This window comes from Corallococcus sp. RDP092CA (assembly GCF_041903675.1).
Taxonomy (GTDB): Bacteria; Myxococcota; Myxococcia; order Myxococcales; family Myxococcaceae; genus Corallococcus.
The window spans coordinates 1-105,107 of sequence record NZ_JAYESI010000031.1; the positions used below are offsets into that span (position 1 = coordinate 1).

At 71.7% G+C, this 105,107-nt stretch carries 83 protein-coding genes and 1 tRNA gene; 43 read left to right on the forward strand and 41 right to left on the reverse strand.

The genetic code is table 11. The features are described from left to right. Positions 1 to 310: 310 nt before the first annotated feature. A complete protein-coding gene (locus tag U8525_RS27065) occupies positions 311 to 520 on the forward strand; it encodes a hypothetical protein (RefSeq protein ID WP_223641913.1) in 210 nt (69 codons plus the stop codon). Between the two features lie 135 nt (positions 521 to 655). Here U8525_RS27065 and U8525_RS27070 read toward each other — a convergent pair whose 3' ends face one another. Next, positions 656 to 1,561 (reverse strand): AEC family transporter, encoded by a 906-nt coding sequence (locus U8525_RS27070; protein ID WP_374269456.1) that lies wholly within the window; start codon positions 1,559 to 1,561, stop codon positions 656 to 658. A gap of 227 nt (positions 1,562 to 1,788) precedes the next feature. On the opposite strand from U8525_RS27070, the gene U8525_RS27075 reads away from it, so the two are divergent. Continuing rightward, positions 1,789 to 3,042 carry an MDR family MFS transporter gene (locus tag U8525_RS27075; RefSeq protein ID WP_374269457.1) on the forward strand — a complete coding sequence of 418 codons (1,254 nt, stop codon included), beginning with the start codon at positions 1,789 to 1,791 and terminating at the stop codon, positions 3,040 to 3,042. A 7-nt stretch (positions 3,043 to 3,049) separates the two neighbouring features. Here U8525_RS27075 and traC read toward each other — a convergent pair whose 3' ends face one another. After that, entirely contained in the window at positions 3,050 to 4,864 is a 1,815-nt protein-coding gene (gene traC / locus U8525_RS27080) for an outer membrane exchange accessory lipoprotein TraC (RefSeq protein WP_374269459.1), read from the reverse strand. A 275-nt stretch (positions 4,865 to 5,139) separates the two neighbouring features. On the opposite strand from traC, the gene U8525_RS27085 reads away from it, so the two are divergent. Continuing rightward, positions 5,140 to 5,376, forward strand: a complete 237-nt coding sequence (locus tag U8525_RS27085; RefSeq protein ID WP_374269460.1) for a hypothetical protein — start codon at positions 5,140 to 5,142, stop codon at positions 5,374 to 5,376. Positions 5,377 to 5,558: 182 nt separating this feature from the next. Then, positions 5,559 to 6,350, forward strand: coding sequence for an FRG domain-containing protein (locus U8525_RS27090; RefSeq protein ID WP_374269462.1), 792 nt, complete (start codon positions 5,559 to 5,561; stop codon positions 6,348 to 6,350). Positions 6,351 to 6,877: 527 nt separating this feature from the next. Here the strand turns inward: U8525_RS27090 and U8525_RS27095 are convergent. Both U8525_RS27095 and U8525_RS27100 read right to left on the reverse strand, forming a co-directional pair. Further along, positions 6,878 to 7,627: a hypothetical protein gene (locus tag U8525_RS27095; protein WP_374269464.1), complete on the reverse strand. Its 750-nt coding sequence runs from the start codon at positions 7,625 to 7,627 to the stop codon at positions 6,878 to 6,880. Between the two features lie 44 nt (positions 7,628 to 7,671). After that, a complete protein-coding gene (locus tag U8525_RS27100; RefSeq protein ID WP_374269465.1) occupies positions 7,672 to 7,869 on the reverse strand; it encodes a hypothetical protein in 198 nt (65 codons plus the stop codon). A gap of 362 nt (positions 7,870 to 8,231) precedes the next feature. Between U8525_RS27100 and U8525_RS27105 the strand changes: the two genes are divergently transcribed. The 3 genes from U8525_RS27105 (at position 8,232) to U8525_RS27115 (ending at position 11,745) form a co-directional block, all read left to right on the forward strand. Continuing rightward, on the forward strand, positions 8,232 to 10,043 hold the full coding sequence (locus U8525_RS27105) for an acyl-CoA dehydrogenase (protein ID WP_374269467.1): 1,812 nt from the start codon (positions 8,232 to 8,234) through the stop codon (positions 10,041 to 10,043). A 1-nt stretch (position 10,044) separates the two neighbouring features. After that, positions 10,045 to 10,854, forward strand: a complete 810-nt coding sequence (locus tag U8525_RS27110; protein ID WP_374269468.1) for a hypothetical protein — start codon at positions 10,045 to 10,047, stop codon at positions 10,852 to 10,854. Between the two features lie 93 nt (positions 10,855 to 10,947). Continuing rightward, complete coding sequence (locus tag U8525_RS27115; RefSeq protein ID WP_374269469.1) at positions 10,948 to 11,745, forward strand: hypothetical protein; 798 nt, start codon at positions 10,948 to 10,950, stop codon at positions 11,743 to 11,745. 120 nt (positions 11,746 to 11,865) lie between these two features. Here U8525_RS27115 and U8525_RS27120 read toward each other — a convergent pair whose 3' ends face one another. After that, positions 11,866 to 14,085 (reverse strand): M4 family metallopeptidase, encoded by a 2,220-nt coding sequence (locus tag U8525_RS27120; RefSeq protein ID WP_374269471.1) that lies wholly within the window; start codon positions 14,083 to 14,085, stop codon positions 11,866 to 11,868. Between the two features lie 258 nt (positions 14,086 to 14,343). Here U8525_RS27120 and U8525_RS27125 point away from each other — a divergent pair, with 258 nt between their 5' ends. Beyond that, a complete protein-coding gene (locus U8525_RS27125; RefSeq protein ID WP_374269472.1) occupies positions 14,344 to 15,540 on the forward strand; it encodes a DUF1615 family protein in 1,197 nt (398 codons plus the stop codon). Between the two features lie 18 nt (positions 15,541 to 15,558). Here the strand turns inward: U8525_RS27125 and U8525_RS27130 are convergent, their stop codons facing one another. From U8525_RS27130 to U8525_RS27155, 6 genes are all read right to left on the reverse strand, one after another. Continuing rightward, positions 15,559 to 17,181 (reverse strand): hypothetical protein, encoded by a 1,623-nt coding sequence (locus U8525_RS27130; protein WP_374269474.1) that lies wholly within the window; start codon positions 17,179 to 17,181, stop codon positions 15,559 to 15,561. Positions 17,182 to 17,341: 160 nt separating this feature from the next. Continuing rightward, the gene (locus U8525_RS27135) at positions 17,342 to 18,865 is read right to left on the reverse strand and encodes a M16 family metallopeptidase (RefSeq protein WP_374269475.1); all 1,524 of its coding nucleotides are present in this window, start codon (positions 18,863 to 18,865) and stop codon (positions 17,342 to 17,344) included. Between the two features lie 38 nt (positions 18,866 to 18,903). Beyond that, entirely contained in the window at positions 18,904 to 20,307 is a 1,404-nt protein-coding gene (locus U8525_RS27140) for a M16 family metallopeptidase (protein WP_374269477.1), read from the reverse strand. Between the two features lie 90 nt (positions 20,308 to 20,397). Next, entirely contained in the window at positions 20,398 to 24,252 is a 3,855-nt protein-coding gene (locus U8525_RS27145; RefSeq protein WP_374269479.1) for an SNF2-related protein, read from the reverse strand. A 200-nt stretch (positions 24,253 to 24,452) separates the two neighbouring features. Beyond that, positions 24,453 to 24,995 (reverse strand): hypothetical protein, encoded by a 543-nt coding sequence (locus tag U8525_RS27150; protein ID WP_120551272.1) that lies wholly within the window; start codon positions 24,993 to 24,995, stop codon positions 24,453 to 24,455. A gap of 27 nt (positions 24,996 to 25,022) precedes the next feature. Then, entirely contained in the window at positions 25,023 to 25,616 is a 594-nt protein-coding gene (locus tag U8525_RS27155; protein ID WP_374269481.1) for a hypothetical protein, read from the reverse strand. 102 nt (positions 25,617 to 25,718) lie between these two features. Between U8525_RS27155 and U8525_RS27160 the strand changes: the two genes are divergently transcribed. After that, complete coding sequence (locus tag U8525_RS27160) at positions 25,719 to 26,228, forward strand: hypothetical protein (protein WP_374269483.1); 510 nt, start codon at positions 25,719 to 25,721, stop codon at positions 26,226 to 26,228. Between the two features lie 64 nt (positions 26,229 to 26,292). On the opposite strand, the gene U8525_RS27165 is transcribed toward U8525_RS27160, so the two are convergent. Both U8525_RS27165 and U8525_RS27170 read right to left on the reverse strand, forming a co-directional pair. Next, a tRNA-Phe gene (locus U8525_RS27165) sits at positions 26,293 to 26,365 on the reverse strand. A 90-nt stretch (positions 26,366 to 26,455) separates the two neighbouring features. Continuing rightward, entirely contained in the window at positions 26,456 to 27,256 is an 801-nt protein-coding gene (locus U8525_RS27170) for a sigma-70 family RNA polymerase sigma factor (protein WP_374269484.1), read from the reverse strand. 124 nt (positions 27,257 to 27,380) lie between these two features. Here U8525_RS27170 and nhaR point away from each other — a divergent pair, with 124 nt between their 5' ends. Continuing rightward, the gene (gene nhaR, locus U8525_RS27175) at positions 27,381 to 28,280 is read left to right on the forward strand and encodes a transcriptional activator NhaR (protein ID WP_120551277.1); all 900 of its coding nucleotides are present in this window, start codon (positions 27,381 to 27,383) and stop codon (positions 28,278 to 28,280) included. A 3-nt stretch (positions 28,281 to 28,283) separates the two neighbouring features. Here the strand turns inward: nhaR and U8525_RS27180 are convergent, their stop codons facing one another. Together U8525_RS27180 and U8525_RS27185 are read right to left on the reverse strand one after the other, a co-directional pair. After that, the gene (locus tag U8525_RS27180; protein ID WP_374269485.1) at positions 28,284 to 28,472 is read right to left on the reverse strand and encodes a hypothetical protein; all 189 of its coding nucleotides are present in this window, start codon (positions 28,470 to 28,472) and stop codon (positions 28,284 to 28,286) included. A gap of 9 nt (positions 28,473 to 28,481) precedes the next feature. After that, positions 28,482 to 28,700 (reverse strand): hypothetical protein, encoded by a 219-nt coding sequence (locus U8525_RS27185; protein ID WP_374269486.1) that lies wholly within the window; start codon positions 28,698 to 28,700, stop codon positions 28,482 to 28,484. A 245-nt stretch (positions 28,701 to 28,945) separates the two neighbouring features. Between U8525_RS27185 and U8525_RS27190 the strand changes: the two genes are divergently transcribed. Together U8525_RS27190 and U8525_RS27195 are read left to right on the forward strand one after the other, a co-directional pair. Next, complete coding sequence (locus U8525_RS27190) at positions 28,946 to 30,280, forward strand: nodulation protein NfeD (protein ID WP_374269488.1); 1,335 nt, start codon at positions 28,946 to 28,948, stop codon at positions 30,278 to 30,280. Then, entirely contained in the window at positions 30,277 to 31,098 is an 822-nt protein-coding gene (locus U8525_RS27195) for a slipin family protein (RefSeq protein WP_374269490.1), read from the forward strand. The genes U8525_RS27190 and U8525_RS27195 overlap by 4 nt, the downstream gene beginning before the upstream one ends. A gap of 66 nt (positions 31,099 to 31,164) precedes the next feature. Here the strand turns inward: U8525_RS27195 and U8525_RS27200 are convergent, their stop codons facing one another. After that, positions 31,165 to 31,680, reverse strand: coding sequence for a peptidylprolyl isomerase (locus U8525_RS27200; protein WP_374269492.1), 516 nt, complete (start codon positions 31,678 to 31,680; stop codon positions 31,165 to 31,167). Positions 31,681 to 31,819: 139 nt separating this feature from the next. Next, complete coding sequence (locus U8525_RS27205; protein WP_374269494.1) at positions 31,820 to 32,311, reverse strand: DUF2721 domain-containing protein; 492 nt, start codon at positions 32,309 to 32,311, stop codon at positions 31,820 to 31,822. A 117-nt stretch (positions 32,312 to 32,428) separates the two neighbouring features. On the opposite strand from U8525_RS27205, the gene U8525_RS27210 reads away from it, so the two are divergent. The 3 genes from U8525_RS27210 (at position 32,429) to U8525_RS27220 (ending at position 36,828) form a co-directional block, all read left to right on the forward strand. After that, the gene (locus tag U8525_RS27210) at positions 32,429 to 32,920 is read left to right on the forward strand and encodes a MerR family transcriptional regulator (RefSeq protein ID WP_374269496.1); all 492 of its coding nucleotides are present in this window, start codon (positions 32,429 to 32,431) and stop codon (positions 32,918 to 32,920) included. Continuing rightward, positions 32,917 to 35,577, forward strand: a complete 2,661-nt coding sequence (locus U8525_RS27215) for a VIT domain-containing protein (protein WP_374269497.1) — start codon at positions 32,917 to 32,919, stop codon at positions 35,575 to 35,577. The genes U8525_RS27210 and U8525_RS27215 overlap by 4 nt, the downstream gene beginning before the upstream one ends. A gap of 102 nt (positions 35,578 to 35,679) precedes the next feature. After that, positions 35,680 to 36,828 carry a hypothetical protein gene (locus U8525_RS27220; protein WP_374269499.1) on the forward strand — a complete coding sequence of 383 codons (1,149 nt, stop codon included), beginning with the start codon at positions 35,680 to 35,682 and terminating at the stop codon, positions 36,826 to 36,828. Positions 36,829 to 36,951: 123 nt separating this feature from the next. Here U8525_RS27220 and U8525_RS27225 read toward each other — a convergent pair whose 3' ends face one another. Next, the gene (locus tag U8525_RS27225) at positions 36,952 to 37,245 is read right to left on the reverse strand and encodes a YkvA family protein (RefSeq protein ID WP_374269501.1); all 294 of its coding nucleotides are present in this window, start codon (positions 37,243 to 37,245) and stop codon (positions 36,952 to 36,954) included. Between the two features lie 93 nt (positions 37,246 to 37,338). Next, the gene (locus U8525_RS27230) at positions 37,339 to 38,394 is read right to left on the reverse strand and encodes an ABC transporter ATP-binding protein (RefSeq protein WP_374269503.1); all 1,056 of its coding nucleotides are present in this window, start codon (positions 38,392 to 38,394) and stop codon (positions 37,339 to 37,341) included. A 195-nt stretch (positions 38,395 to 38,589) separates the two neighbouring features. On the opposite strand from U8525_RS27230, the gene U8525_RS27235 reads away from it, so the two are divergent. Then, the gene (locus tag U8525_RS27235) at positions 38,590 to 38,964 is read left to right on the forward strand and encodes a hypothetical protein (protein WP_374269504.1); all 375 of its coding nucleotides are present in this window, start codon (positions 38,590 to 38,592) and stop codon (positions 38,962 to 38,964) included. Between the two features lie 326 nt (positions 38,965 to 39,290). On the opposite strand, the gene gyrA is transcribed toward U8525_RS27235, so the two are convergent. The 3 genes from gyrA to U8525_RS27250 form a co-directional block, all read right to left on the reverse strand. After that, entirely contained in the window at positions 39,291 to 42,104 is a 2,814-nt protein-coding gene (gene gyrA / locus U8525_RS27240) for a DNA gyrase subunit A (RefSeq protein ID WP_374269506.1), read from the reverse strand. Between the two features lie 227 nt (positions 42,105 to 42,331). Continuing rightward, positions 42,332 to 43,096, reverse strand: a complete 765-nt coding sequence (locus U8525_RS27245; protein ID WP_374269507.1) for a tetratricopeptide repeat protein — start codon at positions 43,094 to 43,096, stop codon at positions 42,332 to 42,334. 60 nt (positions 43,097 to 43,156) lie between these two features. Next, a complete protein-coding gene (locus tag U8525_RS27250) occupies positions 43,157 to 44,002 on the reverse strand; it encodes a class I SAM-dependent methyltransferase (protein ID WP_374269509.1) in 846 nt (281 codons plus the stop codon). A 275-nt stretch (positions 44,003 to 44,277) separates the two neighbouring features. On the opposite strand from U8525_RS27250, the gene U8525_RS27255 reads away from it, so the two are divergent. Beyond that, positions 44,278 to 45,615 (forward strand): M24 family metallopeptidase, encoded by a 1,338-nt coding sequence (locus tag U8525_RS27255; RefSeq protein WP_374269510.1) that lies wholly within the window; start codon positions 44,278 to 44,280, stop codon positions 45,613 to 45,615. A gap of 147 nt (positions 45,616 to 45,762) precedes the next feature. Further along, entirely contained in the window at positions 45,763 to 46,122 is a 360-nt protein-coding gene (locus U8525_RS27260) for a response regulator (RefSeq protein WP_374269512.1), read from the forward strand. 130 nt (positions 46,123 to 46,252) lie between these two features. Here U8525_RS27260 and U8525_RS27265 read toward each other — a convergent pair whose 3' ends face one another. From U8525_RS27265 to U8525_RS27285, 5 genes are all read right to left on the reverse strand, one after another. Further along, positions 46,253 to 47,056 carry an acyl-CoA thioesterase gene (locus U8525_RS27265; protein ID WP_374269514.1) on the reverse strand — a complete coding sequence of 268 codons (804 nt, stop codon included), beginning with the start codon at positions 47,054 to 47,056 and terminating at the stop codon, positions 46,253 to 46,255. A 128-nt stretch (positions 47,057 to 47,184) separates the two neighbouring features. After that, complete coding sequence (locus U8525_RS27270; protein ID WP_374269515.1) at positions 47,185 to 48,825, reverse strand: TIM44-like domain-containing protein; 1,641 nt, start codon at positions 48,823 to 48,825, stop codon at positions 47,185 to 47,187. Continuing rightward, entirely contained in the window at positions 48,822 to 49,451 is a 630-nt protein-coding gene (locus U8525_RS27275; RefSeq protein ID WP_374269517.1) for a TPM domain-containing protein, read from the reverse strand. The genes U8525_RS27270 and U8525_RS27275 overlap by 4 nt, the downstream gene beginning before the upstream one ends. Positions 49,452 to 49,489: 38 nt before the next feature. Continuing rightward, complete coding sequence (locus U8525_RS27280) at positions 49,490 to 50,170, reverse strand: uracil-DNA glycosylase (protein WP_374269519.1); 681 nt, start codon at positions 50,168 to 50,170, stop codon at positions 49,490 to 49,492. 670 nt (positions 50,171 to 50,840) lie between these two features. Then, the gene (locus tag U8525_RS27285) at positions 50,841 to 51,515 is read right to left on the reverse strand and encodes a hypothetical protein (protein WP_374269520.1); all 675 of its coding nucleotides are present in this window, start codon (positions 51,513 to 51,515) and stop codon (positions 50,841 to 50,843) included. A gap of 221 nt (positions 51,516 to 51,736) precedes the next feature. Between U8525_RS27285 and U8525_RS27290 the strand changes: the two genes are divergently transcribed. The 3 genes from U8525_RS27290 (at position 51,737) to U8525_RS27300 (ending at position 58,132) form a co-directional block, all read left to right on the forward strand. Further along, a complete protein-coding gene (locus tag U8525_RS27290) occupies positions 51,737 to 53,449 on the forward strand; it encodes a CpaF family protein (protein ID WP_374269521.1) in 1,713 nt (570 codons plus the stop codon). A gap of 129 nt (positions 53,450 to 53,578) precedes the next feature. Then, on the forward strand, positions 53,579 to 54,547 hold the full coding sequence (locus U8525_RS27295; protein ID WP_374269523.1) for a hypothetical protein: 969 nt from the start codon (positions 53,579 to 53,581) through the stop codon (positions 54,545 to 54,547). A gap of 1,833 nt (positions 54,548 to 56,380) precedes the next feature. Then, complete coding sequence (locus tag U8525_RS27300; RefSeq protein ID WP_374269525.1) at positions 56,381 to 58,132, forward strand: serine/threonine-protein kinase; 1,752 nt, start codon at positions 56,381 to 56,383, stop codon at positions 58,130 to 58,132. Positions 58,133 to 58,609: 477 nt separating this feature from the next. Here U8525_RS27300 and U8525_RS27305 read toward each other — a convergent pair whose 3' ends face one another. Beyond that, complete coding sequence (locus U8525_RS27305) at positions 58,610 to 59,395, reverse strand: transglycosylase domain-containing protein (RefSeq protein ID WP_374269527.1); 786 nt, start codon at positions 59,393 to 59,395, stop codon at positions 58,610 to 58,612. A gap of 56 nt (positions 59,396 to 59,451) precedes the next feature. Between U8525_RS27305 and U8525_RS27310 the strand changes: the two genes are divergently transcribed. Continuing rightward, positions 59,452 to 60,144: an NAD-binding oxidoreductase gene (locus U8525_RS27310; RefSeq protein ID WP_374269529.1), complete on the forward strand. Its 693-nt coding sequence runs from the start codon at positions 59,452 to 59,454 to the stop codon at positions 60,142 to 60,144. Here the strand turns inward: U8525_RS27310 and U8525_RS27315 are convergent. From U8525_RS27315 to U8525_RS27330, 4 genes are all read right to left on the reverse strand, one after another. Beyond that, positions 60,138 to 61,787 (reverse strand): WD40 repeat domain-containing protein, encoded by a 1,650-nt coding sequence (locus U8525_RS27315; RefSeq protein WP_374269531.1) that lies wholly within the window; start codon positions 61,785 to 61,787, stop codon positions 60,138 to 60,140. The genes U8525_RS27310 and U8525_RS27315 overlap by 7 nt on opposite strands. Continuing rightward, positions 61,784 to 63,928: a penicillin-binding protein activator gene (locus U8525_RS27320; RefSeq protein WP_374269533.1), complete on the reverse strand. Its 2,145-nt coding sequence runs from the start codon at positions 63,926 to 63,928 to the stop codon at positions 61,784 to 61,786. The genes U8525_RS27315 and U8525_RS27320 overlap by 4 nt, the downstream gene beginning before the upstream one ends. Before the next feature lie 188 nt (positions 63,929 to 64,116). Next, positions 64,117 to 65,235, reverse strand: coding sequence for a molecular chaperone DnaJ (gene dnaJ / locus U8525_RS27325; protein ID WP_374269535.1), 1,119 nt, complete (start codon positions 65,233 to 65,235; stop codon positions 64,117 to 64,119). Positions 65,236 to 65,360: 125 nt separating this feature from the next. Beyond that, a complete protein-coding gene (locus U8525_RS27330; protein ID WP_374269536.1) occupies positions 65,361 to 65,798 on the reverse strand; it encodes a hypothetical protein in 438 nt (145 codons plus the stop codon). A 159-nt stretch (positions 65,799 to 65,957) separates the two neighbouring features. Here U8525_RS27330 and U8525_RS27335 point away from each other — a divergent pair, with 159 nt between their 5' ends. The 3 genes from U8525_RS27335 (at position 65,958) to U8525_RS27345 (ending at position 69,256) form a co-directional block, all read left to right on the forward strand. After that, positions 65,958 to 67,721: an ABC transporter ATP-binding protein gene (locus U8525_RS27335; RefSeq protein ID WP_374269537.1), complete on the forward strand. Its 1,764-nt coding sequence runs from the start codon at positions 65,958 to 65,960 to the stop codon at positions 67,719 to 67,721. Between the two features lie 127 nt (positions 67,722 to 67,848). Next, on the forward strand, positions 67,849 to 68,241 hold the full coding sequence (locus U8525_RS27340) for a hypothetical protein (RefSeq protein ID WP_374269539.1): 393 nt from the start codon (positions 67,849 to 67,851) through the stop codon (positions 68,239 to 68,241). 82 nt (positions 68,242 to 68,323) lie between these two features. Further along, entirely contained in the window at positions 68,324 to 69,256 is a 933-nt protein-coding gene (locus tag U8525_RS27345; protein ID WP_374269541.1) for a hypothetical protein, read from the forward strand. Here the strand turns inward: U8525_RS27345 and U8525_RS27350 are convergent. Beyond that, positions 69,225 to 69,953: a hypothetical protein gene (locus U8525_RS27350; RefSeq protein WP_374269542.1), complete on the reverse strand. Its 729-nt coding sequence runs from the start codon at positions 69,951 to 69,953 to the stop codon at positions 69,225 to 69,227. The two genes, U8525_RS27345 and U8525_RS27350, sit on opposite strands and share 32 nt — an antisense overlap. A 104-nt stretch (positions 69,954 to 70,057) precedes the next feature. On the opposite strand from U8525_RS27350, the gene U8525_RS27355 reads away from it, so the two are divergent. Next, a complete protein-coding gene (locus U8525_RS27355) occupies positions 70,058 to 70,819 on the forward strand; it encodes a hypothetical protein (RefSeq protein ID WP_374269586.1) in 762 nt (253 codons plus the stop codon). A 2-nt stretch (positions 70,820 to 70,821) separates the two neighbouring features. Next, the gene (locus U8525_RS27360; RefSeq protein ID WP_374269544.1) at positions 70,822 to 71,376 is read left to right on the forward strand and encodes a hypothetical protein; all 555 of its coding nucleotides are present in this window, start codon (positions 70,822 to 70,824) and stop codon (positions 71,374 to 71,376) included. Positions 71,377 to 71,386: 10 nt separating this feature from the next. Here U8525_RS27360 and U8525_RS27365 read toward each other — a convergent pair whose 3' ends face one another. From U8525_RS27365 to U8525_RS27385, 5 genes are all read right to left on the reverse strand, one after another. After that, on the reverse strand, positions 71,387 to 72,100 hold the full coding sequence (locus tag U8525_RS27365; RefSeq protein WP_374269546.1) for a hypothetical protein: 714 nt from the start codon (positions 72,098 to 72,100) through the stop codon (positions 71,387 to 71,389). Continuing rightward, positions 72,097 to 73,077: a hypothetical protein gene (locus U8525_RS27370; protein ID WP_374269548.1), complete on the reverse strand. Its 981-nt coding sequence runs from the start codon at positions 73,075 to 73,077 to the stop codon at positions 72,097 to 72,099. Before U8525_RS27370 ends, U8525_RS27365 begins: the two co-directional genes overlap by 4 nt. Further along, a complete protein-coding gene (locus U8525_RS27375; RefSeq protein ID WP_374269549.1) occupies positions 73,077 to 74,615 on the reverse strand; it encodes a pilus assembly protein in 1,539 nt (512 codons plus the stop codon). The genes U8525_RS27370 and U8525_RS27375 overlap by 1 nt, the downstream gene beginning before the upstream one ends. Beyond that, a complete protein-coding gene (locus tag U8525_RS27380) occupies positions 74,594 to 75,388 on the reverse strand; it encodes a TadE/TadG family type IV pilus assembly protein (protein ID WP_374269551.1) in 795 nt (264 codons plus the stop codon). The genes U8525_RS27375 and U8525_RS27380 overlap by 22 nt, the downstream gene beginning before the upstream one ends. A 101-nt stretch (positions 75,389 to 75,489) precedes the next feature. Continuing rightward, positions 75,490 to 78,534, reverse strand: coding sequence for a helicase-related protein (locus U8525_RS27385; protein ID WP_374269553.1), 3,045 nt, complete (start codon positions 78,532 to 78,534; stop codon positions 75,490 to 75,492). A gap of 340 nt (positions 78,535 to 78,874) precedes the next feature. On the opposite strand from U8525_RS27385, the gene U8525_RS27390 reads away from it, so the two are divergent. From U8525_RS27390 to U8525_RS27430, 9 genes are all read left to right on the forward strand, one after another. Beyond that, positions 78,875 to 80,731, forward strand: coding sequence for an ATP-binding protein (locus tag U8525_RS27390; protein ID WP_374269555.1), 1,857 nt, complete (start codon positions 78,875 to 78,877; stop codon positions 80,729 to 80,731). Between the two features lie 268 nt (positions 80,732 to 80,999). Then, positions 81,000 to 82,868: a cytochrome C gene (locus tag U8525_RS27395; RefSeq protein WP_374269557.1), complete on the forward strand. Its 1,869-nt coding sequence runs from the start codon at positions 81,000 to 81,002 to the stop codon at positions 82,866 to 82,868. 28 nt (positions 82,869 to 82,896) lie between these two features. Continuing rightward, on the forward strand, positions 82,897 to 84,060 hold the full coding sequence (locus U8525_RS27400) for an FIST signal transduction protein (RefSeq protein ID WP_374269558.1): 1,164 nt from the start codon (positions 82,897 to 82,899) through the stop codon (positions 84,058 to 84,060). A gap of 7 nt (positions 84,061 to 84,067) precedes the next feature. Beyond that, positions 84,068 to 87,034 (forward strand): response regulator, encoded by a 2,967-nt coding sequence (locus U8525_RS27405; RefSeq protein WP_374269560.1) that lies wholly within the window; start codon positions 84,068 to 84,070, stop codon positions 87,032 to 87,034. Next, the gene (locus U8525_RS27410) at positions 87,027 to 87,446 is read left to right on the forward strand and encodes a response regulator (RefSeq protein WP_374269562.1); all 420 of its coding nucleotides are present in this window, start codon (positions 87,027 to 87,029) and stop codon (positions 87,444 to 87,446) included. The genes U8525_RS27405 and U8525_RS27410 overlap by 8 nt, the downstream gene beginning before the upstream one ends. Positions 87,447 to 87,658: 212 nt before the next feature. Continuing rightward, entirely contained in the window at positions 87,659 to 89,122 is a 1,464-nt protein-coding gene (locus tag U8525_RS27415; protein WP_374269564.1) for a tryptophan 2,3-dioxygenase family protein, read from the forward strand. After that, on the forward strand, positions 89,119 to 90,264 hold the full coding sequence (locus U8525_RS27420) for an aminotransferase class V-fold PLP-dependent enzyme (RefSeq protein ID WP_374269565.1): 1,146 nt from the start codon (positions 89,119 to 89,121) through the stop codon (positions 90,262 to 90,264). The genes U8525_RS27415 and U8525_RS27420 overlap by 4 nt, the downstream gene beginning before the upstream one ends. After that, positions 90,261 to 91,307, forward strand: a complete 1,047-nt coding sequence (locus U8525_RS27425) for a methyltransferase (protein ID WP_374269567.1) — start codon at positions 90,261 to 90,263, stop codon at positions 91,305 to 91,307. The genes U8525_RS27420 and U8525_RS27425 overlap by 4 nt, the downstream gene beginning before the upstream one ends. 291 nt (positions 91,308 to 91,598) lie before the next feature. Then, positions 91,599 to 92,264 (forward strand): dienelactone hydrolase family protein, encoded by a 666-nt coding sequence (locus U8525_RS27430; protein WP_374269569.1) that lies wholly within the window; start codon positions 91,599 to 91,601, stop codon positions 92,262 to 92,264. A 10-nt stretch (positions 92,265 to 92,274) separates the two neighbouring features. On the opposite strand, the gene U8525_RS27435 is transcribed toward U8525_RS27430, so the two are convergent. Then, positions 92,275 to 92,964 (reverse strand): response regulator transcription factor, encoded by a 690-nt coding sequence (locus U8525_RS27435; protein WP_374269571.1) that lies wholly within the window; start codon positions 92,962 to 92,964, stop codon positions 92,275 to 92,277. Between the two features lie 236 nt (positions 92,965 to 93,200). Here U8525_RS27435 and U8525_RS27440 point away from each other — a divergent pair, with 236 nt between their 5' ends. The 3 genes from U8525_RS27440 to U8525_RS27450 all read left to right on the forward strand — a co-directional run bounded on the left by U8525_RS27440 (position 93,201) and on the right by U8525_RS27450 (position 97,017). After that, on the forward strand, positions 93,201 to 95,135 hold the full coding sequence (locus U8525_RS27440) for a CheR family methyltransferase (RefSeq protein WP_374269572.1): 1,935 nt from the start codon (positions 93,201 to 93,203) through the stop codon (positions 95,133 to 95,135). Next, on the forward strand, positions 95,132 to 96,388 hold the full coding sequence (locus tag U8525_RS27445) for a sensor histidine kinase (RefSeq protein ID WP_374269574.1): 1,257 nt from the start codon (positions 95,132 to 95,134) through the stop codon (positions 96,386 to 96,388). Before U8525_RS27440 ends, U8525_RS27445 begins: the two co-directional genes overlap by 4 nt. Positions 96,389 to 96,621: 233 nt before the next feature. Then, the gene (locus U8525_RS27450) at positions 96,622 to 97,017 is read left to right on the forward strand and encodes a response regulator (RefSeq protein ID WP_374269575.1); all 396 of its coding nucleotides are present in this window, start codon (positions 96,622 to 96,624) and stop codon (positions 97,015 to 97,017) included. Positions 97,018 to 97,036: 19 nt separating this feature from the next. Here U8525_RS27450 and U8525_RS27455 read toward each other — a convergent pair whose 3' ends face one another. Together U8525_RS27455 and U8525_RS27460 are read right to left on the reverse strand one after the other, a co-directional pair. After that, the gene (locus tag U8525_RS27455) at positions 97,037 to 98,347 is read right to left on the reverse strand and encodes an ABC1 kinase family protein (RefSeq protein ID WP_374269576.1); all 1,311 of its coding nucleotides are present in this window, start codon (positions 98,345 to 98,347) and stop codon (positions 97,037 to 97,039) included. A gap of 75 nt (positions 98,348 to 98,422) precedes the next feature. Continuing rightward, on the reverse strand, positions 98,423 to 100,288 hold the full coding sequence (locus U8525_RS27460) for a protein kinase (RefSeq protein ID WP_374269577.1): 1,866 nt from the start codon (positions 100,286 to 100,288) through the stop codon (positions 98,423 to 98,425). A 921-nt stretch (positions 100,289 to 101,209) separates the two neighbouring features. Between U8525_RS27460 and U8525_RS27465 the strand changes: the two genes are divergently transcribed. From U8525_RS27465 to U8525_RS27480, 4 genes are all read left to right on the forward strand, one after another. Further along, complete coding sequence (locus U8525_RS27465; RefSeq protein WP_374269578.1) at positions 101,210 to 102,043, forward strand: aldo/keto reductase; 834 nt, start codon at positions 101,210 to 101,212, stop codon at positions 102,041 to 102,043. An 11-nt stretch (positions 102,044 to 102,054) separates the two neighbouring features. Then, on the forward strand, positions 102,055 to 103,224 hold the full coding sequence (locus tag U8525_RS27470; protein WP_374269580.1) for an L-dopachrome tautomerase-related protein: 1,170 nt from the start codon (positions 102,055 to 102,057) through the stop codon (positions 103,222 to 103,224). A 31-nt stretch (positions 103,225 to 103,255) separates the two neighbouring features. Further along, the gene (locus tag U8525_RS27475) at positions 103,256 to 103,831 is read left to right on the forward strand and encodes a PPC domain-containing DNA-binding protein (RefSeq protein ID WP_374269582.1); all 576 of its coding nucleotides are present in this window, start codon (positions 103,256 to 103,258) and stop codon (positions 103,829 to 103,831) included. A 158-nt stretch (positions 103,832 to 103,989) separates the two neighbouring features. Further along, positions 103,990 to 104,373, forward strand: coding sequence for a hypothetical protein (locus U8525_RS27480; protein ID WP_374269584.1), 384 nt, complete (start codon positions 103,990 to 103,992; stop codon positions 104,371 to 104,373). Positions 104,374 to 105,107 lie beyond the last annotated feature (734 nt).

Genomic DNA, 105,107 nt, shown 5'->3' on the forward strand with positions numbered 1-105,107 from the left:
GTCCACGTGCCCGTGGCCGCGCCCCGGTCCAACGGGAAGTCCCCCGCCACCACGCCCCAGGGGCCCGCGGGCGCGCGCTCCTCCAGCACCACCTCCCCGGAGGGGTCCATCACCGTCCACGTCCCCGCCCGCCCGCCCAAGGGGTTGTGATGTCGGGGGGTGAGCAGAGCGAGGGGGGCCGGTAACGATTGCAGGCTGCCCTGGAGGGCCGCCTTCTGTCCCTGAAAGGTGGGGCAAGGTGCCGCACCGGGTCCTCGCGAGGGGGGACCGGTCTGCTTGTGTCGAGCCGATCCTGCGTTAACTCAAGGGTATGACCCAATTCGAGACCCAGAGCGGAGAGCGGTTCGCGGACTTCGATCTACCCGAGGGCTGCATGATGTGCGGCGGCGCGGTCTCCATCCGGGCCACGCCGGCCGGCGCACACGGCTACTGCCCCCAGTGCCACGTGCTGTCGCGTCCGCAGATGCGCGTGAAGCCCAACGGCGTCGAGCTCTCCTTCCAGACCACGGCGCTCGCCTGACCCGGGGCGCCCGCCGCTTCAAGATGACAGCCCGCCCGGGGGCACGCTCCCCGGCGCGGCGATGATGAGAGCGCCCGTGCGACCGCACGGGAGGCACCGCGCGAAGCCCGCGCGCCGCCTCCCGCCGCACGGGCGTCAGTGCACCAGGGACACGAGCAGCGGCGCGGTGAAGAAGGACAGCGGGATGCCCACGCCCACCATCAGCACCGCCAGCTCCGGATCCAGGTCGTGCTCGGCCGCGAGGATGGCCGCCGTCACCATGGGCGCCATGGCGACCTGCAGCACCGCGGTCTGCTTCACCACCAGCGCCAGCCCCGGCACGAGCGTCAACACGCCCAGCACCGCCAGCGGCGCGAGCACCAGCTTGTAGGACAGCCCCAGCGCGAGCGCCGGCGCGCGCGGCCCGATCCCCCTCAGCCGCAGCTGGAAGCCCACGATGAACAGCGCCAGCGGCGTGAGCAGGTCGCCCAGCCGCTGGAGCACGGACTCCAGCCAGTCCGGGAAGGCGAAGGGGCGCAGGAGCAGCGCCACCACCAGCGCCTGGAACGGGGTGAACAGCACCACCTTGCGCACGAGCGCGCGGACGGACAGCGCCGCCCGGGCGCGCGCCCTCGCCGCCGTCAGCGTGGCCAGCGTCGCCAGCACCAGGAACGAGCCCAGCTGATCCGCCACCACCGCCACCGGCACGGCCGGGGGCCCCAGCAGCGCGGCGGCCATGGGCAGGCCCACGAAGGCCGTGTTCCCCAGCCCCGCGGTGAGGATGAGCGCCGCCACCGACTCGCGCGCCAGCCCCAGCCGGGGCCCGAGCAGGCGCAGGAAGAGCGCCGCCCCCACGAAGAGCAGCCACGGCGCCGCGGCGGCCACCAGCAGCCCGGGCGCGAACTCCAGCCGGTGCATGGCGCGCAGCACCAGCGCGGGCAGGGACACGTTGAGGAGGAAGGCGTTGAACGCGGGCGCCGTCCCCTCCGGGAACCGGCCGCTCCGGCGCGCCACCACGCCCAACAGGAGGCACACCCCCAGGAGTCCGATGACCTGCCCCATGCCCGCCTTTCCCGGTGTGGGTTGGCGCGGCAACCTGGAGGAGCCCGGAAGCGATGTCCAGCCCCATGAAGGGCGCACCGGGAAGTCGCGTTTCGCGCGCGACTGGAATGCATGAGGCTCCAACCGCCCGCGCGCGGCAGAGGGCGCGTGGAAACGCGCGGGGCGCGGGCGCATGCTGGCGGGCGCCCGCGGTCAGGCGTCCCTCCCGTGGCCGTCGGGCATCCTCCATGAATCCCGTTGCCACGGTGTTGAGAGCGCTGGGCGGGGGTGGCCTGCCACGGACGTACTGGGTCCTGTGGGTGGGCACCTTCGTGAACCGACTGGGGTCCTTCGTCGCGCCGTTCCTGGCGCTCTACCTCACGCGCGAGCGCGGCTTCAGCGTGGAGCAGGCGGGCTTCATCGTGGCGCTCAACGGCGCGGGCGCGGTGCTGGCGGCGCCCCTGGGCGGGATGCTCGCGGACCGGGTGGGCCGGCGGCTGACGCTCGCGGGGGGCCTGTGGCTGGGGTCCGGGGCCATGCTGTTCATCGGCCACTCGGAGACGCCGGGGCGCATCGCGGCGGCGGCCTTCCTCCTGGGCATCCTGGGGGACCTGTACCGGCCGGCGGTGGCCGCGGCGGTGGCGGACCTGGTGGCGCCCCGGGACCGGGCGCGCGCGTACGGGCTGCTCTACTGGGTCATCAACCTGGGCTTCGCCATCGCGCTGCCGCTGGCGGGCCTGCTGGCGGGGCTGGGCTACCGGCTGCTCTTCATCGCGGACGCGGTGACCACCTTCCTCTACGGCTGCTGCGTCTGGGCCTTCGTCCCGGAGACGCGCCCCGCGGAGGCGCGGGCGGCGCACGCGTCCCACTCCCCGCTGGGGGCGCTGCTGACGCCCTTCCGCGACGGCGTGTACCTGGCCTTCTGCCTGCCGGTGTTCGCGCTGGCGCTGCTGCTCCACCAGAGCTTCATGAGCCTGCCGCTGACGCTCACCCAGCAGGGCCTGACGCCCGCCGAGTACGGGCTGGTGATGTCCGTCAACGGCGTGCTCATCGTCGCGCTCCAGCCGTTCATCGTGCGCGGGGTGGGCCGGGTGCGGCGCTCCACCGCGCTGGCGGTGGCGGGCGTGCTCATCGGCGTGGGCTTCGGGCTGCACGCGCTGCCGGCCACGGTGCCGCTCGCGATGGCCGCGGTGACGGTGTGGACGCTGGGGGAGATCGTCCACTCGCCGGTGGCGCCGTCGGTGGTGGCGGACCTGGCGCCGGCGGAGCTGCGCGGCAGCTACCAGGGCGCGTACCACATGATGTGGGGCCTGGCGTCCAGCGCCGCCCCCGCGCTGGGCGGGGCGATGCTGGGCCACGTGGGCGCCCGCGCGCTGTGGGTGGGCTGCTGCTGCGTGGGCCTGACGGCGGCCGCGTGGCACCTGACCATCGCGGGGGCGCGCCGGCGCCGGGTGGAGACGCTGCGGCTGGAGCGCCCGGAGATGAGCGCCAGCCTGGACTGAGCGGGGGCTACTTCCCCACGCCGAGCAGGGCCTCGGGCCTGGTGAGGCCGCGCGCGCGGGCGACGGGCTGGAGGATGTCCTGCGGGGGGGCGTCCGCGGTGAGCAGCAGCGCGCGCACGGCGGTCTCCACCACGTCCTCCGCGCCGGGGCGCACCATGCCGCGCCGGGCGTCCTCCACGCGCTTGCCGCGGTACAGGTCGAAGCGCTCCTTCACGTGCTTCGCCACGTCCTGGACGGCCTTGTCGCCCGCGTCCACGCGCAGCTCCAGCTCGCTGCGCAGCTGCACGGGGTCCGCGAGCACGCCGTAGCGGTCATAGCCCTTGTGCGACAGGTCCTCGTGCAGCACCGCGTAGTCCTGCGTGTTGGGCGCGGGCACCTGCTGGGGCGACAGCAGGTCGCGCATCACCGACGTCACGGTAGCCGTCACGGTGAGCCGGTGCAGCTGCACGTCGTAGACGAAGTCCGAGTACATGGGCTCCTCCACGGTGATGGGCTCGCGGAAGACGGCGTCGCGGTTGCGCTGCACCTCGGTGCGCTGGGTCTCCGCCTTGTCCAGCGCCACCTGCACGGCCACCTCCAGCACACGCGCCGCCTTGGCCTTCATCGACATCAGGCCCTCGTCCTGGGTGCACTGGCCGGAGCAGCGCTCCGGGTCGCACTCGCTGGGCACCTTGCCCGGGCTCTTCGCGTTGCGGGCCTCCTCGCCGCACTCCTGGATGGCCGCGCGGCACTCGCGCTTCTCCCGCTCGCGGCAGCGCTCGGCGACGTCGCGCAGCGTGCCCAGCTCCAGCTGGGCCTTGAGGTACTCGCGCAGCACGGCGGCCTGCTTGCGCTCCACGCCCTCCAGGGTGCGCTCCGCCTCCAGGAGCTTCTTCTCGTACTCCCCGCGCTTGGGGTTGGGCACGGAGCGGTTGCCCGCGAGGTAGCGCTGGCTGCGCTGGGACTCCTCCACCGCCTTGAGCGGCAGCACGCGCTCCAGGGCCAGGTCCAGCTTCACGCCCACGCGGCCCGGGGGCGCCTCCGTCACGACCTTCAGGGGCAGCTGCGTGGGGAGCGCCGCGGCCAGCCGCCCCGCGCTCAGCCGCTGGGCGACGTCCGGGGCCTGGGCGTTGTCCTCCACGGGCGTGGCCACCACCAGGAAGGCCACCTCGTCGCGCAGCCGCTGCCGCACGGCCTCCGCGCGCTCGCGGGCGGCGGTGGCGCCCACGCGCTCCTGGTCCGCGCGCACGTAGGCCACGAGCGCGTTGCCCAGCTTGCCGGCCTTCTCCAGCGTCTCCGCGCTGGAGAAGAAGCGCTTCGCCCACGCCACCTGCACGGCGTCCACGCCCTTGCGCGCGTTCACGTGGTCCGGCGCCACGGCGAGCACCGCGTCCAGCTCCGCGCGCGCGTCCTGGAGCTTCTCCTCCTTGAGCAGCCCCAGGGCCACCTGCACGCGGGCCTCCAGCGTCTGGGCGAGCAGCGCGCGGGCCTCTTCGTGGTCGGGGTCCAGCTCCAGCACGCGCACCAGCAGCTTGGTGGCGGACGCCAGGTCCCCGGAGGCATGGGCGGCGCCGGCCTCCTGGTACACCTCCGCGCCCCACTCCTTGCGCACGGCGCGCAGCTTCACGGTGACCTCGGAGGCCTGCGGGTCCGCGGCCAGGGCGCGCAGGTAGGCGGCCTCCGCCTCCGCCCAGTGGCGCTCCTTCGCGGCGCCGTCGCCCTCGCGCACGGCGCGGGAGAAGGCGGAACAGCCGCTGAGCAGCACCAGGGACAGCAGCGCCAGGGCGCTCAGCCAGCGGGAGGAAGCGCGGGGGGGTCGGGCGAAGGGGCTCACCCGCCGCATTCTCGCGGGAAAGCGCTCCCGGGGTGAAGATTCCGGCGGCCTGCCCGGCAGGTTGCTCCGCGTGAAGGCAGACATCCTGGCGAGGCGGGCCCGGGACGCCCGACGTCATTAGGCTGTTGTGCCGTTTGAATGTGTCGCACCCACACGGCCTTTTGCTGGCGGCGATGAGCCAGGGTGCAAGCGTTCAGTGTCCGGCCCGCGGAATGCCGGGAATGACGCGACGCACCAGTCAGTAGAGGGAATCAGCACCCACGAGGGGGGCTAGAGAGAATCCAATGCCTTGTCCACAGCCGCGTCCCACCCGGTTCCACCCTCCGCTGCGGGCCGAAACGTTCTCCATCGAGGAGCACCGCAACGTCCACTGCCGCTTCTACGGCGGCTGCATCGACGTGGCGGTCCGTCAGGACTGGGAGAGCTTCACCTGCGCCAAGTGCCCCCTGTTCCAGGAGGACAAGGCGCCAGGCGCCAGCACGTTTGCCTTCACGCAGCCCGCGGACTTCGGGCAGCCTTGAGGCGTCTGTTGTTTCAAGGTCTGTGATTGAGACAGCCGGGCGCCCTGCCCGCCTCCGCGCCCCTCCGCTGGGAGGGGGAGCGGGCGGGAGGGGCGCCCGTCGTCCGGCGCCGTTTCCGTCGGGTCTCCGGCTGCGGCCCTGAAGGACCGGGCCCACCTTGTCAGGCGGCGAGGGGCCAGCGGATGCAGGAGCGGCGAGTCACATCCTGGTTGGAGCTGCAGGACCTGATGTTCGCGGGCTCGTGGAACGAGCCCCTGCACCGGTTCCGCACGAGCTTCGTGTTCCGGGGCGTGCCGGACGCGACGTTGGATTTGACGGCGACGCTCAACCGCCAGGGAGCGTTCGTGCGGCTGGAGCGGGATCTGCTGCGGGCCTTCCGCAAGTACGCGCGGGGCGTGCCGGGCACGGAGCGCCTGACGTCCGTCTGGGACTGGCTGGCGCTGGCGCAGCACCACGGGATGCCGACGCGGCTGCTCGACTGGACGTTCAGCCCCTACGTGGCGCTGCACTTCATGACGGAGCGCTTGGACCTGATGGAGGAGGACGGGGCGGTCTGGTGCGTGGACTACCACAAGACGAACCAGCAGTTGCCCAAGCCGCTGCGCGAGCAGCTGCGGTTGGAGGGGGCGGACGTGTTCACGGGGGAGATGCTGGCGTCGGTGGCGCAGGACCTGACGGCGTTCGACGGGCTGGCGGAGCACGCGTTCGTGTTGTTCTTCGAGCCGCCGTCGCTGGACGCGCGCATCGTGAACCAGTTCGCGCTGTTCTCCGTGATGAACGGGCCCGGGCTGAGCCTGAACGACTTCCTGGGGCACCAGCATCACGGCGTGCGCAGGCTGGTGGTGCCGGCGACGCTCAAGTGGGAGATCAGGGACAAGCTCGACCAGGCGAACATCACCGAGCGGGTCCTCTTCCCCGGCCTGGATGGGCTCAGTCGCTGGCTGCGCCGCTACTACGCCCCGCGTCCCCGGTAGGTCCGGCGTCATTCGCGGGTGCTTCAGGCGCAGGGGGTGGGACCTCCTGCACGGGAGACGCCGAGGGTGGCTGTTGCGCGTCTGGGGCAGGTGGTGGAATCGCAAAGGAGGCATCTCCCACCGGGGGAGGAGCCTTGGCGACCACGGCTCCCTGGGGAGTGACCGCATACGCATCCCATCCATCAAGCATCCGGATGCGAGGTCCACCACACGGTCTGAAGTCCTGATGAACCACGACGAAGTAGAGGCCCTGGGTCGGCCCGGTGAAGACGGCGACCGCCAGTCCCTGCTCTGGGCTGGAACAGCCCTGGAACAACGTGGAGTCAGGATACGTGCGGATGAACTCCCGAACCGCGCCGGCGGCAGCGACCACGGCCCCGGCTTCCATGGGTTGTCCCACGAGCGTGGCGGATGTCTCGTCGGGCCATTCAATGGGTGCTGTCCATGCCTTCGGCCGCGCGGCACATCCCGCGAGCACTGCGATGCATCCTGCTGCCACAGCCCTACCCCTCATCGACGCTCCCAGGTCATTCACGCAGCAGCCGCAGCGGCCCATTCGTGCACTGAGGGGCTGCCCCCAGTTGGCTCTGTATTGGCGCGCAGGTCCCCAGGAGGATCCACCGTCGTCGCCGCTCACTCCATTGCTCGACTTCGCCCGTGGGAAAATAGCGCAAGTAGACCCGGCTGCCGTCCATGCGTTCCGCAACCAGTGCGGAGGCCATCTCGATCGCCAGGTTCTTGAAGAGGGCAGGCGCGGGATTGCCAGGAACGAGGCGCACCACCGCCATGGCCGTCAGCGGATCAACCACATCGGTCGGCCAGGCCAGGAGATCCACCGAGGAAGGGGGGCTACCGCAAGGATGATTGTGGATGAATCCGACCACCCAGACCTGCGAGGCGAGATGATCCGCATCCTGAACATGGGATGGCACGGAGCAGCGAGCGTGACTGCCACGAACAGGCTCAGACACACGCCAGGACAGGGCGTCCCGCCCACCTGCGACGTAGACGGCCGCGCAGTACTCCGTAGACAGCCCCGGGATGGGCCGCAGCGTCGCGGGGTCGCACACCCGAGCCCCTGGACGCTTGAGGAACGCGTCCGCCACATCCCGCATCAAGTCGATGGGAATGGAGTTGTCTCCCGCAGGCATCTCGACCGATGGAACCTCCGCCCAAGGCCCGCGCGCCATCTTCGCGGACGCGTAGGGGGTGGGAGCTGGCACCGAGGCCGCGCACCCCATCAAGAACCCCAGCAATGACAGCAGCACGAATCGCACGGTGCGGCATCCTCGCATCAACGCGAGGAAGGCACCTCACGCATTCACGCGTGCACGGGCTCCCTACCCACGGGTCCGGACATGTCCCGGTCGCGCCGCGCCGCGCGCTCCGCGTCCTCCCTTGCCCAGCGCGCGTCGTCCTCGCGCGCGTTCTTGTGCGCGAGCGCGCCCCCCGCGATGACCCCACCCATCACCACCATCATCACCAGGACTCCGACCACGATCGAGCCGACGATGAGCATCTGAAGCACCTCCACCTCCCAACGGTGCGTCGCGCTCGCCCCTCCCGCAGACCCGGGCCGACATGCCCTGCGGGACCTCGCCTCCCCGCCCGTCCCCACCTGCGACCCCGGGGCCCCCCGACTGGCAATGGACAGACATGCGCCACACCTTCAGCCCAAAGCAGCCGGGACACGCCACAGGGAGGCGCACCCATGTCAGACACCGGCATCAAACAGCACAGCCCCCCAACCCCGACCTGGCAGCCCAGGCCCTCGCTGCCCCCGCTCGCTCCCCGCCCGGAAACCCCGCCCCCGTCCGACGGTGAATGCCCGTCGCACGACGACTTCGACGACCCCATCGCGTCCTGGTAGGGAACCCGGGCATGAGCGTGCCCCGCCCCAACCCGCTGCTGTCGGACCGCGACGTGGACTTCCAGCTCTATGAGGCGCTGGACACCGCCGCCCTCTGCACGCTGCCTGCCTTCCAGGAGCACTCGCGTGACACCTTCACGCTCCTCCTGGACAGCACCCGCCGCTTCGCCCGCGAGGTGCTCGCCCCCACCTACCGGCCCATGGACGCCACCCCGCCCGTCTTCGAACACGGCCGGGTGCGCGTCCACCCCGCCATGCGCGCGCTCTACGCCGGCATGGCCGACCTGGGCCTGCTCACCGCCACCCGCCCTCCCGAGGTCGGCGGCCAGCAGCTCCCCCTCACCGTGCACGCCGTGGCCAGCGCCTACCTCATGGCCGCCAACCTGAGCGCCTATGGCTACCTGGGCCTCACCATCGGCGCCGCGCACCTGCTGGAGGTCTTCGGCACGCCCTTCCTGCGCGACACCTTCATGGCCCGGATGTACCGGGGCGAGTGGACCGGCACCATGGCCCTCACCGAGCCCCAGGCCGGCAGCAGCCTCGCGGACGTGAAGACGCGCGCCACACCCGCGCCGGACGGCACGTACCGCCTCCAGGGCTCCAAGATCTTCATCAGCGGCGGCGACCAGGACTTCACCGACAACGTCGTGCACCTCACCCTCGCCCGCATCGAAGGCGCGGAGGGCGGCACGCGCGGCGTGTCCCTCTTCGCCGTGCCCGCGCGCAGGCCCCAGGGCGACACCCTCGTCCCCAACGACGTCCAGGTGGCCGGCGTCATCCACAAGATCGGCTGGCGCGGCCTGCCCAGCCTCGTCCTCAACTTCGGCGAGTCCCAGGACTGCCACGGCTGGCTCGTGGGCCAGCCCGGACGCGGGCTCGCGTGCATGTTCCAGATGATGAACGAGGCGCGCATCATGGTGGGCCTCAACGGCGTGTCCACCGCCGCCGTCGCCTACCAGGAGTCGCTCACCTACGCGCGCGAGCGCCCCCAGGGCCGCCCCGCCGGCATCCGCGACACCGCGCGCGCCCAGTCCCCCATCATCGAGCACGCCGACGTGCGCCGCATGCTGCTGCGCCAGAAGGCCATCGTGGAGGGCGGCCTCGCGCTCCTGCTCGCCACCTCCACCCAGTCGGACCTCGCCCACCACGCCCCGGACGAGGCCGCGCGCAAGCGCGCGCAGCTGCTCCTGGACCTGCTCACGCCCATCGCCAAGACGTTCCCCGCGGAGAAGGGCTTCGAGTCCAACGCGCTCGCGCTCCAGATCCACGGCGGCTACGGCTACTCCAGCGAGTACCTCCCGGAGGCGTGGCTGCGCGACCAGAAGCTCAACAGCATCCACGAGGGCACCACCGGCATCCAGGGCCTGGACCTGCTCGGGCGCAAGGCGGTGGCGGAGGGCGGCGCCGCGCTCCAGGCGCTCGACGCGGAGGTGCGCGCCACCACCGCCCGCGCCCGCGCCGCCGGAGTGGAGCCCGGGTGGAGCGACGCGCTGGAGGACGCGTTTCAGCAGGCCGCGGCCCTCACCCGGGAGCTGGGCGCGCGCGGCATGGCGGGGGAAGTGGACGTGATGCTCCGTCACAGCACGGACTTCCTGGAGCTCTTCAGCGTGGTGGCCGTGGCGTGGCGCTGGCTCGCGCAAGGCGCCGCCGCGAAGGAGGGGCTCTCCCGCGCGCCCTCCCCCGAGGACGTCGCCTTCTACGAGGGCAAGCTCGCCGCCGCGCAGTACTGGTTCGCCGTGGAGGTGCCGCGCGTGCCGCTGCTCGCCCACCTGTGCCGCACGGGCGAGGACTCCTACGCGCGCATGCGCCCGGACTGGTTCTGACATGTCCGTCTCCTTCCACCTGTGCCAGCCCGGGAAGGGCGCGTCGTGCGGCGCCTGCTGCGGCCTCTACAACTTCCGGGACCACTCGCGCGCGGCGCTGACCCGGCGGCTCACGGCGCAGACCGAGCGGCTCTCCCGCACACCCCACACGCCCGAGGCCTACGCCGAGGCCGCGCGCGAGCTCACCGCGAACCGGGACGCCCCCGCGCTCTTCCCCATCGTGCGGGTGTGTCCCCTGCTGGGCTTCCTGGACGCGGAGCACCAGCGCGTGGGCTGCCTGGGCCACCCGCTGGTGACGGGCGGCACGGACCTGCGCGACTGCGGCGTGTACCGCGCCACCATCTGCGAGACCTTCACCTGTCCGTCCTTCGGCTGGCTCACCGACGCGCAGGCGCGGCTGGTCCAGGCCGCGTGCGCGGACTGGTACCTCTATGGGCTGGTCATCACCGACGTGGAGTTCGTGCGCGGCTGCCTGAAGCTCCTCGAGTGGGAGCTGGGAGGCCCCGCGTCCCCGGACGTCCTGCGCGAGCGCCCGGAGTCGCTCGCCGCCATGCGCCGCCTCTTCGCCCTCAAGGAGACGGCTCCCGGCCGCGACAGCCAGGCCGCCGTGTTCGGCCGCTTCGCCCACGACGCGGAAGGGGAGCCCACCCCTCGCTCGCTCGACTACGCGGCGCTGGGCACGCGCGCCGCCCCCGAGGACGACGTGGTGCTGTGCCTGGGCTACACGCCGTCGAGCGCACCGGAGCTCCTCGCCGCGCGGGACCTGGTGCGCGACCACGTGCGCGCCGTGGCCGCCACGCTCCCCGCGTAGCCTTCGCCATCGGGAAGCCAACACTCCACGGCACGCCGGACGCTTGCAACGGCAGGGGGTCGTCCGCAGGTTCGCCTGCGGGAGGGCTGGCGGATGGGTGGACGGTGGATGTGGTGGGGGATGGTGGGGGTGTGCTCGCTCGCTTCCGGCTGTCGGGAGCAGGACACCGCGGACACGGTGCCGGCGGTGCCGGCGACGATGCAGTCCCGCGACTCCGCGAGCGGCGGACTGATGGTGCCGGCCACGCCCGCGCTGGCGCGAAGCACGGTGGACGGCATCCGCGCTCCGAGCGGCGACGCGCCTCCCACGGCGAACGCACAGGTGCCTCCGGACACGGCACCGCCCCCCGGCGCCCGGCCACTGCCAGGGCCCCGCGTGAACGCGCCCGCGCAGGGCCCCACGGCCCAGGCGAACCCGAACGCCGCCCCGCCCCAGCAGGCCGCGCCGGCGAACCCGAGTGCCCAGTCGAACGCCCGACAACAGCCCCAGGCCACCCCGGACGGCACGCCCGCGACGCAGGCGCCCGCCGAGGGCCGGGTGATGATTGGCGCCCAGGCCGTGCAGGCCAGCGAGGACGAGGCCTGGTACGAGGGCGCGGCCAAGGCGGCGCAGGCGGCGGTGACGGACACCGCCGCCCACAGGCCGCTGGAGCAGGTCGTCATCGCGTCCAGCACGGTGAGCGGCCGCGTGACGCGCGTGGGCCAGGGCACCCTGCACGTGCGCGACGGCGAAGGCACCGTCTACGAGCTCCAGCTCGACCAGCGCAGCCGGGGCCTGCGCCAGGGCCAGCGCGTGCCCCTCCAGGAGCTACAGGAAGGCACGCCGGTGCGCGCGCAGTTCGTCCTCATGGGCGGCCGCACCGTCGCGCGCGACGTGCAGGTGCGGCGCTAGAACCGCGCCCCTCCCAACGCCTGAAACGACGACACCCGGGAAGCCATGAGGGCTCCCCGGGTGCCTGTCTTCGTCCCGGCCCCCTTCACGCGAAGGGAGACGGGCTGGAAGCGGGTGCGACTACCAGACGGCCTTGAGCGTCACGCCCGAGTAGGCGCTGTAGCCGCGGATCTTCACGTAGTACTTGCCCGCGGTCGTCTTATTGACGCTGCACGACTCGTTGTTGCCGGACAGGTACGGACGGCAGTCGTACGAGGACGTCGTCGGCGAGGAGCCGAACTTCACGTACAGGTCCGCGTCACCCGAGCCACCGGACGTGGAGAAGGTGACCGACTTGTTCGCCGGCACGTCCACGGTGATCCACTCCGTGGTGAAGGAGCCGGAGGCGCCGGAGATGCCCGTCACCGGCACGTTGTTCTGCAGCACGTTGCCGCCACCCGTGCCGCCCGTGGTGTAGCTGCCCGTCAGCGTCACGCCGGAGTACGCCGAGTAGGCGTTCAGCATCACGTAGTAGGTGCCCGCCTGGATGTTGGTGATGGTGCACGTCTCCGCGTTGCCGCCGACGTACGGGCGGCAGTCGTAGGTGGACGCGTCCGGCGCCTCGCCGAAGCGCACGTACAGGTCCGCGTCACCCGTGCCACCGGAGATGGTGAACTTCAGGTTCGTGGAGCCCGCGGGAACGGCCAGCGAGTAGTACTTCTTGCTGCCCGCGCTGCCGGAGAGGCCCGTCACCGGCGTGCCGTTGGTCAGCGGGGTGGAGGTCGGGGGCGGCACCGTCACGCCCACGCCCACCGCTTCCCAGGCCGCCTTCACCGCGTCCTGCGTGGCCTGGTCGTAGCCCAGGGCCGCCGCCGCCTGGATGGTCCAGGCCTTGGCCTGCACGTACGTCGTGCTCGCCGTGTAGAGGTTGGTGTTGGCGTAGTACCAGATCTGACCGGCCTTCTGGACGCCGATGGCCGGCACGTTGATGGTGCTCTTGCCACGCGGGTGCGTGCCGCCCTTGGAGAGCAGCGCGAACGCCAGGTTCGGGATGCCGGAGGTGTAGTGCACGTCCTGGCCCGAGTAGTCAGGCGCCCAGTCGAGCGACGCGCCGTCCTTCGCCGGGTCGTCCATGTAGCGGAGCGCGTCGTTCGGCGTGCCCGGCGTCCAGACGTCCTCGCCCACCATCCAGACGTCCGCCGAGGTGCTCCAGTTGTTCGCCGCGCTCTCGCAGAAGGCGCCGAAGGTGTCGGACATCGCCTCGTTGAGGCCGCCAGACTGGCCGGAGTACGTGAGGTTGGACTCGTTCTCCGTCACCGCGTGGGTCAGCTCGTGGACCGTGACGTCCGCGTCCTTGCCCAGCTCGATGGAGTTCACGCCGTCGCCGTCGCCGTACACCATCTGGGTGCCGTCCCAGTAGGCGTTCACGTAGTTGCGGCTGTAGTGCACCGTGCTGATGAGCGTCTCACCCGCGTTGTCCAGCGAGTCGCGGTTGAAGTGCGTCTTGTAGCAGTTGTAGGTGTAGCCCAGCATGTCGTAGTTCATGTCGACATGCGAGTCACCGATGGCCGCCTGGCCCTCGCTGCGCTTGAGCGTGCCCGGGGTGCTGGTCCCGTTGTTCGCGCTGTAGACCTTGCGGTTGAGCGCGGTGTGGATCTCCGGCACGCGCAGCACGATGGAGCCGTCCGCCGCGTTCACGTACACGCGGTCGCGCAGCGGCATCTCGGCGGCCTCGCCGGTGACCTTCACCTCGTACGCCAGGCGCAGCGCGCCGTCCTCGGTGCGCACGTACACCAGGCGGGGGGAGCCCAGGACGTCCAGGCCCGTACCCACCGTCGCGCTCAGCGCCGCGTCGCGCGCGGACGTCGCCGCGATGCGCGGCAGCGCGGAGACGTTCAGGCCGTCGCGCGCGGAGCCGTTGGCGCCGAACACCGAGCCGTCCGGACGCACGTGGACCACCAGCTCACCGCCGATGACCTCCAGGCCGTTCTTCGTCTGCGTGAAGCGCAGGTGCTGGTTGCCCTGCTCGTCGGTGTTCGCCTTGCGCAGCACCATGTCGTCCGCGTTCAGCCGGAACGCCGGGGCCACGCCGGCCACCGCCTGGCGGCTCGACTGCAGCGTGGTCAGCGTCCGCTCCACGCGGCCCAGCTCGCCACGGATGCTGTCGGGGATGCCATCCGCGTGCACGCCGAGCACCTGCGCGCCGCCACCGAGCGCGTTCAGCGCGCTCTGGATGTCCTCACCCGACTTCTCCTGCTGGGGCGCCTGCGTCTCGTCCCCCGTCGAACCCTGCGTACCGCACGCCGTCAGAGCCACGCCCAGCCAAGCCGCGCCAATCGTCTTCAACAGTCGATGAGCCAACGCGATACCTCCATGAAGAAACAGCGGGATGATACGTGACACACTCGAAATCATCAGAGCAACTACTTTTTGCGGAAAGTACGTTTAGCTACTTTCCCAAGCCCTGCCGATCAAGCCAAGAGAACCTGAATTGCAGTTTAGGAAAATTTCAACAACATTGCTGCTCTTCACCGGCTCTCAGGGGAAAACGAACCTGCCTCCTGGATGTCTCAAAAAATGTTTCATGAGACGTCCGCCCCCCTCCGCCGGGAGGGGGACATGAGGCGGAGCGCGGTCCGCCGGCAGGTGGGGGCGCTGTATGTGGGGGTGCTGCTGGCGCTCACGGCCTGTGCATCGCGGGCACCGGTGGTGACGGAGGTGCCTGCGCCGCCCACGTTGTCGGTGGCGCAGGTGGCGCGGCTGCTGCCCGCGAAGGTGAAGGGGGCGGAGCGCGAGGGGTGGGCGCGCGACGTGCTGGCGGCGCTGGACGCGGAGGCGATCCCCGCCGCGGCGCCGGAGGTGTGTCAGGTGCTGGCCGTCATCGAACAGGAGTCCGGCTTCCAGGCGGACCCCGCGGTGCCGGGGCTGCCCAGGCTGGTGCGTCAGAAGCTGGACAGCACGGCGGGGCGGCTGGGCCCCCTGGGGCGGCGGCTCCTGGACGAGGTGCTCGCGGCGAAGCCGAAGGGGGCGAAGCGCACCTTCGGGGCGCGGCTGAATGCCCTGCGCACGGAGCGGGACCTGGATCGTCTCTTCCGCGACATGCTCGCGTACTACGAAGCGGAGTACCCGGCGGCATACGCGGCCGCGGACCTGGCCAGCTCGCTGTTCGGTCCGTCCTCGTTCGCGGGGCAGAACCCCGTCACCACCGCGGGATCCATGCAGGTCAGCGTCCGCTACGCGGTGGAGAAGGCGGGCGCGGACGCGGATCCGGTGGCGGTGCGCGAGTCGCTCTACACGCGCGCGGGCGGCGTGCGCTACGGCACCGCCCGGCTCCTGGGCTTCGAGGCCGCGTACGACGCGCCGCTCTACCGCTTCGCGGACTACAACGGCGGCGTCTACAGCTCGCGCAACGCCGCGCTCCAGGCCCAGGTCAGCCAGCTCACCGGCGTCGCCCTGGCGACCGACGGCGACCTCCAGCTGTACGACAAGGACGGCGCGCCGCGCGGCGAGGACAGCCAGAGCCTCAAGGCGCTGCTCCTCTTCCGTCAGCGCTACGCGCCGGACCTGAGCGAGCGCCGGGTGCGCCGGGACGTGGAGGAGGAGAAGACGGCGGACTTCGAGAAGACGGACACGTACCTGGCGGTGAAGCGCGTGTACGCGACTCGGACGGGGCAGGCCCCCGCCTACGCCCAGCTTCCCCAGGTGACGCTCAAGAGCGTGAAGCTGAGCGGGGAGCGCACCACCGCGTGGTTCGCGAGGTCGGTGGACGCCCGCTACCAGCGGTGCATGGCCCGCCACCGCCCGCCTGCGCGGTAGCGGGCCGCCACGTCGGGGCTACGGCGTGGTGAACGCGGCGCTGAACGTGTCCGCGGTGATGATGGGCAGCAGGTCCCCGGTGACGGACGGCGCGCGCTCGGGCGCGTAGTTCGGCGAGCCATCCGCCACCACGCGCACGTAGTAGGTGGAGCCGGGCAGCAGCAGGTCCGGCGGCAGGCGGACCTGCGTCCGGTCACCGGGCACATGGAAGCGCAGCGTCGGGTTGGCGCCGAACGTGTCCATCAACTGGATGACGAGCACCACGTAGTTCCGGGGCGTGCCCCGGACGGGAGGCCGCCACGAGATGACCGGCCGGTTGCTGCCCACGACGCGCGACACATAGGCGTCCACGCCGTCGATGCGCAGCTCCCGGGGCGGCGAGATGGGCGGCGAGATGGGGCCGGCGATGAGGTGGTCCAGCCGGTCGGTGATGTAGATGTTGCCGCTGGGGTAGTGCGTCCGGCTCCCCACGACGACGGGCGTCGCGGACCGGAACGAATAGGCGGCGGTGCCCACCACGCCCCAGCTGGCTGGATAGGGATTGCCGTAGGCCAGCCGGCTCGCGATGACGCCGTCCTCGCCGCGAGGCAGCCACATGTCGAGCAGCTCCCCCTGGTAGCCCACCCAGCCGTGCTGGTAGCCGAACGGCGCGGGCACCACCGAGAACGAGGGGTAGTTGAGCGCGCCGGTGGGGTTCACGTCCGAGCGCCAGCGGGTGAACTCGTTCAGGCGCCACTCGAGGGAGAAGGGCTGCTGCCTCACGGGCTGCATCGTGGCCGCCAGCGGCAGCGAGGTGGTGCCGTCCGGCGTGAACGAGAACGACGGCAGGTGCGCGCTGCTCAGCACCGACAGGTACGCCAGGGGCTCACCGCTCGGCAGTGTCCCAGCCTGCACGGAGTTGAGCTGGTTCACGTAGAGGCGGTCGCCCTTGGACGCGTCCAGGACGGGACCTCCATAGCTCGTGCCGAAGTACGCGTAGGCGGACGGGTCGACGAAGGACGTGTCACCGACCTCGGGCTCCGTGGACCTGACCAGCGAGCCGCTCACGTTCACGTCCGCGCTGATGAGCTGGAAGGACGTGCCCGGCTCGGAGAGGGACGTATACGGCTGCCAGGGCGCCAGGTTGAAGAGCTCCACCGACGCGGGGGACTCGGTGTCGTTCACATAGACGGCATCCGGACGGCCGATGCGGTTGATGCCCAGGTCGAAGTGGCGCTCTCGCGTCAGGTAATAGCTCTGGTTCGAGCGCAGGAGATACTCGCCGTCCGGCACGTTGTCGAAGCGGAGCCCCCCCGCCACCGGCGTGCCGGCGTACCGGTCCAGGTCCATGCCGTGGGGGACGAGGATCTCCACGTCGGAGCCGGCCAGGTCCTGGGGCACCACCGTCACCCCGGCGCCGGAGTGGAAGCGCGTGTCCGCCGTCACCAGCACGGACGTGCCCGCATCCACCGGCCCGGAGCCCGCGTCGGGCTCGCCGCACCCCGGCAGCACGTCCTCGTTGGTGATGACCGCGGTCCCCTCGCGGGGGTCCATGGCGAGTTCAGGAGGGTTCACCTCCTCGGCGGGAGGCGCGGCCCCTCCGCAGCCCAGCCAGGCCGCGCAGGTGGGGATGAGCAACAACGACAGACGTCGCAAGGACATGATGGGCCTTCGTGACAAACATTCAGCAATGCTTGTCCGGTTCCGGCCCCAACCAGACGCCACCCTCTATACGCGACAGGGATGACTTTCTGGATATTTACTTTTTGATGGGTAGTTTGGGTGGGCGCAATTCAAGGCTTGCGCCCACCTCCGTCTGCCATTAGCGGCCAGGCGTCGGCGGCGGGGCGAAGCGCTTGTCGGAGATCTTCATCTCCGTGACGGGCCCGTACTTGCGGGCCACGTCGCGCAGGGCGTCCGCCTTGCCGATGAGGACGAACGTCAGGTCCTCCTGGGCGGGCAGGACGCGCTGGAGCACGGCGCGCACGCCGTCGCGGGTGGCGGCGGACACGGCGTCCGCGAAGCCGTTCACGTCCTGCGCGTCCAGGCCGTAGAAGGCCAGCTCCGACAGCTTCATGGCCAGCTGGTCGCCCGTCTCCAGCGTCGGAGGGAACTGGCCCAGCACGTAGGCCTTGGCGGAGGCGAGCATGGCGTCGTCCATGCCGTCCTGGCGGTAGCGCGCGAGCACGTCCAGTGCCAGGTCGATGGCGCGGCCCGTGGAGGCGGTCTGCGTATAGGACGTGAGGACGACGGGGCCGGGCTGGAGGGCGGGCTCCAGGGCCGAGCGGGCGCCGTAGGTGAGGCCCGTCTTCACGCGCAGCTCGGTGTTGAGCAGCGAGGTGAAGCGGCCGCCCAGCACGGTGTTGCCCAACTGCGCCGCGACGCGGTCCGGGTCGGTGCGGCGGATGCCGGTGTTGCCGATGGAGAAGTAGGTCTGGGTGGCGTCCGGCTTGTCCACCAGCAGCACGCGGCGGCCCTTCGTGGGCGCGGTGGGAGGCACGGCCGCCAGCGGCTGGGCCGCCGGGGCCCACTCGCCCAGGGCGGCCTCCAGCTTCGCGGCGAGCTGCTTCGCGTCGAAGTCCCCCACCACGGAGAGGATGAGCCGGTCTCCGCCCAGGTTCGCCTTCGCCCAGCCGAGCACGTCGCTCCGGCGGATGGTGGGCAGCGACGCCTCACTGCCCACCTCGGACCGGCCGTAGGGGTGCGCGGGGAAGTGGAAGGCGTTGAAGTAGATGCCGATGAGCGCGCGCGGATCGCCGTCCTTGGCGGCGGCGATCTCGGACACGCGCAGCGCGCGGGCCTTCTCCAGCTCCTGCGCGTCGAAGCGGGGGCGCACGAGCATGTCCGACAGCAGCTCCACCATCAGCGCGGTGTCGCGGGACTGGAAGCTGCCATTGAGGACGAGCGCCTCCCGCTCCGGCAGGACCTCCAGCTCGCCGCCCACGCCGTCCACGGCGTCCGCGAACTGCTGCGCGCTCCGCGAGCCCGCGCCCTTCTGGAGCAGCTCGGCGGTGAGCGCGGCCAGCCCCTCCTTGCCCGCGGGGTCGGTGACGGCGCCGCCCTTGAGCCAGGCGCTGAAGGACACCAGCGGCAGCTCGTGCTTCTCCACCAGGAGCAGCCGCGCGCCGTTCTTCAGCGTGACGGAGGTCGTCTCCGGCAGCGTCACGCCCTTCGTGGACAGCGGGGCGGCGGGCGCCGGGGTGGCCGGGGCCGCCGGCGCGGACGGAGGCGGCGGGGCCTCGGGGGCGGCGACCGGGGCCGGCGCGGTCGCGCACGCGGAGGTCAGCAGCAGCGTGGCGAGCGCGGCGCGCATCATGCGCGGGTCGGGACGACGGGGAGCGTTCATCGCGTGGGGTCCGGCGGAGCGAAGGCGGAAGGGAGCACTCATCGCGCGGCCTCCTTGGGGGCCGGGGCAGCGGGAGCCGGGGTGGGGACGAGCCAGCCCACGGTGCGGTGGTCGGGGTTGAAGATGCGGGCGGCCAGCGCCTTCACGCCGTCGCGGGTGACCTTCTCGTAGCGCGCGGGCGCGTCGAGCAGGGTCCTCCAGTCGCCCCGGAAGGTGGCGGCGTTCCCCAGCTCGCGGGCGCGGCCGCTGTTGGTCTCCAGCTTCCGCCAGAAGGTGGCCAGCGCGACGTTGCGCGCCTTGCGCAGCTCCGCGTCGGTGACGCCGTCCTTCACCACGCGGGCCAGCTCCGCGGTGAGCAGCGCCTCGGCCTTCGCCAGGTCGCCGCCCGGCGGCAGGTCCACGGCGAACCACACGAGCGAGGGGTCGAACCCTCCGGCGGTGGCGCTCCGGACGCGGATGGCCACGCGCGCCTCGTCCACCAGCTTGCGGTGCAGGCGCGACGAGTCCCCGTGCGAGAGGATGAGGCCCAGGAGCTCCAGCGTCTCCATGTCCGGGTCGTTGGCGGCGAGGCCGTGGTAGGCGACCTGGAGCAGCGGGGACTGGGCCAGCTTCTTCACGACGATGCGCCGCTCGCCCTGCTGCTCGGGCTCCAGGGTGCGCACGGGCTCCGGCGCGGGCTGCGCGGGGATGGTGCCCAGCGTGGCCTCCACCTGCTCGAAGACGCGGGCCGGCTCCAGGTCGCCCGCGAGCACGAGCGTGGCGTTGTTGGGGGCGTAGTACGTCTTGAAGTACTGCTGGAGGTCCTCCATGCGCCAGGACTCGATGTCGGACGGCCAGCCGATGACGGGGATCTGGTACGGGTGCGCGACGAAGGCGGTGGCCTGCACCTGCTCCTGCAGCGCGCCGCTGTTGTCGTTGTCCACGGAGGAGCGGCGCTCGGAGTAGACGACGCCGCGCTCGGACTCGATGACCTTGGGGTCGAAGGAGAGCGACTGGAGCCGGTCCTGCTCCAGGTCGAGGATGAGGGGCAGCGCGGACGCCGGGAACCAGTCCAGGTAGACGGTGACGTCCTCGGAGGTGAAGGCGTTGTTGGAGCCGCCGTTGGCCTCCATGACGCGGTCGAACTCACCGGGGCCGTACTTCTTCGCGCCGTTGAACATCATGTGCTCGAAGAAGTGGGACAGGCCGGTGATGCCGGGGCGCTCGTTGCGGCTGCCCACGCGGAACCAGTTGGCGAGCGCCACGTTGGGGATGTCGTGGTCCGGCCAGACGATGACGGTGAGCCCGTTCTTCAGCGTGCGGGCCTGGATGTCCGAGCCCAGCTTCGCGACGGGGGTGGAGGCGGCGGGCTTCGCGGACGGCTCGGAGACGGCCTGGGCCCCGGCCTGGGGTGCACCCAGGAGGGCCAGACAGGCGAACCACGACAACGGCGGACGGAACATCCTTGCTCCTGGGGAGGGACCTCGGCGGCGCCCGGGAACGGGCGGCACCGCACCCTATTCCAGAAACGCCGCGCCCGGCGCCCGGCGGCCTCAATCCGCGTGCGCGTCAGCGCCGAAGCGCAGCAGGCCCAGCAGCTGCTCCGGCGACAGGGCGGCGGCGCCATCCGCTTCCGAAAGCAGGCTGTCCGCCAGGTCCCGCTTCTCCGCGTGGAGGGCCAGGATGGCCTCCTCGATGGTGCATTCCGACACGAACCGCGACACGGTGACGGGGCGCGTCTGCCCGATGCGGTGCGCCCGGTCCGAGGCCTGGTCCTCCACGGCGGGGTTCCACCACGGGTCCAGGTGAAGCACGTGGTCGGCGCCGGTGAGGTTGAGGCCGGTGCCGCCCGCCTTGAGCGAGATGAGGAAGAGCGCGCCCTCCCCTCGCTGGAAGGCCTCGACGCGGGCCTGCCGCTCCGCGGCGGGGGTCCGCCCGTCCAGGTACTGGAACGCGATGCCCCGGGCCGCGAGCGCGTCGCGCACCAGGCTCAGGTGGCGCACGAACTGGCTGAAGACGAGCGCGCGGCCCCCTTCCGCCAGCAGCTCCTCCACCCGCTCCAGCACCCGCTCCAGCTTCGAGGAGGCCAGCCCCGAGTCCGCGTCGACGAGCCGGGGGTGGCACGCGGCCAGCCGCAGCCGGGTGAGCGCGGCCAGCATCTCGAAGCGCCGGTCCCCGCCGGCGGTCCCCTCCCCCAGCCGGGCCAGCGCCGCCAGCCGCACGTCGTCGTACAGGCGCCGCTCGGCTTCCGACAGGGTGACCGGCACCACCGTGTCCACGCGCGGGGGCAGCTCGCGCGCCACCTGGGCCTTGGTGCGGCGCAGGAGGAAGGGCCGTACCAGCCGGGCCAGGGAGGCGCGGGCGTCGGCGTCGCGGTCCCGCTCGATGGGGATGGCGAAGCGCGCGTGGAAGGACTCGCGCCCGCCCAGCAGGCCGGGGAACAGCAGGTGGTAGAGGCTCCACAGCTCGGACAGGCGGTTCTCCACCGGCGTGCCGGTGAGGGCCACGCGGGCCTCGGCCTTCACGGTGCGCAGTGCGCGGGCCCTGGCCGTGTCCGGGTTCTTCACCGCCTGCGCCTCATCCACCACCAGGGTGGTGAACGTCACGTCCGCGAGCCTGGTGGCATCCCGCGCCAGCAGGCCATAGCTGATGATCAGCACGTCCCGGGGCTTCAGCTGGGACGGCAGGGCCTCCCGGTCCGCGTCCTGCCAGAGGTGCACGCGCAGGGACGGCGCGAAGCGCGCGGCCTCGCGCGCCCAGTTGCCGCGCAGGGACGTGGGCGCCACCACCAGCGCGGGGCCCTCCCCCGCGCGCGACAGCAGCAGGGCCAGCGCCTGGACGGTCTTGCCCAAGCCCATGTCATCCGCGAGGCACGCCCCCGCGCCCCACGAGGCCAGCCGCGCGAGCCAGGTAAAGCCCTCGCGCTGGTAGTCGCGCAGCTCCGCCTTCAGGCCCCGGGGCACGCGCACCGGACGCGCGTGGGCATCCCGGATGCGCTTCGCCAGCTGGCGCCAGTCCGGAGGCGCCTGGACGCGCGCGCCCGCCTTCTCCAGCGTGTCCAGCACGGGCGCCGCCGCGGCGCTCACCTCCAGCCCCCTCCGTCCGGAGTGCGCCACGTCCGCGAGCGGGGTCAGCTGCTCGCGCAGCGCCTCCGTCAGGCGCATCCAGCGCCCCTTCCCCAGCGGGACGTAGCGCTGGCGGCGGCGCACGGCCTCCAGCAGGACCGCCAGCTCCACGCGCGCGCCGTCCAGCTCCACGCCGCCCTTCGCGCCGAACCAGTCGTGCTCCCGCAGGACCTGGACCCGCACGTTCGAGGTCTCCGGGCGCGTCACCGTCCACGGCTGCTCCGCCCACTCCACGCGCACGCCCGGGCCCGCGAGCGGCTCCAGCGCCTCCAGGAGCTGGAGCGCGTCCTCCACCGTGTCGCGCGTGAAGTGATACATGCCAGCCGGCAATGACAGACGTGAGAGGAGCGCGTCCGCCTCCCTTCGCTCCGCGTCCAGGTCGCGCCGGGCCATGACGCGCTCCTTGCCGCGCTGGCCACGGACCGCGGGAGCGCCCTCCCCCACGGGCTGGGGAGGCGCCTCCGGCAGTGGCCTCACGAGGAGCGAGACCTCCAGGCCCGCGTCCTCCACCGCGCGCAGCCGCACCAGCAGGCCCGGCTGGGCCTCCACGGGGCGGGGCTCCAGGGCTGGCGGCAGCGCCACGGGGAAGGCCGCCTCCAGCGCGGCGAGGTGTCCCACGAGCGCGTCGCGCTGGCGCTCGGAGACGTAGGTGCCGTGGCGCGCCAGGGATTCGAGCAGGGCCCCCGCGCCAGGAGGAACGGACACCAGGGTGACGCGTGGGACGCCTGGCTCCAAGAGCAGCCAGGGCTGTGGAGCCCCCGGCCCCTCGGGAGGCGGCGTCAGGGCCTCCGCGGCCACGGGGTGCCCCTCCACCGCGGGCCGCAGGCGCAGGCCCTGGCCGTCCTGCTCCAGGGCGAAGCCCAGCGGCGCTTCCCGCACCCGCAGGGGAACATCCGGGGTGCCAGCAAGCCTGAGCCGGGGGCTGCGCGCGAGCGACCGCAGGGCCTGGAGCAGCAGCGCGTACGGCGCGCCGCCCCCGATGTTGTCGCCCAGGTACACGCCATTCCTGCTCATCCGCTCTTCGGCGTTGAGGAGGGACCAAGCATGGCGTTCATCCGGATCCTGGAGCGACCGGAGCGCGTTGTCGCGGTCGTACCAGGTGACGGCGCGACCCTGGGACAGGCCGCCCTTCCTGGCGGGCAGGTGCAGATAGGGCCGGAGCCGCCATCCGCGCGAGGCCTCGGGCTCCAGTCGGAAGGTGACGTAGTTGCCGGTCGCGGGAGCATCGCGCACCGTCCGGTCCACCAGGGATGCCTCCAGCGCGGACAGGAGCTCCCGGCCTGGCGCCTCGAACAGCAGCTCCGCCAGCTTCGCGGCCTGCTTCGGCATCGCCAGGAGCGCCAGCGCCGCGTCCACGGCGGTCAGGGCGTGGACGCAGGAAGCCTCGGTCGCCTTGGGGCGGCATGGACAGGACACGCCCGGGCGGCCTTCCATCAAGGCGCGCGGGTCGAGCTCGACATGGCCCTCGTCCTCGGACCGCGCAGGAGCAGGAGGGTGTGTGAGGCGCCACGTCGCCAGCTCCGCCTCCTTCACGAGCAGCCGCAACGGGCGTTCCTGGAGGATGCCCCTGGGCACCGGGGACAGGGACCGGGGCTCGGCCTGCGCGCGGATCCGCGCGCGGACCCGCGTCAGCGCATCCCGCAGGAGCGCGAGGCGGTCGTCCGTGGGCGGCGGCAGGGGCTTCGCGGAGGCTTCATGGACCCGCCCGCGCGACACGCGCCCCGCTTCGTCATTCACCCAGCGCCAGGCGGTCTCCGCGAGCACCTCCTGCTCACCGAGCCTCAGGCGCCGGAGCTTCGGGCCGCCCTCCAGCGCGTCCACGACCGTGGCCTTTCGCAGCGCGGGGAGCACTCGCCGCTGCAAGGGCCCGGGCAAGAGGGGCACCAGCACGGCCACGGGCACGATGCGGGCACGCTCCACGTGGTGCGCCACGAGCCACGCCTGGATGTCGACGGGGGAGGAGGGCCGAGGGGAGGGGGCCTTCAGCTGGCGGCGGGAAGGAGGCGGCCCGGGCCGGGACGCGGGAGCGCGCCGCCGCGCCCGGGGAGTGGAGGCCTGGAGCCACGCAAGCCCGACCGCGACCGCGTGCGCGCAGACCCCTTCGCTCCAATAGGTGTCGCATTCACACTCGAGCAGCAGCCCCTCGAAGTCCGGGTCCACGCGGAGGGACGCGTCGAACATGCGGCCCTGGTCGTCGAAGACGGTCCCCTGGAGGCGGCCCCGGGAAGGAGGCCACACCTCCACGGCCTCCCGGACGAGCCACCGCCGGGCTTGCGCGAGCATCTCCCGACCGGCCAGCTCATGGAGGTGTCTGCTCGTGAGTCGTTGCCGGAGCGAAAGGGTCTGCGGGGAGGCGGAGCGGGAGGGCATCGAATGGGAAAACTACCCATGGGATGGCCCTCCAACGAGCCTTGTTTCCAGGTTGCCTCTCGGAGCCTCCGCGAATGGACACCCGGCGGCCCGGCGTGCGCTCTCCGCGGACGCTACGCGCCCAGCACCTGCCGCAGCACGGCCTGGAAGTAGTTCGTGCTGCCGATGTGGCCCGCGTGGAGCTTGGCGGACTGGTGGAGGCGCTGGGCGACGGCCTCGAACTCCGCCTGGCTGACGTCGCGCAGGGACAGGTACAGGCGGGCGGCGGCGCGCAGGTAGGAGAAGAGCGGGTTCTTGTGGTGGCCGTCGGGCCGGCGCGCGAGGTGCCGGTAGAGCTGGGAGAACTCCTGGTCCACTTCCGCGTGGCGGGTGTCGCGGCAGAAGCCGGCGGCGGTGGCCTCGATGAGGAAGAAGAACGGCTCGTACTCGGGGAAGGGCGGCCGGGTGAAGTCGGGGGGCTGCTTGTTGCCCGTCCACAGCGCGGAGATGGGCTGGAGGCGCACGTGGGCGGTGACGTCGCCGAAGCGCACGGGCACCTCGTCGCCCACGGGCTTCACCTGGCCCTGTTCGTCCCGTTCCACGGGGATGAACAGGCGCATGGGGTCCTCCACCTTCACGCCCGCCTTCTCCAGCTCCGCCACCACGTTCGCGTCCATTGCGTTGATGAACCTCCGGGCCCCCATCTACCGCGTCGCGCCCGGATGTGCACCCGGTGCGGCTGCCCTGCTTCGGGAGACCGCCTGCTCCAGCACGTCCCGAGCAGTATCGAAGACGCCATCGACGCGGTCGTAGGGCTCAGGAACTCCCTCGGCACGCTGTCGCTGGGAAGAACACAGGCTCTGGCCCGGCATGGAGGGTGGCGACGGACTGGAGATGGGACCTGTCCAGGTCTTGCCGCTTCGCGCATCGCGCTCCGCGCCGCTGACGAGCGCGCTTCTTCTGGCCGAAAGAAGAAGCAGGATCACCAATACCACTGGCAACATCACCAATAAAATTGGTAAATCAACATCGTGCTCGAAGAAGGTTCTCGGCTCTTTGGTACTTCGACCCGGACGGCGGTGCTTGTAGCCATCCGTCTGCTCGATGAGACCTACCCCAGTGAGGTGGCGGCGCTGCTGGGCGTCCGCCCATTCACCGTTCAATCCATCCTGACCTCGCTCGAGAGAGAGGCGATCATCGTCAGTCGGCTGGTGGGGCGGACGCGGGTGGTTTCCCTGAATCCTCGATACTTCGCACACGCGGAACTCAGCGCGCTGCTCTGGAAGCGCGGGGAACACGACGTGGGCCTCCAGTCCAAGCTCGCCGCGCGGCGCCGCCGTCCCCGTCGTGCTGGCAAACCGGGGCTCTTGTGATCGGGCCCAGCTCGTCACTCACGGATATTGCCTTCGCCGTCTGCACAGCCCTGGATCGCAGCGGATTCCACGCGGTGCTCACCGGAGGAAGCGCGGCAACCTATTACTTACGCGCCGGAGGCGTATCAATCCGGAGACCTCGACTTCGTCATCACCCTCAAGGGAACAGGAGGCGAAGCAGCGCTGGCCGCACTCGGCTTCATCCGGAAGGGAGACTTCTACCGTCACCCACGCTCGCTCTTCCTCCTGGAGTTTCCGAGCGGGCCCCTGGCGGTGGGTGACGACCTGGTCAAGAGCTGGAGCACCGTCCGTCGTGACGCTGAGGTGCTGTACGTCCTGTCGCCTACGGACTCCTGCCGTGACCGACTCGCGTCCTTTCTCTTCTGGAATGACTTCAGTGGCCTGGAACAGGCCCTTGCTGTCTTCCATGCACGGAGAGAAGAAGTGGACCTGAAGGTCATCGAGGATTGGTGTCGACGCGAGCGGCACAGCCAGAAGTTCGGACTGTTCGCATCACGCATCGACGCCGCGCTCTGAGGGTTGCAAAAGCAAAAGGGCGCCGGACCGGAGTCCGACGCCCTTCAGAATCTTCGTACTGGTGTGCCCAAGGGCGGAATCGAACCACCGACACGGGGATTTTCAGTCCCCTGCTCTACCGACTGAGCTACTTGGGCGTACCGCGCACCGCGAGCGGCGACGCCGATTTACGGTCACTTGCCCGCGCCGTCAACCTCTTTCCGACGCCCGTTCCCCTCGCTCGACACTCAAGCCGCCAGCCGGGGCGCCTCGCCGTCCCAGGACGTGCAGCCCGCCGTCAGCCGCTGACGCAGCTTCTGGCGCAGCCCCTGCTCGATCTGCCGGATGCGCACCGCCGTCACCCCGAAGCGCTTCGCCAGGAACTCCGCGCTCACCCCGTCCTCCACCAGCATCCGCTCCTTCACCAGCGCCCGCTCGCGCGCGTCCAGCTCCGGCCAGGCCTCCTCCACGCTCTGGTGCAGCTTCTCCGCCCAGGCCACCCGGTCCGCCCGCTCCTCCACCGAGTCCTCGTCCGACTCCAGCATGTCCAGCCGCGTCACGTCCCCCTCCCAGCCCAGGGGCGCGTTCAACGACACGTCCTTCGCCAGCGCGTCCGTCCCCCGCACCACGTCCTCCTCCCGCTTGCCCAGCGCCTCGGCCAGCCGCTTCGTCACTTCCGGGTGGCCCTCGCCCCACCGGGCCTCCAGGCGCGCTCGCTCGCGGCGGAGCTGGAAGACGATCCACGGCGCGCGGCCCCCCGCCACACTCCAGGTACGGGACACGTACGCCCGGATGCGCGCGCGGATCCACTGCTGCGCGTAGGCGCCGAACGGCACGCCCCGCTCCTCGAACCGGCGCGCCGCCTCCACCAGGCCGACGTTGCCCTCCGACATCAGCTCCTCCAACGACAGGCCCGTCCAGCGGTACTTCCACGCCAGCCGGCGGACCAGCTCCAGGTGCCCCCGCACCCGCATCTCCACTTCCGCCGAGTCCACCTCGGCCGCCACACCCTCCACCGTGGACTCGAGCTCCTCGTAGATGGCTTCCATGACGCGTACCTCCCCAAGCAGTCCCCCGCGCACCCATCGCGCGGTGACGGAGGTAGAGATAAGCGAGGGCGACACTTAAAAAAATGAGCTAGTTTGGATGAAAACCTTAGATTATTCCTAAGTCATGGCCTGGCTCAACTACCACCATCTCCTCTACTTCTGGACGGTTGCGCGGGCCGGCAGCATCGCCAAGGCGAGTGAAGAGCTGCACCTCGCCCAGCCCACCATCAGCGCGCAGATCAAGCTGCTGGAGGAGTCACTGGGCCACCAGCTCTTCGAGCGCAAGGGCCGCAAGCTCGTCCTCTCCGACGTGGGCCGCACCGTCATGCGCTACGCGGATGAGATCTTCCGCCTGGGCAACGAGCTGAAGAACGTCGTCTCCGGCCTGCCCACCGGACAGCAGCTGCGCCTCAACGTGGGCGTGCTCGACGTCATCCCCAAGCTCGTGGCCGAGCAGTTGCTCAAGCCCGCGCTGGAGGCCGGCCCCTCGCTGCGCATCATCTGCCGCGAGAGCCCCCTGCCCCAATTGCTCGCACAGCTGGCGTTGCATGAGCTGGACGTGGTGCTCGCGGACGCGCCCGGCTCCGAGCCCGTCAGCGTCCGGTCCTTCAACCACCTGCTGGGCAAGTGCGGTGTGACGTTCTTCGCCGCCCAGCCGCTCGCGCACCTGCGCAAGGACTTCCCACGCTCACTGGATGGCGCGCCTATGCTGCTGCCCTCGGAGGAGTCGTCGGTGCGCCGCTCACTGGACCTGTGGTTCGAGCGGCTCGGCATCCGGCCGCTCATCGCTGGCGACTTCGACGACAGCGCGCTGCTCCAGGCCTTCGGGCAGAAGGGGCACGGCATCTTCGCCATGCCCTCCATCATCGACGCCGAGGTGCAGCGGCAGTTCAACGTCACCGCCATCGGGCACACCGACGAAATCGAGCAGTGCTTCTACGCCATCACCGTGGAGCGCCGCCTGCGACACCCCGCCGTCGTCGCCATCGCCGAGGCCGCGCGCTCGCACATCTTCGGCGGCTGAGGCTCACCCCGCCGCGCCGCCCGCCATCACCGTGGCCCGGCCCAGGTCCACTTCACGCGCGTCGCGCCCCGCAGCGTCGCGGCCCTCCGCGAGCAACCGCCCGTCACGCACCGCCACTGCGTCCGCGCGCGGACGCTCTACATCGAGCGTCCATACGCGCTCCGCCTGGTAGACGGTCGGCGCCGCCGTCATGCGCGGAGACTACCCGCCCTCCTGAGGCGTGCCAGCGTCCACACCCGGTGCTTCGATGGGGCCCGCGGGGCCCCCCTGGTCGTTGGGCACGTTCTGGATGGGCTCGCGGGCCGTGTCCGGGCCCTGGATGGGCATCTGATCTTCCGTCCCCGGGGGCTGGGTGGTCTTGCAGGCCACCGCTCCAGCGGTCAGGCCCAGAGCAGCGATGAGCAGCACGGCACGGCGCATGAAACCTCCTGGAAGAAGATCGAGAGGCCGACCCTAGGGAGGTGCGTCCTCCTCCAGCAATGCGCATCCCCTGCAACGTCCAGGATTGGATGCACGAGCGGGACACCGGGCCCTCCCTGCCCGCACGCCCTCCAGCCCCCCGGTCTCCCATCCCGGTCATCCGAAGGGCCGATGCACATCGTTGCCCGAATGCGTGTGCGCGACCACGCGCACCGGGAGCGCTCATGCGGGAGCACGTCGACAGGATGAGGTGGCGCCGTCACGTCCTCTGGGGCTGGCTCCTGGTGTTCCTCTTCGGAGGCCTCGCGGCTCCGGCGGCCCCGACCTCGCCGTCCTTCGTTGCCCGGTGCGAGCTGGACGGCGTGGTGGATACCGGCTTGGGCGCGTACCTCGCGGACTGCGTGGAGCGGGCGGAGGACGGTGGAGCCTCGGCGCTACTCGTGACGTTGGATACGCCGGGGGGCTCGCTGGAGGCCACCCGCGCCGTGGTGCGGGCGTTCCTGGGCTCGCGCGTCCCCGTGCTCGTGTGGGTGGGGCCTTCTGGCGCTCGGGCCGGCAGCGCGGGGCTGTTCATCGCGCTCGCGTCGAACGTGAGCGCCATGGCTCCAGGGACGAACATCGGCGCGGCGCACCCCGTGGGCTGGGGCGGCGAGGATGTGGAGCAGGGGGGCGGCGGACAGCTCGCCCGCAAGGTGGAGAACGACACGGTCGCCTTCGCGGAGGGCATCGCCCGGCAACGGGGCCGCAACCCGGAGTGGGCCGCGTCCGCCGTGCGCGACAGCGCCAGCGCTCCCGCGGACCGCGCCGTGGAGCTTGGCGTGGTGGAGCTCATCGCCCCCACCGAGGCCGCGTTCCTCGCCTCCGTCGATGGTCACCGCGTGGAGGTGGCGGGCGGCGACACCGTGACGCTCGCCACCCGCGAGGCCCGCGTGGTGTCGCTGGAGCCGGGCCTGTCACAGCGGGTGGTGCATGCGCTCGCGCAGCCTTCCCTCGTCTACCTGCTGTTCCTCGTCGCGGCGCTGGGCCTGGTGGTGGAGCTGTCCCATCCGGGCGCGGTGGCGCCGGGGCTCACCGGCGGCGTGGCGCTGGTGCTGGCGTTGATGGCCTCCGCGACGCTGCCGGTGCGCTCGGGGGCGCTGGTGCTGATGCTCGCTGGCGTGGGGCTCATCATCGCGGAGCTGTTCGTCACCAGCGGCCTGCTGGGCGCGGCGGGCGTGGGGCTGTTGATCCTGGGGGGCGTGTTCCTGGTGGATCGCTTCGAGCCGGGCTGGTTCGTGGAGCCGTCCTTCCGCCTGCCGTGGGGGGTGCTGCTGCCCTCGGCGCTCGTGCTCGCGGGGACCGCGGCCTTCGTCGCGTACCGCGGCGCCCAGACGCGCAGGCTGCCGCAGCGGGGCGGTGACGCGGGGCTCATCGGCGAGTCGGGCACGGCGCTGGGTCCCGTCACGCCCTCGGGCGGCGAGGTGTTCGTCCATGGCGAGCGCTGGCGCGCCGTCTCCTTCACCCCCATCCGCGAGGGCGCCCGGGTCGTGGTGCGCGCCGTGGAAGGGCTCACCCTCACCGTCGCGGAGTCCATGCCATGAACGAGCTGTTCGGAGCGCTGGGATGGATCATCCCCCTGGCCCTGCTGTTCCTCCTCTTCATCTCCGGCGTGCGCATCGTCGCCGAGTACCAGAACGGCGTCGTGTTCCGCCTGGGCCGCTACGTGGGCCTCAAGCGCGCGGGCTTCCGCTGGCTCATCCCGTTCATCGAGCGGATGGTCATCATCGACCTGCGCACCGTGGCGCGCGACGTGCCCCCGCAGGACGTCATCACCAAGGACAACGTCAGCGTGAAGGTCAGCGCCGTCGTCTACTTCCGCGTCATCCAGGCGGACAAGGCCGTGCTCCAGGTGGAGGACTACCTCTACGCCACCAGCCAGATTGCCCAGACCACGCTGCGCGCCATCCTGGGCCAGGTGGAGCTGGACGACCTGTTGTCGCAGCGCGAGCGCATCAACCACGAGCTGCAGCAGGTGCTGGACGCGCGCACCGACCCGTGGGGCGTGAAGGTCTCCAACGTGGAGGTGAAGCACATCGACCTGCCCATCGAGATGCAGCGGGCCATCGCACGGCAGGCGGAGGCCGAGCGCGAGCGCCGCGCGAAGATCATCGCCGCGGAGGGCGAACACCAGGCCGCGGAGAAGCTCTCCCAGGCCGCGGACGTGCTCAGCCGCAACCCCGCCACGCTCCAGCTGCGCTACCTCCAGACGCTGGTGGAGATCACCAGCGGAGGCAACCACACCATCCTGCCCATCCCCCTGGAGCTGCTGCGCGCGTTCGGCGCCGTACCCGCGCGGCCCTTCCGGCCGGAAGCGGCCCGCGAGGAGGAGGACGAGGACGCGTCCCACGGCCTGTCCTGAAACGACGAAGGCCCACCCGCGCGTCGCGCGGATGGGCCTCCTGCGTGAGACGCGGCAGCGCGCGGATTACAGCTGGCCGCTGTCCTCGATCTTCACGGGCTGGCGCGTCGCGCCGGACGGGCTGCCCACGGCTTCAATCTTCTTCACCACGTCCATGCCCTCGACGACCTTGCCGAAGACGACGTGCGCGTTGTCGAGCCACGGCGTGGGGACGGTGGTGAGGAAGAACTGCGAGCCGTTGCTGTTGGGGCCCGCATTGGCCATGGAGAGGATGCCCGGGCCCGTGTGCTTGTGCTTGAAGTTCTCGTCCGCGAACTTCTCGCCGTAGATGGACTCGCCGCCGTAGCCGTTGCCGAGCGTGATGTCGCCGCCCTGGCACATGAAGTTCGGGATGACGCGGTGGAAGGGCGTCCCCTTGAAGTGCAGCGCCTTGCCGCTGCGGCCGGTGCCCTTCTCACCCGTGCACAGGGCGCGGAAGTTCTCGGCGGTCTTGGGAACGTCGTCGGAGAACAGCTCCATCACGATGCGGCCGGCGGGCTGGCCACCAATCGACATGTCGAAGAAGACCTTGGCGTTTGCCATGTTCACGTGCTCCACGGTGAGGGTTGAGCCACAGAGGCTGCGGAATCCTGCGCGATACCTGGCGCGCGGGCCGGGACGTACCAGACCCGCGCGTCTCGGGGGCACCCGCTAGCACCTTCGCGTGCGTTGCGGAACAAATTCAGGGCGGAGGTGGGCCCCCCGGCCGCTCCTCGCGGAAGAGGTCCTCGCGCTCCAGCGTGATGGCCCGGCGGCTCAAGCGCAGCGACGCCAGCGCCAGCACCGCCGTGGAGCCCAGCAGCCCCACGCCCAGGGAGAAGGACATCACCGGCAGCCCCTCCGGCACCGCGACGCTGCGGCGCAGCAGGTACAGGAGCGACGTCACCACGAAGGACAGGAGCGCCGCGTAGGTGAAGCCGATGGCCCTCGCGAGGATGGCGTGGCGGCGGTCCATGATGGCCACCTCCTCGCGCAGGAGGGGGCGGCGCGCGTGGCCCTCCGGCAGCGTGCGCCATTCCCGGGCCATGTCCCGGATGCGCGCGGTGATGCGCGAGATCTGGTTGTCCAGGCCGGTGGCCAGGATGCCGCACCCGGACACCATCACCGCGGGCGTCACCGCCGTGCCGATGAGCTGGATGGAGGAGGGGTCCAGGCCGTCCACGCCGACGTTCATGCCCCCTTCTGTCCCACCGTCCGCCCGGCCGCCACCTCCCGCCCATCCCGACACCCTCGCTGACGAATCGCCACCGACATCTTGACACTTGAACTGTCGCGACCTACTGTCAGGTTCGTGAGCACGCCCAAGACACAGACGGAGTGGAAGCTGGCCGCGCTGGCGGAGGAGGTGGGCGTCTCGCCTCGCACGGTCCGCTATTACGTCCAGCGGGGCCTCCTGCCCGCGCCGCCCTTCAAGGGGCCGGACACGGTCTACGGAGAGGAGCACCGGGTGCGGCTCAAGGCCATCCGGGTGCTCCAGGCGCGGTTCCTGCCGCTGGACGCCATCCAGGCGGAGCTGCTGCGGCTGTCGCCGGAGGAGCTGCGACGGCTGGCGGAGTCGCCGGTCGGTCCAGGGACGCCGCCGGTCCCGGCGGAGGTCCCCCGGATGCCGCCCCCGAAGCGGCCAGGGAAAGACCCGACGGTGGAGGTGGCGCGTTACCAGCGCTGGCTCCTGGCGCCGGGGTTGGAACTGCACGTGTCGGAGCAGGCGGAAGCGAAGGTCCGGGCGCTGGCCGAGCGGGTGCGCGCCCTCATCGAGGAGTCCGAGGAAGGAAAGGCGTCATGAACGAGCAGGCGAGGTGTGGGCTGTTCACGCGTGACGGGGCCCAGGTGCCCCTACAGGGAGTGGAGGTCTCCGGTGAGCTGCTCGGGGGGCACGCGCGGGTGCGCGTGACGCAGCGCTACCGCAACGACGAGAAGAAGCCGGTGGAGGCCCTCTACACCTTCCCCCTGCCCTCCGACGCGACGCTCAGCGCCTTCTCCATGACGTGCGCGGGCCGCCGCGTGGCCGGCGTGGTGAAGGAGCGCGAAGAGGCCTTCCGCGCCTACGACGACGCCCTCACGGAAGGGCACGGCGCCGCGCTCCTGGACCAGGAGCGCGCCAACGTCTTCACCGCGCAGGTGGGCAACCTGCTGCCGGGCGAGGAGACGCGGGTGGAGGTGGAGTTCCTCCAGACGCTCACCGCCGAGGAGGGCAGCGTGCGCTGGATGCTGCCCACGCTGGTGGCGCCCCGGTACATCCCCGGCGCGGTGCACGGCGACCGCACCGGCCACGGCGAAGCGGCCCCGACGACGCGGGTGCCGGACGCGGACCGCATCACCCCGCCCCAGGGCCGGGTGGACTACGGGCTGCGCATGGACCTGCTCATCGACGTGGGCCGCGACGTGGTGGTGGAGAGCCCGTCCCACCGGCTCACCGTCACGAAGGAGGGCACGCGCACGCGGGTGAACCTGCAGCGCGACTCGCTCCTCAAGAGCTTCGCGGGCGACGAGGTGGAGCTGAACCGGGACGTGGTGCTCACCCTGCGCAACGCCAACCCGGACGTGATGCTCACGCCCGTGGTCGCGCACCGGAAGGCGGAGGGCCCGGGCACGTTCGCGCTCACCGTGGTGCCGGACCTGCTGAACCTGGCGACGACGCCTCCGCGGCAGGAGGTGGTGTTCGTGGTGGACACGTCCGGCTCCATGGCCGGGGACAGCCTGCCGCAGGCCCAGGCCGCGCTCCGGCTGTGCCTGCGCCACCTGCGTGAAGGCGACCGCTTCAACGTCATCGCGTTCGAGAACTCGTTCCGCTCCTTCTCCGCGCAGACGGTGCCGTTCACCCAGCGCACGCTGGAGCAGGCGGACGCGTGGGTCGCGGGGCTGAGGGCCTACGGCGGCACGGAGCTGCTGGAGCCGATGGTCACCGCGATGAAGGCCGCGCCGGACGGCGTGGTGGTGCTGCTGACGGACGGGCAGGTGGGCAACGAGAGCGAGATCCTCGACGCGGTGCTTTCGGCGCGCGGGACGGGGCGGGTGTTCTCGTTCGGCATCGGCACCAACGTGAGCGACGCGCTCCTGCGCGACCTGGCGCGGCGCACGGACGGCGCGGTGGAGTTCATCCACCCGGGAGAGCGCATCGACGAGAAGGTGGTGGCGCAGTTCTCGCGGGCGCTCGCGCCGCGCGTCACCGACCTGGAGGTGCGCTTCGAGGGCGTGGAGGCCAGCGAGCTGGCCCCGTCCACGCTGCCGCCGCTGGTGGACGGCACGCCGTGGACGCTCTTCGGGCGCTATGCGCGGGCGGGCACGGGCAGCGTGACGCTGAAGGGCAGGTCAGGTCGGGAGCCCTTCTCCCTCACGGTGCGGCTGGACCTGCCCGCGCAGTCGGACCGGCCGGTGGTGGAGAAGTTGTGGGCCGCCGAGCGCATCCGGGGCTGGATGGACGCGGGGTTGGTGGGCCGGCGCGCGGAGGCGATGAAGGAGCGCATCGTGCGGCTCGCCGTCGAGCACCAGCTGGCCACGACGTACACGTCCTTCGTGGTGGTGGAGGAGCGCCAGGGCGACCGGCGCGCGTCGGGGACGCCGGAGACGCGCGTGGTGCCGGTGAACGCGCCCGCGGGCTGGAGCATGTTCAACCAGGTCGCTCGGGACGTGGACGACGACGTGCCGGAGGGTGGATTCGCGCCGGCGCCGGCGTCTCCGAGGCGGCGGGCGGCGTCGAAGCCGCTGCCCGCGCCCGGGGCAGTCCACCGCTCCCAGGGCGGCGCGGTGCCCCCACCTCCTCCGAGCATGGCCGCGCCCGCGCCCGCGCTGGGGCCGGAGCCCACCACCGGGTCCTCCTTCCAGGCGGAGCTCGCGGATGGCGCCGGTCCCCAGCGGCCCGCCGCGTCCAAGGAGCGCAGGGAGCAGGAGTTCGCGAAGAAGGAGAAGGGCGGCATCTTCGACCGGCTGATGTCCGCCGCGAAGCCTCGCAAGGCCGCGGCTCCAGCGGCGCCGTCCCCCGAGCAGACCGCACCGCGCGAGGTGCTCTACGAGCAGGAGGCGTCCCTGCCGCTGTCCGTGGCGGAGGGCCCCATCGCCACCGAGGACGTGGGCGGCCTGCTGGGCCAGCAGCTGGCGAACGGGCTGTGGGCCGGCACAGGTGAAGGGCCGGAGCCGGTGCGCCAGGCCCGCGCCACCGCGCGGGTGCTGCTGGTGCTCCTGCGCGAGGGCATCACCAGCAGCCACCCGCTGCACGGCGCGCAGGTGAAGAAGGCCGTGGACGCGCTGCTCGCGCTGGCCGCGCAGCTGGACCCGGCGCCGGACGTGGCGGAGCTGGCGCTGGGCGTGGCGTGGCTGGTGGCGGCGGGGCCTCGCACGCGGGGCCGCATCGAGCAGGCCGCGAAGCCCCTTCCGGGCCTGGGCGGACGGCTGGGGGACACGGCCGCGCTCCGCCAGCACATGGAGACGCTGGCGACGCGGTAGGTCAGCGCGTGGCGCCCACCGGCCCCCGTGCCTCCCCGCCGGGAGGAGCGGGGGCCCGGGCCTCCCGCTCCTTCACGGGGGTCGACTAGGGTGGGCGCCCGCATGCTCCTCGCGCCCTTCGTCCTGGCCGTCCTCGTCGCCGCGCAGCCCGCACCCTCCTCCCAGGAAGGCGCGGCACCTCCCGCTGGGGCGTCCCCGGGCACCGTGTCCGCGCCGCCGCTCGTGGCGAGCGACGAGGCCTGCGCCGCCGAGTCCGACTACGCGGCGGGCTTCGACGCGCTGGTGCTCGGACGGGATGCCGAGGCGCTGGAGCTGCTGGAGCGCGTGATGCGGGTGTGCCCCCAGCACCCGTACGCGCCGGAGCTGGCGCGGCTGGCGCGGACGCGGCTGGAGCCGGGCGCGCGGCTGGCGCAGGACACGCTGGCGCGGCCGGTGGTGATGCCGTCGGAGGCGGTCTCCAAGGAGCAGCCGTCGCAGGGGGCCCGGGCGTCGTTGACCGTCGTACAGACGATGCACGGCGTCACCCAGGGCATCCTGCTGTGCGCCATCTCCAGCTGCCAGGACGCACGCGCGTACGTGGCGCTGTCGCTGCTGGGCGGCGGCGCGGGGGCGGCGATTTCGCTGCTCACGACCCGGAGCGGGCTGACGCAGGGCCAGGCGGCGGCCATCAACTCCGGCACGGTGTGGGGCTTCGGCTATGGCCTGGCGTCCATGGGTTCGCTCGACCTGGACGGGGACAAGTCCACGGGGATGGTGATGGCGGCGGCGCTGGGCTTCACGGGCGCGGGCATCCTGGTGGCGGAGTTCGCGCGGCCCACCGCCGGGCAGGTGTCGCTGACGAACTCCGGTGGCCTGTGGGCGGGCGTGGTGGCGGGGCTGCTGATGGCCACCCAGAACGGCGAGACGCGCGACTTCATCGGCATCGAGCAGGGCGTGGTGGGCGCGGGCCTGCTCACCTTCGCGCTGGTGTCGCGCAACCTGGACATCTCCCGGGGCCGGGTGCTGCTCATCGACGCGGGCGGCATCCTGGGCGGCCTGGTGGGGCTGAGCGCGCTGTTCCTGTCATTGAACACCGACAACGGAGACGCCCTGCTGGTGGGCACCGCCGTGGGCGTGCTGGCCGGCCTGGGGACCGCGACGTTCCTCACGCGTGACTTCGATGCGCCGGACAACACGCCGGCCGTCTCCGTCGTCCCGGCGGCCATGGGGCGGCACGGGGGGATGGGGCTCGCGGTGCTCGGACAGTTCTAGCCCCGGGTGGCGCGGGACCGGTTCGGCGGCCTGTGCGACCCGCACGTGCGGACGCGGGTGATGGCCGCGATGTTCCTCATCGACTTCATGCGCTTCGAGGACCGGCGCGGCGACACGTGACGGCTAGGTGTGCCGGCGCAGCGTGGGCTCGCGCGTCCGGCCCTCCTCGTCACGCGGGAGCCCGTCGAACGCCGGCTCCCCGGCTGGCGTGGCGGGGCGCCAGCGCTGGACCTCGCGCACCATGAAGAAGGCTGCGGCGGACAGCACGCCCAGGTCGTCCAGCCAGCCGAACACGGGGATGAAGTCCGGAATCGCGTCCACGGGCGACACGAAGTACAGGACCGCCAGCAGCCCGGCCAGCTTGCGCCACGTCGCCACCTGGGGGTCGCGCACGTAGTGGAAGAAGCGGGTTCCCATTCCTCGAAGGCCTGCGATGTTCATACCCCTCCCTACGCATGGGGGACGCGGGTGATTGCACCATTCGTGCCCGGGACTCGCACGCCCGGTGTGCTAGCGGGCGGGCCCGGCTGTCTCCTCCAGCACGTCCGCGCGGCCCGCGACCTCCAGGCGGGCGCGGCCGCCTTCGCGGAAGGGGGCGGCCGCGGCGGCGCGCACCACCAGCGCCATGCCCGCGCAGGACACGGTGAAGTCCACGTGCGCGCCCCGGAAGGCGCGCTCCAGCACCTCCGCGCGCAGCGCGCCGCCCACCGCGACGCCGTCCAGGTCGGGGACCAGCCGCAGCGCCTCCGGGCGCAGGGAGAGCATCACCTCGCCGCGCGCCTCGGCGCTCAGCGGCAGGTTGCCCAGGGCCGTGCGCGCGACGCGGCCGAAGGCGGAGCCGGGCAGCAGGTTGGTGCCGCCCAGGAAGTACGCGGCGAAGGCGGTGCGCGGCGCTTCGTAGACGGACTCGGGCGTGCCCTGCTGCTCCACCGTGCCCGCGCGCAGCAGCACCAGCCGGTCCGCGAAGGCCAGCGCGTCGCCCACGTCGTGCGTGGCGAAGAGCACCGCGGTGCCTCGCGCCTTGAGCACGCGGCGCAGCTCCCCGAGCAGCGTGGCGCGCAGGCCGGCGTCCATCCCGGCGAAGGGCTCGTCCAGCACCAGCAGCTTCGTGCCGGAGGCCAGCGCGCGCGCCAGCAGCACCCGCTGCCGCTGTCCCCGGGAGAGCGTTCCGCAGGTGCGCGCTTCCAGGTCCTCGATTTGAAACAGCGCGAGCATGCCGCGCGCGTGCGCCAGGCCTTCGCCCTTGGGCTGCACGCCCATCACCACGTCGCGCACGGTGAGGCCGGCTTCGAGCTCGCCATCGTGGAGGACGCGGCGCAGCGGGCGCTGCTCCGGGGGCACGAACCCGTCCGGTCCGGCGACCACGCGGCCCGCCAGCGTGATGGTGCCGGAGCTCGGCTGCTCCAGGCCCGCCACCAGCCGCAGCAGCGCCGTCTTCCCGGAGCCGGAGGTGCCCATCAGCGCCACCACGTCCCCCGGCTCCAGCGCCAGCGACACGTCCCGCACCGCCGGGACCGCGGCGCCGGGGAACTTCAAGGTGAGGGCATCGAGCGAGAGGAAGGCCATGACGGCGGGCACACTACGGTGCGGCACCGGCCGGGCCAAGCACCGGGCGCAGACCCTGGAGACTGCCGGACGCGCGGCGCCCCGAGGATGCACCGGCTGGGGTGTCCTCCACGGACATGCGCCCCGAAGCGCCCACGGCGCTTCCCGTCACGAGGCCAGGCTCCCACCCCGCGCCTCCCTCTTCCGGGAGTCCCCATGTCGCGCCTGCTCATCGCCTGGGCCGTCCTGCTGGGAGCCACGTCCTTCGCCCAGGCCCCCGCCGCCCCTCCGCCACAGCCCCAGGCCTCGGCCGCCCCCGCCGCTCCGCAGAAGCCGAACCCGCTGAAGGCCGCCGCGGAGCGCACCCAGGCCGCGCTCGCCCGGCTGCGTCCGGCGAGGCCCGAGGACGTGAAGTCCCTGGATGCCATCCTCAAGGCCCTCTACGACGTCATCAGCGGACCCGCCGGGGCGCCCCGCGACTGGCAGCGCTTCCGCTCCCTCTTCCCTCCGGGCGCCCAGCGCATCCCGCTGACGAAGCCCCGGGGCGCCACCACGCTGGCGGCCCGCGCCATCCCCCGGACGACGACGTGACGTGGGGCAGGAGGCCACCGCCACGCACGGCTGAGATCGCACGCCTTCGGCGGCCTGGTGCAGGTCATGAGCACCGACGAGGCGCGCGGCGCGCAGGGTGGGCCGCTCATCACCAAGGGCGTCAACAGCCCCCAGCGCTTCAACGACGGCCAGCGCTGGTGGGTGACGAACATCTTCTGGAGGGATGAGCCCACCGCCGGACTCCAGGTGCCCAAGGACCGCCCCCGGAAGGAGCCTCCGCCGCACCAACGAAGAGGGCCGGGTCCCGGAGCGCGCATCCCGCGCGACCCGTGCCCGGCCCTCCCGTGCTGCCAGCCCTTCAGGCCTCAGCCTTCCGAGCCGGGCTCGCCTTCAGAGCCCGCCGGCGCCTCCGAGCCGGGAGCGCCCGCCGGAGCGGCCTCCTCCACTGGCGCGGCCTCCGAGGACGCCGCGGCGCCGGACGCCTCCACCGGCGAGGTGGACTCCGTCTCCTCCTCGGACTCCTCGCCCTCCGGCAGCTTGGAGATGGCCATCACCTTCTCCTCGCCGTTCTCCAGCGCGATGAGGCGCACGCCCTGCGTGTTGCGGCCGATGACGGAGATCTCCTTCACCTTCATGCGGATGAGCATGCCGCCGTTGGTGACGAGCATCACCTCGTCGCTGTCCTTCACCTGCACCACGCCCACCACGCGGCCGTTCCGCTCGGTGGTCTTGATGTCGATGATGCCCTTGCCGCCGCGGCCCTGCTGCCGGTACTCGCTGCCTTCCGTGCGCTTGCCGTAGCCGTTCTCCGTGACCGTGAGGATGGCGCTGCTCTGCTCCGCCGGCGCCTGCCCCTCCTCGGGCTCCTTGTCCAGGAGGTCCGCGCCCACCACCTCGTCGCCCTCCTCCAGCGTGATGCCCTTCACGCCGTAGGCCTGACGGCCCATGGAGCGCACATCCTCTTCCTTGAAGCGGATGCTCATGCCCGCGGCCGTGGACAGGAGGATGTCCTTGGTGCCGTCGGTGATCATCACGCCCACCAGCTCGTCGCCCTCGTCGATGCCCAGCGCGATGATGCCGCTGGCGCGGACGCTCTCGAACGCGCTCAGGTCCGTGCGCTTCACCACGCCCTTCTTCGTGACGAAGAAGACGTAGCGGTTCTCCGGGAAGTCGCGCGTCACCAGCACCTGCGCCAGCCGCTCCCCCTCCCCGAACTGCACCAGGTTCACGATGGCCTTGCCGCGCGACGTGCGGCTGCCCTGCGGAATCTGGTGCACCTTCAGCGAGTACAGCTTGCCCTTCGTGGTGATGGGCATGAGGTACGCGTGCGTGCTGGCCACGAACACCTTGGTGACGAAGTCGTCCTCCTTCGTCCCCGCGCCCGTCTTGCCGCGCCCGCCGCGCTTCTGCGCCCGGTACTCCGACAGCGGCGAGCGCTTCACGTAGCCCGTGTGCGACAGCGTGACCACCATCGTCTCTTCCGCGATGAGGTCCTCGCTGGTGATTTCATCCACCGCGCCGGTGATCTCCGTGCGGCGCTTGTCGCCGTAGCGCTCGCGGATCTCCAGGAGCTCCGCCTGGATGACGGAGAGCAGGCTCTTCTCGTTGGCGAGGATGTCGCGCAGGCGCGCGATGTCGCGCACCAGGCCGATGAGCTCCTTGAAGAGCTCCTCGCGCTGCAGGCCGGTGAGGCGCTGGAGGCGCATCTCCAGGATGTTCTGCGCCTGGTCCTCGCTGAAGCCCGCGCCCTCGTACTTGTGCTCGAGGCCGCCGTAGGCCGGCTCCTCGTTGCGCGCGCGGCTGACCAGCAGCTCCATCTGCGCCTGGGCCTTCGCGTAGTCGATGCGCTCCAGGTTCTGGAAGCGCTCGCGCGTGTAGAGCTCCGGCGACAGGATGTGCATCAGGCCCCAGCGGGCCTCGTCCGGGTCGCGGGACGCGCGGATGAGGCTGACCACCAGGTCGATGAGGTCCTGCGCGACGAGCAGGCCCTCCACGATGTGCATGCGCGCCAGCGCCTTGCGCAGCTCGTAGCGCGAGCGGCGCGTCACCACGTCGCGGCGGTGCGCGATGAAGCGGTCCAGCAGCTCCTTCAGGTTGAGCGTGCGCGGCTGCCCACCGTCGATGGCCAGCATCACCGCGCCGAACGTCGTCTCCATCTGCGTCATGGAGAAGAGGTTGTTGAGCACCACCTGGGAGATGGCATCGCGCTTGAGCTCGATGACGATGCGCATGCCCTGACGGTCGCTCTCGTCACGGATGTCGCTGATGCCCTCCAGCTTCTTCTCACGCACCAGCTCGGCGATCTTCTCGATGAGCCGGGCCTTGTTCACCTGGTAGGGGATCTCCGTGACGATGATGGCCTCACGGTCGCCCTTCTTGCTCGTTTCAATCTCCGTGCGCGCACGGATGGTGATGGCCCCGCGGCCCGTCTCGTAGGCGCGGCGGATGCCCTCGCGGCCGGTGATGATGGCGGCGGTGGGGAAGTCCGGCCCGTGGATGAACTCCATCAGGTCCAGGACCGTGCAGCCCGGGTTCTCGATGAGGTGCAGCGTGCCGCTGATGACCTCCGTCATGTTGTGCGGCGGGATGTTGGTGGTCATGCCCACCGCGATGCCGCTGCTGCCGTTGACGAGGAGGTTGGGGAACTTGGCGGGCAGGACGAGCGGCTCTTCCAGCGAGTCGTCGTAGTTGGGCCCGAAGTCGACGGTCTCCTTGTCGATGTCGGCGAGCAGGTCCTCCGCCAGCCGCTCCATGCGCACTTCCGTGTAACGCATGGCCGCCGGCGAGTCGCCGTCCACGGAGCCGAAGTTGCCCTGGCCGTCCACCAGCAGGTAGCGCAGGCTCCACTCCTGGGCCAGGCGCACCATGGCGTCGTAGACGGACGCGTCGCCGTGCGGGTGGTACTTACCGATGACGTCACCCACCACGCGCGCGCTCTTCTTGTAGGCGCGGTTGTGGAGGTTGCCCAGGTCGTTCATCGCGAAGAGGACGCGACGGTGCACGGGCTTCAGGCCGTCGCGCACGTCTGGCAGCGCGCGGCCGATGATGACGGACATCGAGTAGTCGAGATACGACCGGCGCATCTCGTCTTCGATGTTGATGGGAATGAGCTCCCCGGCGCCGCTCGACGGAGGAGGCGCGGGGGGCGTTGCCGGCGTGTCGGTGGTGTCGTCAGCCATGGGCTCTGGAAGGTGCGGACGGGCCCCGCGCGAGGGGGGCTCCGCCCGATGGGAGAGTGTTCGTAACCCCTGGATTTCCCTCAGTCAATAAGGGAAACAGGGGGGATTCGCCCCGGCTGCCCGCCCGCCCGGTTCCAGGGGTCTGGGAGGGCCTCTCCGGGGCACCTGGAGGGAACATCCGGGCGGTGCGTTTTCAGCCCCACCGCAGGCCGTTTCCGGGCCTGTCTTCAGGCCTTCGGGCGGAGGTTCGCGGCCAGCCGTTCGGCCTCCGCGCCCACGCCGCCGTCGGGGTCCCGGGCCTTCGCGGCCTCGAACGCGGCGAGCGCCCCTTCGCGGTCGCCGCGCAGCTTCAGCGCGACGCCCACGTTGAGGTGCGCGGCGGCGTTGTCGCGGTCCATGGCGAGCGCCTCGCGGAACAGCGCGAGCGCCTGGTCCACGTCGCCCGACAGGAGCGCCTCACGGCCCGCCTGGACGCGCTTGTCCGCGTCGTTGACCAGCTCCACCTCCAGCACGCTCTTGCCCACGACGTTGGCCACGAGCATGCGCAGGATGCCGCCCCAGTAGAACGTCAGGCCCTCCGCGGCGACGACGGCGGCCAGGGGCAGGTCGGGCAGCAGCTGCTTGCCCCGGAACTTGAAGCGGACCTTGGTGTAGCGGCCCTTGTTGGTCCAGTGGACCAGCTCGCCGCGCAGCTTCTGGAAGCCGGCCTCCAACTGGGCCGGGTCGATCTCGAAGGGCAGCACCCGGCCCTTCGCCTCACCGGCGGGCAGGCCCCTGGGCGCGGCCTCGCGGGGGTCGGCCACGGGGCCGGCGTCGAAGACGGGCTCGGCCTCCAGCACGGGGGGCTTCGGGGACGACGCGGGCGTGCGGCGGGGCTCCACCCTCTCCGCCTTCGCCTTCACCGGCCGGGCCGGTCGCTTCGCGGGCGCGGCAGGGCGCGCGGGCTGCTTCTTCGCCTTCGCGGGGGACTTGCGGGGTGCCGTCTTTGCCATGGGACCACTCTAAGCGACCCACTCCCCCGCCGCTCGTGAAGTCGTGCGAAGACGGCCGCGCTAGACGGGGCCTGGACGGTGGCCCCAGACGCCCACCATGAGGCTGGGCACCAGCACCCCGCGGTGGGAGCGCAGCTCGGCGGTGAGGCGGTCGGTCAGCGTGTCGATGTCCACCTCCATGGCCATCGCCACGCCCAGCCGCTCCATGTGGGGCAGGAGCGTGCGCACGGTCTCCACCAGGGCGTGCGTGGGGTCCGCGTCCGGCGTCACGCCCAGCCGTCCGCCCACCACGCCGTCCGCCACCACCAGCCCGGCTCCGCGCAGCGTGGACACCAGCTCCAGGCCCATGTGGACCTTGATGCCCACGCGCTCGCAGGTGGGCAGCATCCAGCTCCAGATGCGGGTGAACAGCGGGAGCTTCGGGTGCATCAGGCCCATGGCCGCCAGCTCCAGCTCGTGCAGCGCCAGCACGCCGCCGGGGCGCAGGTGCTCCGCCATGCGGCGGACGAACGACACCGGGTCCGGCTGGAACATCAGCACCAGCCGGCAGACGATGGCGTCGAAGGGGGCGCCGACGGGCAGGGACTCCAGGCTGCTCTGCTGGAAGCGCACGTGGGCCACGTCCTGCGCCTCCCTGCGGCGCTGGGCGCAGGCGAGGACGCGGGCCTCGCGGTCCACGCCCACCACCTCGCCCGTGGGGCCCACCAGCCTCGCCGCGAGGAAGGACACGTCCCCCACGCCGCAGCCCACGTCCAGCACGCGCATGCCGGGCTTGAGGCCGGCCCCGCGCAGCACGGCCTCCGTCAGCGGCGCATACACCTGGGCCTGGAGCATCAGCCGTCGCAGCTCCCGGTCCTCGGCGCCCAGGGCGGACTCCGCGGCGGCGTTGGTTTCTTCCACGTGCATGTGCGACTCCGGGGGTTGGAGACGACGCGCACGGTCGCAAGCCCTGGCGTCCTGCGCGCCCTCCCGGAGGTCCCGGCGCAATGACAGACAGCCATCCGCGTCCGCGACCGGAGGGCAGGCGCGCGTCCGTCGAAGGACAGGCCCACGTCCCGGCCATGGCTCTTGATTCAGGGACTTCCCGGTGAAGCGTCCGCGCGCTGCACGGCCGGTGGGTTGTCGCGCCGCGAGGCCGTGAAACAATCCGCGCGCTCTCCCACCCGAAGGAACGCCTCTCCATGACGACGCGCGTCCGGCCCGTGCTCCTCTCCGCCCTGCTGCTTGCCTCCCTCGCCCACGCGGCGCCCGCGGTGCCCGCCGCGGAGGGGGCCTGGCCTCGCGTGCGCAAGGAGCGCCTCCAGAAGCTGCTGCCCCAGGCCATGGCCCGCGCGGGCGTGGACGCGTGGGTGGTGCTCTGCCGCGAGAACGACAACGACCCGCTCGCCGGCCACGTGGGCGGGGAGAACGCCGGCGGCACCGCCGCGTTCCTGTTCCTGCGCGACGGCGACGCGCTGCGCTCCACCGCCCTCTCCCCCGAGGGCGAGGCCACCGCGCTCCGGGACATGGGCGTCGTGGACGAGGTGGTGGCCCTCGAGCGCGGCGCGGACCTCCACGCGCTCATCGCCGCGCGCCTGGCCAAGGCGAAGCCGGCGAAGGTGGCCATCAACTCCTCGGAGCGGATGTCCATCGCGGACGGCCTGTCCGCCACGCAGCGCGCGAAGCTGGAGGCGGCGCTGTCCCCCGCGCTGCGCAAGAAGCTGGTGTCCTCCGAGGACCTGGTCTCCGAGTGGCTGTCCGTGAAGACTCCCGAGGAGGTGGACATCATGCGCAAGGCCGCGGACCTCACCGCGAAGCTGGAGGAGGAGGCCTACCGCACCGTGGTGCCCGGCAAGACGCGGGACTCGGACGTGGCGCGCTTCCTCAAGCGGCGCATCGCGGAGCTGGGCGTGGGGGACGGGTGGCAGCCGGACCAGAACCCCAACGTGAACAGCGGGCCCACGCGCGGGCACTCGAACGCCACCGACCGCGTCATCCAGCCGGGGGACTTCATCCAGACGGACTTCGGCATCCGCGTGGGCGGCACGTGGGTGACGGACATCCAGCGCTTCGCCTACGTGCTGGCGCCGGGAGAGACGCGGCCTCCCGCGGAGGCGCTGGCGAAGTGGGAGAAGTCGAAGAAGGGCAGCCGCGTCGCGCTCGCGGCGATGAAGCCCGGCGTGCGCGGCTACGACGTGGACAAGGCCCAGCGCGACTGGATGCGCGAGGCGGGCTCCGAGCCCGTGATGTGGGGCACCGGCCATGCCGTGGGCTACTGGGCCCATGACGCCGGCCCCGCCCTGTCCGGCGCGGCGTCCGGCAAGCCGCCCACGGGCTCCGCGCTGCGCAAGCTCCAGCCCGGTCAGGTGTTCGCCTTCGACGGCTTCTTCGCGTGGAAGGACGGCAGCAGCCCGGACGCGCTGCGCATCCTCTCCGTGGAGGAGATGGCTGTCGTCACCGACACCGGCGCCGAGTACCTCAACCCACCCCAGGAGCAGCTCATCCTCATCCCGTCTCCCGTCACGGCCGCGAAACACTGAAGGCCGCGGGCCTGGACCGCGCCCACACGCGACGACGTGGGTGGGTCCGACCCCGGCGCGCTGGACGGCGGGACGTGGCGCGCGGAGGGGCGGGCTCGGCTACACTCGGTCGCATCGCCGCGCCGGACGAGCGCTGGAGGACCGCCCATGCCAACCGTGCTGGTCATCGACGATGACCTCTTCGTGCTCGCGACCGTGGGAGACACGCTGCGGGCCGAGGGCTACACGGTGCTCACGGTGCAGTCGCCCTCGGAGGCGTTCCACCTGGACCTCACCGGCATCGCCGCCATCCTGTGCGACTACAACATGCCGGACATGAGCGGCTCCGACGTGCTCGCCGCCATGCGCGAGCTACAGGGGTGCCGGGCGCCGTTCATCTTCCTCACCGGCCACTCGGAGCTGGATGACCTGCTGCCCGTGGCCATCCGCTATGGCGCGGAGCTGCTGCCCAAGCCGGTGGACCCCGCGGAGCTGACGCGGCTGTTGCGCAAGCAGCTCGCCGCCTGAGACGCGCGTGGACAAGGGCCACGTCGTCGCCACGCTCGCCGCGGGAGACGGCCTGGAGGTCGCGTCCCTGCACCTGGCTCCGCGGCGGTGCGGTGGCGGCTGGAGCGGCCTCGCGTGGTGGTGGGCGATTTCAGCCGAGCACGGCGACGAGCTGGCGGCACTGCGCGAGCAGGGTGCCGTCCTGTGCCCAGAGGAGCTGGGTCTCCTCCGTGTAGCCGTCCGCGGCCTGACGCGAGCGGCCGGTGCGCAGGTAGTGCGCGTCCGGCGCGATGCCCGCCACCGGGAGCGGCTGGAAGAACTGCACGCTGAGGTCCACGGACGCCGCCGCGCGGAAGCCATCCAGCCGCGACAGCACGGACGGCGGATACGCGTCCATCAAGCCCACGCACAGCGGCGCGTCCAGCGCCGTGGCGACGCGAGGCCGCAGCCAGCCGCCCACCTCCGCCTCGGGCCCGCCCGAGTACGGCGCCGAGCCCACGCAGTAGCGGTACTCGAAGAAGCGGCAGAAGTCCGGCATGGGCATGTCGTCGGGGACGGGCGCGAGCGCCTCCGGCGCGGGCACCTTCGGCATGACGAAGTCCATGTACTCGGGCGCGCCGCCACGAGCGGCGCCGAAGGTCGCCGTGGCCACGGCCACCACCGCGCCACCGCTCTCCACCCGCGCGGTGGCGTGGGTGACGAGCTTGCCGGCGCGCTCGATGCGCGTGTGCAGGTCCGCCACGCCCTCCGCCGCGGGCGAGCAGAAGTGCACGGTGAACGAGCGCACCGGCCTGCTGGCGTCATTGAGGTGATGCTCCAGCGCGCGCAGCACCTGTCCCGCCACCACGCCGCCGTAGGCCCCCCGGCCCTGATACCAGGCCGCCTCGTAGCGCGAGCGGTAGCGCCCGGGTTCCAGCGGTTCAACGACGGTGGCGGCGAGGAAGGGTGCGGTCATGATGCACCGCATCCTAATGTCCCCGACGGGGATGTCCCGGGGAGATGCGGGCCCCTGGCGCTACGGGATGACGAGCTCGCGCAGCGTGGAGCGCTGCTTGAAGGGCAGCCAGTTGAAGGGGCCCTTGCTCAGCCCTGGTACGACTCGTCCTGTTCGATGCGGCTGAGCACCCAGTCGAACTCACCGGACGTCACCCGCGCCTGGCAGTGCGTGCAGTGGCCCGCCATGTTGATGGACAGCGGCGCGCCGCATGACGGGCACTTCTTCTCCGTGGAGGGCCTGCCCTGCACGCCCCGGCCGCGGAGGAGCGTCCAGTACTCGCTGTAGGCGCGCTCCCGGGAGCGGCTGCCGCCCACGACCTGCCCGTCCGCGTCCCTCACCGTGTAGTCCAGGCTGGAGGCGAACACGCGCAGGGTGACGGCGTCGTAGTACGCATCCCGCGTCACGCGCGCGAGCACCAGGTTCGTGATGCGCGCGTTCTCCGTGATGTTGCGCAGGCCCGCCTGGCGGTAGGCGTTGATCCAGTACAGCTGCGTCTGGAAGAGGTTGTCGCTGAGGAAGGGCCGCATGCCCTTCCACTCGCGCGCCGCCCACGCGGTCTGCATCTCGTGGAAGATGAACTCCAGGCGCTTGCGCAGCGCCAGCGACGTCGCCTCCGGGTCGTCGTGCTGGAGCGCGTTCAACCGCTCCTGCGCGCGCGGGTCCTTGAGGGTGGGCAGCTCCGTGCCCTCCTCCTCCGTGGTGCCGGTGAGCTGCGGACCGCGCCGCTCGCGCTCCAGCGAGGACACGCGCGTCACCACCCAGTCGAACTCACCGGTGTTCACCACCGTGTCGCAGTACGAGCACCTGTGGCCGTGCACGTTCTCCAGCGGCGCGCCGCAGCTCGGGCACTTGAACGCGCGAGCGTCCTCGGGTGGCCGGGACTTCGCGGACGCGTCCCGCTCCAGCCGCCACTCCTCCGCGACGTACCAGCTCTGCGCGGAGCCGGAGGAGACCTCCGTGTAGTTGGCCTCGAAGCGCAGGGCGACGCGGACTCGCTGGCTGCTCGCGCTCACGCCCTCCACGGACTCGTACGTCACGGCGCCTACCACCACGGCCTTCACCGCGTCCGGCGTGCCCAGCTCGTGGAGCGACGCGATGGCGCCGTCGGACAGCCAGCCGCCCAGCGTGTCCAGGCGGTCGCCGCCGCGCGCCTCGTGCACGCGGGCGAAGAGCGAGTAGACGAAGTCCTCGAAGAGGACGATGGAGAACTCCGGATCCAGCGGCTGCGTCGACCCGTCCGACCCCTTGGGCCCGACGCGGGCCAGGCCCGCGAGCTTCGTGCGCAGCGAGCCCTGCCGCCGGGGCGGCGGTGGCGGGGCCTGGGGCGCGACGGTGCTCCAGTCCTCTTGTTCCAGGTCGGCCCGCAGGTTGGTGAGCACGATCGCCACCACGCCCAGGACGATGATGAGCAAGCAGATGCTCCCGAACGTCCCCCCTCCGTCCGAGGACGAGGACGACGAGCCACTGGAGCCGTAGTAGCGGGGGCCGGAGCTGTACGAGGACCGGCTGCTGCTGCTGCTGCTGGAGCCGAAGGAGGACGACGAGCTCCGGCTGCTGGACGAACTGCGGCTGGTCGATGAGCTGCGACTGCCCGACGAGCTTCGGCTGCTCGATGAACCGCGGTAGCTGTTGCCGCCGCCGGGGCGCGCCTCGGAGTCGGGGAGCGAGGCGAAGCCCAGCCCGACGAGCAGCGCGACGAAGAGGAGGACGGAACGCGAGCCCCTCACGCCACGGCTCCGGGCATGTCCGGCAGCTCGTTCACGTCATCCTCCAGGCGGGGCAGCACGCGGGCCAGCGGTGCCTGGAGGCGGCGCAGGGCCTGGAAGAAGGGCTCGGACGCGGTGGACGCCGTCAGCGCGGCGGACAGCTGCGTGAGCGCGTCCTGCCACTCGGCGCCCATGAGCGAGGTGTCCACGCCGTAGTCGGTGAGGACCTCCACGCGGCGCTCGAAGAGGGAGACGAACACCAGGATGCCGGTGCGGCGCGACGTGTGCGTCACGCCCAGCTCCGTGAAGGCAGCCCGCGCGGCCGTGCGCACGGAGTCCTCCTGGAGCTTGCGCGGGGTGAGCGCGCGGCGCAGCGATGGCAGCAGGCGGCCACCCATCGCGCCCGCCACGTAGGACAGGAGCACGACAGGCGGGAAGGCGAAGAGGTGGACCTCCTGCGGGATGAACAGGAGGACCCCCAGCATGACGAAGGCGACGGCCGCGCCCAGCCGGGCGTCGATCTGGGCGTAGGGGCTGGAGGCGCGGCGCACGGCCACCACGACCTCGGCGGAGGTCTGGGACTCGATGGCCGCGACGGCTTCCGCGGCCTGGGTGCGTGCGGCGTCTTCGTGCAGGGAGGTGGCCATCGTGGGCGGGCACTATAGCCAACCCACCCAACACGCTCCTACGAGGGCAGCTCCCAGTCGATGGTGTGCTGGCCGTGCTTCTTCAATTCGGCGTTGGTGGTGCTGAAGGGCTTGCTGCCGAAGAACCCCTTGCTGGCGGACAGCGGCGAGGGGTGCACGCCCTCCAGGACGATGTGGCGCTTCGCGTCGATGAGGGCCTTCTTCTTCTTGGCGGGCGTGCCCCAGAGCAGGAAGACGACGGGGTCCTCCTTGGCGCTGACGGCGCGGATGACGGCGTCGGTGAAGGCTTCCCAGCCGTGCTTGGCGTGGCTGTTGGGGGAGGCCTGGCGCACGGTGAGCACGGTGTTGAGCAGGAGCACGCCCTGCTTCGCCCAGGGGATGAGCGACCCATCGCGGGGCTTCGGCACGCCCACGTCGCTCTGGAGCTCCTTGAACATGTTCACGAGCGAGGGCGGTGGCGGCACGCCGGGCTGGACGGAGAAGGCGAGGCCATGGGCCTGCCCCGGGCCGTGGTAGGGGTCCTGGCCCAACAGCAGCACGCGCACGTCCGCGTAGGGGGTGAGGCGGAAGGCGGAGAACAGGTCCTCCTCCGACGGGAACACGGTGTGTTCCTGGCGCTCCTTGCGCAAGAACGTCTCCAGCTCCTTGAACGACGGCGCGTGGATGGCGTCATGCAGCACCTGCTTCCAGTCCTCGGGCAACCCGTCCGCCAGGCTCATTGCGTCCCTCCGTGGGGCCGCACCCTAGACCAGGGCCCCGCGCTCCGGGGCGAAACCGTGTGCATCCGGGTGCCGGACGGCGAACGTTGCACGGCGAGGCGGACCGCTCAGGGTGCGGGGCTGCCAGCGTCCAGCCACTGGGATGGGAACGAAGGGAGCGGCTCTCCCCATGAGGTATCCCCCACGGGAATGGACGGGTCCGAGGGAACGCCGGACACACCCGCATCGGGGCCTCCAGGAGCCCCCTGCCCGTCGGGCGCTCCATCGTGAAGCCGCCTCAGGATGCGGCCATCGGAGAGTCGGACCGCGTAGGAGGCACCGCCGTCCAGCAGCAGCCCTCCGGGTTCACAGGCCCTCGGGTCCAGGTCCATGCGAATGAAGACGATGTCTCCTTCACGGAGGATGCGGAAGCGATGGGCCTCCCTCCTGCTCCAACAGGACCGCCCCTCCTGCCTGCGGGGAAGGAAGTCATCGGCCGCCACGACCAGGGCCCGAGCCAGGCTTCCGTCCAACGAGTACGGCTGCCCCGGCGCTCCAACCTCCAGCGCCTCTCGTGCGTACATCTCCGGGAAGACGATGGAGCGGTCCTCCCCCGCCAGCGAATCGGACGGATTCGCCTCGCGCCGCAAGCAGCCAACGCCCAGGACCGCGCCCACGAGCAGCAGTCGCCTCATGGCCCTGCCCCTCTCAGACAGGGGCCCTGGAGTTTCTGGATCGTGAAGTCCAATGCCTCCGCATCGTGCCACGTGACACGGCCCGTCTGCTCGCACTGCCACCCCGCCGATGCAGTGCGCGTCCACTTCAGCAACTGCCCCGTGAGGGGGATGTACTGGTGGAAGCCATCACACGAGGCCGGTTCGACGGTGTTGGAGAAGAAGGCGACGATGGAGAGCCTCACGCGTCCGGCCTTCGTCTCGGTTTCAAAGCCATGCGCACGCCCTTCGGAAACGATGAAGCGCAGGTCATTCGAGGACAGCGCGCTCCCATAGGGATGGTTGTGAAGGGCGTAGACGTAGCGGAGCGCGTCGGCGGGATACCGCGCATCCACGACCCGGGAGGGCAGCAGGCAGCTCTTGCTCCGCTGCACCGGATCGACCCTCGACTGGTCGGTGAGCCGGCTGACGACGTACTGATGTCCCGGTGTGTAGTACACCCATGCGCAGTACTCGCTGGAGACGCGCCAGTGGGTGCTGAAGCTGGGATGATCCGGGCGGCCCGCGCTTGCGTGGGGCTTGGAGAGGATCTTCCCGCACGCGGCCAGGAGCGCATCCGAGGACGACTCGAAGGGTCCCAGCAGGGGGCCTGGAAGCTCCTCCAGGAAGGCAGCCCCGGGTTCGGGCCTCACGATGTCCGGGTCGAGTGGGGCGGAAGACGCGCATCCCCCAAGCCAGCACACCAGGCAGCACCACCAGGGACCGCGCATGGGCTGGAGCCCCTTCCTCGGAAGCGGAGGGCGGAGGGCCACCCCTGGCCGGCATCGTGCCGGAACGCCGCACCGGAAAGCGAGCAGGCAATCAGGGCAGGAGCTTGGGGCCGGGGCCCGGGCGCGCTAGCCTCATGCCCGCCATGACGATGTACACCGAGTCACTCCGCGCCTTCCTCAAGCCCGTCCTCGCCTACCTGGACGACGAGTCGGTGTCGGAAATCATGATCAACGGCCCCACCGACGTGTGGATCGAACGCAAGGGCCGGCTGATCAAGACGGATGCCTCCTTCTCCGAAGAAGGGCTGCTCGGCGCCGCGCGCAACATGGCCCAGTTCGTGGGCCGCCCCCTGTCCGAGGAGCGCCCCCGCCTGGACGCGCGCCTGCCCGACGGCAGCCGCATCCACGTGGTGATTCCGCCCATCGCGCGCAACGGCACCACCATCTCCATCCGCAAGTTCTTCAAGGACAAGCTGACCATCGACTCGCTGTTGAAGTTCAAGTCGCTGACCAAGCCCATGGCGCGCCTCATCGAGGCCGGCATCGCCACCAAGCTCAACATGCTGGTGGCCGGCGGCACGGGCTCCGGCAAGACGACGCTGCTCAACATCGTCTCGTCCCTCATCCCGGACGAGGAGCGCATCCTCACCATCGAGGACTCCGCCGAGCTCCAGCTCAACCAGTCCCACATCGTGGCCTTCGAATCCCGCCCCGCCGACAAGTTCGGCAAGGGTGAGATCAACATGGGAGACCTGCTGCACTCCGCGCTGCGTCTGCGCCCCGACCGCATCGTGGTGGGCGAGGTGCGCGGCGGCGAGGCCTTCCACCTCATGCAGGCCATGAACACCGGCCACGGCGGCTCGCTGGCCACCACGCACGCGAACACGCCCACGGACACGCTGCGCCGCATCGAGTCCCTGTGCCTCATGTCGTCCGTGGAGCTGCCCATGGTCGCCGTGCGCGCCCAGGTGGCCAGCGCCATCAACTTCGTCATCTGCTGCGAGCGCCTCCACGACGGCAGCCGCAAGACGATCGCCCTGTCGGAGGTGCTGCCCCTCACGGAGAAGGGCGAGTACCGCACGCAGGACATCTTCGTCTTCACGCCCGTCGCCAAGGACGAGCACGGCAACATCCTGGGCTACCACGCGCCCACGGGCATCATCCCCAACTTCATCCAGAAGGCGCGCGCGTACGGCTTCGACGACCTGGATGACGCCTTCTTCGACCCGGCCACCTACGGCGTGCCGCCCCCGCCCACCTTCCACGTGGGCGAGGCATACACCCTGCGTTGGGCCCCCTCGCTGAAGCACCGCGAGCAGGGGCTGCCGGACCCGGCGCATTTCAAGGAGGACTGGGCCCGGTTCGAGCAGGTGCTCCGCAACGCGGCCCCGGACGGCCCGGTCTCCGGCCCCAAGCCCGCGGCGCCCGCGCCCAAGCCCGCCGCCGCGCCGCCGCCCGTGAAGGCCGCGCCGGCGCTGCGGCCCTCGACGCCGCCCCGGCCGCCGCCGCCGGAGGACGACGACAAGACGCCGCCGCCCACGCGCAACCCGTTCGCGGAGCAGGAGGACACCCGGGCATCACCGGCCTCCGAGCCGCTGGTGCAGGTGTCCGAGGACCTGCTCGCGGAGGTCCCGCCCGCGCGCCACACCCCGCCCCCGCGCCGGCCGCCGCCCGCGCGTCCGGGTGCGTCGGCGGCCAACACGCTGCGCGCGGGTGCCACGCCCACGCGCCGTCCGCCGGGTCCTCCTCCACCGCCCTCGGATGATGAGGACGAGGACGACGACCGGCCGAGGACGGAGCTGAACACGTCGGAGAAGACGCAGATCCGCCCGCCGCCCGAGCGTCCGCGCCGGTAGCCCTCGGCGGCGCGAGGCGACTGACGCAGGACACCGGGGGCACCCCCGGGTGGGTGGGGCCCTGTCCCACCACCTGGGTCAGCGAATCCTGACCTTGCGAGGAGGACGGGTCAGGGAGAAAGTGCTCCCGTGTTGATCCCCTTCCTCACCGCGCTCACCCTGGTGGTCGCCCAGGCGCCCGCGCCTCCCTCCTCCGCGAAGCCCGTCACCGTGTTGCTGGCCCCCACGGACGTGGCGCGGGGCACGCCGCGCTATCTCGTTGGACTCGCCCAGGAGCACGTGGCCGAGCAGCTCAAGGCCCGGGGCCTGGAGGTGGTCCGCGTGGAGGACGTCACGCGCACGCTGCCCAGGAAGCAGCGCGCGGCGATGACGCTCTGCAAGCGGACGCAGCCCGCGTGCATCGCCTCATTGGGCGTGGCGGCGAAGACGGACGTGGTGATGGTGACGGAGGTGGTGCCCTACCTCAGCGGCTTCAAGGCCGGGGTGCGCGTCTACACGGCGCGGGACGGTGCGCCGCTCACCGAGCACTCGGTGCCGGAGGTGAAGAAGAACCAGGTGATGGATGCGCTCACGCAGTCGCTGAACGAGGTGGTGCCCATCACGCTGCGCGTGCTGCGTCCGGAGCCGGTGGCGCCGCCGCCAGTGACGCCGCCCGTGGCGCAGCAGACGCCCAACGTGACGCCGGAAGAGAAGCAGCCGGTGCCGGGGCCGGACCTGACGCCGGGGGTGCAGCCGCCCAGCCAGATGGACCTCACGGACACGCCGAAGGTGGAGACGTCGGGACGGCGAAAGTGGGCCTGGGTGCCAGCGGCGGGCGGCGTGGTGCTCGCGGGCGCGGGGACGGTGTTCTTCGTGCAGTCGCGCAGCAAGTACAACCAGCTGAACCAAGGCAAGGAGCCACTTCCCAACGGGCAGGACGTGAGGGACTCCGGCAAGCGCGCGCAGACGCTGGGTGTGGTGGGCATCGGCGTGGGCGCGGCGGCGATCGCGGCGGGCGCGCTGATGTACTTTCTGCCGGTGAAGCAGACGAATGTTCAGCCGACCGTGACGCTCACGCCGCAGGGCGGTGGTTTGAGCCTGGCCGGAACGTGGCAGTGAGTTCGGAGAGAACCATGCGGAACCTCTGGAAGGTCGGCGCGCTGAGCGCGGTGTTCGGTGCGGTGCTCGGCATGGGCGGCTGCCAGGACTTCGACACGGCCTACGAAAAGTGCCGGGACGCGGGACGCTGCGATGTGAAGGACGGCGGTGAGGTCGTGGAGCCAGAGCCCCCTTGCAAGCCGGTCTCAACGACAGACGAGCCCGATCTTGAGGGCAAGGACCTGAACTGTGACGGCGTGGACGGCATGGCAGATGCCGGCTACTTCGTGGATCCCATTCGGGGCAACGACACGTACGACGGCACCCAGAAAGCACCGCTGCTGACCCTGCGCAAAGCGCTTGAGTTGATCCAGGACGCAGGGCCAGGTTCAGGACGCACGCACGTGTACCTGGGCGTAGGGACATACGACGAGCCAGAGACCGTGGTGACCGTGCCGGTGTCGTTGCATGGTGGCTACCGGTGGAACGGCCCAAGCGATCGCTACTGGAGCCGCTTCAAGAGCGACACACCCACCCTCTTGAATGGAAGTACGCTGGCTTTCACTGTGCGCTCCTCCACTGCCACAGGTGTGCTGCTGGACAGCGTCCAGATCATATCCTCGGATGCAACCAAGGTAGGTGATCCATCCATCGCGCTGCGGGTACTAGAACAAGCCAGCGTCCGACTCCAGAACGTCCAGGTGGAGGCGGGTCTTGGGGGGCCTGGAAAACCAGGTGAAGCGGCCGAGCCGGCCGCTTCGGGCGCCGACGGCGGTGCTGGCAAGAACGGCGGTGTGAACACACGCGTAGGTGGCGAAGGTGGGGGCGCGACGTGCGTCGGAACCAACGCCTACAAGGGGGGGCCGGGCGGGAGCGGTTACGAGCGGAAGGAGGGAGACCCGGGAGACGCCGGCGAGCCAGATACTCTCGGAGGAGATGGCGGTCCTCAGACGCCTAATACCTGCGCTGCGCAAAGCATGTATTGCGCCTGCACCAGCACCGACGGACTCGCAGGCATTCGTGGCGCGGACGGCGACGCGGGAAGTGACGCCGATGGTGGCAGCGGACTAGGCGAGCTGTACAACGGAAGCTGGCGCGCAGACCAGACCGGCGCCAACGGGGAGCCCGGCCAATCGGGTCACGGAGGAGGAGGAGGGGGTGGCGGAGGTAGCTGCAACCTGCCACCTGCAGCGGATCAGGTCGCCAGCGGAGGTGGTGGCGGAGGTGGTGGTGGCGGTGGCTGTGGAGGTACAGGAGGTAAAGGCGGTGGTGGAGGTGGCGCATCCATCGCAGTGCTGGTGATTGACTCGCAAGTAGCATTCGAAGGGTCCACCACACTCCGCACCCTGGGCGGTGGCGCAGGAGGCCCTGGCGGCGAAGGTGGAATGGGAGGCCAGGGGGGAGCGGGTGGCTCCGGTGGAGCCTCCACCCGGGTGGTCTCCGGCGACGCGGGCCCCTCCACGACGGAATACACCAGTATCAGCGGGGCTGGAGGAAACGGCGGCCCCGGGGGTAATGGCGGTCATGGCGGCAGGGGTGGCGGCGGTGGTGGCGGTCCCTCGGTCACTGTCTGGTGCCAGAACGCACAAGGAACGGTGAATCCCGCCCCAGCCCTGAAGCCCGGTCCAGGAGGCGCGGGTGGTCAAGCGGACGGAGGCATCGCAGGCGTCTCCGGCGAGTCGCGTGCGTTCGTGGACTGCGACTTCCTTCCTGCGACGCCCTGACCCACCGCATCGCCCGCTGTCCGACAACAGCGGGTGAGAAAACAAGACCTGGGGGCAGCTGCCTGTCCGCTTACCCGGCATCCCCAGGCGGGCACTTCGCTTCCCGGGATTTCACCTGTTACGCTCCCCCATGGTGGAGACGTCTTCCGAGCTGATCTGCGAAACCTGCGGCCTCACCGTTCCGTCCGAGACGGCGGTGTGCCCTCGCGACGGCACCGTCGTGCTGTCGTCGTTCCATCCGACTCCACCGGAACCGAAGGTCATCGTGGAGCACTCTGGCAGCGAAGCCACCGCCATCACCGACCCCCTCATCGGCCTGAAGCTGGGCGAGTACGAGCTGCGCTCGCGCATCGGCGTCGGCGGCATGGGGCTCGTCTACGATGGCATCCAGCCCCTCATCGGCAAGCGCGTCGCCGTGAAGGTGCTCCGCCCGGAGCTGGCGCACTCGTCCGAACAGGTGGCCCGTCTCCTCGCGGAGGCCCGCGCCGTCAACGCCATCCGCCACCGCGGCATCATCGACATCTTCGGCTTCGGCCAGCTCCCTGACGGCCGCCAGTACATCGTCATGGAGTACCTGGATGGCCAGCCGCTGGACGCCATCCTCGCGGAGAAGGGCCGCCTCCCCGTCCCGGAGGCCCTGACCCTCCTGGATGAGGTGCTCGCCGCCCTGGGCGCCGCGCACGGCGCCGGCGTGGTGCACCGCGACCTGAAGCCCAGCAACATCTTCCTCGTGCGCCAGCCGGACGGCTCGCGCTACGTGAAGCTGCTGGACTTCGGGCTCGCCAAGCGCGGCGAAGGCCCCACCGTCCGCACCGCGCAGACGCGCACCGACATGGTCGTCGGCACGCCGGAGTACATGGCGCCAGAGCAGGCCCGCGGCCAGTCCGTGGGCCCCATGACGGACCTGTACGCCATGGGCGTCGTCACCTTCGAGATCATCACCGGCCGGCTGCCCTTCATCGGCAGCTCCCCGGTGGACCTGCTCATGAAGCACGTGGAGGCGCGCCCGCCCCGGCCGTCGGAGTTCGTCCCCGACCTGCCGCCCGCCGTGGACGCCTTCATCCTCCAGATGCTCACCAAGGACCCGGAGACGCGCCCCAACTCCGCGGATGCCTTGCGTCAGCACCTGTCCAAGCTGCGCCGCACCCTGCGGGCCACCCGCACCAACCCCACCGCGCCCGCTCCCGTCGACCCCGCGCCGCCCAAGCCGGCCGCCCCGGCCGCCGTCGTCGTCAGCGACGCGGACGCGCGCCGCCCCACCACCCAGGTCCCGCCGCCAATCCCGCCGGAGGACTTGGTGGTGCCGCAGGAAGAGACGTCCTCCCTGCGCCGCTTCGCGCCCATCGCCGTCGGCGCGGCCGTGCTCTTCGCCGCCGTGGGCGTGGTCATCGCCACGCGCGGAGGTGGCGAGACGCCTCCGCCCGTCGTCGCCGCGACGCCAGAGCCGCCGCCCGCGCCCAGGGCCGACCCCGTGCCTCCACCTCCCGCGCCGGAGGTCGCCGCCGCGCCCGTGCTGGAGACGCCGCCTCCCGTGCAGGAAGCGCCTGGGCCCGCCGCGAAGGTCGCCTCGCCCGAGCCCTCCTCGCCCAAGGTGCTCGCGGTCACGGCGACCCGGCCATCAGCGCCCAGACCCGCGCGGGAGGACGACCTGCCCGACGCGCCTCCCCTGCGGACCGAGCCCCAGAGCAAGGACACGCTCGTGACGAAGATCCAGGCCGTCGCGAGGCGGGCCGCCGCGAGCCCGCAGCTCTCCCCGGCCGAGAAGAAGGCCATGCGCGAGTACCTGGCCAGGCTCCAGAACCAGTGCGCGGACGCGACGCCCCAGAAGCGGGCGCAGATCCAATCGGAGCTCGCCGAGTTCGAGCGGGACAACCTCCCGTAGCCGCCCCGCCCCCCATGGGCCCTGCGCTGCTCGCGGTGGACCTGGGGCCGCGCTGCGGGCTCGCGCGCTTCGGTGAGGACGGGCGGCTGCGAGAACTGCGGCACGCACGCGCGGCTCAGGCGCGCGGTGCCCTCCGTGCTCCAGGACACGGCCCCGCTCGCGTGGCTCGTGCTGGAGGGCGGCGGCCCCATCGCGGACGTCTGGGAGCGCAAGGCCCTGCGCCGCGCCCTGCCCGTGCTGCGCGTGGCCGCGGAGGACTGGCGCCACCGGCTGCTCTACGCGCGCGAGCAGCGCAGCGGCGCACAAGCCAAAGACGCCGCGGACACGCTCGCGCGACGGGTCATCGACGGGTCCCACGCGCCCCGCCCCACCTCGCTGCGCCACGACGCGGCGGAGGCCATCCTCCTGGGCCTGTGGGGCGCGCTGGAGGTGGGCTGGCTCGCGCAGGTGCCCCGGAGGTGCGGCGCTGACCGCCCGCTACTTCACCGACAGGCACGCCACCGGCTGCGCGATGGCGTTGCGCGCGCGCTCCTCGCTCACCAGCGCGTAGCCCGCCAGGTCCTGCAACAGCAGGTCGCGGTTCTGCCGGATGAGGCTCGCGTTCTTGCACGCCTTGATGTCGCCGTAGAAGCCGTACGGCGGCAGCGCGAGCTGAAGCTCCGCCAGCTCCGACAACTGGAGGTCGCCCAGCTCCCGGCCGAAGAGCTTGCGGGCCGCGTCCTCCACGCCGATGACGCCGCGCTCGAAGCGGATGGTGGCCAGGTCGTAGGCGACGAGCTGGTCCTTCTGGAAGAACGCGTGCAGCCGGTGCGCCGCCACGGACAGCTGGAGGTCCCCCTCGATGCCCATCTCCCGCGCGATGCGCATCGCCAGCCAACGCTCGCAGGAGCCGTCGCCCCGGGGCGACGTGCCCAGCGTCACGCCCGCGAACAGGCGCCACGCCCACGCGCGCCCGTCCTCGCGCGGCGTCTGGAAGTAGGTGGGGCAGTCCATCTGGCGGATGTAGAGCGCCACCAGGTCCTTGGGCAGCCGCGAGAAGTCCGGCCGCGCGAACGTCACCGGCGTGCGCTCCCGGCCGCCCTGGTCCATCCGGCCGGCCAGGATGCTCATCCGGTCGCCCTCGATGCGGTGGCGCAGCTGGCTCTCGACGTCGAACTCGCTCTCCATCCGCGGCAGCTTGCTGGCCGTGTACAGGTACGTGAGCGGAATCACCACGCCGGCCAGGCCGACAAGGAACATGAGCAGCCAGAACACGGTCTTCACGGACCCGACTCTAGCAGGGGAGGCACGCGTCAGGAGGACGGGTTAGAAAGTCCCCCATGAGCGACTGGCACACCGCCACCGTCACCGCCAGCACCCCCGCGGCGGATGGCCTCACCGACTGGGTGCTCGATATTGGCGGGACGCCGCTCGTGGGCTCTCACGCCCACCCGGGGCAGTACGTCCAGCTGCGCCTCCCCGGTGGGCAGCCGGGCATGTTCGCCATCGCCTCGCCGCCCGCGCCCAACGGCACGACGTGGGAGTTCCTCCTCAAGGAGGAAGGCGCGCTGCCGTCCGCGCTCCTGCACCTGCCCGTGGGCGCGCGCGTGGAGGTGACGCGCCCGGAGGGCCCCGGCTTCCCCATGGAGAAGGCGCACGGCCGCGACCTGCTGCTGTTCGCCAGCGGCTCCGGCATCTCCGCCATCCGCCCCGTCATCGCCACCGTGCGCCGGGACCGCGGCGCGTATGGACAGGTGACGCTGTACTTCGGCGCGCGCACCCCGGACAGCTTCGCGTACCAGCACGAGCTGAAGCAGTGGCAGGCGGACGGGGTGAGGGTGCTGTGCACCGTGAGCCGCCCCGGCGCCAGCGGCTGGCAGGGCCTCACCGGCTACGTGCAGGCCCACCTGGGCGAGGAGCGGCTGGAGCACGCCATCGCCTTCGTGTGCGGCCCGTCCGACATGGTGCAGGACGTGATGGCCCAGCTGGCCCAGCGCGGCGTCCCGCGCAGCGCCGTCTTCCTCAACTACTGAGCCGCCGCAGGACCCCGCCGCTCCACCGAGGGGGACGCGTAGCGCACGTCCACCACCACCGCCGCCGGGTCGCTCTCCTGGCTGCCGGTGGCCTTCTGCGGCGTCCACGCGGCCACGCCCACCTGGCGCCCCTCGGGTGAGAAGCGCACGCGCCGCACGGACCAGCCGAACTCCAGCGCGCCCTTCGCTTCCGGCGCGCCCTCCGTGAAGAGGTACACGCGCCGGTCCCACCCGCCCGACACCAGCGAGCGCCCATCCGGCGCGATGGCCGCGGTGGACACCACGCCGTGGTGCAGCTCCCACTTGCGCAGCACCTGCCCGGAGGCCGCGTCCACCAGCGCGCCCGCGTTCCACGGGCCCTGGGGCTCCTGGAGGCCCTTGCGCTCGCGCTCGTACACGGTGCGGTTGCGCTCCGCCTTCTCCTGGCTGAAGGCCACGCCCAGGCGCCTTCCGCGCGCGTCCACGGTGACGTCGTTGACGTGCGCCGGGAAGGTGAAGTCCAGCCGCGGCGACAGCGCACGCGCCGTCATGGGAGGCGTCCCTGCTGGCGCGCCGCCCTTGAGCGTGAGCACCGCCTCCGCCGTCGTCTCGTCGAAGGCCGTGTCCACGCGCTCGCTGAAGGGCGCGCCTAGCACGCCCTGGCTGCCCTGGGGCACGCACGCGTCACACACCGCCACGTCCACGTCCGGCAGCGTCAGCGCCTTGAAGCGCAGCGTGCGCCCGCGCGCCAGCCGCGCCACGGTGTTGCCCAGCGCGCCCGGCACGGTGACGGTGTCCTTCAGGAACGCCACGTCGATGCCGGACGCGGTCGCCGCCGCTGTGGTGAGCACCACCACCGGCGCGCGCGAGTCCAGCGCCAGCACCACCGGCGGCCCGCTGTCCACGCGGCCCTGCACCGCCGCGAAGCCGCCGCGCCGCTCGAAGTGCGTGCGCGCCACGTCCGGCGGGAGCACCTGCTCCGGCGTGTCCGACGCGCGCACGTGCCCGTCCCAGCCGCCCGAGTACAGCGTCCCGTCCGCCGCGAACGCCAGCGCGCTCACCGGCCCCGAGTGCAGCCGGGCCTCCGCGCCGAACGCCAGCTCCGGCACGGACAGCAGGGACACCAGGCCCGCCGCGCTGCCCACCGCCAGCCACCCGCCGTCCGGATGGAAGGCCACCGACACCAGCGGCTCCTCCGTGGCGAGCGCCCCCACCTGCGCGCCCGTCGCCGCGTCGAAGAGCTGCACCGCGCCGCTGCGGCTCACCGTGGCCACGCGCGCGCCGTCCGGAGAGAAGGCCACGCCCTCCAGGTCGTACTGCTGGACGTTGACGGAGGGATCCGCGCGCAGCACCGGCGCGCGGGCGTCCCCGGCCTTCGCCGCGGCGGGCGCCAGGTCCCAGATGGAGACGTGGTACGCCTTGTCGCCCAGGCGCGTGTACGCCACGCGCTGGCCGCGCGGCGCGAAGTCCACCGCCCAGATGAAGTCCTTGCGGTTGAGGACGGTGGGCTCGCCGTCGAAGCCCTCCACCGCGCCGGAGAGGAAGGCGCCGGGCGTGGACTCCAACCGGCCCGCCGTGTCCGGCGTCAGGCCCACGGCCGTGTGCGCGCAGCCCGTGAGCGCCAGCGCGCCCGCGAGCACGAAGCCTCCGGTGCGAGGGCTCATGAACCCGACCCGCGGACGGCGGCCTTCTCCTTGTCCACGTTGATCTCGTTCACGCCCTTGCTGTCCACGGACAGGAGGAACAGCTGCTTGTCCGCCTCCCGCTTGTCGTTGAACGAGGTGCGGCCGGTGGCGCCGTCGAAGTCCTTCAGCCCCGCCAGGGCCTCGCGCATCGCCGCGCGGGTGTTGGGCCGCTGCTTGTCCAGCACCTGCCGCACCATGCGCGCCGAGTCGTAGCCGATGGCCTCCAGGAGGCCCGGGTCGCGGCCCGTCTCGCGGTACGCGTCGCGGTAGCTCTTCACGAACTTCTGCGTCGCCGGCCGCTGCGAGTCCACGAAGAAGCCGTCCACGTACACCGAGCAGGTGACGAACTTGCCGCCGCGCTCCAGCAGCTCCGGCAGGCCCGAGCGGCCCTTGGGGCTGGACCACTGGTTGGTGCCGAAGAGGGTGACGGTCTTCAGGTCCTTCTTGCCCGTCGTCTTGCGGATGCGCTCCAGGTCGCGCGGGTCGCACGCGTTGGTGACGATGTCCTCCACCGCCAGCGCCGGCGTCACCAGGCTCACCCGGCGCCAGTCGTCCGGGATGAAGAGGCCCTCGAAGTCGATGATGGGCTCCACGCCGCTCTTCGCCTTCTCCATGGCCTTGCGGCGGCGGTACGCGTCCGTGATCTTCTCCCCCTGCACGTCGCGCACGGCCTCCGCGTAGTCGCCGCGGTCCTCCAGGTAGTAGCGCCCCACCAGGCGCTTGGCCTCGCCGGTGAACGTCGTCTGGTCGTAGGAGTAGGACTCCGCGCCGCGCACCACGCCGCCGCGCGACACCACGTCGTCCCAGAACTCGTTCGCCAGCTCCACGCCGTAGGGGATGTTCGGGTAGAGCACCGCGAAGCGCTTGTAGCCCTTCACGTTCATCGCGTAGTCCGCGATGGCGCGCGCCTGCGCGGAGTTCGTCAGCATGTTGCGGAAGACGTACGGGCCGATGTCCGTGATGCCCTCCTGACGGCTGAGCGTCAGCAGCGGCACCTGGAGCTCCTCCGCCAGGAGCGCCGCGCGCTTGGTGTCGTCCACCAGCAGGGGCCCCAGGGCCGCGATGGCGCCGTCGTCGAACGCGAGCTGCTCCATCGCCGTGCCCGTCTTGTTGACGTCGCCCTGCGTGTCCTTCACCACCAGCTCGATGTCGCTGCCCTGCAGGGCCAGCTTCACGCCGCGCAGCACGGCCTCACCGATGGGCTGGTAGCGGCCCGTCATGGGCAGCAGCACCGCCACCGTGCGCGGACGCACCTCCACGCGGCGGGTGGCGCGCGCGAGCAGCTCCTTCGCCTGCGGCGCGAAGGCGCTGTCGGGCGCCTCGCGCAGGTACGTCTGGAGCGTCTCCTCCAGGCGGGTCCAGTCCCGCAGGTGGTAGTAGATGCGCGCCAGCTTGAACTGGAGCACCGGCCACGCCGGGTTGGACGGGGACAGCCCCTCCTGCACGCGGGCGATGTCGAGGAAGCTGGCGCGGCCCTCCACCAGCTGCTCCACCTTCCGCACCGCGGCCGCCTTCTCCTCGGGCGTCTGGGCGTCGCCGGCCTCCTTCACGGCGGACGACAGCGCCTGCGAGTACAGGCCCGCGCCCTCCGCCGCGCGCGCGGCCTCCTTCAGCAGCTGCTCCTTCTCCGCGCCCTCCGCGCGCTCCGCCAGGCTGGTGAGCGTCTGGTACGCGTCGCGGTAGGCGCCCACCTCCATGGCGGAGATGGCCAGCTTGTGCTTGGCGTCCTCGGCCTGGGCGTGGAGGGGGTTCTCGAAGAGCAGCTCGTTGAAGGTCCGGCGCGCGTTCGCGTAGTCCTTCACCTCGAAGTAGAGGACGCCCGCGTTGTAGAGCGCGTCCTGGCCGGCCGTGGTGGCGGGGTACGCCTTGCGCACGGACAGGTAGGTCTCCGCGGCCTGCCGCTTGTCCGGGTTCGACTGCGCCTGGGTGCGGGCCTGCGCGAGCGCGGCGTTCGCGGTGGCGTCCTGCTTCACCTCCACGCGCGGGCGGTTGTTCTGGGCGGTGTCGCCCCCCCAGGTGTCGTCCCGGCTGTCGGTGCGGGAGGGCGTCTTGGGGCAGGCGGTCAACGTCAGGGCCAGCGCGGCGACGAGCGCGCGGCGCGATGCGGAGAGGACTTCCATGGCGAGGTGCATAGCAGCGCGGGTGCGGCTCCGTCGACACTTGAGCGGGGGGAAGATTCCCGTGGAACGTCCGCTTCAATGCACCGCGCGTGCCCGCGTGCGTCACCGAGGGGGAGCCCCACCCCCTCCCCCTGCCGTGCGGCCCCGGAGCCACGCTCGCGCGCGGCCCCGGACGCACGCCCGGCCTGCTAGCCGAAGAGCTCCTTCACCTTGTCGAAGAAGGTCTTCGACTGGGGATGGGTCTCCTCTCCGGACACCTCCGCGAAGCGCTCCAGCAGCTCGCGCTGCTTGGAGGACAGCTCCGTGGGCGTCTCGATGATGACGCGCACGTGCTGATCCCCGCGCTGCTGGCTGTGCAGGTGCGGGATGCCCTTGCCGCGCAGGCGGAACACCTTGCCGGACTGGGTCCCCGCCGGGATGGTCATCTTCACCTTGCCGTCCAGCGTGGGCACGTCGATCTTCGCGCCCAGCGCCGCCTGCGTGAAGGACACCGGCACCTCGCAGAAGACCTCGTACTCCTCGCGCTGGAACAGCGGGTGCTCGCGCACGATGACCGTCACGTACAGGTCACCCGCGGGAGCCCCCCGGTCCCCGGGCTCACCCATGCCGGCCAGCCGCACGCGCGTGCCGTTGTCCACGCCGCCCGGGATGGCGACCTCGATGACCTCTTCCGACGGGGTCTTCCCTGAGCCCCGGCACCTGCCGCACGGATCCGGGATGGTGGCGCCCGTGCCGCCGCAGTCGCCGCACGGCCGGGACACCGCGAAGAAGCCCTGCGAGTAGCGCAGCTCGCCGCTGCCGCCGCACGCCGCGCACTGCCGGGGCGCCGAGCCGCTCTTGCTGCCGGAGCCGGAGCAGGTCTCGCACTTCTTCGGGCGGGGGATGGTCACCTTCGGGCGGCAGCCGAACGCCGCCTCCTCGAAGGAGATCTCGAGGTTGTAGCGCAGGTCCGCGCCCCGGCTGCTGCGCTGCCGGCCCCGGCCGCCACCCCCGAAGATGTCGCCGAAGATCTCCCCGAAGATGTCGTTGATGTTGACGCCCTGGAAGCCGCCGCCCGCGTCCCCGAAGGGGTTGCCCGCATGGCCGAAGCGGTCGTACTTCGTGCGCCGGTCCGGATCGCTCAGAACCTCGTAGGCCTCCGAGGCCTCCTTGAACTTCTCCTCGGCCTCGTGGTTCCCGGGGTTGCGGTCCGGGTGGTACTGCAACGCGACCTTGCGGAACGCGCTCTTCAGGTCCTGCGCCGAGACATTCTTCTGGACGCCCAGGACCTCGTAGTAGTCGCGCTTCTGCCCTGCGGCCCCTGCCATTGAATCGAACCCCTGGAAATTGCTGGCGTTTTCAAGCTGCGTAGAGAATCGGAGTCACTATAACGCAGCGAAACACGCCAGCAATCCAGGCCCGAGGTCCAGCCCTGCGACATGAGACTGCTCAGCTACACCGTCCAGACGCGGTTGGCCGTCAGCTCCATGCGGGCGAGCCGGCGCTTGAGGGCCGGGTCCACGGGGCCGTTGGCCCACTTGGGGACCACGAAGTGCAGCTCCGCGTTGTAGAGCTTGGCGGCGCTCGCCAGGAGGCTCCAGCGGTTCTCCGCGGTCGGATCATCCACCATGCCGGGCGTGACGATCTCCAGGATGATGGGCGTGCGGGCGGAGTCGGACTGGCGGCAGGTGAAGTCCGGCCGGTGGTCCTCGATGGTGCCGGAGAGCACGGGCGGCGGCATGAAGCCAGGGAGCCGGGCCTTGATGTCTGTGTAACCGATGGTTCGGAAGTACTCCGCCATCAGCCAGAGCAGACGTCGGCGCTCTGCGTCCTCCACGACCGACTCGCAGCCGGGATTGAACTGGACCTCTTTCTCGGAGTTGGTTTCCATGGCGCATCTCAAGCTGTCCGCATGTGTGGGATGCGGCAACGCAGGCGGGCGCGAGCGCTCCCTGACCGGCCGTGGAGCGGGCGGCCATGCACCCCCGCTTCCCACGTCCCTTTGGCTTGGACGCCACCGTCGCCTCGGTGACAGAGTGCGCCCCCTCCCGTGGCCCCCCGTCCCTCCGCGCACGTCTATCGCCGGCTCCTGGGCTACCTGAGCCCGTACCGCCGGTTGCTCCTCGCGGGCACCCTGGCCTCGCTCGCCGCCGCGGCCGCCACCGCCGCGTACGCGTGGATCGTCGGGCCCCTGCTGCGCGCCGTCCTCACCGGCGCCCCCGTCACCGTGGCGGGGATGACCCTGGCGCCGGAGGCCCTCCTGTCCCGGCTGCCCCTGCTGGTGGTCGTGGTGGCGCTCGTGAAGGCCTCCGCCCAGTTCCTCCAGGGGGGCCTGATGCAGCGGTTGGGCCAGCGGGTGATGGCCGACCTGAGGGGTTTTCTCTATGGCCGCCTGCTCGCCCAGCCGCCCGCGTTCTTCGAGCAGCGGCACTCGGGAGAAATCCTCTCGCGGTTCACCGCGGACGTGCCCCTGGTGGAGTTCTCCGTCACCCAGGCGCTGTCATCGTACGTCAGGGATGGGCTGCAGATCTGCGCACTGCTGGCGACCTGCTTCCTCATCGACGCGAAACTCTTTCTCTTCACCTTCGTCGTCGTCCCCGTGACGGTGGTGCCGGTCAACCGCTTCGCCCGGTCGCTCAAGAAGGTGGCCACCCGCTCGCAGGCGAACCTGGGCGCGCTCAGCGCCATCACCGCCGAGCAGTTGCAGAACCTCCCGGTGGTGCAGGCCTACGGCACGGTGCCCCGCGCGCTGGAGGCGTTCGACGCGGAGGCGGAGGCGTACCTGGCGGAGATGCGCCGCTCGCTCTTCATCCGCGGCGCGTTCAGCCCCACCGTGGAGCTGCTGGGCATCGTCGGCGTGGCGGTGGCGGTGGCGTGGGGCGCCCGCGCGGTGTCCCTGGACCCGACGCTCGCCGGGCGGCTGCTGTCCTTCATGGCGGCGGCGCTGCTGCTCTACCAGCCGGTGAAGTCGCTGAGCGGCACGCTGTCGCAGGTGCTCACGGGGCTGGCGGCGGCGGAGCGGCTGTTCGCGCTCGCGGACGCGCCGGTGCCTCCGGACGAGGGCGCGGACGCGCCGCCCCTGACCCGCGCGCTGGAGCTGGCCGGCGTGCGCGCCACCTACTCGGACGGGCGCGAGGCCCTGCGCGGCGTGGACCTGACGATCCCCGCGGGCGCGCGCGTGGCGCTGGTGGGCCCTTCCGGCGCGGGCAAGACGACGCTGTTCTCCGTGCTGCTGGGCTTCCTGCCCACGAGCGGCGGCGAGGTGAGGTGGGACGGCGCGCCGCTGGCGTCCCTCAAGGCGTCCAGCGTGCGCGCGCAGCTGGCGTGGGTGCCGCAGGAGCCGGTGCTCTTCTCCGGCACCGTGCGCCACAACCTGCGCCTGGGCCAGCCGGACGCGCCGGACGACGCGCTGTGGGAGGCGCTGCGGCTGGCGCACGCGGAGGACTTCGTGCGCGCGCTGCCCGGCGGCCTGGACGAGCCCGTGGGCGAGCGGGGCAGCCGCCTGTCCGGCGGGCAACGGCAGCGGCTGGCCCTGGCGCGCGCCTTCCTGCGGCGCCCGTCGCTGCTGCTCCTGGATGAGCCCACCAGCGCCCTGGACGCCACCAGCGAGGCGGCGGTGGGCGCGGGGCTCCAGGCGCTGATGAAGGGCCGCACGGTGCTGATCATCGCGCACCGCCTCAGCACCGTGCGCGACGCGGACCTCATCGCCGTGGTGGAGGGCGGACAGGTGGTGGAGGCCGGCACGCACGAGCAGCTGCTCGCCCTGCGGGGCCGCTACGCGCGGCTGCTGGGCGAGGGCGCCGTCGCCGCCTGAACGCCTCCCCGCGGGGCCATGGCCTTCGCTCCCGCGGGGCGTGTACCTGCGTCCCATGCCCGGCGCCCCCACCCCACCCCCGACCTTGCGCGACCGGGCACGCCCTGCGAGCCTTCCGCCCCGGCCCATGCGTCCGACGCCGCCCCGCGAACGAGAGCCGCTGTCGCTCAACGCGCTCCTGCTGGTGCCAGCCCTGCTGCTGGCCGCGGGCGCGTGCGTCGCGGCGGCCGCCCGGCACTTCGCGCTCGCGGCCGCCTGCACCGGCACCCTCGTCCTCGTCCCGCTCGTCTTCCGGCTGTGGACGCGGCCCTGGTACCGCGGGCTCGTGCTGCGCGGCCTGGGCCTGTTCATCGCGGGCATGCACCTGCCCTTGCTCACCGGCGGCGTGCTCGCCTACGGGCGCATCGGCTGCGAGGGCGCGGACTGCGGCCAGACGCTCCTCTGGGGCATCGTGCTCGCGCCCGTGGCCGGCGCCGTCTGCTCTGTCGTGTACTGGCTCGTGGGACGTCCCCCCGTCTGAATTACAAGGAATCACAGACCCCCTATTCTCACTGGAAATGCTTGTTCCAGTCAGACCTCACCTCGCGCCCGGGCTGTTCGTCGTGGCGCTGGCCGTCCCCACCACGGTGTGCGTGCTGGGGGGCGCGCTGCCCGCGCTCCTGGGGAGTCCCGCAGGGCTGTTGAGCGTGGTGGCCTCCGCGGGGCCCTTCTCCGTGCTGCTGGGCGTGACGCTGGTGGTGGAGGTGCCGCTGCTCACCCTGGCGGCGGGCTCCACCCTGCTGGGGCGGACGGTGCCGCTGGCGGTGATGGTGGGCATGGCCACGGTGCCGTGGACGCTGGGCCTGCTGGGCACGGAGGTGCTGCTGGAGCGGGTGCAGGCGGCGCTGCCGCTGGTGTCCGCCTCGGACGCGGGCATCGCGCTGACGGCCGGGCTGGGCAAGGCCATGGCCCCCCGCCTGCTGGGCGCCTGGACGAGCGCGATGCTGCTGGGCGCGCTGTCCGTGGCGCTGGGCATGGCGCGCCACCACACCAGGGGCGCGGGGCAGGACCTGACGCGCCGCAGCCTGCTGCTGGGCAGCCTGGTGTCCGCGGCGCTGGGGGGCATGGCGGTGGTGGGCACGCTGGAGGCGCACCAGCTCTTCACGCTGCTGGCGCGGCTGGCGCGGGCGCCCGGCGCGCTCCGCCCGGACCTGATGGCGGAGGGCATGGCGCAGGCGGCGCGGCTGCGCACGGTGCGCTGGGGCTGCTTCTCGTGCCTGCTGGTGGTGGGCTTCAGCTGGCTGCTGACGTACCGCGCGCGGGAGGCCCGGCGCGCGCGCGCGCTGGAGTGGGTGGGCGGCCTGGTGCTCACCGCCGCGGTGGCCGTGCTGCTGCTGCTGGACGCGCACCCGCTGCACACCACGCTGGGCCCGGAGCGCGTCACCACCGGCCGGAGGACGTCCGGCCGCGTGCCCACCGACGCGGACGTCACGCACCTGATGGGCGAGCACTCGCCCGTGCGGCTCAGGCTCCCCGCATCAGCACGTACAGCATGACGAGCCCCACCACGAGGGCGAAGCCGAAGACGGCCACCATCACCAGCCCCTCCGACTTGCGCACCACCGGGGGCACGACCTCGTTGGGCAGCGGCTGACCGTACCGCAGCACCACCGGCTCCGGCTCCGGAGCCACCTCCCGCGCGGGCGCGGCGGCCGGGACGACCTCTGGCGGCGTCACCGGCGCGAGGGTCACGGCGCGGGTGGGGACGGTGTCGCGCGCGCCGGGCCCCCGGCCCGGGTGCTCCTCCAGGCGCTCCCCCCGGCGCTCCGGTGACGTGACGCTGGACATCTCCAACCCCTCTCGCGCCAGCGCCAGCACGCGCTGCATGTGCAGGATGTAACGGTCGTGGCCCTCGTAGGTGGCGAGCGCCTGCGCGGCGCGCACCAGCCGCTGGGGCACCAGCTCCGGGTCCGCGCGCACCTCCGTGGACACGGGGCGCGCCGCGCCGCCCTCCACCCGGCCGGTGCGCACGCCCTGGCCGCTGGCCCAGATGCAGTGCTCATCCAGCAGCGTGAGCTCCTGGCGGCGCACCCGGCCGTCCTCGTCCACCAGCGACATCAGCTCCGCGCCCTGGGGAGACAGGTGCCAGACGGTGCGCAGGCCGTTCTCCCCCAGGGGTCCCTCCACCGCGCGCGCGCGGTAGAGCTCCTGCATCGCGGACTTCAAGGGGTCGGACGAGGATTCCACGGCCATGACTGCCGCAGAGTAGGGGCGCCGCGCCCGAAACGGAAGCGACGCCCTCCCGGGTGAATGGCCCGTGCGCGGATGGCCGCCTTGTGCCTACCGTCCACGCCACGATGAGCCGCTCCAAGAACCGAGCCCCCGACTTCGTCCGCCAGTTCGAGGGTACACAGACGCTCGACGGACTGCTGGAGCTGGCCGGCAGTCCCTGCGACACCGCTCACGTGCTCGAGCGCATGCGCGAGGCGCGCGCGGAAGGCGCCGACGCCGCCCAGGTGATTCCCACCCTCTTCGACGGGGAGCCCCGCTTCCCGGATCCGGAGCTGGCGCGCCGCCTGTACCAGAACCTGCTGGGCCTCTGGGACCTGGTGCTGGAGGGCAAGGCGGTGCGGCTGGAGGACGGCCCGCGCCCCCCGCGCCCGAAGAAGGAGCGGCTCCAGCCGCCCGCGCCCTTCCACCCGGGCGAGCCCGCCGGTGAATTCGTGGAGGCCGCCTGGCGTTACCTGGAGGACGACGACAAGGCGCGCACGCGGCTGATGCATGGCTACGAGAACCGGCAGGACGGCCTGCTGGGTGCGCTTGACGCCGCTGGCCTCACGGATGAAGGTTACGGGGTCGCCCGCCACCTGCTCTTCGAGCTGCACGCCATGCTGGAGCTGGGCTGGCCGCCGGGGCTGCTGGCCGTGGATGCCAGGGCCCTGGACAGGGAACCGGATGCGCCGCCCGCGCCGGCCGCCCTCCAGGACTACGTGACGGAGAGCTTGTTCGAGGCGGAGCAGGACGAGGAGCACCCCCTCGCCCCCGAGGAGCTGGCGCAGGTGCGCACCCTCGTCCGGCGGGGACTGGCGGCGCTGTGGCGCGCGCGCAAGGGGAGATGACGATGGCCCGAGACGACAACGACGGTGGTGGCTTCACCGGCAAGCGCAACAAGAGCTACCGCGAGCTGGACGCGCAGCGCGGCAAGAGCAAGTACCACTCGCGCCAGGACGACCCGGCGCAGCAGAAGCTGGAGCGCAGCGCCAGCTACCAGAAATACAAGTCCGCCGCGGACGCCCTCTTCACCGGCGGCGAGCTGCCGGAGGGGCTGGCCAGGACGTTCGACCCCGAGGGCAAGCGCAAGGCCCAGAAGGACGCCCTGCGCAAGGTGCAGGAGTCGGAGACGCGCGCGGACTGGGTGAAGGGCGTGGTGGACTACCTGGAGAAGTACCCGGACATGCCCGAGGACGCGTACTTCCTCGACAGCCTCCTGGACCACCCGCGCGAGCGCATCGTGGACAAGGCGCTGGCGAAGCTGGAGGCGCTCCAGGAGGCGGGCACGCTCCAGAAGAAGCTGCCCAAGAGCCTGGACCAGCGGCTGAAGTCCATCGAGCTCACCGGCCTGGACCCCGACATGCAGGGCCGCGCCAAGGCGCTGCGCGAGAAGCTGCGCGCCTGAGCACCCCGGCTCAGCGCGCGCGCTGCTGGTAGATGAGCACCACGCCGCGCTGGCCGTCCTTGCCGGGCTGGTGCGTGAGCCGCAGCTCCGCGCCGGGCCGCGAGTACACGCCGGCCTCGTCGCCGCGCTTCCACCCGGCCTTCGCCAGGGCGTCGTCGTAGAAGGCGTCCACCTGCGGGCCCGTGAGCGGCGCCTGGAAGGTGAGCGTGCGCGAGCCTTCCGCGTTCACGCGCAGCACGCCGGTGGCCTGCGGCGGCAGCGGGGCGAAGTCCCCGGCCTCACCCTGAGGACGCGCCAGCGCGTGGTTGGCCTCGCCCAGGTAGAGCGTGGTGGTGCCGTCCGGCTGCGGCATCATCACCACGGTGTAGGTGATGCGGCGGCGCGGATCCAACGCGGTGAGCATGACCGCGTTGTTCGCGTACTGCGCCTGCTCCTTGCCGGGCGGCACGTAGAGGCCGCCATCGCGGAACGCGTCCGCGAAGCGCTGCACCAGGTCGCGGATGTTCTCCTTCACGTGCACCGCGCGCAGCGCCACCGGGATGCCGCCGGCCTCCACGATGTCGCTGGACTCCACGTGGGCGAGGACCTGGAGCCGGGGCCACGCGAAGCGCGGCGCGTCCGGCACGCCCGAGTCCGGCGCGCCCGCGTCCGGGGCCTGGGCCCGGGCGGACAGGCCCAGCAGCAGCGAGAGCAACGCCCCCGCCACGTGCCCGGCCCGGCTCAATGCGGCACGCCTCCCAGCCACTTGTTCTGGCGGGGGACGTCGTACTTGCTGCCGATGTTGGGGGCCTTGAAGGGCGTCGTCTCCCAGACGGTCTGGTTGCCCGCGTGCGAGCCGCCGATGCTCTGCTCGTAGTTGCTCTCCTGGCCGCGGAAGCTCATGAAGAACTGGTCCTCGTTCACGCCGCCCAGCGCCTGGACGCCGGCCATCAGCGCGGTGCCCGCGTGCCCGGCGGCGCCGTTCTCGCGGTACACGCGCTGGACCCACTCGTAGTAGTCCGCGTTCGCGCAGACCGCCCCGGTGTTCATGCTGAGGGGGCACTCGCGGCCCTCCGCCACGGAGGACAGGCCCCAGTCGTCCAGCAGCATGAAGAAGCGCCGGGTGCAGCGCCCGTTGGACGCGCGCCCCGCCGCGCACACGACGAACTGGTCGCTGGCGCGCCGGTGCGACACCTTGAAGAACTCCGGCTCCATGAATGTGCCCAGGCGCTCCGCGCGCATCCGGGTGGAGGCGGTGCACGAGATGCCGTCCGACTGCACGTCCATGGCCTGGCTCAGCGCCGTGGAGCCCGGGTCCGCGTCCAGCGGCCGGGTCCCCAGGATGCCGATGTCGCTGCCCGCGGGGCGCGTCGGCTCACAGTCCACCTGGATGCGCGTGGCGCGCGCCAGGGCCAGCTGGAACGTCATGGCGCCGCTGGTGTGGCCCGCCCGCCCGTCGAAGTCCTCGTAGCGCGCGGCGGCCTCCGCGGACGCGAGCGCCTCGGCGTTGCGGCGCTGGAAGGTGTGGCTCTGCGGGTTGTGCATCACGTGGCCGGTGGCCTCCCACAGCGCGAAGTTGGCGGCCTCCTGCACCTTGAGCGTCAGCGCGCTCACCTCCGCGAAGTAGATGCCGAACATCAGCACGGTGACGAACACCAGCGACCCCAGCGCGGTCTCGACGAGCGCCTGTCCCCGGCGCGACCAGGAAGCGCGCGCGGCCATCAGTACCTCCCGCCCGTCTTGCTGCCGCCCCGGTAGCCCGCGTTGTCCAGCCGGCGCAGCGCGTCCGCGTGCTCGGTGAAGCCCGCCTCCTCCAGGCTGCGCGCGGGCTTGTCGTCGCGGGCGCCCTCGGTGCTCACCAGCGTGGCGCGCCAGAAGGGGTTGAGGAAGTTGGGCGGCTCCGCCCAGCCCCCGCCCGCCGCCGCCGGCCGGGGCCGGTGGTAGTACGCGAGCCCCGCGGCCAGGGCCACCTGGTTGCGCTGCACGTCCTCCAGGCCGGTGGGCTGGATGCGCCCCAGCGGCGCGGTGTTGTCGAACTCGGTCTCCTGGTTCGCGAACTTGAACGTGAAGAGGATGTTCCACGGGTCCGGCTTCGCCCGGCGCTCCGGGCTGCCGTAGTCGCGGTGGACCATGGCGTACAGCTTGGGCTGGCCGAAGTCGTTCTCGTCCGGGCGGGGGCCGTTCAAGAGCCCCGCGTTGAACCCCACCGCGTGCGGCCAGATGCCCGGGCACACGTTGCAGGCGCCCAGCGTGTGGCGCTCGTCCACCGTGGTGTTGTTCTCCGCGCCCTGCCCCGGGGGCGGCTTGCCCGCGCCATAGACGTGCTGGTCCTGCTTGGACTGCAGCTCGTCGGACATCACCCACGCGTCCGTCGCGCCGCCGGGGACGACGTCGCCGTTCGGGCAGATGACGACCACGGGGCGCCCGTGGTCGTGCGCCCACGAGTTGCGCCCGGAGATGGTCTCGTAGGTGGAGGAGTCCATCGCGGAGGCGCTGCCGTAGCGCTTGAAGCTGGGGTTGTTCGCCGCGGCGCCCGAGCCGAAGCCCGCGCTGCCGGACTCCCGGTTGTGCACCCACGTCCAGCCCAGGCTGCCCATCGTGGCGTTCAGGTTGGCGGTGCTCTGCCCGCCGGCGAGCGCCACCGCGCCGGAGCTCTCCGGCACGCCGCCGGTGCGCTCCTGCTCCTCGAACTTCTCGTAGGAGGTGCCGGAGGACGAGCCTCCCGACACCTCCGCCAGCGACTTGTTCGCGCCCGCCGGGGGGGCCTTGAGCTCGCCGTTGATCTCCCTGGCGATATGCCCCGTGAGGCCCTGGCCCGCCAGGTGCTTCTCCACCAGCGCGTTGTAGATGGCCAGCTCCGAGCGGAACATGTCGCCCGCGCGCCCCTGGAGCTGCGCCACCTGCGTGGCCGCGGCCTCATCCAGGCCGGACCAGACCGGGTCCGGCATGGGGCACGGCGAGACCTGCCGCGCGGCGTACTGCTGGCTGCCGTAGCTGATCATCGACTGCGTGCCCGCCATGGCCACCATGTGGGCAATCTGGGCGCGGTTCATCACCGCGATGGCGTTGAACGTGCGCGCGGTGGACACCGCCTGGCTGTAGGCCGCCGCGTCCGCGGCCATCTGGATCTCGACGCGCTCCTTGGCGCGCATGCCGAAGCCCAGCGTCCCCAGCACCATCAACGTCAGCAGCAGCAGCGTCAGCGAGAACAGCACCAGCGCCTGGCCGCGTCCGTGCCTCAGAAGCCGTGCAGGCTGCATCCGGCACCTCCATTGAAGTTCGACGCCTTCACCGGGGTCATCATCCGCATGGCCGCGTGGACCTGGATGGGGAACAGGTAGTGCCCCTGCGCGTTCCAGCGCAGCATCCGCTCCCCCAGGTCCCCGCCGGGCCAGTCATCCGGCCCCAGCTCCACGTCGGTGTCCGCCCACCAGTCGGACTGCTTCTGCGCCGGGTTGAGCGGGTTCGCGTTCGTGTAGTTCCTCAGGTGGAACTGGGCCAGGAACATGCGGCTCATCACCCAGTCCGCGAACGGGATGCGCATGTAGTACCAGGCCACCATGCGGATCTCGAGCGTGTGCCGCCGCAGCTCCGCCGCGGAGTCCGTGGGCGCGTCGAACAGCAGGTCCTCGTCCCCCAGGCCGCGAACCCAGGCCACGTCCGGGGACTCGCGGACGATCTCGACCATGGGCCCTTCGGTGAAGAGCGCGCCCTGCGAGCCGCGCACGCGCAGGTAGTTGCGCTTGCGCTCCTCGAACGCGCTGGCCAGCTGCGCGGGCGTGCGCGTGTGCTCCACCGTGGGCAGCATCGTCACCAGCGCCGCGTGCGTCATCGCCTCGCAGCTGCCGTGGTTCAGGCTGCCCGCGCGCACCGCGCGATACACCGCCACCTGCGCCAGGATGCGGCCCTGCAGCAGCATGAAGAGCTGCAGCGTGCCCAGCACCATGAACACCACGAGCGGCATGCACAACGCCGCTTCCACCGCGGCCTGACCGGACTGGTGCTGCCAACGCTGGGGGCGGGGAAGGGCCATGGGGGGGAGGCTGCCTTCCTCCTAGATTCTCGATGATTGGGGAATCGGTCAAATGGACGGAGCCCCGACAGGACCGATTCCATTGTGTCACAACTGTTTATTCAGCGCTGGAGGGTGAACCCGCAGGCCGAGTCCAGCGCCACCTTCGCCCCCGAGAGCGCCTGGAGCAGGCGCTCGTAGTGATGGCGCTCCGCGTCAACCTGGGCCTCCACCGCCTCTGGGGTGAGCCCCTGGTGGGAGAGGGACAGGCGCAGGCGGGCGGCGGCCGCGTCGCGCTCCGCCTCGATGGCGGCCCGGGCCTGCTTCGCGGCGCGGCCGAGCTCCGCCTCCGCCGCGGCCTGGGCCACGGGCAGCGCGGCCTCCACGAAGGCGCCGAAGCCGGGGAAGGCCTGGTGGACCTCGTCCCCCTTCAGGGCCTTGCCGTCGGACTCCAACGCGGACAGGACGGAGGTGTCCGCCGCGGGGCCCTGGGGGCCGTCCACCACGGCGACGGGCAGCAGCGTGCGCGTGAGGAAGCGGGCCAGCTGGCGGCTGGGGACGCGGGCGCCGGGCGAGGTGTCCTGGGGCTCCGGCAGCTGGACGTGGAAGAGCAGCTCCAGGCCGCGCGCGGGCTTCTTCACGCCTCGCTTCTCAATGTGGCGGAAGCCGCTGCGGCCGTAGGGGCCGTCCTTGAGGAAGCCGAACAGCGCCTCCACCAGCGGGTGGCCGGTGGCGAAGTACTCCAGCTCCTCCGCCTCCACCGCGGTGTCGCGCCAGAAGGTGCCCAGCACGGTGCGGTCCTGCATCACGTCGATGCCGGGCAGCCCCTCGACGTTGAGCGCGTGGCCGAACTGGAAGGCCACCTGGAAGGCCTCCACCTGCTCGTCGGTGTCCACGCCGATGCCCACGCGGCGCGCCAGCTCCGTGACGGTCTCCTCCAAGCGCTCGTCCAGGTCGCGCGCCACGCTCCACAGCCCGTCCTCCAGCGGCACAGCCTCCCCGTCTCCGGAGTCCTCGGGCTCCTCGCCCATGCGCTCCTGCGCGCGCGCCACCAGCCGGGCCACGGCGGGCCGGTCGAAGCTGCGCACGTCCAGCAGCGGGTCGTACGCGCGCTTCACCTGCTCGCGCGCCGCCTCCACGCGGGCCTTCAGTTCGGCCGCGTACTCCACGCGCGCCTCGCGGGGCAGCAGGGCCAGGTCCGCGATGCGGTCCTCCACCTCCTCCAGCACCGCGTCCAGGCCGCCCACCGTCTCGCCGAAGACGCCCACGGCGTCCGCCAGCAGCATCAGCACGTCCGACGCGAGCGTGCCCGCAGGGTCGAAGACGTGGATCTCCACCGGGTGCGTCTGCCCGATGCGGTCCAGGCGGCCGATGCGCTGCTCCACCGTGGAGGGGCTCCACGGCAGGTCGTAGTGGACCAGGTGGTGCGCGAACTGGAAGTTGCGGCCCTCGCCGCCCACCTCCGTGCACAGGAGCACCTGGGGCCCTTCCGGGTCGCGGAAGCGCGCCACCTGCCGGTCGCGCTCCACGAGCGGCAGGTCGCCGTGGTAGCCCAGCGCCTCCACGCCCTCGCGAGACAGCTCCGACTGGAGCGACTCCAGCGTGTCGCGGCTCTCCGTGAACACGAGCACCTTCGCGCGCGGCTCCGCCTTCCAGATGCCGCGCAGCACGCCCACGAACGCGATGAGCTTCGCGTCCCGGCCCGTCAGCTTGAGGTCCGCGCCCTTCAGCGCCGGGCTGGACTTCACCGCGCCCGCGAACGCCGCGGGGCTGGACTCCAGGCGGCGGAGCACGTTGGCCAGCGGCGCGCCGCGCAGGCTGCCCTTCGCCAGCGTGGCCAGGGCCGCGTCGCGCGCCTTCAGCTCCTCCGGCGACAGCCGCACCGGGTGCCGGTGGAGCCGGCGCGTGGAGAAGCCGCCCACCACCGCGCGCCGGTTGCGCACCAGCCGGTCCGACAGGCTGTACGTCTCCGCCAGGTGCGCGAGCAGCGCCTCCTGCTCCTTCAGCGTCTGGAGCTTCGCGTCCTCCGGGAAGCGCTTCGCCAGCGCGGCCACGGCGGCCTCCGCGCCCTTGCCCTCCCGCAGCGCGCGCACCGCGGCGGACAGCTCCTCCTGGCGCTGGAGCCGCGCCTCGAAGCCCTTCACCGACGGCGCCGTCGCCGCGTCGATGAGGGTGAGCAGGCCGTGGTACTCCGCCGGATCCAGCTGCATGGGCGTGGCGGTGAGCAGCAGGAGCCCCCACGAGTTCGCGGCCAGCCCCTTCGCGGCGGCGAAGGCCTTCTCGCCCTTGAGGTGGTGCGCCTCGTCGATGATGACCAGGTCCCAGAAGGCGTCCTCGGCGGCCACCTCCTCGCGGTGCTCGCGGGTGCGGCTGAGCAGCTCCAGGCTCGTCACCACCAGCGGGAAGCGCGCCCACGGGGAGACGTCCGGCGCCTCCTTGAGGGACTGCTCGTAGCGGTCCGAGTCCATCAGCGTGAAGAGCTGGTTGAACTTGTGGAACAGCTCCACCAGCCACTGCACGGTGAGGTGGCTGGGCGCCACCACCAGGCACCTGCGCGCCAGGCCCACCAGCCGGAGCGCGCTGAACACCATGCCCGCTTCAATCGTCTTGCCCAGGCCCACCTCGTCCGCCAGCACGAAGCGGGGACGGCGCGCGGACAGCACGCGCTGCACCACGCCCACCTGGTGCGGCTTCACCATCACCCGGCTGGCCAGGAGCGCGCCCAGCGCGTCGCCCCGGCGCTCGTCGTCCAGCACCAGCGCCTGCTTGCGCAGCATGAACGCCTTCGCGTCCCCCACCCGCCCGTCGCGCAGCGTGGACAAGAGGTCGGAGCGCGGCGCCAGCGCGCGGACCTCCGACTCCGGCAGCTCGTCCTCCTCCCCCGTGTCGTCGAAGCGCACCACGTAGCGGCGCAGGCCGCGCGCCCCCGGCTCCTCGCCCAGGATGGTGGCCTTGCGCCCCTTCGGCGTCTGGATGGGCTCCCCCTTGGGCAGCTGGTACGGCACCAGCGCGCCGCCGCGCGTGGACACCAGCACCGGCGCGTCCTCGCGGGCCGGGAAGGCGATGAGCGCCTTGGCCCCCTGCTCCTGCAGCGACACCAGATGCCCCACGCCCCATTCGGGCTGCGGGAGGTAGCGGACCTTCAGACCTTCGACGAGAGACGCCATATGCCGTGCAACACCCGGGATGCGAGGAGGGGGCGCTCCATAACGCTCCAGCGCCCGGAAGGCCATTTCACGAGCACCTCCCTCCCCTCCAACCCCTTGATTCCAGGCCCCGTTCCTCCAGGCACCGGGCCCCTGTCCGCCGCCGGACAGCCCCGCCGCGTCCTGTCCGCCGGAGGCTTCCCATCTCCCTGGGTAGGGTCCAATATTTCATGACAAACAGGTAAAAGCCGGGTTATAGGATACCCTGCCCGACAGTGCGATGTCGCTCACCCCACCTTTTCGGTGATGTTGAGGGTCCTTCTGCACAGAAGCGCTCGGTGCCGTCGGGGGGGAGTGCCACATGCTGCGACGTTGGACCTTCGCTCAGCGGGTCGGAGCCGGTCTGTCCGTGTGCCTTCTGGCCGGACTCATCCTGCTTGCCACCCTGGTGTCCGCGGCCCGGACGCTGACGGTGGACGACGAGGCCCTCGTCCATCACGTCTCCGACATCCTCTCTGGCCTGCTGGGCCTGGGCGCCCTGGCCGCGCTGGTGATGGTGCTGCGCAACGCGCTGGGCCCCATGCACGCGGAGGCCCTGCGGAGCGAGCAGCGGCTGCACCTGTTCATGGATGGCGTGAGCGACTACGCGCTGTGCTTCCTGGAGCCGGACGGGACCGTGTCCGGCTGGAGCACGGGCGCGGAGCGGCTCACCGGCTGGACGTCCTCGGACATCGTGGGCCAGCGCGTGGAGGTGCTGCACGTGCCGGACGCGGTGATGCACGGGCTGCCCGCCTCCCACCGCGAGCGGGCCGCGCGCGAGCGGCGCCTGCAGTCGGAGGGTTGGCGGCTGCGCAAGGACGGCTCGCGCTTCTGGGCGGAGACGCTGCTCACCGCGCTGTACGCGGACGGCGGCACGCTGCAGGGCTTCGCGGAGGTGACGCGCGACATCACCGAGCGCAAGCGCACCGAGCGCATGCAGGCGCTGCTCGCGGAGGCCGGGCGCGCGCTGCAGCCGCAGGCCGGCGCCAGGGGGCTGGGAAACGCGCTCACCCGCCTGTGCGTGCCCGAGGTGGCCGACGCGTGCGTGCTCTACCTGCCGGACGGCCACGGCGACGTGCGCCCCGGCGCGGTGGCGTGCGCGGACGCGGCCACCCAGACGCGGCTGTGGGAGCCGCTGATGCGCCGGCCGTCGCCGGACGAGCCCGGCCCCGCGCGCGTCGTCCACACCGGCCGCGCCGAGCGCTTCGCGGAGGTGGATCCAGACCGGCTGCCGTCCTCCGTCAGCGGCAGCACCTACGCGGAGCTGTGGCGCGCGCTGGGCGTGCGGTCCGCGCTGTGCGTGCCGCTCGTGGTGGATGACCGCGTGCTGGGCGCGCTGTGCCTCCTGTCCACCCGGCCGCACCGCCACTACGGCGCGGTGGACCAGGCCTTCCTGGAGGAGCTGTCCGCGCGCGCCGCCCTGGCGCTGGACAACGCCCGCCTGATGGCGGCGACGCAGAACGCGCTGGAGCTCATCGGCGTGGCGGCGCACGACCTGGGCACCCCGCTGAGCTCGCTGCAGCTGCGCCTGCGCCGCGTGCGCCTCCAGTGCGCGCCCGCGCACGGGGACGACGCGCGCCTGCGCGAGGGGCTGCTGCTGGCCGAGGACGAGACGAAGCGCCTGGGCCAGCTGGTGCACAACCTGCTGGACCTGTCGCGCCTGTCCGGCGGCCGGCCGGTGGTGGAGGCCCGCCCCATGGACCTGGCGGAGCTGGCGCACGAGGTGGCGGCCCGCCACGAGGACCAGGCCGCCGCCGCCGGCTGCGCCCTCACCGTCCACGCCCACGCCGGCGCCACCGGCCGCTGGGACCGCCAGCGCCTGGACCGCGTCCTCACCAACCTGGTCAGCAACGCCCTCAAGTTCGGCCGGGGCCAGCCGGTGGAGGTGCGGGTGGACGTGGACGAGGCCGCACACCGGGTCCGCATGTCGGTGCGGGACCACGGCGCCGGCATCCCCGTGGAGGCCCAGCAGCGCCTGTTCACCCGCTTCGAGCGGGTCACGACGGACAGCCGCGCGCCGGGCTTCGGGCTGGGCCTCTACATCGTCCGCCAGCTCGTGGAGGCCCACGGCGGCACCATCCGCGTCCACTCCCGGCCCGACGAGGGCTCGGAGTTCACCGTCGAACTCCCGTTCACCCCGGAAGCACCGAAGGAGGTTCAAAACATGATTCGGGCCTGACCCTTCCGGGTGGGTTGCGCCCCACGCCTCCTTTCCATTCAGTCCTCAACGTACCGGATTCGCCTCTGAGTAGAATTATTCTCAGAAGTTGAATCGGTCTGTTGATTGTGGATATTCTCCGTACGGCTAGAACTGCACGTTTCCGGTGAATGCCGGATTTGTGCGAGACCCTCCGCCAGCGTCCCCCCGACGCCAGGGCACCCGGGTCCACTGGCCGCGACGCTGCTCCGGCAGCCGTCCGCACATACGCGTTCGGAGGAGTCCCCTCATGGGTGGAGCGTTCACGATTCGGGAGCGGTGTCCTCGCACTTCCCCCCGCCTGTTCACGGCGGGCCGCGCGAGCCTGCTGGCGACGCTGGCCAGCCTGACGGTGGCGTGCGGAGGGCCGGAGTCCGCGGAGCCGGTGTCCCCCGCGGCCCAGGAGCCGGAGCTGGCGGTCCAGGGCGAGGCGCTGTCGCTGGGCGACATCCTGGGCGGCCTGGGCGGCGGCAACCACGCGGCGCCGGTGGGCCTGGCGCTGGAGGTGGACAACGGCAAGGGCGTCCCCCTCAAGGTGAAGGCGGGGCAGACCTTCTGGGTGAACCAGATTGACCTGCGCGCCTCCATCACCACCTCGCGGGACGAGGGCGTGGACGGGCTGCGCCAGAACAGCGACTTCCTGGCCATCGGGTGGGCGGGGGTGCGGCTGGCGGACCAGGAGTTCGTCGGCCTGGCGAACGGGGACGGCACCTTCACCCGCCGCCGCTTCTACCGGGACGCGGCCTGGATGAAGGTGACCAGCCTCTTCACGGTGGAGCCGGTGGACTCGCGCGGCGTGCTGACGGGCGCGCCGGTGCTCCTGAACGTCGGCAGCGACGACGCCCGCCGCACGGAGCGCGACGACTTCTTCATCCGCCGCATGCGCGCCATCCAGTGGACGCGCGACTGCCGCTCGCTCACGGACTGCGACGGCGCCAGGGCCTACGAGGAAGAGGCCCTGGTGGAGCTGCGCAACGCGTATGACCACGCGAAGCGGCAGACCATCACCTTCAACTCCCGCACGGCGGGGCTGCGCCTGCGCTGGAGCCTGCGCCCGTTCGCGCCGTACTACATCCCGGTCACCCAGGTCTCCAGGCCGGAGTACGACTACGGGTTCGCCATCGACATCAAGCCCCTGACGGCGCCGCGCAAGGACGGCACGTACGCGCCCGGGTCGGATGTCACCTTCCAGATGACCCTGAAGGACGGCAAGGGCCGGCCCCTGCACCGGCCGGGGAGCCTCCCAACCTACAATGAGGTCGCACCCCCGGGCGCCCCCGGCAGTCCGGGCGGGATCCAGTACTATCAGGCCTTCTTCAACCCCACGACGACCTACTATCGCCGCAAGCATCAGGAACGGATGATGATGACGCAGCTCATCGGGCCGGCGCAGGACATCCAGCCCATCCGGACCATCGTCGACCTGGAGGCCTTCCTGGATGACTCGCAGGACGTGCAGACCATCGCCACCCCGGCGCGCGACGGCGTCTATGCGCAGTTCATGACCTTCCCCCCCGCCAACAAGCTGTTCGGCGGCGCCTTCTTCCCCAACGAGGGCCGCTGGGACGCGCCCGTGAGCGACACCTGGACCTACCACCTGCCCGCGGACGCCAGGCCCGGCACCTACCTGGTGACCGCCAAGGCGCGCCGCGCGTACCTGGGCGAGGACCGGCCGGCGTCGCGCACCATCGAAATCCAGGTGGGGACGAAGACGCACACGAGCGCGGCGTTGACCACGGGTCCGTGCAACACCTGCCACAGCAAGGGCGGCGACCTGGGCGAGGTCCTGCATGCGAACGACAACCGCGCGGCGTGCGCGTCGTGCCATGCTCCGCTGGGCTTCGAACTGGAAGGTCCCATCTTCGTGCGCACGCACTTCATCCACTCGCGCTCCAACCGCTTCGACGCGCCCCTGGAGAAGTGCTCGTCCTGCCACCTGAAGCAGGAGACCACGCAGCGCACCAGCAAGGCCGCGTGCCTGTCGTGCCACAAGAGCTACCCGGACAGCCACGTGCAGAAGTTCGGCCCCATCGAGAGCATGTACGTCGGCGGGGGCCGCGAGTCGTTCCAGCAGTGCACCGGCAGTTGTCACAAGGCACACCCCGGCAGCGGCTTCTAGCCGCCCCGGGTTCGCACGGAGGTCCTCCATGGCGCATGTGAAGATGCAGACGGCTCGCTCCACCCTCACGGATCCGGTCGCCGTCGCGGAGGACCTCCTGCGCCAGTTGCACGGCCCCGCGCCGAAGCTGGTGACGCTGTTCGCGTCCCGCCAGCGGGATCAGCGCGCGCTCAACCGCGCGGTGCGCGAGCGGCTGCCCAAGGACACCCGGCTGGTGGGCGCCACCACCGCCGGCGAGCTGGACAACAACGGCATCCACGAGAACAGCGTGGTGCTGGGCGCGCTCTCCGGCGACTTCGAGGTGGGCCTGGGCCTGGGCAGCGGCCTGACCGGGGACGCCATCGCCGCGGGCGCCATGGCCATCAAGCGCGCGTGCGAGGAGCTGGGCGTGCGCCAGCAGGACCTGGACGCGCGCCGGTACGTGGGCCTCGTGATTGACGACGGCTTCCGCTACAAGAAGGAAGAGCTGCTGCTGGGCATCCTGGAGAAGAACCAGACCCTGGTGCTCGTGGGCGGCGGCGCCAGCGACTCGGAGACGGACCCCGCGCGCCAGTCCGCCCTCATCCACGTGGATGGCGAGGTGGCCGGCGACGGCGTCCTGGTGGCGCTGTTCAAGACGAACGCCCCCTGGGCCGCGCTGCGCTCGCACTGGTACGTGCCCACCGGCGAGCGGCTGACCATCACCAAGGTGGACGAGACGCACACGCGCGCCCTGGAGATCGACGGCAAGCCCGCGGCCCGCCGCTATGCGGACATCCTGGGCGTGGAGAACATCGCGGACCTGGAGTTCGGCCGGCCGGGCGGCTTCGCGCTGCGCCCCACCGCGCTCAAGGTGGGCCGCGAGTACTTCATCCGCGCCGCGTGGCGCCCCCTGGAGGACGGCTCCATCCTGTTCGCCAACCTCCTGGAGGAGGGCAGCGAGTTGGACCTGATGAAGGCCGGCGACCTGGCGGGCATGACGCGGGACTTCTTCCAGGAGGAGCTGCCCAGGCGGGTACAGAACCCCCAGGCCGCCCTCCTGTTCCACTGCAGCGGCCGCCTGTGGTACGCGCAAGCCCAGGGCATGGTGCCGAAGCTCTCCGAGGCCTTGAAACTCGCACCGTCCGCGGCTGGGATGAACGTGCAATTCGAGATCTACTCGGGCTTCCACATCAACACGACGCTGACCGTGCTCGCGTTCGGCTCCAACTAAAAAGACCATGGCCCAGCACCCGTTCGACGTGGCCCACGCCGAAGCGCCCCTCGGTTACACCCTGTCCCTGCTCCTGGTGGGCAGCGAGCGTGAGACGCGCGCCATGCGCGACGCGCTGGAGAAGGAGGACATCCTCTCCATGCTCACGCTGGAGCCCGTCAGCACGCGCGAGTCCCTGGAGCAGGCGCTGGAGCGCCCCTGGGCGCTGGTGCTGGTGGGGTCCGAGCTGCCGGGCATGACCTGGGAGGAGATCCAGGCCTCCTGGGTGCAGCGCGGCCGCGAGCTGGCCTTCGTGGTGAGCGCGCCCACCTGGGGCGCGGACACCCTGGCCGCGGTGATGCGCGCCGGCGCGCGCGACTACGTCACCGAGGACCGCTACGGCCACCTGCCCTTCGTGGTGGCCCGCGAGCTGCGCCTGCACGCCGAGCGCGCCCAGCACCAGATGACGGGCGTGGAGCTCAAGCGCACCAACTACCTGCTCAGCAACATCATCGACGCGCTGCCCTTCGTGCTGTTCGTGAAGGACGCGGAGACGCGCCGGCTGGTGGTGGTGAACAAGACGTTCGCGGACGCCTTCAAGGTCACCAAGGAGTGGTTGCTGGGGAAGCTGGACCACGACTACTTCCCGCCGGAGCAGGCGGACTCGTTCATCGCCATCGACACGGAGATCCTCGAGACGCGCCGGATGAAGACCTTCGAGGAGGTGGCCCGCGCGGACGGCGTGGACCGCATCTTCGCCACGCGCAAGATCCCGCTCCTGGACGACCAGGGCGTCGCGCGCTTCGTGATGGGCGTCACGGAGGACATCACCGAGCGCAAGAACAACGAGGCGGCCCTGCGCGCCTCCAAGGATGAGCTGGAGGCCGCCAACAAGCAGCTGGCCGCCAGCCTGGAGGAGATCAAGAAGACGCGCGCGGTGTCCGCCCGCTCCCTGGCGAGCTACCAGCAGCGCGCGCTCCAGATGGAGATCATCCGCCAGCAGAACGAGGACCTGGACCGGCTGGCCCAGGAGCTCTCCGTCGCCAAGCGCAACGAGGAGGAGCGCGCCCGCGAGGCGGAAGGGGCCGTGCGCCTCAAGAGCGAGTTCCTGGCGAACTTCAGCCATGAGATCCGCACGCCGCTCAACGGCATCATCGGCTACTGCGACCTCTTGATGCGCGAGGAGGGCAGCCGCCTGACGCCGCACGGCCGGCGCGACCTCAACGTGGTGAAGACGAACGCCAAGACGCTGCTGGCGCTCATCAACGACATCCTGGACCTGTCCAAGATCGAAGCGGGCCGCGTGGAGGTCGTCACCGAGCCGGTGGACGTGCGGGAGCTGGCCGACGAGTGCATGGCCACGGTGAAGGAGTACCTGAAGGGCAAGGACGTGGCCCTCACGGTGACCGTGGACGCCGAGGCACAGGAGATCCGCACCGACGCGCTGAAGCTGCGGCAGATCATGCTCAACCTGCTGAGCAACGCGGCCAAGTTCACGGAGACGGGCGAGGTGGCGCTCACGGTGGTGCCCGCGGGCGGCGGCGAGCTGCTGATGACGGTGGAGGACACCGGCGTGGGCATCCCGGCGGACCAGCTCCCCTTCATCTTCGAGAAGTTCCGCCAGGTGGACGGCACCACCACGCGCAAGGTGGGCGGCACGGGGCTGGGGCTCGCCATCGTGCGCGAGCTGACGCGCGTGCTGGGCGGCACGGTGGACGTGAAGAGCACGCTGGGCCGCGGCTCCACCTTCACGGTGCGGCTGCCGGACGTGCTGGCGAAGACGGTGGGCGCGGACAGCCCGCACGCCACGGAGCGCCTGGTGCCCGTGCAGGACGTGGCGCAGCGGCTCGCGCCCATGGCGCGGCCGGGCAGCACGGTGCTGGTGGTGGACGACGACGTGCTCATCCAGCAGTTGGTCACCGGCCAGCTGGAGCCCGCGGGCTTCAAGGTGGTGGCGGCGAACGACGGCATCTCCGCGCTGAAGCTGGCCCGCGAGGTGAAGCCGCAGGCCATCCTGCTGGACATCCACCTGCCGCGCATGGACGGCTGGTCCGTCCTGAGCCAGCTCAAGAGCGACCCGTCGCTGGCGTCCATCCCGGTCATCCTGGTGTCGGTGGAGGAGCAGCGCGCGCGCGGCTTCAGCCTGGGCGCGTGCGAGTACCTGGTGAAGCCGGTGGAGCCGGAGCGGCTGGTGGAGGTGGTGCAGAAGAGCCTGGCCTCCGCGGGCACCACGGCCGCCACGGGCGACGTGCTGGTGGTGGACGACGACGCGGCCACGCGCGAGCTGGTCAGCCGCAACCTGCGCCGCGCGGGCTTCTCCACCAACGAGGCGCGCAACGGCGAGGACGCGCTGCTCAAGGCGCGCGTGTCGCCGCCGTCGCTGGTGGTGCTGGACCTGATGATGCCGAACCTGGACGGCTTCGAGGTGCTGCGCCGGCTGCGCGCGGAGAAGCTGTCCGTGCCGGTGGTGGTGCTCACCGGCAAGACGCTCTCCCCGGAGGAGGAGGCGCTCCTGCGCGACGGCTTCGCCGGCTTCGTGCGCAAGGGCGGCACCGCGCTGGAGGACGTCATCGCGCAGGCCAAGGGGCTGCTCCTGTCCCAGCGGGCGGCCAGCGCGGGCAAGCTGCCCCGCGTGCTGTACGTGGAGGACAGCGAGCAGAACCGCGACATCGTCCGCCGGTACCTGGGCGGACTGTATGACCTCATCGAGGCCGAGGACGGCGAGCAGGGCCTGGAGCGCGCCCGCAACGACGCGCCGGACCTCATCCTCATGGACCTGTCCCTGCCGCGGCTCGACGGCTGGGAAGTCACCCGCAGGCTCCGCGCGTTGCCAGATGGGCAGAACGTGCCCGTCATCGCCGTCACGGCGCACGCGGGGCGCGAGTACCAGGACAAGGCCCAGGCGGCCGGCTGCACGGCCTACATGACCAAGCCCCTGGACCGCGAGCAGCTCATCGAGATGATTCGTCAGCACCTAGGGAGAAGCCATGGCTGAAGGAAAACCGCGCGTCCTGGTGGTGGACGACGATCCGGACCTGCTCGACCTCGTGCAGCGCTCGCTGAGCGCGTACGGGTTCGACGTGCAGACCCACACGTCCGCGCTGGGCGTGTCCAACATCGTGCGCGCCTCCGAGCCGGACTTCGTGCTCATCGACGTGAACTTTCCCGCCCTCAAGGGGGACAAGGTCGTGGGCCTGGCGCGCCAGTACGCCCCTCCGGGGACCCGCTTCATCCTCTACTCCGCCTCGGATGAGGCCAAGCTGCGCTCGCTGGCCATCGCCTCCGGCGCGGACGGCTACATCTCCAAGAGCGTCCAGGGCGCGGACCTGGCCCAGAAGCTCAACGCCATGCGCCTCAAGCCTCGCCCGGCGTCGCCCAACCGGAATCCCTCTCCGGTCGAGAGCTGACCCGCCCTGGGGGTAAGCCCGACCCCTCGGGCTCCCCTACCCTCCGGTTCAATGGGAGTCTCAAAAATCGATAACCCGCAAGCCCGGTATGACTTGAAGTTCACCAAAAGGGCTGTAAGGTAGTCGCTTCTAGAGATTTACGCGCTCACTGTTCTTCCCGATGGGGGCGCGCTCTACCCACCAGGAACTGCCTGCGTCCCCCCGGAGGCACCTTGCACACGTCGACCGATTACAGCCATGCGGAAAAGCTGAAGCAGGAGCTGACTCAGCCCTTGTTCAACGTGATGTTGAAGAAGTGGGTCGGCAAGGGGGAGCTCGACTATGAGCGCTACCTGCACACGGACACGCTGCTGTCGCTGCAGTCGCCAGAAGGGGAGCGGGTCTCCCACGACGAGCTGATGTTCCAGATCGTCCACCAGTCGCAGGAGCTGTACCTGAAGCTGGCGTCGCGGGAGATGGTGGAGGTGGTGGCGGAGATGGACCAGGACGCGCTGTGGGCGGTGGTCGCCCGGCTGGCGCGGGTGCAGAAGATCCTCGCCGGCATCACCGCGGAGATGGCCATCCTGGAGACGATGACGCCGGCCGAGTACCAGGTCATCCGCCGCAGCCTGGGCAACGGCAGCGGGCAGGAGTCGCCGGGCTACAACACCCTCCGCCACGCGGCGGACGGGTTGGAGGCCGCGATGGAGCGGATGCTGGCGCGCCGCGGGCTGACGCTGTTCCAGGTCTATTCGGCTGGGGGGCCGAAGGACCTGCAGCACGTCTGCGAGCAGCTGGTGACGGTGGATGAGTGCTTCCAGGGATGGCTGTACGCGCACTACCAGCTGGTGCGCCGGACGATTGGCATCGACCGCACGGTGAAGGCGCTGGACGGGCTGCCCTCGCAGGTCCTCCAGGCGCGCATGACCCTGCCGCTGTTCCGCGCGCTGTGGGACGTGCGCGTGGAGCTGACGGCGGGCTGGAAGCGCGAGGGCGGCTACACGCCCGGAGAGTCTCGCGGCGGTGGCGGCTGCCCGATGGCCGCCATCCACGCGATGAAGGACACGGCGATGAACGCGCCGGTGACGCAGGCGGCTCCCGTGGCGCACGCGACGAACGCGGCCGTGGCGCACGCGCATCACGTGCCCGTGGCGGCGTACGCGCAGCATGCCGCCGCGGCGCACGCGGTCCCGGCCCACGCGCAGGAGGCGCGCACGGGCGGCGGCTGCCCGATGCACGCGATGCACGCGCAGCACGCCCCGGTGGCCCACGCACAGCCGGCTCCGACGGTCCACGCTCCGCACGCGGCGCCCCATGCTCCGGCGGCGCACGCCCAGCCGGCACCGACTCCTCACGCGACGCCCCATGCTCCGGCGGCGCACGCCCAGCCGGCTCCGGCGGTCCACGCTCCGCACGCGGCGCCCCATGCCCCGGCGGCGCACGCCCAGCCAGCTCCGACGGTCCATGCTCCTCACGCGGCGCCGCATGCTCCGGCGGCGCACGCCCAGCCAGCTCCGACGGTCCATGCTCCGCACGCGGCGCCGCACGCCCCGGTGCCGCACGCTCCGGCGCCTCACGCCACGGCGGCTCCCGCGCCGGTGGCGCACGCCCCGACTCCCCATGGGCCGCACACGCATCCGCACGCCGCGCATGCGCTGGCGTACGCCCACGCCCAGGAGCTGCGGAGCCAGTCGTGACCGGAGCGGCACTCCCGGGAGCCCTGCGCGCGGAGTACCCGCTGCTCCAGACCTGCACGTACCTCAACAGCAACTCCACCGGGGCGCTGCCCCGGGCCGTGGAGGGCGTGCTGGCGCAGTACTGGGGCACGATGCGCGCGTGGCGCGATGACACCTGGGACGCCTGGCTGTCCCAGATGCAGGCGTACGCGGACGGCGTGGCGGACCTCATCGGCGCGCCGGCCGGCTCCGTGGCGCTGGACACCAACCTGAGCGCGCACCTGTCGCGCCTGGCCTCGTGCCTGGACTTCACCGGCGAGCGCCGCCGCGTCGTCATCACCGACCTGGAGTTCCCCACGGTGCCCTTCATCTGGAAGGGCTTCGCGCGCTACGGGGCGGAGCTGGTCGTCGTCCCGTCGAAGGATGGCCGGGTGGACGAGGCCGCGCTGGAGGCGGCCATCGACGCGCGCACGCGCATCGTCTGCGTCGCCCACGGCGCCTTCGCCACCGGCGCCGTGCTGGACCTCGCGCGCATCGCGAAGGCGGCGCACGCGGCCGGGGCCCTCATCGCCACGGACGCGTACCAGACCGTGGGCACCGTCCCCATCGACGTGCGCGCGCTGGACGTGGACTTCCTCATGGGCGGCGCGCACAAGTGGCTGGGCGGCTCCGAGGCCGCGTTCCTGTACGTGCGCCCGGGGCTCCTGCCCACGCTCCGGCCCGCGGTCACCGGGTGGCTGGCCGGCGCGTCGCCGCTCGGCTTCCAGCAGACGACGGACTACGCGCCGGACGCGCGCCGGATGATGGGCGGCACGCCCGCGCCCCTCATGGTGCTGCTGTCGCGGCCCGGGCTGGAGCTGCTCAAGGGCGTGGGCATCCAGGCCGTGCGCGAGCACTCGCTGAAGCTCACCGACCGGCTGATGGCGCGCGCGGACGCGGCGGGCCTGCGCGTGGTGACCCCGCGCGAGCCGCGCCAGCGCGGCGGCGTGGTGGCGCTGAGCTTCCCCGGCGACGCGCGGGTGACCCAGCGGCTGGTGGCGCGCGGCTTCATCTGCAGCCACCGGGGCTTCCTGCGCGCCGCGCCGCACTTCTACAACACGCCCGAGGAAGTGGACGCCTTCATGGACGCGCTCATCGCGGAGCAGCGCGAGGAGGTCGCATGAGCAGCCAGCCGCCGCCCCTCACGCGCGAGGCGCCGTCGCCTCGTGCGCTCCTGCACCTGCTGTTCAACGGCGCCCGCGCGATGGACGTCGTGGAGACGGCGCTGAAGCTGGGCCTGCTGGACGCGCTGGAGCCTGGCCCGGTGACGCTGGGCGAGCTGGCCACGAAGCACGGCCTGGTCCCCAAGCGGCTCTACAAGTTCCTCGACTGCCTGGAGAGCCTGGGGCTCGTGCAGCGCGAGCAGCCCCACGACGCGCTGGAGACGGCGCGCTACCGGGGCGCGCCCGGCCTGCGCGCGGCGGCGGAGGCCGTGCTCGGCGCGGGTTCGCTGGAGCGCGACCGCGAGAAGTACGACTGGCGAGCCCTGTACGGCCGCCTGCCGGAGACGCTGCGCGGCCAGCACGCCATGTCCGCCGCGTCGTTCGACTGGCCGCCGCGCACGCCCGAGCAGGTGGAGGGCTTCGAGGCCAGCATGGCCGCGGGCCTGGGCCCCATCCTGGAGACGTTCCGCGCGCACGCGGGCGCGCTGTGGCCCGCCGGGGCCCGGCTGCTCGACGTGGGCGGCGGGGACGGCACGCTCGCGGAGCACCTGCTGCGCCAGCACCCGGCGCTCCGCGTGGACGTCTACAACCTGCCCGCCACCGAGCCGCTCGTCGCGCGCACGCGCGAACGCGCGGGCCTGTCCTCCACGAAGCTGGGCTTCGTGGGCGGCGACTTCCTGAAGGAGCCCCTGCCCCAGGGCTACGACGCGCTGTCGTTCGTGCGCGTGCTGCATGACTGGCCGGCGGAGGTGGCGCGGTCGCTGATGCAGGCGGCCTTCGCCGCGCTGCCCTCCGGCGGACGCGTGCTCATCTGCGAGGAGTTCCGCACCCCGGAGCGGCTGGCGGCCCAGTTCTTCTGGTCCTACTTCCTCATCGGCGTGGACACGTGCGTGAGCCGACTGCGCGAGGTGGAGTTCTACCTGGAGGCGCTCACCCACGCGGGCTTCACGCACGCGCGCGTGCTCCCCGGCCCCTTCGAGCTGGTGGTCGCCACGAAGCCCTGAAGTCCCGCCAGGCGCCCCCACCCCAGGCCTCCTCCCCCTCCCCCCGGTCCCTGTCCTACGCTGGACACCCGGCACCTTCCGGCAGGTCACACCGGCGGGAGCCGTTGCCAGACTGTGTCTCAGCCAGACGCTGTAACCAGCCAAACGCAGACGGGAGGAGCCTGTATGCCAGGTCCCCGGTCACGAACGGGGTTGAAGGCGGTAGGGCAGGACCACGGATGGAAGGAAGCGCGGGAGTCGCGAGCGCGACGTGGTGGCGGACCGGCGGCGCGCACGCACCTGGAGCGCGAAGTGCGGGTGCCGGTCGATGACTCCGTCCTCGTCCGGGGGCGGCTGGCGGTGCCCGCGGGGGCTCGGGGCGTGGTGGTGCTGGCACGCGGCAGCGACAGCAGCCTCCAGAGCCCACGGCTCGCGCAGACCGCGAGCCTGTTCCAGGCGATGGGGCTGGGCACCCTGCTGATGGACCTGCTGACCAGCGAGGAGATGGAGGAGCGCCGGACGCGGCAGCTGCGCTTCAACGTGGGCCTGCTGGGCATGCGCATGGCGGGCGCGGCCCGGTGGCTCCAGCGCGAGCCCCTCACCGCGGGCCTGCGCGTGGGCTACTTCGGCTCGCACACCGGCGCGGGCGCGGCGCTCGCGGCCGCGGCCTTCCGGCCGGACCAGGTGGAGGCCGTCGTGTCGCGCGGCGGCCGTCCGGACCTGGCCGGCGCGGTGCTCCCCAAGGTGCAGGCCCCCACCCTGCTGCTGGTGGGCGGCGCGGACACGCTGGGCCTGGACATCAACCGCAGGGCCTACGAAGCGCTCCGCGCCCCCAGGCGCATGGACATCATCCCGGGCGCCACCCACCACTTCCAGGAGGACTCGGAGCTGGAGCAGGTGGCCACGCTCGCCGGGGAGTGGTTCCTCCAGCACCTGGGCGCCCCCCGGGACGACGCGGAAGAGGCCGCGTCGCCCTGAGGGAAGCGGGTCAGGCCATCACGGGGCGGGGCACGCCCAGCTCGCACGCCATCACCGCGAGCTGGGCGCGGTTCTCCGGCCCCAGCTTGCGGTAGATGCTCGTCAGGTGGGCCTTCACCGTGCGCTCCGTGATGCCCAGGTGCGCGGCGATCTTCAGGTTGTCCGCGCCGGCCGCCACGTATCCCAGCACCTCGCGCTCACGCAGGGTCAGCCGGGACAGCGCGGAGGCCGGCATCTGGAGGTCCTCCAGGTGCATGGCATTGGCGTGGAGCATGTCCACGGGCAGCAGCCGCTCGCCCCGGGCCACGCGGCCCACCGCCCGCACCACGTCCTCACAGCCCACGTTGAGCTTGCACAGGTAGCCCGCCGCGCCCACCTGGAAGCAGCGCTCCACCACGTCCGGCTCCCGGTGCCCGGACAGCACCAGCGCGCGCACCTGCGGATGGAAGTCATGCAGGTACTTCAGCGCGTTCAGCCCGTCCTCCGCGCCCTCGCGGCCCAGGTGCTCCAGCCGCAGGTCCACCACCGCCACGTCGGGCGCGGCCGCGCGCACGTTGGACAGGAACGAGCCTGTCTCCGCGCACCGGGCCACCACCTTCATGCCCGCGCTCTCAAGCAGCGCCACCAGGCTCTCGCGGAACACCTGCTGATCCTCCAGCAGCGCCACGCGGATCTCCCGGCCCCCTGAGTTCAGTTCCATGGATGACACCCTTGCCTTCCCACCGTGTGTTCACCGCCCCCCGGGAAGGCTCAGGCGCCACCGTATGCCATCCGGCCGTCCCCTCGGAATCGCTCCCGGGTCCGGGCCGAAGAAGAAGGAGGACAGCGAACGTTTCGTCGGCTGGGACCCAGACGAGGAGTGTGATTGATGGCGCTCCGGGAATAGAGGACTTGCCGGTCTTGCCCGGCCAAAACCACTTGGGCTACGTCCCTCGCATGGCGACCAAGCCTCCCCGAGACAGCGAGCTCGAAGCCATCCTGGAGAAGGTCCGTCAGGTGCGGAACTTTGACTTCCGCAATTACAAGCGGGCCACGCTGCAACGGCGCATCGAGCGGCGGATGCAGGCCACGCGCTGCCGCAGCCGGACGGCCTATCTGGCGCTGCTGGAGCGGGACCCCGCCGAGGTGAGCACGCTGGTCTCCTCCATGCTCATCAAGCTGACCTGCTTCTTCCGGGACCGCGAGGTCTGGCAGGCGCTGGAGCAGAGCGTGGCGGAGCTCGCGCGCAAGCGGCCGGACGGGGAGCTGCGCATCTGGAGCGCGGGCTGCGCCACCGGCGAGGAGGCGTACTCGCTGGCCATCATCGCGGCGGAGGCGCTGGGCCCCAGCTACCCCGGCGTGGAGCTGAAGGTGTTCGGCACCGACGTGGACGAGGACGCCATCGCCACCGCGCGCCGGGGCATCTACTCCCCGGAGCAGCTGGAGAACGTCTCCCCGGAGCGGCTGGCGCGCTTCTTCGTCCGCACGGGCAACAGCTACACGGTGCGCAAGGAGCTGCGCCGCGCGGTGGTGTTCGGGGTGAACAACCTGGTGTCGGACGCGCCGGTGTCGCGCATCGACATCATCCTGTGCCGCAACGTCTTCATCTACCTGGACGCGGAGCTGCAGAAGCGCGTGCTGGCGCGCTTCCAGTTCGCGCTGCGCCGCGAGGGCCTGATGGTGCTGGGCCGCTCGGAGCTCATCCCCTTCGCGGCCCGGCTCTTCCGGCCCACCGACCTGGCCCGGCGCATCTACCGCAAGGACTGCCAGGCGGAGGTGACCAGCACGACCCAGGACCGGCTGCCCGCGGAGCCCGCGGCCCTGCCGCGCTTCACCGAGCCCAGCCGGGACTTCGAGCGCTCCTTCCTGCGCAACCTGCTGGACTCGCACCCGTTCCCGCACATCGCCACGGACAACGACGACACGGTGACGCTGTGGAGCCGCGCCGCGGCCCGGCTGTGGAACCGCACCGAGAACGAGATGCTGGGCAAGAAGCTGGCCACGCTGGGCCTGACGGGCCTCGGCGGGGACCTGCTCGTCGAGCAGAGCCAGCGCGTGCGCTCCGGCAGCTCCGAGCGGGAGGTGGCGGACGGCACCATCGAGGTCCCCTCCGGCGGGCCCATCACCCTGCGCGTCCAGGTGGTGCCCCTGCGCGACGCGTCCGGGGAGCGGCAGGGCCTGCTCTACATCACCCGCGACATCACCCACCTGCGCGGCGTGGAGCAGAGCCTGCGCGCGGCGCAGGACGAGCTGAAGGCCCTGCAGCTGCGGATGCAGTCCTCCACGGAGGAGCTGCGCGCGGCCAACGAGGAGCTGGAGACGACCAACGAGGAGCTCCAGTCCGCGAACGAGGAGCTGCAGACGACCAACGAGGAGCTCCAGTCCACCAACGAGGAGCTGGAGACGACCAACGAGGAGCTCCAGTCCGCCAACTCGGAGCTGGACGCCACCAACCGCGAGCTGGCGCACCGCACGCTGGAGCTGGACGCGCTCGCCTTCTGCCAGCGCACCATCATCCGCACCCTCTCCGCCGCGGTGCTGGTGCTGGACGGCGAAGGCCGCATCACCACCTGGAACCTGGCCGCGGAGCGGCTCCTGGGCCTCACCGAGCGCGAGACGGTGGGCCAGCTGCTCTGGTCCCTGCATGTGCCCGCGCTCAAGCGCGCGCTCCTGCTCAAGCTGCGCCGCCACCTCCAGGAGAACCGCTCGCTGCGCCTGGAGCACATCCCCTACCAGCTCCCCCACGGGGGGAAGGGCAGCGCCACGCTGGTGGCCACGCCGCTCGTCAGCGACACGCAGGCGCTGGGCTCCATCATCCTCTTCGAGGACACCACCCGGTCCACCGCCCTCCAGGAAGAGAACCAGCGCCTGCAGGAGAGGCTCAAGGCATGAGCCCGCCCCGCGTCTCCCTGTCCGCCCCCGGCCCGGGGCCCGACAGCCAGGAACCGCAGGGGCTGCTGCGCAAGTACCGTGAGCTGCTGAAGAAGCACACCGCCCTGGTGCAGAAGCTGGGCGAGCACACCCGACAGCAGGTCATCACCTTCCGGCTGTCCCGCTGGGCGCTGGAGACCTGTGACACCGCGCTGGCGGTGCTGAGCGCCTCCAGCGTGCTGGTGGCCAACAGCCGCTGGCACGCGCTGGGGCGGATGCGCGGCCCCTGGCAGCGCGAGGAGGACGGCGCGGAGCGGGTGACCCTGCGCGACGTGGGCCAGGCGGAGGCCGCGGCGGTGCTCGCGCTCTCCGAGGGCACGCTGCGCGTCGCCCGCTACCGGCAGGCGCGCGAGGCCCGCCCCCGGGTGCTGGAGGTGCGCACCGAGCGCGTCACCGGACACATGCAGGGACAGGTGCTGGTGCTCGCGCGCGACATCACCGAGCAGGCCCGCGCGGAGGAGGAGCTGGCCATCGCGCGCGCCACGCTGCTGGAGCAGGAGAAGATGCGCGCCCTGGGCGAGCTGGCGGCGGGCATCGCGCACGACCTGGGCTCCACGCTCAGCGCCATGCGGCTGAGGCTGGAGCTGTTCCAGGGCGACGTGGGCCTCGCCGGTCAGGCCCGGCAGCACCTGGACGCGCTCATGCGCATCGTGGCCGACGCGGAGGCGCGCGTGGGCCGGCTCCAGGACTTCTCCCGCCGCAAGTCCGGCTCCGCCCCGGAGCGCGTCCAGCTGGTCGGCGTGGTCCGCGACGCGGTGGACATCGTCCGGGGCGGCATCGAGCACCAGTCGCGCCAGGGCGGCCACCCGCTGCGCCTGGACGTGGAGCTGCCCGAGGGGCTCCCCGACGTCGCCGGTTCGGCCATGGAGCTGCGCTACGTCGTCATCAACCTGCTCATCAACGCGCGCGACGCCATGCCCCGGGGCGGCACCATCCGCCTGCGCGCCTTCAAGGCCGGCAGGGCCGTGCGGCTCACCGTGGAGGACGAGGGCACCGGCATCCCCCAGGAGCACCTGTCGAACATCTTCAGGCCCTTCTTCACCACCAAGGGCGACAGGGGCACCGGCCTGGGGCTGTCCATGGCCCACGGCGTGGTGACGCAGGCGGGCGGCACGCTCGTCGCGGGCAACCGGCCGGAAGGCGGCGCCATCTTCACCCTCAGCTTCCCCGCGCTGAAGCCCGCCCTCACCCAGCCGCGCGCCAGCGCGCGCTGAGGCTCCGGAGCGCGCCCCCCGCCCTCCGCGCCTGGAGAGGGCCTCCCCCGGGCTGCCCACCCGGCGGGGTGAGGCGTATGGTTTCCACCGGATGACTCCAGAAAATTCCAGGGAGACTGGTCAGACCGGAGTGGGGTGGGTGATACTCGGAGAGTGCCTGGCCACCGCACTGCCGTTGGGGGTCGCATCCTGCTGGCCAGGGCACCCAACTGTCGGTTCCAGGGGGAGCCACCATGTCGGAGAGCAAGATTCGCGTCCTCATCGTGGACGATGACCCGGACCAGCTCGCGCTGACGGAGCGCTCGTTGTCCTCGTACAACTTCGAGGTGCGCACCCACCGCTCGTCGCTGGGGGTCTCCAACCTGGTGCGCACCACGGCGCCGGACCTGGTGCTCCTGGACGTGAACATCCCGGCGCTGAGCGGCGACAAGGTGCTGACGCTGGCGCGGCAGCAGGCCCCGGAGCACACGCGCTTCGTCCTCTACTCCGCCTCGGACGAGTCGAAGCTGCGCGCGCTGGCGCTGGCGGCGGGCGCGGACGGCTACCTGTCCAAGAGCACGCAGGGCGCGGACCTGGCGCGCAAGCTGGAGCGGCTGCACAAGCGCCCGCGCGCCGCCGCCGGCACCTGAGGGCCGGCGCGGGCCGGGCTCACTCGCCCACGAGCTCGCCGACCTCCAGGTACACCTGCCGGAAGTCGCCCTGCGCGCCCACGAGCCGCAGGTTCTGCGCCAGCCCCCCGGTGGCGCGGAAGAACATCATCGCCTCCGGCGGCGGCCGGATGCGCATGATGCGCGCGGCGTTGCGCGTGAAGTGGTTGCGCATGTCGCGGTTGATGTCGCAGGTGCCGTAGTCATACGGCGCCACGCGCATGGGCCGCCCGGCGATGTGGAGCACCTCGCGCAGCAGCACCTCCGCCTCCGCCTCCGGCAGCTCCACGGAGAAGCCCACCTCGCGGCACAGGCCCAGGACGTCCAGCGCCTCCAGCCGCAGCGCCTGCTGGAACATGCGGCGGTTGGCCGCGACGAAGCCCGGGCTGAAGCGCTTGATGGAGCCGAAGTCCAGCAGGCCCATGCGCCCGTCCGGCATCACCATGAAGTTGCCGGGGTGCGGATCCGCGTGGATCTCCCCCGCGTCCAGGAACGGCCCGTAGGTGGCGCGGATGAGCTGGCGCGCGACGCGGAAGCGCTCGGCGGGGCCCGGCGACGTCGTCACCCAGTCCTTGAGCGTCTGGCCCTCCAGCAGCTCCAGCGTGAGCACGCGGCGGGCGCTGCGCTCCTCGATGACCTGGGGCACGTACAGGTCCGGCAGCCGCGCCACGCTCTTCGCGAAGCTCCGGGCGAGCCTCGCCTCGCGGCGGTAGTCCAGCTCCAGCATGAGCTCGTCGCGGAACTCCTGGAAGTAGGCGGTGCCGTCCATCATCCGCGACGTCCTGGACACCGTCTTCACGACGAGGCCCAGGTTGTCCATGTCGTGGCCCATGGACACGTCGATGCCGGGGTACTGCACCTTCACGGCGACGGGGCGGCCGTCGTGCAGCACCGCGCGGTGCACCTGGCCGAGCGACGCGGCGGCGAGCGCGTCCGGGGAGAACTCCTGGAACAGGGCCTCGGGCGGCGCGCCCAGTTCCTCCTGCACCACGCGGGACACCTGCGCGTAGGACATGGCGGGGGCCTGGTTCTGGAGCCGGGCCAGCATCTGCCGCACCTCCGGCGTGAGCAGGTCCGGGTCCATGGAGAGGGCCTGGCCCAGCTTCATGGCCGCGCCCTTCATCTCCCCCAGCGTGGCCACCAGCTTCTCCGCGGTGCCCAGGCTGATCAGCTCCGCGGGGCTGGCGCCGGAGAGCTTCTTCGCGCCCGTCTTGAGCACCTCCGAGCCCACGTGCATGGAGAGGCCCGCCAGCTTGCGCAGGCGGTTGAGGCGCCCCTGGGGCGGCAGCTTGTCGTCGGGGTCGGAGGCCATGGGAGAGGAGAGAGTTAACGGGGACTCCTCTCCCAGACGCAAGACGGCCCGGGGCCGGAAGCGAACCCGGCTCCCCTACCGGGGGGCGGCCGAGCCGCGCACCCGGGCCCGGAGGAAGCGCCAGCGCTTGAGCCCCTCCAGGTCCAGCGGGTCCGCGCGGACCGCCAGCTCATAGGCGGCGAGCGCCTCCTCCAGCCGGCCCACGGACGCGAGCGCGTCACCGGACAGCCGGTGCACGGCGGCGCGGCCCTCGCGGCCGGTGTTGCCGGCGAGGAAGCGGCGGCGGCACTGCTCCAGCATGGTGGCGGTGAGGCCCGCGGCGAGGCACCGCTCGATGCCCTCCACGTTGCCCAGGGTGGCGTCGTACTCCACGCGCCGCTCCACGTGGCCCAGCGTGTGGAGCGCCCCGGACACGCGCTCCAGCGCGCGCTCCACCTGGGCGCGCTGGCTCTCGGACAGCGGGCGGGCCTTGAGCAGCTCCAGCGCCCCGCGCGCGCGCTGGGCCGCGGTGCGCACGGCCTCCAGCGTGGCGTCGCGAGGCAGCTCCAGCACGGCGTAGGGGTCCCCGGCGAGCCGGCGGCGGAAGCCCTGGAGGACGGCCTCCGCCTGCGGGTCCTCGGGCGTGGGGAGGGCGGCGGTGGCCGCGGCCTGCGCGGACGTGGCGCGCGCGCCGTGGCGCACCTGGGCCAGCTGGGCCTGGAAGGCGGGGCTGGCGTCGCGCAGCTGCACGCCGAAGCCCTGGGCCATGTTCCACGCCTGGGCCTGCTCGGCGGTGACGTGGCGCACCACCTGCGCGGTGCACGGCAGGTCGCCGCCGGGCAGCCGCAGCACCAGCGACACGTCCGACAGGAGCGCGGGCGGCGGGGTGGCCAGTTGGAAGAAGAGGCCGGAGCGGCCCACCCACTCCCCCTTGAGCTCCACCGGGGCCTGCGCGCCGGGGCCGCGCAGGAGCGCGGTGAGCTGCGGCGCGGAGGGCGCGGGCGGCGGCGCGAGCGACGCCTCCAGGGCCGCGCGCAGCTCCGCGGCGGAGGCGAAGCGGTGCTCGGGCCGCTTGGCCAGCGCGCGCAGGAGCACCCGCGACAGGGCCTCCGGCACGGCCGGGTTCAGCTCGTGCGGCGGGACGGGGTCCTTCTGCAGGTGGCCCACCAGGATCTCGGCGGTGGTGCGGCCGTAGAAGGGCACCTGGCCGGTGAGCAGCAGGTACGCGAGCACGCCGGCGGCGTAGAGGTCGCTGCGCGCGTCCACGATGCCGTCGCCGCACTGCTCGGGGGCCATGAACTCCGGCGTGCCCAGGAGGACGCCCACCTCGGTGGTCATCTCCCCGGCGGGCCGGGACAGGAGCTTGGCGATGCCGAAGTCGAGCAGCTTCACGCGCTGCTTGCCATGGGGGCTGGAGACGAGGAAGACGTTGGCGGGCTTCAGGTCGCGGTGGACGATGCCGTGCGCGTGCGCGGCGCCCAGGGCGTCACACACCTGCGTCATCAGCTCCACCACCAGCGCCGGGGCCATGGGCCCGCGGGCGAAGTTGGCCAGGCTGTCCCCCTCCAGGTACTCCATGACGAGGTACGGGCGCCCGTCGCGCGAGTCCAGGTCGTAGAGGGTGACGACGTTCTCGTGCTGCACGAGCGTGAGCGTGCGGGCCTCGGACAGGAAGCGCGCGACGAGCTCCGGCGCCTGGGCCAGGTGCGCGTGGAGCACCTTGATGGCCACGCGCTTCTGGATGAGCGCGTGCTCCGCGAGGAACACGGTGCCCATGCCGCCGCGCCCCAGCTCGCGCACGATGCGGAAGCGGCCGAACTCCTGCCCCACCAGCGAGGGCACCACGGGCGTGGGAGACAACATGGGCGAAGGCGCGGGCGTCTCGGGCCTCGCCGCCACGGGGCCCGGCGGCGGCGTGCCGGCGTAGAGCATCGTGCCGCCATTGAGGTCGAGCCCCCGCATCAGCGTGGGACACGCCTCCGCGTCCGAGTGGGGCTGACCGCAGGAGCAGGTGAGTGGCGACGGGTCGAGCACGAGGAGTTCGGGACCAGGGGAAGGCGAAGCAGGGTCAGGACAGCGTCAGCGGCCGATGCGAGGGGTGTGCCAGGAGCTGGGGTTTTCCGGTTCACGCGGACGGGCGCGCCAACCGGTTGATCCGCTTCGCTTTTGAGACACTCGGATGCGGCGTGGGTCCCAGCTCATCGGCAGACACCCCTCGGTTCCGGGGAGTTTTTACAGCCCCGGGACGGAACAGTTTTCCGTCCAGCACCTCCCAAGACGTCTGCCCCGCAGACCCTTGGGTAACTTTCGCCCCGACGCCCCTTCAACCCTGCTTCCCCGCGGCGAAAGTCCCTTGAAGATGACAGCACGCCGCGCGGGTTTCCAGTGCGCACCGACGCTAACGTCCACGCTGGAAAACATCTCGTTCACTCTCGAAGAAAGCCGTGATTGCCCGACTGGCTGAGGGAGCCAGGAAGGCCCTGTGGCGTGAGAGGAACGTGTGGATCCAACGGTGTTGGGGCGGCGACAAATCGGCCTGGGATGAACTGTCCTGCGCGGATGGCGGGGGTTTCCGGGCTTCTGCCGGGATGTGGCCGAGGGCGGGTCCGCGGGGGCGTCCCGCGGCGGCTTCGCGTGCCGGGACCTGCGTCTGGGGGACCCGTCATCGCCGGGAGCGGGCATGCAGACCGGCGGCGGCGTGGGCGCATGACTGACGGGCGGCGCATGGATGCCCACCGTTCCTGGCATGACGATCTCGAACGCGATCATGCCGGGACGTGGCGGGCTGGAGGCCAGGATGGCGCCGGCCGGCCTGGCTGTGTCCGCTATGTCGGCGGCCTGGACCGTCCCTCTTCCGGCAGGTCCCTCACCCACGGAGACGTCATGAGCACACCACCCCCCCGCGGACTGCGCGACGGCAACTCGATTCCCCCCATGGGCTTCGGCACCTGGCCGCTGACGGGCGACGCCGCGGCGGTGGCGGTGGAGACGGCGCTGCGGACGGGCTACCGCCTCATCGACACGGCGGCGCGGTACGACAACGAGGAGGCGGTGGGCCGAGGGCTGCGAGCGTCTGGCATCCCTCGCGCGGAGCTCTTCGTCACGACGAAGCTCGCCGGGGCGGACCATGGCTACGACGCCACGCTCCGGGCCTTCGATGCGAGCGCGCGCCGGCTGGGCTTGGAGACGGTGGACCTGTACCTCATCCACTGGCCACTGCCGGCGCGGAACCTCTACGTGGACTCGTGGCGCGCGTTCCTGCGGCTGAAGGAAGAGGGCCGGGTGCGCTCGGTCGGCGTCTCCAACTTCGAGCCGGAGCACATCCGCCGGCTGGTCGACGAGACCGGGGTGGCGCCGGTGGTGAACCAGGTGGAGCTGCATCCGGACTTCGCGCAGCAGACGCTGCGGGAGGACGCCGCGTCGCGGGGCATCGTGGTGGAGGCCTGGAGCCCGCTGGGCCGGGGCGGCGAGTTGCTGAAGCGGGACGTCCTCACGCGGCTCGCGAAGAAGCACGGCCGCAGCCCCGCGCAGATCGTCCTCCGCTGGCACGTGGAGCTGGGGAACGTGGCCATCCCCAAGTCCCAGAACCCCCAGCGCATGAAGGAGAACCTCGACGTGTTCGACTTCCAGTTGGACGCGGACGACGTGGCCGCGCTCGCGACGCTGGACCGGGGCCACCGGCTGGGCGGCGACCCGAACGTGTACGTCGAGCTGTAGGGGGACGGGCCATGAGGTTCCATCGCGAGGTCGGAGCGCTGGTGGTGCTGCTCGCGTCGCTGAGCGCGTGGGCGGAGGACGCGGTGGACTTCTCCACGCGTCCCACCGGCACGCTGGAGGTGGTGGCGCGCTTCAATGGGCCGGGCCCGTCGGGCATCGCGGTCACGCCGGGCGGGCGGGTGTTCGTGGGGTTCCCGAGGCACGCGGAGGACCACCAGGGCGCGACGCTGGCGGAGCTGGTGCGGGGCACGCTGGTCCCCTTCCCCAGCGCGGCCATGAGCCTGCCGTCGAGCCTGCCCGCCGCGCAGCGCCTGCTGTCGGTGCACGGGATGACCAGCGACACGAAGGGCAACGTGTGGGTGATTGATGACGGCAAGCGCGCGGGCATCCAGGGGATACCGGAGGGCGGGGCCAAGGTCGTGGGCTTCAACCCGGCGACTCGCGAGGTCATCGCCAGCGTGGTGATCCGCGCGCCGGCGCTGCTGCCCGACAGTCACCTCAACGACCTGCGCGTGGACCTGACCCACGGCGCGAAGGGCATGGCGTACATCACCGACTCCTCGTTCGGCACGTCGCCCGCGCTCGTGGTGGTGGATCTGGCCACGGGGCGGCAGCGCCGGGTGCTGGCCGAGCACCCCTCCACCCAGCCGGAGCAGGACTTCCTGGCGGTGCTGGAGGGCAAGCCGCTGCGCTACGACCCGAAGCACCCGACGTTCCCGGTGGGAGGCGCGGACGGCATCGCGCTGAGCGCGGACTCCCGGCGGCTGTACTACGCGCCGCTGACGAGCCGCCGGCTCTACAGCCTTCCGACGGACGTGCTGTCGGACCTCGCTGCGCCGGAGCGCACGCTGGCGGCGGCGGTGAAGGACGAGGGAGAGAAGGGGTTCGCGGATGGGCTGGCCATGGACTCGCATGACCGGCTGTACGTCACGGATGGCGAGCACCACGCCCTCCTGCGCCGGTGGCCGGACGGCCACTTCGACGTGGTGGTGAGGGATGCGCGCATCGTCTGGCCCGACGGCATCTTCGCCACGGCGGATTCTGTCTATGTGACGCTCGGGCAGTGGAACCGGCTGCCGTCGTTCAATGGCGGCAAGGACCTGCGCGAGCCGCCGTATCTGTTGATGCGTGCACCGCTGGAGTCGGTGGCTCCGGTGGATGCCACGCGGACAGGGAAGTGAGGAGCATCCACGTCCCCGAGGAGAGGTCATCATGAAGCCCTTGTTCCTGGCGGTCAGCACGTTCGGGTTCGCGGCCGTGTCGTTGGCGGTCTCCGCGGCGCACGCGGCTGGCAAGGCCCCCTACGTCCCACCCGAGAAGGCCACGCCGCATGGCGAAGCGCCTCACGCGCGTTCACAGTTGTTGAGCGACGTGAACGGTCGGCGGACCTACGCGCTCATCCTGAAGAGCGGTGATGAGGTGTTCACGGCGCTGAGCCAGTTCGCCAGGGAGCACCAGCTGCGGGCGGCGCACTTCACCGCCATCGGTGCGCTGCGCGACGTGGAGCTGGGTTGGTACGACCTGGGGCGGAGGGCCTACAAGGTCAACCCGGTGCAGGGGCAGGTGGAGGCCCTGTCCGTGATTGGGGACGTGGGGATGGCGAGCGGCGCGCCGGTGGTGCACGCGCATGTCGTCGTGGGCGCGGAGGACGGGACGACGCGCGGAGGTCACCTGCTCCACGCGGTGGCGTCACCGACGCTGGAGGTCTTCGTGGTCGAGGAGCCGGCGGAGCTTCGCAAAGAGCATGACCAGGACTCCGGCCTGACGCTCTTCGAGCCGGCGCCCTGATGGGAGAGGAGCATCGCCATGCGCTTACGATTGGGATGGCAGGCGCCCTGGTAGCCGTGCTGGGACTGGGCGGAGGTGCCTGGGCCCGCGAACCCGCTGCCGCGGCGCCTGTCTTCAGCTACTGGCACAACTGGACGGATGAGCACGGAGTCAGCCACATGACCCGGTGCCCCGTGCGGAGCTTCGACCTGAAGAGCATGTCTCCGCCCGCAGCGCCGCAATGGCAGGCACGTCAGCCGCCCGGCGAGTCCCAGCTCCTCTTCACGGTCCAGCCGGATGGCTGGAAGGGGTCCTGGCACGAGAACCCGAAGGTCCAGTGGATCATCCCCCTCTCTGGGAAGTGGTTCGTCGAGGCGATGGACGGCACGCGCGTGGAATTGGGACCGGGCGAGGTGTCCCTGGGCGAGGACCTGCACACAAGGCCGGACGCGCAAGGGCGCAAAGGCCATCTCTCCGGGAACGTCACCCCCGGCCCCGTGACGCTGATGGTCGTGCAGCTTGAGGAGGAGCCCACCGTCAATCAACCGTGCCGGTTCAAGTGACGACGGTGTTGATGGCGCGAGCCTGGACCAACTTGTCCGACAGTCGGACAAGTTTCGATCCACGCTCTGCCCCGAAGTGCGGAGCGACTTTCATTACTGCGTACGGCCGCACCACCTGCTGGTTTCAACCCATGCTCCGCTCCGAAGAGTGGAGCGACGTGTGGAAAGGCTCCCTTCGGCCAGCTCCTGAATCCGGTTTCAACCCACGCTCCGCCCCGAAGAGCGGAGCGACGTTCGTTGAAGCGGACGGACGTTGCCCCTCGGGGGTTTCAACCCACGCTCCGCTCCGAAGAGCGGAGCGACCAGTCCCGCCGGGAGTTTAGCGTGTCCGTCTGGGTTTCAACCCACGCTCCGCTCCGAAGAGCGGAGCGACCCCCGCCCTGGTGGCGCTCATCGAGCGCGTCGTGGGGTTTCAACCCACGCTCCGCTCCGAAGAGCGGAGCGACGAACCTACGGAAGCAGACCGCGCCGAGTGCCTAAAGTTTCAACCCACGCTCCGCCCTAAAGAGCGGAGCGACGACCTTGCCCGCGTCCGCGCTCGCGGCGTTGAGCTCATTTCAACCCACGCTCCGCCCCGAAGAGCGGAGCGACCGGGGACAGGGACGTCGAATACGACGACGACGGGTTTCAACCCACGCTCCGCCCCGAAGAGCGGAGCGACCGCAGATGGAGCGGGACGCGGAGGATCGCGAGCGGTTTCAACCCACGCTCCGCCCCGAAGAGCGGAGCGTGGG

What these genes read in the sequence shown, in the direction of transcription:
- U8525_RS27380 (WP_374269551.1), bottom strand. Translation starts at nt 75,388, where the DNA reads ATGGCCCTTCCCCGCCCCCAGCGTTGGCAGCACCAGTCCGGTCAGGCC.
- U8525_RS27390 (WP_374269555.1), top strand. Translation starts at nt 78,875, where the DNA reads ATGCTGCGACGTTGGACCTTCGCTCAGCGGGTCGGAGCCGGTCTGTCC.
- U8525_RS27220 (WP_374269499.1), top strand. Translation starts at nt 35,680, where the DNA reads ATGCTCCTCGCGCCCTTCGTCCTGGCCGTCCTCGTCGCCGCGCAGCCC.
- U8525_RS27315 (WP_374269531.1), bottom strand. Translation starts at nt 61,787, where the DNA reads ATGAGCCCTCGCACCGGAGGCTTCGTGCTCGCGGGCGCGCTGGCGCTC.
- U8525_RS27465 (WP_374269578.1), top strand. Translation starts at nt 101,210, where the DNA reads ATGAGCACACCACCCCCCCGCGGACTGCGCGACGGCAACTCGATTCCC.
- U8525_RS27140 (WP_374269477.1), bottom strand. Translation starts at nt 20,307, where the DNA reads ATGTTCCGTCCGCCGTTGTCGTGGTTCGCCTGTCTGGCCCTCCTGGGT.
- U8525_RS27100 (WP_374269465.1), bottom strand. Translation starts at nt 7,869, where the DNA reads ATGCTCATCGTCGGCTCGATCGTGGTCGGAGTCCTGGTGATGATGGTG.
- U8525_RS27470 (WP_374269580.1), top strand. Translation starts at nt 102,055, where the DNA reads ATGAGGTTCCATCGCGAGGTCGGAGCGCTGGTGGTGCTGCTCGCGTCG.
- U8525_RS27245 (WP_374269507.1), bottom strand. Translation starts at nt 43,096, where the DNA reads ATGGCAAAGACGGCACCCCGCAAGTCCCCCGCGAAGGCGAAGAAGCAG.
- U8525_RS27115 (WP_374269469.1), top strand. Translation starts at nt 10,948, where the DNA reads ATGGGTGGACGGTGGATGTGGTGGGGGATGGTGGGGGTGTGCTCGCTC.
- U8525_RS27145 (WP_374269479.1), bottom strand. Translation starts at nt 24,252, where the DNA reads ATGCTCGCGCAAGCCCGGCGGTGGCTCGTCCGGGAGGCCGTGGAGGTG.
- U8525_RS27125 (WP_374269472.1), top strand. Translation starts at nt 14,344, where the DNA reads ATGAGGCGGAGCGCGGTCCGCCGGCAGGTGGGGGCGCTGTATGTGGGG.
- U8525_RS27355 (WP_374269586.1), top strand. Translation starts at nt 70,058, where the DNA reads ATGAGCCGCTCCAAGAACCGAGCCCCCGACTTCGTCCGCCAGTTCGAG.
- U8525_RS27395 (WP_374269557.1), top strand. Translation starts at nt 81,000, where the DNA reads ATGGGTGGAGCGTTCACGATTCGGGAGCGGTGTCCTCGCACTTCCCCC.
- U8525_RS27370 (WP_374269548.1), bottom strand. Translation starts at nt 73,077, where the DNA reads ATGGCCGCGCGCGCTTCCTGGTCGCGCCGGGGACAGGCGCTCGTCGAG.
- U8525_RS27230 (WP_374269503.1), bottom strand. Translation starts at nt 38,394, where the DNA reads ATGGCCTTCCTCTCGCTCGATGCCCTCACCTTGAAGTTCCCCGGCGCC.
- U8525_RS27350 (WP_374269542.1), bottom strand. Translation starts at nt 69,953, where the DNA reads ATGGCCGTGGAATCCTCGTCCGACCCCTTGAAGTCCGCGATGCAGGAG.
- U8525_RS27435 (WP_374269571.1), bottom strand. Translation starts at nt 92,964, where the DNA reads ATGGAACTGAACTCAGGGGGCCGGGAGATCCGCGTGGCGCTGCTGGAG.
- U8525_RS27480 (WP_374269584.1), top strand. Translation starts at nt 103,990, where the DNA reads ATGACCCGGTGCCCCGTGCGGAGCTTCGACCTGAAGAGCATGTCTCCG.
- U8525_RS27200 (WP_374269492.1), bottom strand. Translation starts at nt 31,680, where the DNA reads ATGGCAAACGCCAAGGTCTTCTTCGACATGTCGATTGGTGGCCAGCCC.
- U8525_RS27065 (WP_223641913.1), top strand. Translation starts at nt 311, where the DNA reads ATGACCCAATTCGAGACCCAGAGCGGAGAGCGGTTCGCGGACTTCGAT.
- U8525_RS27235 (WP_374269504.1), top strand. Translation starts at nt 38,590, where the DNA reads ATGTCGCGCCTGCTCATCGCCTGGGCCGTCCTGCTGGGAGCCACGTCC.
- U8525_RS27445 (WP_374269574.1), top strand. Translation starts at nt 95,132, where the DNA reads ATGAGCCCGCCCCGCGTCTCCCTGTCCGCCCCCGGCCCGGGGCCCGAC.
- U8525_RS27225 (WP_374269501.1), bottom strand. Translation starts at nt 37,245, where the DNA reads ATGGGAACCCGCTTCTTCCACTACGTGCGCGACCCCCAGGTGGCGACG.
- U8525_RS27310 (WP_374269529.1), top strand. Translation starts at nt 59,452, where the DNA reads ATGAGCGACTGGCACACCGCCACCGTCACCGCCAGCACCCCCGCGGCG.
- U8525_RS27425 (WP_374269567.1), top strand. Translation starts at nt 90,261, where the DNA reads ATGAGCAGCCAGCCGCCGCCCCTCACGCGCGAGGCGCCGTCGCCTCGT.
- U8525_RS27385 (WP_374269553.1), bottom strand. Translation starts at nt 78,534, where the DNA reads ATGGCGTCTCTCGTCGAAGGTCTGAAGGTCCGCTACCTCCCGCAGCCC.
- dnaJ (WP_374269535.1), bottom strand. Translation starts at nt 65,235, where the DNA reads ATGGCAGGGGCCGCAGGGCAGAAGCGCGACTACTACGAGGTCCTGGGC.
- U8525_RS27110 (WP_374269468.1), top strand. Translation starts at nt 10,045, where the DNA reads ATGTCCGTCTCCTTCCACCTGTGCCAGCCCGGGAAGGGCGCGTCGTGC.
- U8525_RS27070 (WP_374269456.1), bottom strand. Translation starts at nt 1,561, where the DNA reads ATGGGGCAGGTCATCGGACTCCTGGGGGTGTGCCTCCTGTTGGGCGTG.
- nhaR (WP_120551277.1), top strand. Translation starts at nt 27,381, where the DNA reads ATGGCCTGGCTCAACTACCACCATCTCCTCTACTTCTGGACGGTTGCG.
- gyrA (WP_374269506.1), bottom strand. Translation starts at nt 42,104, where the DNA reads ATGGCTGACGACACCACCGACACGCCGGCAACGCCCCCCGCGCCTCCT.
- U8525_RS27090 (WP_374269462.1), top strand. Translation starts at nt 5,559, where the DNA reads ATGCAGGAGCGGCGAGTCACATCCTGGTTGGAGCTGCAGGACCTGATG.
- U8525_RS27375 (WP_374269549.1), bottom strand. Translation starts at nt 74,615, where the DNA reads ATGCAGCCTGCACGGCTTCTGAGGCACGGACGCGGCCAGGCGCTGGTG.
- U8525_RS27215 (WP_374269497.1), top strand. Translation starts at nt 32,917, where the DNA reads ATGAACGAGCAGGCGAGGTGTGGGCTGTTCACGCGTGACGGGGCCCAG.
- U8525_RS27410 (WP_374269562.1), top strand. Translation starts at nt 87,027, where the DNA reads ATGGCTGAAGGAAAACCGCGCGTCCTGGTGGTGGACGACGATCCGGAC.
- U8525_RS27460 (WP_374269577.1), bottom strand. Translation starts at nt 100,288, where the DNA reads ATGCGGGGGCTCGACCTCAATGGCGGCACGATGCTCTACGCCGGCACG.
- U8525_RS27250 (WP_374269509.1), bottom strand. Translation starts at nt 44,002, where the DNA reads ATGCACGTGGAAGAAACCAACGCCGCCGCGGAGTCCGCCCTGGGCGCC.
- U8525_RS27075 (WP_374269457.1), top strand. Translation starts at nt 1,789, where the DNA reads ATGAATCCCGTTGCCACGGTGTTGAGAGCGCTGGGCGGGGGTGGCCTG.
- U8525_RS27400 (WP_374269558.1), top strand. Translation starts at nt 82,897, where the DNA reads ATGGCGCATGTGAAGATGCAGACGGCTCGCTCCACCCTCACGGATCCG.
- U8525_RS27280 (WP_374269519.1), bottom strand. Translation starts at nt 50,170, where the DNA reads ATGAGCCTGGCGGACGGGTTGCCCGAGGACTGGAAGCAGGTGCTGCAT.
- U8525_RS27130 (WP_374269474.1), bottom strand. Translation starts at nt 17,181, where the DNA reads ATGTCCTTGCGACGTCTGTCGTTGTTGCTCATCCCCACCTGCGCGGCC.
- U8525_RS27440 (WP_374269572.1), top strand. Translation starts at nt 93,201, where the DNA reads ATGGCGACCAAGCCTCCCCGAGACAGCGAGCTCGAAGCCATCCTGGAG.
- U8525_RS27195 (WP_374269490.1), top strand. Translation starts at nt 30,277, where the DNA reads ATGAACGAGCTGTTCGGAGCGCTGGGATGGATCATCCCCCTGGCCCTG.
- U8525_RS27450 (WP_374269575.1), top strand. Translation starts at nt 96,622, where the DNA reads ATGTCGGAGAGCAAGATTCGCGTCCTCATCGTGGACGATGACCCGGAC.
- U8525_RS27135 (WP_374269475.1), bottom strand. Translation starts at nt 18,865, where the DNA reads ATGAACGCTCCCCGTCGTCCCGACCCGCGCATGATGCGCGCCGCGCTC.
- U8525_RS27320 (WP_374269533.1), bottom strand. Translation starts at nt 63,928, where the DNA reads ATGGAAGTCCTCTCCGCATCGCGCCGCGCGCTCGTCGCCGCGCTGGCC.
- traC (WP_374269459.1), bottom strand. Translation starts at nt 4,864, where the DNA reads ATGCGGCGGGTGAGCCCCTTCGCCCGACCCCCCCGCGCTTCCTCCCGC.
- U8525_RS27360 (WP_374269544.1), top strand. Translation starts at nt 70,822, where the DNA reads ATGGCCCGAGACGACAACGACGGTGGTGGCTTCACCGGCAAGCGCAAC.
- U8525_RS27150 (WP_120551272.1), bottom strand. Translation starts at nt 24,995, where the DNA reads ATGGACGCGAACGTGGTGGCGGAGCTGGAGAAGGCGGGCGTGAAGGTG.
- U8525_RS27170 (WP_374269484.1), bottom strand. Translation starts at nt 27,256, where the DNA reads ATGGAAGCCATCTACGAGGAGCTCGAGTCCACGGTGGAGGGTGTGGCG.
- U8525_RS27190 (WP_374269488.1), top strand. Translation starts at nt 28,946, where the DNA reads ATGAGGTGGCGCCGTCACGTCCTCTGGGGCTGGCTCCTGGTGTTCCTC.
- U8525_RS27300 (WP_374269525.1), top strand. Translation starts at nt 56,381, where the DNA reads ATGGTGGAGACGTCTTCCGAGCTGATCTGCGAAACCTGCGGCCTCACC.
- U8525_RS27105 (WP_374269467.1), top strand. Translation starts at nt 8,232, where the DNA reads ATGAGCGTGCCCCGCCCCAACCCGCTGCTGTCGGACCGCGACGTGGAC.
- U8525_RS27255 (WP_374269510.1), top strand. Translation starts at nt 44,278, where the DNA reads ATGACGACGCGCGTCCGGCCCGTGCTCCTCTCCGCCCTGCTGCTTGCC.
- U8525_RS27180 (WP_374269485.1), bottom strand. Translation starts at nt 28,472, where the DNA reads ATGACGGCGGCGCCGACCGTCTACCAGGCGGAGCGCGTATGGACGCTC.
- U8525_RS27085 (WP_374269460.1), top strand. Translation starts at nt 5,140, where the DNA reads ATGCCTTGTCCACAGCCGCGTCCCACCCGGTTCCACCCTCCGCTGCGG.
- U8525_RS27330 (WP_374269536.1), bottom strand. Translation starts at nt 65,798, where the DNA reads ATGGAAACCAACTCCGAGAAAGAGGTCCAGTTCAATCCCGGCTGCGAG.
- U8525_RS27455 (WP_374269576.1), bottom strand. Translation starts at nt 98,347, where the DNA reads ATGGCCTCCGACCCCGACGACAAGCTGCCGCCCCAGGGGCGCCTCAAC.
- U8525_RS27260 (WP_374269512.1), top strand. Translation starts at nt 45,763, where the DNA reads ATGCCAACCGTGCTGGTCATCGACGATGACCTCTTCGTGCTCGCGACC.
- U8525_RS27340 (WP_374269539.1), top strand. Translation starts at nt 67,849, where the DNA reads ATGCGTCCGACGCCGCCCCGCGAACGAGAGCCGCTGTCGCTCAACGCG.
- U8525_RS27265 (WP_374269514.1), bottom strand. Translation starts at nt 47,056, where the DNA reads ATGACCGCACCCTTCCTCGCCGCCACCGTCGTTGAACCGCTGGAACCC.
- U8525_RS27475 (WP_374269582.1), top strand. Translation starts at nt 103,256, where the DNA reads ATGAAGCCCTTGTTCCTGGCGGTCAGCACGTTCGGGTTCGCGGCCGTG.
- U8525_RS27405 (WP_374269560.1), top strand. Translation starts at nt 84,068, where the DNA reads ATGGCCCAGCACCCGTTCGACGTGGCCCACGCCGAAGCGCCCCTCGGT.
- U8525_RS27185 (WP_374269486.1), bottom strand. Translation starts at nt 28,700, where the DNA reads ATGCGCCGTGCCGTGCTGCTCATCGCTGCTCTGGGCCTGACCGCTGGA.
- U8525_RS27275 (WP_374269517.1), bottom strand. Translation starts at nt 49,451, where the DNA reads ATGGCCACCTCCCTGCACGAAGACGCCGCACGCACCCAGGCCGCGGAA.
- U8525_RS27290 (WP_374269521.1), top strand. Translation starts at nt 51,737, where the DNA reads ATGACGATGTACACCGAGTCACTCCGCGCCTTCCTCAAGCCCGTCCTC.
- U8525_RS27205 (WP_374269494.1), bottom strand. Translation starts at nt 32,311, where the DNA reads ATGAACGTCGGCGTGGACGGCCTGGACCCCTCCTCCATCCAGCTCATC.